At 35.6% G+C, this 115,343-nt stretch carries 97 protein-coding genes (2 of these 97 only partly in view); 81 read left to right on the top strand and 16 right to left on the bottom strand.

What is annotated here, in order from left to right:
* From rfbB to IPM62_04840, 6 genes are all read left to right on the top strand, one after another.
* Positions 1-348, top strand: partial view of a dTDP-glucose 4,6-dehydratase gene (gene rfbB / locus IPM62_04865; GenBank protein ID QQS38686.1) — the 3' end only. 657 nt of this gene lie to the left of the window's left edge; only the last 348 of its 1,005 coding nucleotides appear in the window; its start codon lies off the left edge, out of view; its stop codon occupies positions 346-348.
* A 3-nt stretch (positions 349-351) separates the two neighbouring features.
* Positions 352-459 (top strand): dTDP-4-dehydrorhamnose 3,5-epimerase family protein, encoded by a 108-nt coding sequence (locus tag IPM62_04860; protein ID QQS38685.1) that lies wholly within the window; start codon positions 352-354, stop codon positions 457-459.
* 14 nt (positions 460-473) lie between these two features.
* The gene (locus IPM62_04855) at positions 474-914 is read left to right on the top strand and encodes a dTDP-4-dehydrorhamnose 3,5-epimerase family protein (GenBank protein QQS38684.1); all 441 of its coding nucleotides are present in this window, start codon (positions 474-476) and stop codon (positions 912-914) included.
* The gene (locus IPM62_04850; GenBank protein ID QQS38683.1) at positions 911-1,816 is read left to right on the top strand and encodes a sugar nucleotide-binding protein; all 906 of its coding nucleotides are present in this window, start codon (positions 911-913) and stop codon (positions 1,814-1,816) included. Before IPM62_04855 ends, IPM62_04850 begins: the two co-directional genes overlap by 4 nt.
* Positions 1,817-1,973: 157 nt before the next feature.
* A complete protein-coding gene (locus IPM62_04845; protein ID QQS38682.1) occupies positions 1,974-2,555 on the top strand; it encodes a hypothetical protein in 582 nt (193 codons plus the stop codon).
* A 26-nt stretch (positions 2,556-2,581) separates the two neighbouring features.
* Positions 2,582-3,172, top strand: a complete 591-nt coding sequence (locus tag IPM62_04840) for a hypothetical protein (GenBank protein QQS38681.1) — start codon at positions 2,582-2,584, stop codon at positions 3,170-3,172.
* Positions 3,173-3,592: 420 nt separating this feature from the next.
* Here the strand turns inward: IPM62_04840 and trmD are convergent, their stop codons facing one another.
* Positions 3,593-4,234 carry a tRNA (guanosine(37)-N1)-methyltransferase TrmD gene (gene trmD, locus IPM62_04835; protein ID QQS38680.1) on the bottom strand — a complete coding sequence of 214 codons (642 nt, stop codon included), beginning with the start codon at positions 4,232-4,234 and terminating at the stop codon, positions 3,593-3,595.
* A gap of 21 nt (positions 4,235-4,255) precedes the next feature.
* On the opposite strand from trmD, the gene IPM62_04830 reads away from it, so the two are divergent.
* Positions 4,256-5,050: a laccase domain-containing protein gene (locus IPM62_04830; protein ID QQS38679.1), complete on the top strand. Its 795-nt coding sequence runs from the start codon at positions 4,256-4,258 to the stop codon at positions 5,048-5,050.
* A 1-nt stretch (position 5,051) separates the two neighbouring features.
* Here the strand turns inward: IPM62_04830 and IPM62_04825 are convergent, their stop codons facing one another.
* The 4 genes from IPM62_04825 to IPM62_04810 form a co-directional block, all read right to left on the bottom strand.
* A complete protein-coding gene (locus IPM62_04825; protein QQS38678.1) occupies positions 5,052-6,290 on the bottom strand; it encodes a type II/IV secretion system protein in 1,239 nt (412 codons plus the stop codon).
* A gap of 394 nt (positions 6,291-6,684) precedes the next feature.
* Positions 6,685-7,884 (bottom strand): ABC transporter permease, encoded by a 1,200-nt coding sequence (locus IPM62_04820; protein ID QQS38677.1) that lies wholly within the window; start codon positions 7,882-7,884, stop codon positions 6,685-6,687.
* Positions 7,885-7,886: 2 nt separating this feature from the next.
* The gene (locus IPM62_04815) at positions 7,887-8,570 is read right to left on the bottom strand and encodes an ABC transporter ATP-binding protein (GenBank protein ID QQS38676.1); all 684 of its coding nucleotides are present in this window, start codon (positions 8,568-8,570) and stop codon (positions 7,887-7,889) included.
* 5 nt (positions 8,571-8,575) lie between these two features.
* A complete protein-coding gene (locus IPM62_04810; protein QQS38675.1) occupies positions 8,576-9,715 on the bottom strand; it encodes an efflux RND transporter periplasmic adaptor subunit in 1,140 nt (379 codons plus the stop codon).
* Positions 9,716-9,795: 80 nt separating this feature from the next.
* On the opposite strand from IPM62_04810, the gene IPM62_04805 reads away from it, so the two are divergent.
* Positions 9,796-10,563, top strand: a complete 768-nt coding sequence (locus IPM62_04805) for a glycosyltransferase (protein QQS38674.1) — start codon at positions 9,796-9,798, stop codon at positions 10,561-10,563.
* A 1-nt stretch (position 10,564) separates the two neighbouring features.
* Positions 10,565-11,776 (top strand): glycosyltransferase, encoded by a 1,212-nt coding sequence (locus IPM62_04800; GenBank protein ID QQS38673.1) that lies wholly within the window; start codon positions 10,565-10,567, stop codon positions 11,774-11,776.
* Here IPM62_04800 and IPM62_04795 read toward each other — a convergent pair.
* On the bottom strand, positions 11,773-11,973 hold the full coding sequence (locus IPM62_04795; protein ID QQS38672.1) for a hypothetical protein: 201 nt from the start codon (positions 11,971-11,973) through the stop codon (positions 11,773-11,775). The two genes, IPM62_04800 and IPM62_04795, sit on opposite strands and share 4 nt — an antisense overlap.
* 123 nt (positions 11,974-12,096) lie before the next feature.
* Positions 12,097-13,314, bottom strand: a complete 1,218-nt coding sequence (locus IPM62_04790; GenBank protein ID QQS38671.1) for a hypothetical protein — start codon at positions 13,312-13,314, stop codon at positions 12,097-12,099.
* Positions 13,315-13,435: 121 nt separating this feature from the next.
* On the opposite strand from IPM62_04790, the gene IPM62_04785 reads away from it, so the two are divergent.
* The 10 genes from IPM62_04785 (at position 13,436) to IPM62_04740 (ending at position 27,741) form a co-directional block, all read left to right on the top strand.
* Entirely contained in the window at positions 13,436-14,155 is a 720-nt protein-coding gene (locus IPM62_04785; GenBank protein ID QQS38670.1) for a glycosyltransferase family 2 protein, read from the top strand.
* Complete coding sequence (locus tag IPM62_04780) at positions 14,137-15,780, top strand: hypothetical protein (GenBank protein QQS38669.1); 1,644 nt, start codon at positions 14,137-14,139, stop codon at positions 15,778-15,780. Before IPM62_04785 ends, IPM62_04780 begins: the two co-directional genes overlap by 19 nt.
* A gap of 39 nt (positions 15,781-15,819) precedes the next feature.
* Complete coding sequence (locus tag IPM62_04775; GenBank protein ID QQS38668.1) at positions 15,820-16,830, top strand: bifunctional oligoribonuclease/PAP phosphatase NrnA; 1,011 nt, start codon at positions 15,820-15,822, stop codon at positions 16,828-16,830.
* Between the two features lie 265 nt (positions 16,831-17,095).
* A complete protein-coding gene (locus IPM62_04770) occupies positions 17,096-18,628 on the top strand; it encodes a hypothetical protein (protein QQS38667.1) in 1,533 nt (510 codons plus the stop codon).
* Positions 18,629-18,670: 42 nt separating this feature from the next.
* Positions 18,671-19,315, top strand: a complete 645-nt coding sequence (locus tag IPM62_04765; protein QQS38666.1) for a hypothetical protein — start codon at positions 18,671-18,673, stop codon at positions 19,313-19,315.
* Positions 19,316-19,346: 31 nt separating this feature from the next.
* Positions 19,347-20,129 (top strand): glycosyltransferase, encoded by a 783-nt coding sequence (locus IPM62_04760; protein QQS38665.1) that lies wholly within the window; start codon positions 19,347-19,349, stop codon positions 20,127-20,129.
* A gap of 16 nt (positions 20,130-20,145) precedes the next feature.
* The gene (locus IPM62_04755) at positions 20,146-21,726 is read left to right on the top strand and encodes a glycosyltransferase family 39 protein (GenBank protein ID QQS38664.1); all 1,581 of its coding nucleotides are present in this window, start codon (positions 20,146-20,148) and stop codon (positions 21,724-21,726) included.
* A gap of 277 nt (positions 21,727-22,003) precedes the next feature.
* Positions 22,004-23,695, top strand: a complete 1,692-nt coding sequence (locus IPM62_04750) for a hypothetical protein (GenBank protein ID QQS38663.1) — start codon at positions 22,004-22,006, stop codon at positions 23,693-23,695.
* A gap of 850 nt (positions 23,696-24,545) precedes the next feature.
* Entirely contained in the window at positions 24,546-26,048 is a 1,503-nt protein-coding gene (locus tag IPM62_04745; protein ID QQS38662.1) for an oligosaccharide flippase family protein, read from the top strand.
* Positions 26,008-27,741: a hypothetical protein gene (locus IPM62_04740; protein ID QQS38661.1), complete on the top strand. Its 1,734-nt coding sequence runs from the start codon at positions 26,008-26,010 to the stop codon at positions 27,739-27,741. Before IPM62_04745 ends, IPM62_04740 begins: the two co-directional genes overlap by 41 nt.
* Before the next feature lie 52 nt (positions 27,742-27,793).
* On the opposite strand, the gene IPM62_04735 is transcribed toward IPM62_04740, so the two are convergent.
* On the bottom strand, positions 27,794-30,112 hold the full coding sequence (locus IPM62_04735) for a glycosyltransferase family 39 protein (GenBank protein ID QQS38660.1): 2,319 nt from the start codon (positions 30,110-30,112) through the stop codon (positions 27,794-27,796).
* A gap of 60 nt (positions 30,113-30,172) precedes the next feature.
* On the opposite strand from IPM62_04735, the gene IPM62_04730 reads away from it, so the two are divergent.
* The 21 genes from IPM62_04730 (at position 30,173) to IPM62_04630 (ending at position 58,064) form a co-directional block, all read left to right on the top strand.
* Positions 30,173-31,072, top strand: a complete 900-nt coding sequence (locus IPM62_04730) for a glycosyltransferase family 2 protein (protein ID QQS38659.1) — start codon at positions 30,173-30,175, stop codon at positions 31,070-31,072.
* A 7-nt stretch (positions 31,073-31,079) separates the two neighbouring features.
* The gene (locus tag IPM62_04725) at positions 31,080-32,009 is read left to right on the top strand and encodes a glycosyltransferase family 2 protein (protein ID QQS38658.1); all 930 of its coding nucleotides are present in this window, start codon (positions 31,080-31,082) and stop codon (positions 32,007-32,009) included.
* A gap of 1 nt (position 32,010) precedes the next feature.
* Positions 32,011-32,802 (top strand): glycosyltransferase family 2 protein, encoded by a 792-nt coding sequence (locus tag IPM62_04720; protein ID QQS38657.1) that lies wholly within the window; start codon positions 32,011-32,013, stop codon positions 32,800-32,802.
* Positions 32,803-32,870: 68 nt separating this feature from the next.
* Positions 32,871-33,908: a glycosyltransferase family 4 protein gene (locus tag IPM62_04715; GenBank protein ID QQS38656.1), complete on the top strand. Its 1,038-nt coding sequence runs from the start codon at positions 32,871-32,873 to the stop codon at positions 33,906-33,908.
* Positions 33,871-35,433: a glycosyltransferase family 39 protein gene (locus IPM62_04710; GenBank protein ID QQS38655.1), complete on the top strand. Its 1,563-nt coding sequence runs from the start codon at positions 33,871-33,873 to the stop codon at positions 35,431-35,433. Before IPM62_04715 ends, IPM62_04710 begins: the two co-directional genes overlap by 38 nt.
* 129 nt (positions 35,434-35,562) lie before the next feature.
* A complete protein-coding gene (locus IPM62_04705; GenBank protein QQS38654.1) occupies positions 35,563-37,104 on the top strand; it encodes a hypothetical protein in 1,542 nt (513 codons plus the stop codon).
* A gap of 130 nt (positions 37,105-37,234) precedes the next feature.
* Positions 37,235-37,885: a class I SAM-dependent methyltransferase gene (locus IPM62_04700; GenBank protein ID QQS38653.1), complete on the top strand. Its 651-nt coding sequence runs from the start codon at positions 37,235-37,237 to the stop codon at positions 37,883-37,885.
* A 6-nt stretch (positions 37,886-37,891) separates the two neighbouring features.
* Entirely contained in the window at positions 37,892-38,785 is an 894-nt protein-coding gene (locus IPM62_04695; protein QQS38652.1) for a glycosyltransferase family 2 protein, read from the top strand.
* Positions 38,786-39,604, top strand: coding sequence for a glycosyltransferase family 2 protein (locus IPM62_04690; protein QQS38651.1), 819 nt, complete (start codon positions 38,786-38,788; stop codon positions 39,602-39,604).
* Positions 39,580-41,073 (top strand): glycosyltransferase family 39 protein, encoded by a 1,494-nt coding sequence (locus tag IPM62_04685; GenBank protein ID QQS38650.1) that lies wholly within the window; start codon positions 39,580-39,582, stop codon positions 41,071-41,073. Before IPM62_04690 ends, IPM62_04685 begins: the two co-directional genes overlap by 25 nt.
* The gene (locus tag IPM62_04680) at positions 41,057-42,529 is read left to right on the top strand and encodes a glycosyltransferase family 39 protein (protein QQS38649.1); all 1,473 of its coding nucleotides are present in this window, start codon (positions 41,057-41,059) and stop codon (positions 42,527-42,529) included. The genes IPM62_04685 and IPM62_04680 overlap by 17 nt, the downstream gene beginning before the upstream one ends.
* 38 nt (positions 42,530-42,567) lie before the next feature.
* Complete coding sequence (locus tag IPM62_04675; GenBank protein ID QQS38648.1) at positions 42,568-44,307, top strand: glycosyltransferase family 39 protein; 1,740 nt, start codon at positions 42,568-42,570, stop codon at positions 44,305-44,307.
* A 53-nt stretch (positions 44,308-44,360) separates the two neighbouring features.
* Entirely contained in the window at positions 44,361-46,145 is a 1,785-nt protein-coding gene (locus tag IPM62_04670; protein ID QQS38647.1) for a hypothetical protein, read from the top strand.
* A 12-nt stretch (positions 46,146-46,157) separates the two neighbouring features.
* Entirely contained in the window at positions 46,158-47,516 is a 1,359-nt protein-coding gene (locus IPM62_04665; GenBank protein ID QQS38646.1) for a hypothetical protein, read from the top strand.
* A gap of 10 nt (positions 47,517-47,526) precedes the next feature.
* The gene (locus tag IPM62_04660) at positions 47,527-49,224 is read left to right on the top strand and encodes a glycosyltransferase family 39 protein (GenBank protein QQS38645.1); all 1,698 of its coding nucleotides are present in this window, start codon (positions 47,527-47,529) and stop codon (positions 49,222-49,224) included.
* Between the two features lie 5 nt (positions 49,225-49,229).
* Entirely contained in the window at positions 49,230-51,047 is a 1,818-nt protein-coding gene (locus IPM62_04655; GenBank protein QQS38644.1) for a glycosyltransferase family 39 protein, read from the top strand.
* 65 nt (positions 51,048-51,112) lie between these two features.
* Positions 51,113-52,813, top strand: a complete 1,701-nt coding sequence (locus IPM62_04650; protein QQS38643.1) for a glycosyltransferase family 39 protein — start codon at positions 51,113-51,115, stop codon at positions 52,811-52,813.
* Positions 52,814-52,815: 2 nt separating this feature from the next.
* Positions 52,816-54,462, top strand: coding sequence for a glycosyltransferase family 39 protein (locus IPM62_04645; GenBank protein ID QQS38642.1), 1,647 nt, complete (start codon positions 52,816-52,818; stop codon positions 54,460-54,462).
* A 2-nt stretch (positions 54,463-54,464) separates the two neighbouring features.
* On the top strand, positions 54,465-55,742 hold the full coding sequence (locus IPM62_04640; protein QQS38641.1) for an FAD-dependent oxidoreductase: 1,278 nt from the start codon (positions 54,465-54,467) through the stop codon (positions 55,740-55,742).
* 153 nt (positions 55,743-55,895) lie between these two features.
* Positions 55,896-57,185, top strand: coding sequence for a phospholipid carrier-dependent glycosyltransferase (locus IPM62_04635; protein QQS38640.1), 1,290 nt, complete (start codon positions 55,896-55,898; stop codon positions 57,183-57,185).
* A gap of 6 nt (positions 57,186-57,191) precedes the next feature.
* On the top strand, positions 57,192-58,064 hold the full coding sequence (locus tag IPM62_04630) for a glycosyltransferase family 2 protein (GenBank protein QQS38639.1): 873 nt from the start codon (positions 57,192-57,194) through the stop codon (positions 58,062-58,064).
* Positions 58,065-58,186: 122 nt separating this feature from the next.
* Here IPM62_04630 and aspA read toward each other — a convergent pair whose 3' ends face one another.
* Both aspA and IPM62_04620 read right to left on the bottom strand, forming a co-directional pair.
* Positions 58,187-59,380, bottom strand: coding sequence for an aspartate ammonia-lyase (aspA, locus tag IPM62_04625; GenBank protein ID QQS38638.1), 1,194 nt, complete (start codon positions 59,378-59,380; stop codon positions 58,187-58,189).
* Positions 59,381-59,444: 64 nt separating this feature from the next.
* The gene (locus IPM62_04620; protein QQS38637.1) at positions 59,445-60,377 is read right to left on the bottom strand and encodes a manganese-dependent inorganic pyrophosphatase; all 933 of its coding nucleotides are present in this window, start codon (positions 60,375-60,377) and stop codon (positions 59,445-59,447) included.
* 64 nt (positions 60,378-60,441) lie between these two features.
* On the opposite strand from IPM62_04620, the gene IPM62_04615 reads away from it, so the two are divergent.
* From IPM62_04615 to IPM62_04550, 14 genes are all read left to right on the top strand, one after another.
* The gene (locus tag IPM62_04615; GenBank protein QQS38636.1) at positions 60,442-61,158 is read left to right on the top strand and encodes an SDR family oxidoreductase; all 717 of its coding nucleotides are present in this window, start codon (positions 60,442-60,444) and stop codon (positions 61,156-61,158) included.
* 33 nt (positions 61,159-61,191) lie between these two features.
* The gene (locus tag IPM62_04610; GenBank protein QQS38635.1) at positions 61,192-61,563 is read left to right on the top strand and encodes a cupin domain-containing protein; all 372 of its coding nucleotides are present in this window, start codon (positions 61,192-61,194) and stop codon (positions 61,561-61,563) included.
* 1 nt (position 61,564) lies between these two features.
* Positions 61,565-62,671: a glycosyltransferase family 4 protein gene (locus IPM62_04605; GenBank protein ID QQS38634.1), complete on the top strand. Its 1,107-nt coding sequence runs from the start codon at positions 61,565-61,567 to the stop codon at positions 62,669-62,671.
* Positions 62,672-62,835: 164 nt separating this feature from the next.
* Entirely contained in the window at positions 62,836-63,855 is a 1,020-nt protein-coding gene (locus tag IPM62_04600; GenBank protein ID QQS38633.1) for a GDP-mannose 4,6-dehydratase, read from the top strand.
* 48 nt (positions 63,856-63,903) lie between these two features.
* Positions 63,904-65,169 carry an oligosaccharide flippase family protein gene (locus tag IPM62_04595; GenBank protein ID QQS38632.1) on the top strand — a complete coding sequence of 422 codons (1,266 nt, stop codon included), beginning with the start codon at positions 63,904-63,906 and terminating at the stop codon, positions 65,167-65,169.
* A 1-nt stretch (position 65,170) separates the two neighbouring features.
* Positions 65,171-65,938 carry a glycosyltransferase gene (locus tag IPM62_04590; GenBank protein QQS38631.1) on the top strand — a complete coding sequence of 256 codons (768 nt, stop codon included), beginning with the start codon at positions 65,171-65,173 and terminating at the stop codon, positions 65,936-65,938.
* Positions 65,939-65,968: 30 nt separating this feature from the next.
* Positions 65,969-66,835 carry a DMT family transporter gene (locus IPM62_04585; GenBank protein ID QQS38630.1) on the top strand — a complete coding sequence of 289 codons (867 nt, stop codon included), beginning with the start codon at positions 65,969-65,971 and terminating at the stop codon, positions 66,833-66,835.
* Position 66,836: 1 nt separating this feature from the next.
* The gene (locus tag IPM62_04580) at positions 66,837-67,982 is read left to right on the top strand and encodes a glycosyltransferase family 4 protein (GenBank protein ID QQS38629.1); all 1,146 of its coding nucleotides are present in this window, start codon (positions 66,837-66,839) and stop codon (positions 67,980-67,982) included.
* Positions 67,983-68,056: 74 nt separating this feature from the next.
* Entirely contained in the window at positions 68,057-68,668 is a 612-nt protein-coding gene (locus IPM62_04575; GenBank protein QQS38628.1) for a hypothetical protein, read from the top strand.
* Positions 68,669-69,075: 407 nt separating this feature from the next.
* Complete coding sequence (locus IPM62_04570; protein QQS38627.1) at positions 69,076-70,113, top strand: GDP-mannose 4,6-dehydratase; 1,038 nt, start codon at positions 69,076-69,078, stop codon at positions 70,111-70,113.
* Between the two features lie 261 nt (positions 70,114-70,374).
* Positions 70,375-71,475 (top strand): DegT/DnrJ/EryC1/StrS family aminotransferase, encoded by a 1,101-nt coding sequence (locus tag IPM62_04565; protein QQS38626.1) that lies wholly within the window; start codon positions 70,375-70,377, stop codon positions 71,473-71,475.
* On the top strand, positions 71,472-72,719 hold the full coding sequence (locus IPM62_04560) for a glycosyltransferase (GenBank protein ID QQS38625.1): 1,248 nt from the start codon (positions 71,472-71,474) through the stop codon (positions 72,717-72,719). Before IPM62_04565 ends, IPM62_04560 begins: the two co-directional genes overlap by 4 nt.
* Before the next feature lie 124 nt (positions 72,720-72,843).
* Entirely contained in the window at positions 72,844-73,593 is a 750-nt protein-coding gene (locus IPM62_04555) for a class I SAM-dependent methyltransferase (GenBank protein ID QQS38624.1), read from the top strand.
* 2 nt (positions 73,594-73,595) lie between these two features.
* The gene (locus tag IPM62_04550; GenBank protein ID QQS38623.1) at positions 73,596-75,680 is read left to right on the top strand and encodes a glycosyltransferase family 39 protein; all 2,085 of its coding nucleotides are present in this window, start codon (positions 73,596-73,598) and stop codon (positions 75,678-75,680) included.
* Here IPM62_04550 and IPM62_04545 read toward each other — a convergent pair whose 3' ends face one another.
* Positions 75,681-76,619, bottom strand: coding sequence for a glycosyltransferase family 2 protein (locus IPM62_04545; GenBank protein ID QQS38622.1), 939 nt, complete (start codon positions 76,617-76,619; stop codon positions 75,681-75,683).
* Between the two features lie 177 nt (positions 76,620-76,796).
* Between IPM62_04545 and IPM62_04540 the strand changes: the two genes are divergently transcribed.
* Both IPM62_04540 and IPM62_04535 read left to right on the top strand, forming a co-directional pair.
* The gene (locus IPM62_04540; protein QQS38621.1) at positions 76,797-77,654 is read left to right on the top strand and encodes a glycosyltransferase; all 858 of its coding nucleotides are present in this window, start codon (positions 76,797-76,799) and stop codon (positions 77,652-77,654) included.
* A 2-nt stretch (positions 77,655-77,656) separates the two neighbouring features.
* Positions 77,657-78,754 carry a glycosyltransferase family 2 protein gene (locus tag IPM62_04535; GenBank protein ID QQS38620.1) on the top strand — a complete coding sequence of 366 codons (1,098 nt, stop codon included), beginning with the start codon at positions 77,657-77,659 and terminating at the stop codon, positions 78,752-78,754.
* On the opposite strand, the gene IPM62_04530 is transcribed toward IPM62_04535, so the two are convergent.
* Positions 78,755-79,675 carry a glycosyltransferase family 2 protein gene (locus IPM62_04530; protein QQS38619.1) on the bottom strand — a complete coding sequence of 307 codons (921 nt, stop codon included), beginning with the start codon at positions 79,673-79,675 and terminating at the stop codon, positions 78,755-78,757. It abuts the gene before it with no gap.
* A gap of 42 nt (positions 79,676-79,717) precedes the next feature.
* Between IPM62_04530 and IPM62_04525 the strand changes: the two genes are divergently transcribed.
* The 7 genes from IPM62_04525 (at position 79,718) to IPM62_04495 (ending at position 90,322) form a co-directional block, all read left to right on the top strand.
* Complete coding sequence (locus IPM62_04525; protein ID QQS38618.1) at positions 79,718-80,446, top strand: class I SAM-dependent methyltransferase; 729 nt, start codon at positions 79,718-79,720, stop codon at positions 80,444-80,446.
* On the top strand, positions 80,428-81,378 hold the full coding sequence (locus IPM62_04520) for a methyltransferase domain-containing protein (protein QQS38617.1): 951 nt from the start codon (positions 80,428-80,430) through the stop codon (positions 81,376-81,378). The genes IPM62_04525 and IPM62_04520 overlap by 19 nt, the downstream gene beginning before the upstream one ends.
* Positions 81,375-83,450, top strand: a complete 2,076-nt coding sequence (locus IPM62_04515; GenBank protein QQS38616.1) for a glycosyltransferase family 39 protein — start codon at positions 81,375-81,377, stop codon at positions 83,448-83,450. Before IPM62_04520 ends, IPM62_04515 begins: the two co-directional genes overlap by 4 nt.
* Before the next feature lie 164 nt (positions 83,451-83,614).
* Positions 83,615-84,325 carry a glycosyltransferase family 2 protein gene (locus IPM62_04510; GenBank protein QQS39588.1) on the top strand — a complete coding sequence of 237 codons (711 nt, stop codon included), beginning with the start codon at positions 83,615-83,617 and terminating at the stop codon, positions 84,323-84,325.
* Between the two features lie 56 nt (positions 84,326-84,381).
* Complete coding sequence (locus tag IPM62_04505) at positions 84,382-87,051, top strand: discoidin domain-containing protein (GenBank protein ID QQS38615.1); 2,670 nt, start codon at positions 84,382-84,384, stop codon at positions 87,049-87,051.
* Positions 87,048-89,018: a hypothetical protein gene (locus IPM62_04500; protein QQS38614.1), complete on the top strand. Its 1,971-nt coding sequence runs from the start codon at positions 87,048-87,050 to the stop codon at positions 89,016-89,018. Before IPM62_04505 ends, IPM62_04500 begins: the two co-directional genes overlap by 4 nt.
* A gap of 200 nt (positions 89,019-89,218) precedes the next feature.
* The gene (locus IPM62_04495) at positions 89,219-90,322 is read left to right on the top strand and encodes a UDP-N-acetylglucosamine 2-epimerase (protein QQS38613.1); all 1,104 of its coding nucleotides are present in this window, start codon (positions 89,219-89,221) and stop codon (positions 90,320-90,322) included.
* On the opposite strand, the gene IPM62_04490 is transcribed toward IPM62_04495, so the two are convergent.
* Positions 90,319-90,798, bottom strand: a complete 480-nt coding sequence (locus tag IPM62_04490; protein ID QQS38612.1) for an acyltransferase — start codon at positions 90,796-90,798, stop codon at positions 90,319-90,321. The genes IPM62_04495 and IPM62_04490 overlap by 4 nt on opposite strands.
* Positions 90,795-91,262, bottom strand: a complete 468-nt coding sequence (locus IPM62_04485) for an N-acetyltransferase (GenBank protein ID QQS38611.1) — start codon at positions 91,260-91,262, stop codon at positions 90,795-90,797. The genes IPM62_04490 and IPM62_04485 overlap by 4 nt, the downstream gene beginning before the upstream one ends.
* 56 nt (positions 91,263-91,318) lie before the next feature.
* Here IPM62_04485 and IPM62_04480 point away from each other — a divergent pair, with 56 nt between their 5' ends.
* The 6 genes from IPM62_04480 to IPM62_04455 are packed head-to-tail and all read left to right on the top strand — an operon-like array spanning position 91,319 to position 98,392.
* Entirely contained in the window at positions 91,319-91,633 is a 315-nt protein-coding gene (locus tag IPM62_04480; GenBank protein QQS38610.1) for a WxcM-like domain-containing protein, read from the top strand.
* Between the two features lie 28 nt (positions 91,634-91,661).
* Complete coding sequence (locus IPM62_04475; GenBank protein QQS38609.1) at positions 91,662-92,699, top strand: glycosyltransferase family 2 protein; 1,038 nt, start codon at positions 91,662-91,664, stop codon at positions 92,697-92,699.
* The gene (locus IPM62_04470) at positions 92,689-94,347 is read left to right on the top strand and encodes a hypothetical protein (protein QQS38608.1); all 1,659 of its coding nucleotides are present in this window, start codon (positions 92,689-92,691) and stop codon (positions 94,345-94,347) included. The genes IPM62_04475 and IPM62_04470 overlap by 11 nt, the downstream gene beginning before the upstream one ends.
* On the top strand, positions 94,331-97,288 hold the full coding sequence (locus IPM62_04465) for a DUF3367 domain-containing protein (protein ID QQS38607.1): 2,958 nt from the start codon (positions 94,331-94,333) through the stop codon (positions 97,286-97,288). Before IPM62_04470 ends, IPM62_04465 begins: the two co-directional genes overlap by 17 nt.
* A complete protein-coding gene (locus IPM62_04460; protein ID QQS38606.1) occupies positions 97,257-97,661 on the top strand; it encodes a hypothetical protein in 405 nt (134 codons plus the stop codon). Before IPM62_04465 ends, IPM62_04460 begins: the two co-directional genes overlap by 32 nt.
* Before the next feature lie 2 nt (positions 97,662-97,663).
* A complete protein-coding gene (locus IPM62_04455; GenBank protein ID QQS38605.1) occupies positions 97,664-98,392 on the top strand; it encodes a glycosyltransferase family 2 protein in 729 nt (242 codons plus the stop codon).
* Here IPM62_04455 and IPM62_04450 read toward each other — a convergent pair.
* On the bottom strand, positions 98,389-99,879 hold the full coding sequence (locus IPM62_04450) for a glycosyltransferase family 39 protein (protein ID QQS38604.1): 1,491 nt from the start codon (positions 99,877-99,879) through the stop codon (positions 98,389-98,391). The two genes, IPM62_04455 and IPM62_04450, sit on opposite strands and share 4 nt — an antisense overlap.
* A gap of 31 nt (positions 99,880-99,910) precedes the next feature.
* A complete protein-coding gene (locus tag IPM62_04445) occupies positions 99,911-101,764 on the bottom strand; it encodes a hypothetical protein (protein ID QQS38603.1) in 1,854 nt (617 codons plus the stop codon).
* Between the two features lie 55 nt (positions 101,765-101,819).
* Here IPM62_04445 and IPM62_04440 point away from each other — a divergent pair, with 55 nt between their 5' ends.
* From IPM62_04440 to IPM62_04385, 12 genes are all read left to right on the top strand, one after another.
* Complete coding sequence (locus IPM62_04440) at positions 101,820-102,035, top strand: hypothetical protein (GenBank protein ID QQS38602.1); 216 nt, start codon at positions 101,820-101,822, stop codon at positions 102,033-102,035.
* A complete protein-coding gene (locus tag IPM62_04435; GenBank protein QQS38601.1) occupies positions 102,019-104,727 on the top strand; it encodes an oligosaccharide repeat unit polymerase in 2,709 nt (902 codons plus the stop codon). The genes IPM62_04440 and IPM62_04435 overlap by 17 nt, the downstream gene beginning before the upstream one ends.
* Positions 104,711-105,976: an oligosaccharide flippase family protein gene (locus tag IPM62_04430; GenBank protein ID QQS38600.1), complete on the top strand. Its 1,266-nt coding sequence runs from the start codon at positions 104,711-104,713 to the stop codon at positions 105,974-105,976. Before IPM62_04435 ends, IPM62_04430 begins: the two co-directional genes overlap by 17 nt.
* On the top strand, positions 105,973-106,818 hold the full coding sequence (locus IPM62_04425; GenBank protein ID QQS38599.1) for a glycosyltransferase family 2 protein: 846 nt from the start codon (positions 105,973-105,975) through the stop codon (positions 106,816-106,818). Before IPM62_04430 ends, IPM62_04425 begins: the two co-directional genes overlap by 4 nt.
* A gap of 1 nt (position 106,819) precedes the next feature.
* Positions 106,820-107,635 (top strand): class I SAM-dependent methyltransferase, encoded by an 816-nt coding sequence (locus IPM62_04420; protein QQS38598.1) that lies wholly within the window; start codon positions 106,820-106,822, stop codon positions 107,633-107,635.
* Between the two features lie 9 nt (positions 107,636-107,644).
* Positions 107,645-109,036, top strand: a complete 1,392-nt coding sequence (locus IPM62_04415) for a glycosyltransferase family 39 protein (GenBank protein QQS38597.1) — start codon at positions 107,645-107,647, stop codon at positions 109,034-109,036.
* Positions 109,018-110,103: a glycosyltransferase family 4 protein gene (locus IPM62_04410; protein QQS38596.1), complete on the top strand. Its 1,086-nt coding sequence runs from the start codon at positions 109,018-109,020 to the stop codon at positions 110,101-110,103. The genes IPM62_04415 and IPM62_04410 overlap by 19 nt, the downstream gene beginning before the upstream one ends.
* Entirely contained in the window at positions 110,100-110,939 is an 840-nt protein-coding gene (locus IPM62_04405) for a glycosyltransferase family 2 protein (protein QQS38595.1), read from the top strand. Before IPM62_04410 ends, IPM62_04405 begins: the two co-directional genes overlap by 4 nt.
* A 37-nt stretch (positions 110,940-110,976) precedes the next feature.
* Positions 110,977-112,416: a glycosyltransferase family 39 protein gene (locus IPM62_04400; protein QQS38594.1), complete on the top strand. Its 1,440-nt coding sequence runs from the start codon at positions 110,977-110,979 to the stop codon at positions 112,414-112,416.
* The gene (locus IPM62_04395) at positions 112,400-113,470 is read left to right on the top strand and encodes a glycosyltransferase family 4 protein (GenBank protein ID QQS38593.1); all 1,071 of its coding nucleotides are present in this window, start codon (positions 112,400-112,402) and stop codon (positions 113,468-113,470) included. The genes IPM62_04400 and IPM62_04395 overlap by 17 nt, the downstream gene beginning before the upstream one ends.
* A 500-nt stretch (positions 113,471-113,970) precedes the next feature.
* Entirely contained in the window at positions 113,971-115,107 is a 1,137-nt protein-coding gene (locus IPM62_04390) for a glycosyltransferase family 4 protein (protein ID QQS38592.1), read from the top strand.
* Between the two features lie 195 nt (positions 115,108-115,302).
* Positions 115,303-115,343: the 5' portion of an acyltransferase gene (locus tag IPM62_04385; GenBank protein QQS38591.1), read on the top strand. It continues 556 nt past the right edge of the window; 41 of the gene's 597 nt are visible here — the first part of the coding sequence; its start codon is at positions 115,303-115,305; its stop codon lies beyond the right edge, outside the window.

The following is a 115,343-nucleotide window of genomic DNA, read 5'->3' as shown; positions in this document are numbered from 1 at the left end:
GAAGATCATTGTAGTGCGATTGACCTGGTTATTAATAAGGGAAAAGTGGGGGAAACTTATTTAGTTGGTGGTTTAACACATGATATAAATAACCTTAAGGTTACCAATCTATTGTTGGAGGCATTTGGTTTCGATCACTCAAAAATTAGATTTGTTGCTGATAGAAGTGGACATGATAGAAGATACGCGGTTAATTGGACAAAAATTAAAAATCTCGGTTGGAGGCCTCAACATGATTTTGAAAAATGGCTAATAGAAACGATTAAGTGGTACAAAGATAATGAATGGTGGTGGCGACCGCTTAAACTGAAATCGGAAAAAATGTATTCTAAAACTAAACAGAAGTAAAATATGGAAAACACAATCACTGTGAAAAAAACGAGTATTGAAGGAGTTTTCATTATCGAGAAACCTGTTTATTACGATGAACGAGGTTTTTTCATGAAGTATTTAGAGTAAGCGAGTTGGAAGAAATGGGTGTAAAATTCAAAGCGGTTCAATGGAATCACTCGGTATCTAAACCGCGGGTTATCAGAGCGATTCATACAGAAAACTGGAAAAAAATTGTTTATCCCCTTACGGGAAAAACATTTGTTGCGATTGCTGATGTTCGGGAAGACTCGCCGGATTTTGGGAAAGTAGAAACTTTTATTTTTGATTGCACGAAAGAAAACCCTGTACGGTCGGCTTTGTTATTGCCTCCCGGAATAGGAAATTCAATATGTGCACTTGGAAGCAAAGAGGTAAATTATATGTATCTGGTCGAAGAGTATTGGGACAACAGTAAAGCGAGTGGAATAGCGTGGAATGATCCGGATCTTAATATTTCGTGGCCTGTCAAAAATCCCATTATATCCGACCGTGACCGAGCCAATCCGACATTGCGTGAACAATTTCCCAATAAATTCACATGAAGAAAATTTTTGTTACCGGTTCACATGGCTTAATTGGTTCGAGGTTTGTGGAGTTAAAAAAAGATGATTACCAAATGTTAACTCCCGAAATTGACACTCTCGACCTGACAAAAAGTAAAGAGGTTGTAAATTACTTAAATTCAAACAAACCAGACGCGATTGTCCATTTTGCTGCTTATACAAATGTAGGTGAAGCCGAGTTGCAACGAGACAATAGACAAGGATTATGTTGGAAAATAAACGTAGACGCAACCAAGACTCTGAGTGTTTGGGCAGGTAAAGAAAAAAGACATTTCGTTCACATCTCGACAGATATGATATTTCCGGGATCTAGTTTGACCCCGGGTCCGTATGGTGAAAAAGACACAAGACACGAAGTTTCCAAAAACCTTACATGGTATGGTTATACGAAACTAGAGGCGGAAAAAGTGGTTAATGAATACACGGCTAGTTCGGCAATATTAAGATTAACTTATCCGGTTAGAGCAAAATTTGCAAGTAAGCTTGACTACATTCGCAAACCAATTCAGCTTTATGACGAAAAAAAACTTTATCCGCTTTTTACCGATCAAATAGTGTCAATTACTTACATAGATGAGGCATGTCAAGTGATATCAGCCCTCATTGATGCGTCTGTCAAAGGAATTTATCATGCATGTTCTGTTGATCGCACCACACCGCACGAATTGTATACTTATGTACTTAAAAAAACGCGAAACAAGGATGTAAACCTTAGTACAACCTCGATTGATGAATTTTTGTTAAAAACCGACAGTCCGGTACGATATCCCAAATATGGTGGTTTAAAGGTGGAAGAAACACAAAAAGCGCTGGGGATGAAATTTAGAACATGGAAACAGATTGTAGAGGACATGATTCTTCAAGGATTAGGTGAAAACTAAATGCTATTAACTACAATATGTTATTACATATTGATTGCATTAGGTGTTATGAAAAATATTTATTAATGCCTGTTCTTACGTGATTGAAATTGATCTACAATATGGTAATATTGCAAGGTAAAGTGTTAAAATACGTATCTAATGTGAGAGTACGAATATGATTATATTCTATACAAATTCAGTAAGTACCAAGGATCAGAAACAGGAAATATTTGACGAAATTATTCGTTCTATTCGTTCACATGGACATAAAGTAATTAGCCCGGAAACACATAAATATTCAGATCTGCTTGATCTCGAAAAAGCAAATAAAAAAATTTCTAAGATATCAATACATAATCAGTTTATAAGAAAGGCTATCGAAATGTCTGATGCGGCAATTTTTGAAGCAAGTAAATATTCATTTAAGTTGGGACAGGAAGCCCAAATGTCTTTGGATAAGAAAATACCCGTATTGTGCTTATCGGACGAAAGAGATTACTCAGCTAAAGTTCAAGATCCTCTTTTTTATTCTAAGATATACTCATCTGTTTCGGAAATTGATAAAATAGTAAAAGAATTTCTTGCTACTGTGAGGAGTAATCATCTCAACAAAAGGATTAACGTGTTTCTTCACAACAAACATATCAGTTATTTAAACTGGTATGTAAAGGTACACGATGGGACAAATAGATCTGAAGTAATTCGTAAGGCTCTCGAAAAAATTATAGAAACTGATCGTCTTTATAAAAACCGGTAATAGCTTCGGACAAATATTAATAAAATATGGCAGTAACATCTTCTACAATACTATCTACAAAATACGGAAACTTTATGGTGAATTATCACAAATTCAGTAAAGGTTATTGTATTTCTTTAACTTACGGTGATATTAAGGAAACAAATATATTGGTAAGAATTCAATCGTCATGTCTTTTCAGTGAAGCGTTCCATGCAATAGATTGTGATTGTAATTTGCAATTATCTACTTCATTGAAAACAATTTCAAAAGTTGGTAGTGGTGTAGTTGTATATAGCTATGAGGAAGGGAGAGGTGTTGGACTTGAAAATAAAATAAGAGCTATGGAATTAGAAAGAACAAAAGGGATTGATACGGTAGAGGCATTTGAGGAACTTAGCTTTTCTACTGATCCGAGAACTCATAGTAATGCAATAAGAGCATTAACTGATCTTGGAATTAGTAATCAAATTCGATTAATTACCAATAATCCCAATTTGATACGTGCTGTAAGCAAATCAGGCTTTGTAGTTAATCGTTATGATATTAAATATCCAATCTCAGAAAGGATTAAAAAATATTTGAGGGTTAAAAAAGAAAAGCTTGGGTACCTCATAAGTGACGATATGGTTAGGTGACACACATTCGGAATTACTTGACATGTTTCAGTTTGGGTTGTAATATCGTACACATAAGATGTGTAGTATTACCTTAAGTAATACTGTGGGTTTTATTAGCAAGTGCGGCTAATAAAATAATGTGTAGAAAACCTAACTCTTTTTGTATTCTCGTTATCAGTACTTCTTGATATGTATTTAAATGGATAGCAAAAAAACGACAAATTATAACTAGGTCGTGTATTTATTTCATTAATACTTCATCTTTTGGGGAAATAAATTAGTGGTATCAATTTTTCTGTTTTCGGCAATTCCACGCGTTTCTTTGTGTGCATGACGAATAGTCTTTGCGGCAAAAGCGTCAATTAGTTACCACAAACTTTAGTCTATTGAGTAACATTTGAAGACAATGGGAATTAATCGGACTTATTGAGAAAGTTGTTACCTTGGACGATTGTTTTCTTTCTTCCATTCAGATATTTTTGCGTGATCGCCCGAAAGTAAGATATTGGGCACCTTCCAGCCTTTGAAATTCTCAGGGCGAGTGTAGACAGGATGCTTGACTAATCCTTTTCGAGAATGTGTTTCACCACTGAGAGATTCATTGTCTCCCAATACTCCGGGGATAAGCCGTACTATGGTATCGACAATTACCATCGAAGGTAACTCACCGCCTGTTAATACGTAATCACCTATTGAAATTTCATCGTCCACCAGGTGTTCACGAATTCTCTCGTCAAAACCTTCGTAATGGCCGGATATGAGAATAATATGTTTTTCTTGCGACATGTGTTGGGCAATTTGTTGGTTAAATGTCGACCCCTGTGGACAGACAAGATAAACTTTGGTGTTTTTTTTCTTCAATTCTTTTATTGCTTTGTATATCGGTTCAACCATTAAAACCATACCCGCGCCACCTCCAAAGGGTTTATCGTCTACAGTATGATGTTTATCTGTGGTCCAATTTCTAAGATAGTGGATATTTATTTCGACTAAGCCTTTATTCTTGGCTCGACTTATTATAGATTCTTCGAATGGCCCGGAAAACATGTTGGGAAACAAAGTAATTATGTCAATTATCATAGCGTTATTATATCAATTTTAATGGAAAAACAATTAAGTCCCGAAAAAGCGGAAAAATTTTGTATAATTTACGCAATGTACCAAATTGAAAAATTAACAAAGTTTTCAAACTTATTTCACGCAATTTCTACAACACGAGAAGGAAATATGTCATATAACTTCGGGGATTTGAAGAAAGTAAACGAAAACATGCAAAAATTTCTCGTTACCTGCAAAGTCGATGGCAATCGTTGTTCAACGATACGCTTGGTGCACGGAACAAGAATTGTTGAAGTAAAAAAACCTGCAAATATATATGACCCCGATTCGCTTGTGGATGCGGATGCCATGATTACACGAGTACGTCGATTGTTTTTACTAATTAAAACCGCTGATTGCCTGCCGATAATGTTATTTGATCCTAAAGTGCAAGCAGTCGGTTTAGTGCATGCTGGTTGGAAAGGGACAGAAAACGAGATAACTGTAAAAACCGTATTAGATATGAAGAAGTATTACGGCACCAAACCTTCACATCTGGTTGTGGGAATTGGTCCGGGAATTAGGAAAGCGTCGTATGAATTTGACAAAGATACAGAAAAATTTTCTACTAATAGTAGAGTATGGGAAAAATATATTAGCAGAAAAGGTGATAATTACCTGGTTGATTTATTTAAATATAATATCGATCAACTAGTGCATACCGGTGTAAAAGAAAACAATATCATTGACTGTAAAATCGATACGGCGAAAGATAAAAGATTTTTCTCTCACTATCGGGATGTGCGTACCAGCGATGGAGATCGGGGAAGATTTGTGACTGTCGTTGGTTTAAAATAAATTACACTACTCGAAGACTGTTTTTCAAGACTTCATCAATCGTCGTTATTCCGTTTTCCGCTTTGTCTAAACCATCTTTGAGAAGAGTGATAAAACCGTTTTTGGTTAGTGCTTCTTTAAGTCTGTCTTCGTTAGCCCGCATTCGCAGGAGTTCGCGAACTCCTGAATCAATATACAAAACTTCAAAAATGCCAACTCTACCTTTGTAACCCAAATTATTGCATTTTTCGCACCCACGGCTTTTGATCAATTGTTTCGGTGATCTTCCCATTACGCTTGTAAAAATATCGATTTCTTTTTGCGTTGGTTGATAAATTTCTTTACACTCGGTACACGATTTTCTAACTAATCTTTGTGCAATAACCCCCATAAGTGCAGAGTTTAGGAAATATGTTTCAACTCCTAAATCCATAAGTCGGAAAAGTGTCCGCACCGAGTCTTCCGCATGAGCTGTTGATAAAACTAGCTGTCCCGTGAGACCTGATTCGATGGCAATTTTGGCGGTTTCGCGATCTCGAATTTCTCCGACGAGGACGATATCGGGAGTTAATCTGAGAATTGTTGACAGTCCCTTGGCAAAGGTAAATCCGTTTGCTTCGTCAACCTGCATTTGATTGATACCGTCCAAGTGAAATTCGACCGGGTCTTCAATTGTCATGACATTTTGATCTTTATTTTCATTGAGTTTAATTAGAGTTGAATAAAGCGTAGTTGTTTTGCCGGAACCAGTTGGTCCGCTGACGAGAATTAATCCGCTTTTTTGTTTAACCATTGTTTCAAAGGTTTGAAATGCGGCATTATTCAATCCAAGTTGTGAAAGATCCATGGCAATAGATTTTTTCTCGTGGATTCGAATGACAACTAACTCTCCGTGCACGGTTTGTGCTATTTCAACACGCAAATTTACTTGTTTTTCATCAATTGTAGTAGTGCTTTGACCTTCTTGAATATGTCTTTTTTCAGTTGGATCAAGTCCACTTAGAATCTTAAGTCTCGAAGTGATCTCGGGATACGAGTCGATACTCATTTCTCCAAATTTATACAATACACCATCAATTCTGGATCGAACCAGAAAAGTATCTTTCCTGGGTTCTAATAAAACATCCGAGGCGCCATACTTGACAGCTTCTTTAATGATTATGTCGACGAATTCAACCGGATTTGCCTTCATTCCCGAAAAAATACGTTCCAATTCATAGTTGTTAATATCGTTTCTGTATTGGGCAATAGGAGGATTCATTTATTAATGCTATAACATGATCGAAGTCCAGGTCAATTTATTAGTATCTTGGTTTACTGTGTCTAATAGTCTGATTTTAGGTGTAGTCACATAAATATTATCTAGTTGGCGTTAATCAGGCATTTGCACTCTGAAAGGTGAGATATTGGAGAGTGACACATACTATATTTTTATCTTCAGGTAATACCACGCGATTAGTCAGTGAATCGAGATTTGTCTTAACATTGAAAGCGGAAAAAGTTACCATAGAAAAGTCACTACGGACTTTAGTCGGTGGAGAACCATGTAAAAAATTTGTAAATGACCATGAGCAAAAGAACTTGTTAATGAAGCAAAGTACTGACCCCACATTAATAATTTACCAATAAACTACAGACTTTAAGGCACGGTGGTTTTACTCATAACGCAGTGCGTCAATCGGGTTAAGTTTTGATGCGCGAACTGCCGGAGCTACCCCAAACAAAATTCCAATTGCAGCCGAAACCCCAAAGGCGAGAGCGATTGACCAGAGTGTGACATGGGTTGGGAAGTATGGGTTAAGGGCAAGAGAGCCCAACCAGCCGATGATGATACCGATTCCTCCACCTGAGACAGATAAAGCCACTGCCTCGATTACAAATTGGCTTGAAATGTCACTTGGTTTTGCACCAATAGCTTTCCTTAAACCTATTTCGCGTGTGCGTTCAGTGACTGATACGAGCATGATATTCATAATTCCAACACCACCTACGACTAGAGATATCGCCGCTATTCCTCCTAAAGCTGCCGTTAATACACCGAGAATTTGATTAATCGTATTTAATAAACTTTCCTGATCTACAACTGAAAAATCATCTTCATCCAGCTGTGTTTTTAGGTAGCGTTCCACTTGTTCGACCGCAATTGGAATTTCATCTTTATTTACTGCCTGGACAACAATTGTCGTAATTGCCTCAACACCAAACACCCGCTGAGAGGTGGTTATGGGGATAATTACAAAATTATCAACATCTATACCGATACTTTGTGTTCCCAGCTCGTTAAGTTCGCCGATTATTTTAAAACTCTGATCACCGACGGTTATGTTTTGACCAACGGGATTTGCGCTTCCAAACAATTCTTCGACGACAGATTTGCCAACAATTGCAACATTTCGAGACTGCTCGACGTCACTATCGGTTAAACCTCTACCGTTTCCGATTTCGACATTGGACATAACCAGCCATTCTGCTGAAGTTCCGGCTACTGTTGAAACAATCGATGTGCCTTTGTATTTGACTGAGGATGGTAATTCGTTGTCGGCAGCCGCTGTTTTTACTGATCCGCCAAGTCTGGAAATACTCTCGACATGACGAAGGGTAAGTTTGCTACCTGCCAGATTTGGAGGACCTGATCCAAAACCTTCCAATCCTTTTCCCGGGAGAACGAAAATCTGGTTTGATCCGATTGACTCAAACTGCTGTGTAATGTAGTTTTGTAAACCCTGACCTACTGAAATAAGTAGAATCACCGCTGAAACACCAATGATAATGCCGAGCATAGTTAGACTTGATCGGGCCTTGTTTCGCCAAATTGCCTTGGTTGCAAGAGTGAATGTCTCAGTGTAATCAATCATGTTTACTGTTTTTTATCTTCGACGATTTCTCCGTCGACTATTTTTATTCGCCTTTTGGTACTCGCTGCAATTTCCATTTCGTGAGTAACTAGTAAAATAGTGTTACCTTCCTTGTTAAGATTTTTAAGCAGTGACATAATTTCATCTCCCGATTTGGTATCCAAATTACCCGTCGGTTCGTCCGCTAATATTAACCGAGGATCATTTACCAGAGCTCGTGCGATGGCAACTCTTTGCTGTTGACCTCCTGATAATTGTGTTGATGTATGATCAAGTCGGTCGCCGAGACCGACCGTTATGAGAGCTTTTTGGGCCCGTTCGTTACGTTCGTTTTTGGCAACACCTGCGTAAAGCAGGGGAAGAGCAACATTGTCTAGGGCGCTTGTTTTGGACAATAAGTTAAATGATTGGAAAACAAATCCGATATATTTATTTCGAGCTACGGCTAATTCGTTTTCGTCAAGATCGCTAACATTTTTCCCTTGTAATAGAATTCTGCCACTTGTTGGTTTATCCAGAAGTCCGATCATGTGCATGAGAGTTGATTTGCCGCTTCCGGATGGTCCCGTTATGGAAGCGAAATCTCCCTCTTTGATTTCTAAACTTACCTCGCGTAAAGCGTGCACCATCATGTCACCCATTGGATAGACTTTCGATATTTTTTCGAGGCTTAAAATGGAGGCCATAGGTTTTAAAACAAGCCCATAAACTTACCGTTGGAATTATCTTCATTCTTTATTTTAATTTTATTACCAACCTCAATTTTTGCCGGGGGACGGGAGATGACTGTATCACCGATATTTAAACCATCAACAATTTCAATATCGTTAATGGATGATGTCCCCGTTTTAACTTCAACTTTTTCGGCTTTCCCCTTTTGATTAACAACCCACACATAATCATTTCCGTTTTCCTCGATAAGTGCGGATTGGGGAATGCTGATTGTATCCTTGTGTGTTGATAATATTAATTCCGCATCACCATTCATACCAACACGGAATTTATTTTCCGTATTGTTAGGTAGGGAAATATTTATTTTATATGCCGTACCTCCGGTGGATGTAATTTTACTTACGTATCCGACGGAAATTACTTTTTCGTCATATTTCTCATCCGGGTAGGCGTCAAGCTCCAATCTTACAGGAGTACCGACTTTCACTGTCGGAATATCAATTTCTCCCACATCAGCTGTGAAATAAACCGTTGTCGGGTCGACAATTATAAAGTTGGCTTCCAGTGACGATGCCAATTTACCGATTGAGGCGCTGTCTGCATAACTTAAGATTCCATCAAACGGTGCACGCAAAGTAGTGTTTGATAAATTCTGTTGAGCAATTACGAATGATCTATAAGCATTGTCACGAGCTACCTCCGCTGCGGTACGTGCGTTTATTTCGGCAAAAGTTTCTGTTTTTTCCTTATTCTGAATACTATCCAGAACGCTGTCCGCATTAGCTTCAGCTGCTCTCAGGTTTGCTTCGGCTTGTAGATATGATTGATAAATGCTGGAGGAATTAAGTTTTGCAATCAGATCTCCCTTTTTTACATAGCTCCCATCGTTTACAACTATCTCGTTAATATTTTCGGTTGCAAGAAATGAAAGTTGGGCGAGTTTTTCGGCACTAACCTTACCGGAAGCCGAAATGGTTTCTTCGAGTGTTTTCTTTTCGGCTTTCGTGACTTCAAGCTCGAAATCGGGCTTCATCGATTTGTTTAACTGACCGATCACAAGAAAGATTACGACAGCAAAAACCAATAATTTCCGTCGTCTGGTTTTGGTAATAAAGTGTGTTAGTTTGTTTGTCCTGATGGTAGTGATTATTTTTCTCATAGTGTTAATTATATCTTAAATAAGTTGTTTTGTAACATGTACCTATTTCCTCCGAATACAATTACTTGTATGATTTTGATATGGATAAGGTGGTTATCGTAATTCCAACATACAACGAAGCAGAAAACATTTCCCTGCTTCTAGATCAACTGTTAATTTTATCACGAGCAATCAGGAAATTCTCGATTAGAATTTTAATTGTTGATGATAATTCACCCGATCACACAGGTGATATTGTGCATCGGTATATGAGCAAATACAAAAATATTGAAATGCTATCGGGAGAAAAAAAGGGTTTGGGTAAGGCAATGGTACGCGGATATACTTATGCGATTGGTAAATTGAAAGCTGATATAGTGGTGACAAACGAAGCAGACTTTGGATTTGATTTCAAACATTTACCGCTAATGTTAGATAAGATAAGCGAGGGATATGATGTCGTTGTTGCCTCACGGCATGTTGATGGGGGTAGCACAAGCGGATGGACAATTACCCGGCGTTTGAATCATTGGGTTGCAAACTCTTTATTCGCAACCTTGGTAGCAGGAGTAAATCAAGTCAAAGATCACAATGGAGCCTTCCGTGCCATTCGTGTTAAGGGAGTGTTGGACAAAATAAATTTTGACAAACTTGAAGTTACGGGTTTTGGTTTTTTCTTTTTTCTGATTTACCGATTAACCCGGATTACAGACAAGATATATGAATTTCCGACAAAGTTTACTTTTCGGACGCGCGGTGAGAGTAAAGTGTCTTTTAATAAAAAATACTTATTCACTTATCTCAGAGATATTGTTGAATATATATTTCTTTCTTTCAAAATCCGTTTATTACGGTGTAGAATAAAATAGTATGGAAAAAGTAGTTATTGTTATGCCGGCTTGGAATGAGGCAGAGGGAATCAAAAAAATGATTGATACTCTGTTTGATACAGAATTCCAAAAGATTAACGCCGAAATGCATTTGCTTGTAGTCGATAATCATTCTAAAGACGGTATGACTGAGATTGTCGAAAAGGCAAGTGAGAAACGAGGAAATCTCCATCTAATACAACAGGGTGATAAAAAAGGATTGGGAAACGCATATGTGGTTGGTATGAAGTATGCGATGGAGAAATTACATGCGGATGCTATTTTGGAAATGGACGCAGACGGTCAACATCCTCCCGAGTTTGTTAAACCGATGGTTGAGGCTTATATAAACGGTGCAAGTTATGTAATAGGATCAAGATATATAAAAGGAGGTACGGTTCCGAAAGAATGGGCACTTTTTAGGCGCATGGTTAGTTATTTTGGAAATTTGTTTATTCGAATTGTCCTACTGAAAAAAGAAATCCACGATTTAACCACCGGATTTAGATTATCTAAAGTTAAGGGAGTTCTTAATAAAATCGACCTGGATGGATTAATGGAACTCGAGAGATTTGCCTACAAAGTTGATCTCATGTATCAATGTATTAAAAATGCGGATAAAGTCGTCGAGGTGCCGCTTGAATTTAGACCGAGGATAACTGATAAGTCGAAATTTAATACCAAGGAAATGGTGGCGACTTTTAAGGTTGCTATTATTCTGGGTATTAGAGACAAGATAAGGTTTGTTAAATTTGCTGTTGTTGGATTTATTGGGTATGTTGTTAACGCAATTGCACTTGAACTCTACACCGGGACATCGATAGCCATGGCACTTGCTCAAAACTTTAGTTTTTTCAAGGGTACTTCGTTTTCATTTATCGGGGAATCATCTGCTTGGGCGGCTGCACTTGCTGCAGAGATGGCAATTATTTCCAACTTTGTTCTTAATAACATTTGGACATTTAAGGAAGAAAAAATAACCAATCCATTAGTAACAGTGTGGAAGTTTATTCAATTTAATTTAACGTCGTTTGGTGCAGTCGTTATTCAATTTGTAGTAATTGGTGTCATGGTTGTAGCTTTCTCGGATACGACTTTCGTTCGACAGATTGGTATTCTTATCGCCATGCCGCTAGTTATGGCATTTAACTATACGATGTATAATCTCGTTATTTGGAAAACTTGGAAGTTAAAAGGCAAGAAGTCGAACTAATTTTCAAGATCCCGTATTTCTTTTTTTAATCCATCTACCATTGCTGTATAAACCATAACTTTTGTGTGCTTTATTTCACTTGCTGCAGATTCATGAACCACTCCGCGATATCCTTTCATTTCGGCTTTTAATATAGATTCATAGTGATTCAGCTTGGATTTAAGGTCTTTTATTTTTTCAGTGTTAGCGTTTTTCATCGTTAAATTCTACAACATTTAAAATATTATTGTTTAAGTATTTTTCGTTACAACAAATTATGACTAAATGAAACAATTTACACTGAACATATACGTTATTGATACTTAATCTGGTGTAGTAAATTACAAAAGCGGTGCCCAATCCGATATCGGAATAGTGTTTCCGGTTATGAAGGTATATGAATATAAAAATATGGGGATAATAATAATAAAGAAGGCAATTTTAAATTCCTTGGTAGTAAAAAATTTATGCCAGGCTGCAAACAGAAATGGAACGATAGGTAGCGAATATCTGGCAACATCCCGATGTGAGACAAATAATATCGATACAAAATATATGATTGCGAACCACATTACAACTGCATGGCGTTCCCGATCCTTTTTGTCTGCATGCATAAAAATATCGATTAATTGGACAATACCTATGGTGCCAAGAAGATAAATAAATATGATATCTTCCAACCAAAATGTTCCCACCCAAGGAGCTGACGAATTAAAAACTTGAAAAGGTGGAAAAAACAAATGGATATTGTCGCCCGAATTAAAGTAAGCGAAAAAGTTATTGAATCTAATGCTATATAACGAAAACAACCCTAAAAGAGAAAGTGGAATAAGCACAACCGGATACGCTCGCCAATTTAGTATATGGTCAAAAGCTTTTGCCTTTGAAATGGCAATTTGCTTAAATGACTGAGCGGTGATTGTCAGACCGTATGCCAAAAATAACAGTACCCCGGGTGATTTTGTTAGTTGGGCAACTACTCCCCACACAGCGGCAAGCCAGTATTTTTTGTTTTGAAAATAATAAATAGATGCGATTATTGCGGCGACGAACAATGGTTCCGGTGAACCGACCGATCTTACGATTAACCATCTTGCAGGTAGTAAGCCAAATACAAACGTAATCCACAGGGCGTTCGGTTCTGAAGTGTATTGTTTGATGAACTTATTGAAAAAGTACATTGCCAAAAAGGAACTTATTAACGTACTAATCAGCATGGCATACGGATATCCGGCAAACGATGAAAAAGCGCTGAAAAGATTAGTTACCGAAGCAACCAGAAATATGAGAATTGGATACATCGGAAAATGAGCCGCGTAATACTCGAGGGGGAGATCGAACGAAAAACTTTTAGAAATCATATCCAGATTGTAAAATGTTTTTGCGATTACGATGTAAAGAGGTCCGTCATAATTTGCAACAACTGTTGCCATACCATTTGATGTTAGGGGAATTTTCCAGATTGATTCCAATCGCAGGAGATAGGGTAACCACACAAAGAGTGTTGGCAGAAAAGTCATTAGAAATATCGGAGCCAACCTGACTAGTCTTTTTCCCATGTAGCATGATGATAGCGTCTTTTGCTGAACTTAACAATATCTTTGAGGATGCTAAATATAGCGGAAAATTGTACATTCATGATAGACTTCAAGGTGAAGTCTCTAAACTTATCAAATAATTATGAAAAGAAAAACATATCTAATTGATGAATTGTCGGTATTTTTCCCTGCATACAACGAAGAGGCGCAAATTGAAAAGACGGTAGCGTCGGCAATTAAAATACTCAAAAACACAGCAAAAAAGTGGGAAGTTCTCATTATCAATGACGGCTCCAAAGATAATACTTTACAAAAAGCAGAAAAGATTGCTTTGAAAGAAAGGTCAGTCAGAGTTATTAATCACAAGCAAAACAGAGGATACGGCGCTGCAATAAAAAGTGGTTTTTACAATGCGAAGTATGACTGGATTGCTTTTACGGATGCTGACGGCCAATTTGATTTTGCCGAGATTGATAAGTTTGTCGAAACTCAAAAACAAACCAAAGCCGACTTGGTTATCGGATACTATCTCGACAGGAAAGTATCTTTTTTTAGGAAGTTAAATACGACTGCGTGGGAAACGGTTGTATTTATTTTATTTGGTTTGCGAGTAAAGGACATTGATTGTGGATTTAAACTGATATCGAAAAAGGTTGTTACACATATTCCCAAACTTGAATCGGAACGCGGAGCATTCATCTCAAGTGAATTTTTAATAAAAGCAAGAAAGAACGGATTTAAGATTGTCGAAATCGGAGTTCATCATTACCCCCGTGTCACCGGTAAGGGTACGGGTGCCGATATTAATGTCATTATAAAAAGTTTTATTGATCTTTTTACTCTATGGCGGAAAATAAAATAGGCTCTTTAGTTAATAAAATCACCACTTGGTTCAAATTACATAAAGTTGAAGGAATACTTCTTGTATGTATTCTATTGCTAAGCACTTTTTTAAGGCTGTACAAAATTGGCGGATATATGACTTTTCTTGGTGATGAAGGACGTGACGCAATAATCGTGAGGAGATTTCTAACCGATTTTGACTTAATGCTAATTGGCCCCGGTACGTCGATCGGCAATATGTATTTAGGTCCTCTCTATTATTACATGATGGCTCCAGCGCTTTTTGTAGCTCGGTTTTCGCCGGTTGGTCCGGCGGTAATGATTGCATTGCTTGGAATATTTACAAATTATTTAGTATGGTATATTACCAAAAAGTGGTTTCCTGTTGGGAAAAGTGATAAAAATCGGTCGGTAAATATCGGAGCACTCATCGCTGCATTTTTTTACGCGATTGCACCTACAGTAATAATATATTCAAAATCCTCGTGGAATCCAAACATCATGCCGTTTTTTTCCATCGTAGCCGTGTTTTCAATTTGGAAAGTATGGAAAGCCCGAGAGTACAAATGGCTAATGATTACGGGCTTTTCGCTTGCCGGTGTCGTGCAATCTCATTATTTGGGATTAATTCTCTTTCCTGTTATTGCTTTACTTTGGATATTAACTTTTGTTGCTGTTAAAATTCCCACAACAAAAGACTCGAAACAAAAACTAAGAACTTTTATGATTGCCTCGTTTTGTGGCGCTGGAATATTTACTCTACTAATGAGCCCGCTGGTAATTTTTGACGCAAGGCATAATTGGATAAATTTCAGTGCTATGAAGATTTTTTTCACCGAGCGACAAACCACTTTAAGCGTAAAACCATGGAGTTCGTTTTCAAAACTATTACCGATAAGTAATGAAATATCGTCACATGTTGTAACCGGATATAACGACAATTTGGGGCTATGGTTTGTAATTTTATGTGCAGTTATATTTATGCTAATTATCCTAAAAATAATTAGAAGTAAGCAAATAGCTAGTACCTTATTTGCGAAAAACGAAAAATATCTTCATTCTGAAGCTTTCTTTGTTTTGTTTCTTTGGTTTGTTTTTGCACTCATAGGTTTGGGAGTTTATAAACAAGAGATTTACGATCATTATTTTGGATTTCTATATCCTGCACTATTTATTATGTTGGGTGGAATTTCTCAGTTCGTATTTGCTTTAAGAAAAAAAATCATCACACTTTCTTTCATCATATTTCTTGTCCTAATTGCCAATGCAAACATTGTCAAAAACCCTCTGAAGTATAGTCCCAACGACCAACTTAAGCGTTCCGAAGAAGTCTCGCAAAGAATTGTAGATGAAGCAGCCGACAAACCGTTTAATATTGCTGTCATCGCCGAGCGAAACTATGAAGGGGCATATCAATATTATTTGGAACGAAAACAAGCCAATTTCAAAATTATTAACGCCCAGAAATTACAGGAGACGGTTACGGATCAATTATTTGTTGTATGTGAATTACCAAAAGAGAAGTGTGACCCAACCCATAACGGGAAAGCGGAAGTGGCGAATTTTGGTTGGAGTAAGATTGAAAAGGAAATAGATATTTTTGGAATAACTTTATATAAACTGGTTCATTCCAACGGGATATAAGAAAAACTTGCCACCTGATGTATACTAAGACCACAAAATATGCACTACGACAAGTCACGGCTAATATTTGACGAAATAAGTAAAGCTAGCAATATATTAATTAATTGCCATCGCGGACCTGACCCGGATTCGATTGGAAGTGCGATTTCGTTAAGTAGGGTATTGAGTAAATTGGGAAAACAAGTTGAGATTGTATGTCCGACAGAACTTGATAGTCGTTTGAATTTCTTACCCGACTTTAAAAATATTCAACCTGCGACTAATTTCAAGACATTTGATTTTTCTAAATACGACTTACTGATTTTTCTTGATAGCTCAAGCTGGGATATGGTATCCGGCGATTTATCAATACCACTTCCGACCAAACCAATAATACTTATTGATCACCATCTGACAAACACACATTTCGGCAAGATAAATCTTGTGGACGACAAAGTTAGTTCTGTGGGTGAATTGTTATTTTTAATATATTCTGACTGGAAAATTAAATTGGATAATAAGACGGCTACGGCTCTTTTGACAGCAATTATTGGCGATACGGGAGTTTTTAGGTATTCAAATACTTCATCACAAACTCTTAGAATTGCCGGTGACCTGCTTAAATTAAAAGCCGATAAAGAATTAATCGTGAGAAGTATATATCAGGATGTACCAATTAATGATTTGAGATTTACAGGTGAGGTATTAAGAAATATCAAGCTGAACAAAAAACATCGATTTGTCTGGGGAGCCGTTCCCTATAGTGTTTTGAAAACCACAGATCAGCAAATGAATGCCAAAGAATTAGCCGTAAGTATATTTGCCCAATGCACAAAAGATACCGATTTTGGACTGCTGATGTATGAAAAAGAACCTGAAAATTTAAGTGTAACTTTTCGTAGCCGTTCAAATTTGGATGTATCCAAAATGGCGACAATTCTCGGTGGCGGCGGACATAAGGTGGCGGCAGGTGGATCTGTACACGGCTTGCCTTTTGACAAGGCGGTAAAAAAAGTTATTAAAATTGCTTGCAAATTTGCGACAGAAAACAGTCATACATTCACTAAATAGATATTTGTTAAACATAGCTTTCATGTGTGTTTAAATGGTGGAGCTCACATTTTTTACTTAATTTGATTTTTATTTTTAACAAATTATTAACTTACTTAATAATTACTTCCATTTATCCGGGATGTTTGACACGAAAATAAAGAAATAACTTCAAGATAACTTCTTCATGAGTACCGAGTGTAGTTTATCAACTATTTCGTGATATTATTGGATAATGTTGGTTACTAAGTTACGGAAAAACATGAGAAAAATTTACAGTAAGCTTATGACAGAAATACGAAGTCATAGAATTACCTATTTTTTACTTACCGTTATACTTTTGGGTGGATGGTTTATTAGAACTTATCGAACCGACCAGATTCTAGGGTTTTATTACGATCAAGGGCGTGACGCTTTGATAATTTGGGATTTGTGGCACAAAGGAGATTTCTTCTTAATCGGTCCGACAACAGGAATTGCCGGAATATTCAGGGGTCCGTTTTATTATTACTTGATCGCACCGTTTTATTTAATAAGCGGTGGGAACCCTCTTGGGCCGGCATACTTTTTGGCATTTACTACACTTCTGGCGGTTGTACTTTTATATTATTTAGGAGCAAAAATCCAAGATAGAGCAACTGGTCTGTTTGCGGCTTTGTTGGGATCATTCTCCTTTTACATAATGGTTGCTTCCCGTTGGTTGTCTAACCCGACACCCATGTTGCTATTGTCGGTTGTGGTAGTTTGGATGTTGTGGGTTATTAATAAAAATATCAGTTTGAAAAATAGGTCGAATACACTTCGATTGGCATGGATTACACTCTCTTTTGTATCGGGAATGTCGTTATTCCACTTTGGGTCGGCAGGGGAGTTCTTTTATTTTCCGGCATTCGCAATTTTTATTTTATGGCAGTTAACAAAAACGAAATGGAAATTATCAAAGGTAATCGATCTTACAACTCTTGTTTTGGCTATAGCCGCATTTTTGTTTACACTGGCTCCGCAGGTCGTATTTGATTTTATACACGATCAGATTCTAAGCAATAATATCAAGAAATTTTTTGTCGATGACGAAAGTTTCAAGAAGAACTTTTGGGATGTTTTACAGATCAGACTACCTTTTTACTACGATGTGTTTGCCAGTAAAATATTTCACTGGATCAGACCAAGGGAGAAAGTACTACTTATGGTTCTTGCAGCAGCTTTTATTATCCGGTTGCCGATGATGTTAAAAAACGATGGTATTAAAATAATACTAATACTACTTGTATCTCCTATTATCGGACTTTTGTTTTTCCAGGGTAATTCCGGAAATGTTTATGATTATTATCTGACCGGTTACTATTTAATATTTTTACTGTTGGTTGGAATTGTCCTGGGGCAGATATGGAAATTCAAAATCGGAAAAATATTTGTTCTCGTTTTTTTCTATGTGTTTTTATCTTGGAACGGTATGGTTACGCGTTATCACATTATTGCCGGTGTAGATGGTCCGCAAACGGTCATGTATGGTAATCAGAAACAAGCAATCGATTGGTTATACCAAGATGCAGCAGGTAGAGATTTTAGTGTAGATGTTTATGTGCCACCCGTAATTCCCTACTCATATACATATTTGTTTACATGGTATGGTCCGGAAAAATATGGGTATAAACCAAGCGACGAACAGATAGAGTTATTGTATACGGTGTACGAAGTTGATCCTCCCCATCCGGAACGGCTTGATGCCTGGTTTGTGCGTCAAATGGGGATAGGAAGTGTTGAGGAAGAAGTTAAATTTGGTGGTGTTTCGGTGCAAAGGCGCAAACGATTTATGTAACGCCGAAAATGATCTTTGTGTTAAAAATATAATTAATAGCTAATGAATGATATACGTGGTTTGACGGTGACATCGATACATACCCCCGGTTTCGTAAGTGATGCAATCAAAGAATTTGACACAGTAATTAGTTTAATTAATAAAACAGTTAATGAACTGTCTTCACGGAAAAATAAATCAACAACCTTATATGATGAGAGAAAAAAGGTTGCCGGAATCGGAGAGCAAAGAAAAAATATAAATACCGAATGGCTGGAAGTTGATAGTAGTTCTGGTTTTGACAACATCTGGGAGGAAAAATGCTTACACGATGTGATGTTGGACAAGTTACTTCAGCTGGAAAAAGCATTGAATTCCGATAATGCTACGTATCTTGCCGAAGAAATTGTTACCCAATTTGAGAAACTGGTTGCGCAATTTGAAGCTTTGATAGCCAAAAAAGAACACGAAGAAGAGCAATTACTCGCTACACGCTATGGAAATAATCCACATAACTATATTTCTCCGACCAAAGTAATTATTTATCAAGCACCTTGTGATTTTTCTGCTACAAAGACTCCAGATACACTAAATTTTAGTGACGTGATTAATGAAGTTAATCATCACGTTGATATGTTTAGATCCGAAGTTTTTACCCAAGTTGATTTCGAATCTCTGATTGGTTCCCACAAGTGTATTACAAGTTAATGGAATAGCTTTGATCTGTTACAATGTGTATATGGGAAAGCCATTATTGTCAGTCGTTGTTCCTGCTTATAACGAAGTTCATAACCTCAAAGATGGAGTGCTTGTTGATATCTACATTTACCTAATAAAACAAAAATACGACTGGGAAGTGTTAATCGTTGATGATGGATCATTGGACAAAACCAGAGAAATGGTGGCGAAATATATTAATAATAAAAAAGGCTTTCGACTGCTAAAAGAACCCCATCGAGGAAAGGGTGGGACGGTAGTAGCGGGTGTTTTAGCTGCAAAAGGAGATATTATTTTATTTACCGATATGGACCAATCGACTTCGCTTAATCAGATTGAGAACTTCTGGCTCCATTTTGGGTATGAACCAAAAACAGGTAAACTGCTAAATCGAAAGCATTCTGCCGATATTGTAATCGGTTCAAGGAGTGGAAGAGAAGGAGCTCCACTAATTAGAAAATCAATGGCTTCGGGGTTTTCCATTCTCAGAGCAATTGTTTTGAAGTTACCCTACAAGGATACCCAATGCGGGTTTAAGGCATTTAAAAAAGAAGCTGCTCGTCAAATATTTAGTAGATTGAAAGTATTTAAAGAAAAAGCCGTTGAAGGTGCAGCAGTAACTGCAGGATTTGATCTTGAAATACTGTACATTGCACGAAAATTAAATCTGAAAGTCGAAGAAGTTCCGGTTGTATGGCAACATAAAGGATCAAAAAGGGTATCGGCAGTAAAAGATTCATGGCAGGGATTAACCGATCTAGTTAAAGTAAGATTGAATGCGTTACAGGGTAAGTACAACGTTTAAGTAACCTCTTTTTATAATGACTAAACTAATAGCTCAGTGGAAGAATTCACTACTCGTAGGACTTTTGATTATTATTACTGGGGCATTGTTGAGATTTTACAATCTAAATGCACTACCTATTTTTGCGGATGAAGCGATATATGTAAGGTGGAGTCAGGTAATGAGAGCGGAACCGACTTTGCGATTCTTGCCGCTGTCGGATGGTAAGCAACCGCTATTTATGTGGATTGTAATTCCATTTATGAAAGTTATTGCCGATCCACTTATTGCCGGAAGAGTAGTATCTGGACTGGCTGGTGTGTCGACGATTGTGGCAGTCTTTGTATTAAGTTATCTTTTATTTAAATCAAAATATGTTGCATTAATTTCGTCATATATCTACTCACTTTCACCCTTCGCGGTATTTTTTGACCGCATGGCGCTGGTTGATTCGCTACTTTCCATGTTTGGCGTGTGGATTGTTGTATTGTCGATACTAACTATTCGCTATTTGAGATTGGATATGGCAATGATAACCGGTTTTTTGCTCGGAGGGGCACTGCTTACCAAATCTACTGCGACCTTTTTTGCCATGTTAATACCGACTACGGTTTTGGTAAATAAATTACCAGATAAAAAACGGGGTGTGTTTTATCTAAAGATGTCGTTTTTGTGGGTGGTGATTGTCGTTATGGGATTTGCGATTTACAACATATTGCGATTGGGTCCGAATTTCAATTTGCTTGTTTCTCGAACCAAAGATTATGTTTATCCACTTTCTCACATTATTAGTTCTCCACTTGATCCCTTGAAACCGTATCTTGATCGGTCATTGGAATACTATACAATGCTTGGTCCGGGGTTAATTGTTATTTTTTCACTATTTGCCCTACTTGGTAACTACAAGAAATTTCCCAAGCAAATATTACTTCTTCTTGTCTGGATAGTGTTTCCCATATTTGTCGTTTCCGGTCTTTCCAAAACACTAACGGCAAGATATATCTTGTTTACTCTGCCTTTTGTTTGTGTTCTTGCCTCTTCATCCTTTTTGCTAAGTAACGAGCGACCTGGTCTGAAATTGAAAGTGAGAGATGTGCTACTCTTTGGACTTTTTATATTTACCTTAATTTCCTTGAAAAGTGATTACTATATTGTGACCAACCCGTCAAAGGTGAATCTTCCCAGAAGTGAGCGATCCGGATATTTAGAAGAATGGACGGCAGGGGGTGGAATTAAAGAGGCGTCAAATGTAATACGGGCCAAGTATAATTCCGATCCATCCAAAAAAATCGTTGTTGGGACAGAAGGTTATTTCGGAACCTTACCCGACGCGATGCAAGTATACCTTAATGATTTGCCTGAAATAACTGTGATTGGTGTAGGTTTGAATTTTCTTGAGGTGCCAATTCAATTAATTGAATCATTCCAAGCCGGAAATCAGACATATCTGGTTGTGAACAGTTCGAGATTCAAATCAGATCCCGAAGATATTGGATTGGAACTTGTACAAAGTTGGATAAAAGCGGATAGACCGATGAATACGAGAGAATATGTGCAACACGGTCTGCATGATACTCTATATTTATTTCAAGTGAGTGAAGTGAAAAATCGACAGTGACAGTTTATAATTATTGAAGACAACCCAACTTAAGCTCGTCGGGAAAAATGACCCAAAACAGTCTTGGAAGTTTAGTGTCTGGGATCAGGAGGGGGTAATATTGCAAGGAGGATTAAGCGAAATATTTGGTATTAAGTAATATTTAATTTGTGTTAACATTTATCTCATGTTCTTTTTTAAAAATAAAACCAAGGGTAATAAATTTGCGCTTCTGGTGGTGATATTTTTTGCAATCCTAGCTTCCCGTACTTTAATTTTTCAGTCCGGTTATTTTAACATGCATGACGATTTGCAAATGATGAGGCAACTGCAGTTTGAAAAATGCTTACTTGATCGACAGATTCCCTGCCGTTGGGTGCCGGATATGGGGTATGGATTTGGTTTCCCGCTTTTCAATTTTTATCCACCTCTTCCTTACATGTTTGGGCAAATATTCAGATTCATGGGGGCAACGTTTGTAGAAACCGCACGATATACCTTTGCATCTGCAATTATTTTGTCCGGTGTGGCTATGTATTATCTTGTAAAAAACATCTTTGGGAGAGCAGGTGGTGTGTTGTCCTCGATTTTTTACGTATGGGCTCCTTATCACGCAGTAGATGTTTATGTTCGAGGTGCGATGAACGAGGCATGGGCTTTGGTCTTTTTTCCACTTATTCTTCTTTTTTCGATGCAACTAATCCGCGAAGAAAATATCACAAAGCGAACTAAGTGGACCGTTTTACTCGCAGTTTCTTATGCTTTTTTGATGCTGTCGCATAACTTAATGTTGATGATTTTTACACCTGTATTTGCTGGATGGGTAGTGTTATTTATTGCGATATCTAAAAATTGGAGAATAATTTTTAATCTAATGATATCCGGCATTATGGCATTGTGTTTTTCAGCCTTTTTTACACTTCCTGCAATTGTTGAAAATGGTCTAACGCAAATTAGAGGACAGTTGATTGGGTATTATGACTATACCGCGCATTTTGTCAGTATCAAACAACTACTTTTCTCGAACTACTGGGGATATGGACCATCTGTATGGGGGGTAAATGATGACGGCATGAGTTTTCAGGTTGGTTATATTTATTGGATTTTGTCGATTGTTGTAGCCCTTTTAGTGCTTGGCAGATGTGTTAAACTTGTCAGACAGAAAAATCTGTATCAACATCTATTAAACGACAAGGTCGCACTTATAACCGGTTATTTTTTCGTCGTCGGGTGGATAACAGCTTTTATGACACATTCCAAATCGACTCCAATTTGGCAACTGTTTCCACAGCTAGCTTATTCACAATTTCCATGGAGATTTTTAACCATAGTTATATTTTCTTTTTCACTTGTTGTCGGTTTCATACCATATTTTTTAAATGAGTATAAATCAACAAAAAGATGGTTTGCGCGTTTAATTATTTCTGAGAAGAAATATCTGGTAATAATAACACTCGTTGCACTGGTGGTTATTCCTAATTGGAATTATTTTCTTCCCGAGAATGGGAAAATGGGTCCCCTGACAGATGAGCAAAAGTTCTCAGGCGCAGCATGGGATTTGCAGCAAACAGCTGGTATTTATGATTATCTACCGGCAACAGCCGAGATGGCTCCGCGTGAACCAATGCATCAATTGGTTGAATTTATGAAAGGTGAGGGGAGTGTGGCAGAGAGCGTATTGGGAACTGATTGGGCAAGAATAAGACTTAATGTGACGAGTGATTCGGCTGTAATTAGACTTGGAATTTTTATGTTTCCGGGTTGGAAAGTGTATGTGGATGAAGTTGAAAGTATTAACTACGTTGATCAAGATGAAAAATGGGGGAGAATGTATGTTGATCTTTCTCCGGGTGTTCACAATTTGAGAGTGGAATTTACCAATACCCCAATCCGAAGTATAAGTAATTATGTATCAGCGTTAACGTGGACCACATTAATATTTTATGTGGTAATAAAACGTAAATCCGGCCTTGCATCAAATAAACAGTAAGTTTTGTCGGTTGATTGTTTTGTTATCTTCTTGTCCATTCATACACGATAAATCACAGCTATATTTGTGTGGTGTTGTGAACTTAGACTATTATTTTTTTAATACGTTTATACTAACTCAGAGTATAAGCCAAAACAAATTTACATTTGCATTACCTACAATATCATTAGTCTTTATGACGTGATTGCAACTAAAAATATTAACGAGATTTTATATTAGTTATCTTGTATAAGGGTGGTTCAAATTGAATCACAAAGTTGGCGAAAAAGTAGCTTTTATGGCTCATTATGACCCGGTGTTTTTACAATTATAAATGCCTTACTCCAATCGGAATACGTGATTGTTTGAACGACCGTCAAGTCATGTTCTTTTATTTTATTGTCCGAAATTGCTAAAGCATCGCCAACAAAATATTATCTTTGTCGAAAGATATATTTTATTATTGACAATAGACGTATGTTTCCCATGGTAATTATCAATATATCCGGCAGGAGTGGTTTGACTCGAGAAGATATTTAAACCTGTTGCCCGACGGAGAAATCCAGGTGTGTTAATAATGCTTAGTGTAGGAAGAAGAATCAAAAGACCAACAATTAGTGAAACTACTAATCGAATAATATATTTGCTTTCTCTTTTCGTGTTATCACGCGATTTCTCGCTTGGATGAAGAATTGTCACCACATCTAAAACTTAATAAAGTTACGACGAATATTAGTTCGTGGTAACTTTGAAACGATACATTGTATCTTGATAGTAATAGCATTTTTTTATCACATAAATATGTATTCGTTAATGGTTGAAAACCATGTCTACTCTAAACTTACATTCATGCTTCGTGTACAATTGAAATATGTCAAAGACGGAAAATGAACCGGGAGAGAGTTTTGATAATACGTTGGAAATCACTCTTGAGACAGTCAAAGAAAGAGCCGTTAAGGGAATAATTGTCCTTACCGGACGCACTTTTCTTCTCCAAATTATGGCGCTTATTGCTAGCATCTTTTTGGGAATATTTCTAAGCCCAGCCGAGTTTGGAGTGTTTTTTGTTGTTTCCGCCGTTGTGAATTTTCTTGCATACTTTTCTGATGTCGGATTAGCTGCTGCCCTAATTCAGACCAAAAAGGAAGTAACTGATGCTGATTTAAAAACAACATTTACTGTACAGCAATTTATTGTTATCACCTTACTTGTTGTTCTTTTTGTGTTTGTTCCTTATTTTGAAGCGTACTATAACCTATCCCACGAGGGGGTACTTCTATTCTATGCATTGGGAATTTCACTTTTAATGTCTTCCCTTAAAACAATTCCCTCAGTTCTACTTGAGCGGGAGTTGAATTTTTCGCGCTTGGTGTTGCCGCAGGTATTGGAGACGGTTGTCTATCATCTTGTTGCTGTGTATTTTGCTTGGAAAGGATACGGAATATCGGCATTTACATATGCAGTTTTGTTAAGAGGGATTGTTGGACTAATTGCTATGTATCTTTTAAAACCATGGTTACCGGGATTGAAATTTTCAAAATATTCGCTGAAAAAACTTTTAAAATTTGGTGTACCTTATCAAGCCAATACATTTTTGGCAACAATCAAAGATGATGGATTGACGGCATTTTTAGGTGGAATTCTAACACCTGCTGGTCTTGGTTATTTAGGTTGGGCACAGAAATGGGCTAAATATCCATTAAGGCTTTTTATGGACAATGTATTAAAAGTTACTTTTCCTGCGTTCTCGAGAATGCAGGATTCCAGGGATCATTTATCTAACTCAGTAACAAGATCAATATTTTTCTTGTGTTTTCTCGTTTTTCCTTCCCTTGCCGGTTTTATGATTTTAGCACCTACTTTAACTGAAATAATTCCACGATATGAAAAATGGCTACCTGCACTTGTCCCCCTTTATATAATCGGTATAGATACGGTTTTTGCGACAGTAACGACACAGCTTACCAACACCTTAAACGCTATCGGTAAAATTACTGTTACGTTTCGCTTAATGATAATGTGGTCGGTTTTAGCATGGGTTTTGATTCCCGTGTTAGCACTGAATTTCGGATATATCGGGGCTGCCGTTGGATATGCGCTTGTTTCTTCAAGTTCGATCATTGCAATTATTGTAACCAAACACCACATAAACTTTTCCATCAAAGATAGTGTTTTTACTCCAACACTTGGGACCATCGTCATGGCGGTGATACTAATTGTGATACGAAGTTTTTTACCCAGAAATATACTATCGGTAATTATTTTATCGCTTACAGGGATGGTAGTTTATATGTCGACACTTAGATATTTAGTTGGTGATTCAATAACAGGCGATGTTAAAAAAGTTGCAAAAAATTTGTTTTCGAAAAATTAACTACTATTCACTGATTTTAATAATTGTAGCGAGTACTGCTTGGTCGACTACTATGGTTAAAAGTGGTTATGCGTACACTTATGGTTTGGGATTTTGGGGCGCAAATGGCCACGACGGTATTTGGCATATAGCCGTTATAGAAAGTTTACTTAGAGGAAGTTTGAATATGCCGATATTCTCAGGAGAACCATTGCAAAATTATCATTTGGGCTTTGATATAATTATTGCGGTTTTACATAAGTTAACTTTCATCCCCGTAATTACTTTATATTTTCAGTTAGTACCCATTCTTATGTCTTTGGGAATTGGGTATGCAGTATACAGATTTGTGTTAAATTGGAAAAAGTCGCATCTTGCCGCCTTCTTCTCAACTTTTTTTGTATATTTCGGTGGAAGTTTGGGGTGGATTATTACACTTATAAAAACTGGTAGTTTTGACGGAGAAAGTACTTTCTGGTCGCAACAATCAATATCGACACTTATTAATCCACCTTTTGCATTATCAATTTTAATTATTTTTGTGGGGTTAAATAGTATGTTAAATGGAGTATCTCACACTGACAAAAAGAGTTTGACGATGTCGACGTTGTTATTTGGCATTCTGATTTCGATAAAAGTCTATGCAGGAATACTTGTATTGTTTGCATTATTTTGCTCTGGAATGTACAAGGCAGTTATTGCAAAAAAAGGAATTAATGTACTGAAAATATTTTCAGGAGCTCTTATTGTCTCACTTATCGTCTTTCTGCCTTTTGTTAATCTAAATACGACAACCATTGTATGGTCGCCGTTTTGGTTTTTGGAAACAATGATGCAGTTGTCTGACCGGGTAGGTTGGGAGAAATTTGGCGCTGCCATGGTTAATTACAAGTTGGCTGGTAATTGGATCAATGGATTAATCTTTTATGGATTTTCTCTGGTGTTGTTTATTGTCGGAAATTTGGGAACAAGAATTATTGGTCTTGGGTATATCACAACGAGACTATTTCCAAAAAACAAAACAGACTTTATTGATATTTTTATGATCTCGTTAATTTTATTGGGTATAATATTTCCGCTTTTTTTTGTTCAGTCGGGAACTCCGTGGAACACAATACAATTTTTTTACTACGTTCAAATATTTGCGGGAGTGTTTGCCGGGATTGAGCTTGCTACTCTAATAAACAAAAAAACCGTAATTAGTGTAGTGCTGGGATTATGTGTTATTCTTTTTACACTACCAACAACCATCACAACGCTTTTATATGTATATATTCCACACAGGCCTCCGGCAATGTTACCCTTGGATGAATTATCGGCTCTAAAGTATTTATCGCGTCAAGAAGAGGGTGTTGTACTAACTTACCCCTTTGACCAAAAAGCCGCAAGTGATGCGATTTCAAATCCTCCCAGACCACTTTATTTATATGAATCGACTGCGTATGTGTCCGCATTGTCGAAACATGATGTCTATCTCGAAGACGAAGTTAATTTAAATATTACTGGCTACGATTGGCCAGCGCGGCGCAAAGAAGTCGACGTATTCATTAACACACTTAATCAAAACGATGCACAAGATTTTTTACGAAGAAACAACATAAAATATATCTATTGGGTAAATGGACAACGAGCTAAACTTGGTGAAACACAACTGGGGTTAATAAAAATATTTGAAAATAAAAGTGTAAATATATACAAGGTAATTAACCAATAATACTTGGTAGAAAATAGTTGTTCTCTTCTATTTAGGGAAAACCTCAATAATATTAATTCACAGGAATCAAGATATCGTACGGGTAGAATGTTTTCGAAACCTTATAATTATCGTTTATAAATCCATTTACTAGTGGCAAGCTATTTGGTCCAAGGTTTCCAAATATAGAAGTTTTATTTAGAATTATTAACTTTGGTGTATTTTGTTGTAGTTCTGAAACCATGATATTTTGAAAATGATCAGACCAGAAAGCATGCGGTGTATCAAACGATGTGGCGTTTTTGATGTCGGACAAAAAATACAATTCGGGATTCCAAGGAAAGACAAAAATTGTATCACGAGAGTGTGTGTTTTCATTGATGTAATCGACAACTTCTTTGATTTTATCAACATCAACTTCAGTGCCTACTAGAATTTGGCTATTTGGTATGTCATAACTTTTGTATTCATCCACAATAGTTGCATAAGTAGTGAATTTAAAAAGCACATGTGACAGGTAAGTTTCGTTGACGGGTTTCGCAAAGACAACAAATAGTAAAAATGCCGTAACGGTCGAGAATACAGCCTTGTTGTCATATTTCTCCAATAGAAAATAACATAGTGGTAATGCAGGTATCAGGACAAATAAAACATGATAGTAATCGGATCTTCCCAATACCGATCTAAATAATATAATTCCAAACACCGCGACGGTAAACGCAAGAACTTCTTTATTAGTTAAGGTTGTTAAAATAATATTTCTCCTACTTTTTGATTTGTCGAACACTTTTTTTGCAACAACAATAAAAGTAGTGAGAAAAACCATACGTGTGAATTCGGTAAGCCATGCCGTCGAACTAAAATATTGCCACACCAAATGCCAACGTAAAAAGGCTGTACTAATTGCCCTTTCAACCGCTGTATTAAAATATCCCTGTGCAAGGGTTGAAGAGTAGAAAAAGATGTAAGAAATATATTGTGTTAAAGAACTGTTTATTGCCAGATATATAACAACAGGCGTTACCCCGAGAAATAACCCAAACAAATATATGACAATACTTTTGGGTTTATTACTGCCGGTAATTAGTATTGATAGTGCAATGGCGAGAGTTACGGATATTCCGACTTCCGTGCTTGTAAATAATGATATCGAAGAAATCAAGCCAGAAAATATCAACAATCCGGTATGTTTATATTGTAAATAATAAAACCAAAATAGAATTGCCAACAATCCGATCGTTGTTCGTATTTCAACATTATTTCTGACCGGGGTATATGTTGCTGATAGGAAAATAAGAAATGTAGCAAGTATACTTACTTTTTTGGATACTAAGTTTTTAGTAAAAAAGTAGAAAATAATTGCGGATATTATTTGGCAGATATGTAAGAATAACCGGACGTTTTTGATTGTAAAATCGGTTATAGTAACAAACGCATACATACCCCACGCAAGAAACGGAGGATGGTATGCGGCAAAATCTCTATATATATGCTGACCATTTTTCATTCTCTCTAGCCAAGCTAACCAAAAACCTTCTTCTACACTATCTAGATTACCTGCATAATAAAGCGGGTTGTAATATATAACCACGATAATTAACACAGGATATAAAAAGGAGTAAACGAAATTGAAGTTTATTTTTCCATATCCAACATATTGAAGAAACGACAAAATGTTGTCCGTCCTTTTTTGCCGAGTGTGCGATAACTTTGAAAATTTGTCTTTAAAAAGTAAAATTAAAAACACACTAACTCCCCCAAGAATAAACAAGAAACCCGTGTTTGTCGGAAAAAATAATCCAAGTGGAAGCACTAAGTGGAAGGGACTAAGTAATATATTTTTGTATCTTTGGCCGAGTAATACATACCAAAAGACACAAAACAAGAAAATTGAAACCGGAATAGCAATACTTGTCGTAAATGTATTTGCAATCAATAATCCCCAGTATCCCGTCAAAGCACCGTTAGTAATTAATAAGATAATATCATTTTTGGGAAATTTCCTAAAAGGATATTTGTTCAATAAAAGGTATTGTAATTCGATAACACCAATAAGTACTAAAACAATTTTCCCGGATGAAGTTACAAAATGTGTCTGAACAAAGATAACACTCGAAAGAATTAAGAAAAATATTTTAGGTGTTTTGGTGATATTATTATCTTTGGCGTTCTTTAAATATCTTCTCTCAATCACGTAATTAACGAAAAATAGTCCAAGCGTTGCGATGATGGCAAAAATGAATTCGACAAAGTCAAAGGTTTTGTATATTACCAGATTACTTGATACTCCCGGTATGGTTGGATTAATTAGTTGTAGGTTTGTTGCCTTGACTAACAATCTCGCAAGAATCGTCCCCAGTGAGGAGCCTAGAAAAAGTGTTGCAACCGTCATTATCATGTCTACTAGAATATACCAGGTTGGGCTTATTTCATAGCCGTGATAATATAAGGTATGGCAAAAATATCGGTTGTCATAAACACACTCAATGAGGAAAAAAATCTTCCGAGGTGTTTGTCGTCGTTGGGTGATTTAGCAGATGAAGTGATTGTTGTTGACATGAAGTCAACCGATGCAACACGCACACTTGCGCGGCGTGCTGGTGCAAGTGTATACGAACATGCTCGTATGGGTTACGTCGAACCGGCGCGCAATTTTGCTATAAGTAAGACAACCGGCGATTGGGTGCTGGTACTTGACGCTGACGAAGAATTAACCGCCCAATTGGTTCACACGTTAAAGAAACTTCGGGAAACTCCAACGGCTGATTACTATCGTTTGCCCAGGAAAAATATTGTTTTTGGTAAGTGGATAAAACATTCCCGGTGGTGGCCTGACTATAATATACGTTTTTTTAAAAAAGGATTCGTAGAGTGGAGTGAACTTATTCACTCGGTTCCAACTACGAAAGGTAAGGGCATAGACCTTGAGGGGAATGAAGAAAATGCGATTGTTCATCACCACTACGATACTATTGATCAGTACGTAGCACGGATGAATCGGTATACTACGATGCAAGCCAAAGAGATGAGAAAAAACAAATATTACTTTAAGTGGCGCGATTTAATCCGAAAACCGATGAGTGAGTTTTTAAGCAGATACTTTCAAGGTGAAGGGTATAAAGACGGAATCCACGGTTTGGGTTTATCGCTACTTCAGGCTTTTTCCGAGTTGGTTTTGTACCTTAAATTATGGGAACTATCTAAGTTCAAAAGTCAGATTATCGACACCGAGGAGATTATAAAAGAATTAAAAACATCTCAAAAAGAATTAAATTATTGGAATGCCAATGTTTTATGCATTAAACACGGGGGAATCGTTAATCAAGTAAAACGAAAATTCAAGTTACCCTGAACAGTCAATGAAAAATAAGATTCCTAAAGTTGCAATAATAATATTAAATTGGAATAAACCGGGACTTACTCTGGAGTGTTTAGAATCGCTAGATCAACTCCAAGTTGATAATTATAAATTACAGGTGATTGTTGTTGATAACGCATCAAGTGATGACAGTAAAGACAAACTTTCAAATATCAAACTCCAGAAAGCTGCATATAAATTGTTAGTTAATAAGGAAAATTATGGTTTTGCCAAGGGAAATAATATCGGAATCAAGTATGCAATAAAGCAGGGAGCTGATTATTTAGTGTTATTAAATAACGACACTAAAGCCGATAGTAAGTTAATTGTCGAACTACTTAGGGAGATTTATTCAAATCCTTCAGCGGGTATTTTATCGCCTAAAATATATTTTGCCAAAGGTTACGAATTCCATAAAGAAAGGTATAAAAAACACAACTTAGGAAAAGTTATTTGGGCAGTTGGGGGAAATGTTGATTGGAATAATATTTACGGTACCAATAGAGGTGTTGATGAGGTAGATACCGGACAGTTTGATGAAGTTGATGAAGTGGACTTTGCAAGCGGTGCTTGTTTGTTTGTTAAGGCAGAGGTAATAAAAAAAGTTGGCATGTTTGATGAAAAATACTATATGTATTTGGAGGACATGGATTTTTCAGAGAGAGTGAGAAAAGCCGGATTCCAAATATGTTTTGTTCCGAAAGCGGTAGTATGGCACAAAGTATCGCAAAGTTCTCAAATAGGCGGTTATTTAAACGATTACTTCATTTCAAGAAATCGTTTACTTTTCGCGATGAAATATGCAAGTAGTCGGACAAAATTTGCTATAATGCGTGAAGCTGTCCGTTTATTAGTACACGGAAGAAAATGGCAAAAAATAGGAATAAAAGATTATGTGTTGGGAAATTTAGAGAAGGGAAGTTGGAATTAACATGACAAATAAAACAAAGCTTTCGGTTGTAATAATTGCAAAAAATGAGCAGAGTAAAATCGTCGATGCTATTGAATCGGCTGGTTTTGCGGACGAAGTAATAGTAATTGATAATTACTCAAGTGATTTGACGTCAGAAGTATCACGCCGAGCGGGTGCAAAAGTATACGAAAAAGCAAAAGGAGATTTCAATCGCTTACGGGATGAGGGAAAGAAAAAAGCTAAAGGAGAATGGTTGTTTTATTTGGATTGCGACGAAAGAATTACGGATGACCTAAAGAAGGAAATGCTTTCTATTGTCACTGATACCCAGCTTCGCTTTACTGCCTATGCAGTACCAAGAAAAAACATAATATTTGGAAAAGAATTTCGATTCGGTGGACAATGGCCGGATTACCAACATCGTTTGTTTAGAAAATCTGCTTTGAAAAAATGGGTTGGCAATGTTCATGAACGTCCTGTTTTTGACGGTGAGCTTTCTTATCTATCTAATCATCTAATCCACCTTAAACACGATAACCTGTCGGATATGATGGCGAAAACTAACAAATGGTCGGAAATCGAGGCCAAACTAATGTTTGATGCCCATCACCCACCAATGAATATTGTCAGGTTTTTTACCGCCACAATGAGAGAAGCCTGGTCCGTTTTTATTCTTAAGCAAGGATTCAGAGACAAAACTGAAGGAGTGATATATTCACTTTTTCAGATTTACAGTAGGTTTACAAGTTATGCGAAACTATGGGAAATGCAGGAGAGGAAACTAAACAAAGTTGAAAAAAAATCGGATTAATGTGATGTTAACTTAAAAAATTTCTTAAATAGCGATTAATACGCATCTCTTTACGAAGTACATATTCTATGAAAGCAGCAATATTTAGCCCTTATCTTGACACCTTGGGTGGTGGGGAAAGATATACCATTAGTTTTGCAAAATGTTTGCAAGAGATGGGGTGGGATGTATATATAGAGTCAAGCGACAAACTGATACTAACTAAGATTCAAAAGCGTCTTGGTATTAATACTACCAAATTAAAAGTAGTCCCTTCTATTAATCGTGGCAATGGATATGATTTGTGTTTTTGGTTATCGGACGGAAGTATTCCCACACTTTATGCAAGAAAAAACATACTTCATTTTCAACGTCCTTTTTATGGAACAGATGGTAAATCATTGATAAACAGGATGAAGTTTTTTAGGATTAATAAAGTGTTGGTAAATTCCAATTTTACCAAAAAGTGGATCGATAATGAGTATCCTCAGAAATCATTTGTACTTTATCCTCCCGTAGATGTTCGTAGTTTCAAATCCGGAAAAAAGGTTAATACAATTTTATCGGTAGGTAGATTTTCGCTGCTTGAGCAATCAAAAAGACAAGACGTTTTGATTGATGTATTTAAAACGCTGTTCGATGAAAGAAACAGTGTTTTGCGAAAAGAGAAATGGCAGTTAATCGTTGCGGGTGGAAGCGATGTTGGGAGAACTCACTATGTTGACGATCTTATTCAGAAATCCAAACACTATCCGATTACTATTTTGGAAAATCCACCTTTTGTTAAAATACAAAGTTTGTTTTCTCAAGCGAAAATATATTGGACTGCAGCCGGATACGATGTTGATGAAAATACTAAACCTGAAAAAGTAGAACATTTTGGAATTACGGTTGTAGAAGCAATGGCGGCAGGGTGTGTTCCGATGGCATTGGATGCTGGTGGTCACAGAGAAATACTTAATGATAGTAATGGAATATTGTGGTCAACTAAGGATGGCTTAAAGAAACAAACGCAAGAAATTATTGACAACCCAAGACAGTTAAATGCCTTGAAAAAGAAGGCTGTCAATGACGCTATCATGTATTCATATGAAGAATTTTGTAAACACATCAAAGAAATACTATAACGCCAATCTTCGGGCGTTTGCGTTGCCCTTATTTTTTATATTTGCATTTGCCTTCATTATTAGAATCTATAGTTTTTATCCGGATGTATTAGTATTTGACTATGATCAAATCGAAGATTTGATGCATACCCGCAAAATTGTTGAATATCATGATTTACCTGTCATGGGAAGAAAGATTTATGGGTTATATAACTTAAGACATGGTGTACTTTATTTCTATTATAATTTGCTACCATATACCTTGTTTAATGCACACCCCGTTTATATAGCTGCGTGGAATTCGCTAATAAATTCACTAATGGTTGTCGTAATATTTATCTTTTCAAAGGCGTTGTTTAAAGATAACAAAGCGGCATACATATCATCACTTCTTTTCGCAGTTTCTTTTGTGACTATTCAATTCACCGGCTGGATATCAAATACGACATTAACTTTGGTTACGGTTCCTTTGTACTATTATTTTCTTTGGCGATTTATCCAAGGAAAAAAATATGGTGTTCAGTTGTCGGCATTATTTTTAGGGCTAGCCCTGCAATCGCAACTATTTATGTTGTACCTGATTCCGGCGACGTTAATTGCTCTTGTGATATTTAGACCAAGGCTTCCGACCTTGAGAACTGTCGCAATATCATGTCTTTTATTTTTTCTAGCTACATCGACAATGATAGTTAATGAGATAAAATTAAAATACGCCGGGATATACACGCTAACACATTTTTCAGAGTTTTTTAACGATGCTGACATTACACTTCAAAACCGGGCACTTTATTTTTTAAATGATTTTTTCGATATCTTTACAAATAGTCTGTCACCAGGATTTCACAAGTTTGGAACACTTGTAGCCCTCATTACAATTACTTATTTAATATATGTTTCTCGAAAAGCAAAAGACAAGAACCTTAAACAATCAGCAGTTTTTGTGCTTCTATTTTTATTGTCTCCTTCTTTAATGATAATTTTCGGATATCACACTCAACCTTGGTTTTTAATAGGGATATTATCCGCGATAGCACTATCTGCAGGATATGTTTTATCTAGAGTTCCCGGAATAACACCATTGATTTTGCTTACCTTGATAGTATTAAGCAACGTCACTACCGTTAGAGCGTATAAAAGTAATAAAGATTTTCTACTTAAACCGTGTTTATCCGCAGTATTAACTTCGCAACTTGCCGTTGTGGATTTTACCTATCAAAAAGCAAACGGGAAACCCTTCTCTTTAAATACCGTTTCGTATCCTCTTTATTACAACGCGACATGGTCTTATCACTATAATTGGTATGGCTTAAGAAAATATGGCTATTTGCCGGGATGGTTGGGTGGAGATTTGATGGATCCCTACTATAAATTACCTCGTAGTGCCAACGAAGAATTGATGTTTGTAGTCATTGATACTACATATAGAATTCCTGAAAAGTACAAAAAAGAAATCGTTATGTGGGCTAGTGAGAGAGGGCAATTAATAAACGAAGTCGCGATAGATGGTTTTATTATCCAGGAATGGAACGTAGAGAAAGCCAACTAATGGTATTTATAATTTCTATCAAAGCGTTGCCCATCCTCAATTAAACACATGTAATTATTTTAGTTTACTTAAATAAACTAGACACGACTATATAATATTTAATGTTAAATGATTTATAATTAGACGAATATGAAAAAAACTACTCTTTTTTTATTAAGCACTATTTTTATTTTTGCTTATGTGTTGAGAGTGTGGTATCTACCGCAAAAATCCCTGACCTTTGGTTATGACCAGGCAAGGGATGCGTTACAAGCACAAAATATTATTACCGGCGATTTTAAAATTCAAGGTCCGCCTGCATCGACACCCGGAATGCACCATGGTGTATTTTGGTTTTATTATTTAGTACCCCCGAATTTAATAAGCGGCGGAAACCCCGTTGCTTCAGCGTATTGGAACGCAATATTTAATTCAGCAGTAGTATTTATTGTTTATATATTTGCAGCCAACATAACTAAAAATGAAAAAGCCGGAATATTGGCGGCATTTTTATATGCAATTTCTTTTGAAGCAACTCAATATTCATCTTGGTTATCAAATCCCACAATTGGAATTTGGACGGCCCCACTTTGTTACTTGGGATTATGGTTGTGGATTACACACAACATTAAGAATAAGTACTACTTAGCATATCCAGTTATGACTGCCATTGGTCTGGGTTTGTCGATACAAGCAAATATCTTTCTTTTGTACCATATCGTACCGCTTTTCATTTGGCTTAATTTTGCACGGAAAAAAATAAGCGTAAAAAGTATGGTGTATTTTTTGATTCCGTTAACGCTTACACTTTCTTCGTTTATTGTGTCAGAGGCAAAATTTGGATTTAAAAGTTTTTCCGGAGTGTTATCGATATTAACCTCTCAAGATTCAATTATCGCTTCTAAGAAGTTGGGTGATTTTATTATCTTATTTTTTAATCAATTGGGTAATGTCTATGCTTATAACTCATACCCCGGAAATATTGGTTATGGGGGAGTGTTTATCCTGATGTTGATTGTGATTTCAATTTACACATGGAAAAAATCTAAAAATACTTCCATATCTTGGGAGCCGTTCTTGGCGATTTGGTTAATGGCACACTTAACCGTAGTGACAGTTGGTGGAACCGCAACCCCATTTTTGTTGGTAGGTATAGGTCCTGCCGTAGCTATAATTATGGCGGTTTGTTTGTATATGTGGTATAGCGAGGGTAAAAAAATATTTGTCTGTATAATCGTTGCCATCGTAGTGTTTGGCAATTTAAATATGATAAAAAAGGAAAATCCGAAAGGGCAAACAATATTTTCAATACAAAAAGAGATGACGTTAGCCAAACAAATTTCGGCACTTGATTATATGTATGCCGAATCGGAAGGTAAACAATTTAGTGTTAATTCCCTAACCAGTCCGCTTTGGATTAACATAGTATGGAGTTATTTGTTTGAATGGTATGGTGATGCCCAATATGGTTACGTGCCTTTTTGGCATGGCAAAGGTCAAGAGGGGCAACTTACTGCTTTACCAAGTGTGGATGAAAACGTTGATAAGTATTTTCTGATTATTGAACCAATGGGTGGTATTCCAATGAGATATCTGGATGAAACACTTGCCGAAGAAAATAGCAAGTCTCGTTTAGTCGATGAGAAATACTGGGGCGAGTTAAGAGTTCAAGAACGCGAAAAAATAAAATAGATTGTATTTTTTGTCTTGACAGTAAACCTTTTGTGTCATAAAAGGATGAAAAATATATATTAGAACAGGCAGAGTAAAATGTTACGGAATATATACAGACGTAAACATTTTTCCTTGCTATAATATGATTATGAAACAGTCGGAATCAATGGCAGCTAAATTACACGAAAATGTACCACCCGACTGGTATTACACTTCAATTCAAATTAACAAGATGCAGAGGTATTGGCACACCAGGAGATTTCAGGAGGTAACCAGATTGGCAGAACCGGTCAAGGGGAAAGTGTTGGACATCGGATGTGCGGATGGAGTTTTTACGAAAGTAATATTAGATTCAACTAAAGCTAAAGAAATAATCGGGATTGATGTTTTGGAGAGCAGTATAACATGGGCAAAAAATCATTGGAAGAAAAACAAAAAGATGAAATTTGAGGTAGGAGATGCCCATAAACTTAAGTTTAAGTCGGGTACTTTTGATGCTGTATTTGCGATGGAAATGCTCGAACATGTATTTGAGCCGATGAAGGTTCTTAAGGAAGTTAAAAGAGTGTTGAAAAAAAATGGTTACGCGGTATTTCTAGTACCTTCCGAGAATTTTCTTTTTCGGTTACTGTGGCCGTTTTGGTGTAAAGGTCGGGGAAAAATATGGAATCATACCCACCTGCATGCATATAGGAACGAATACCTTGATGAGCTGTGCGTCAAAAATGGGTTTAAGGTTATATGTAATAAAAAATTCATATTGGGTATGCTGCACGCTGTAAAAGTTAGAAAAGTATAAAATTAGATGAAAGACCTCTTTGTGTCAATTGTTATTCCGAACTATAATGGCGAAGAGCTGTTATTGGAAAATATTCCTCATGTATTAAGCGCCTTTGGAGACAGTGGCAATCGAATAATTGAAGTGATCGTTGTCGATGATTGTTCAACCGATAAAAGCATCGAAGTGCTAAAGAATAATTTTCCAGATGTGAAACTCGTAAAACACAAAACCAATCGACGATTTTCTGCGGCGTGTAATACCGGCGCCAGAATGGCCAAGGGTGAGTTAATATGTCTTTTAAACACCGATGTTAAACCAGCAAAAAACTTCCTTCATCGGGTTATTCCACATTTCAAGGATAATTTGTTATTTGCCGTTTCCTTAAACGAGAAGGGCTATTCTTGGGCAAGCGGAAATTTCTGTAAGGGTTTTGTTGAACACGAGGGAGGTAAAAAAAGTTCACATGCACATCATACGTTTTGGGTAAATGGGGGATCGGGTGTTTTTGTCAGAGACGTGTGGATGAAACTAAAAGGTATGGACGAAGAATTATATCCACCTTTTTATTGGGAAGATATTGATTTGAGTTATCGAGCGGCTAAACGTGGATATAAACTCCTGTGGGAACCACATGCAATGGTTTTACACGAGCATGAATCAACCAATAAAGTTTTTAAAACTTCCTATAGACAAAGGATTCAAGAAAGAAATCAACTACTTTTTATATGGCGCAATATAACTAGTTCAAGAATGTTTCGAAAACACATAAAAGGACTATTAAATAGAATTGTTTTACATCCGGGGTATCTGCGAATAGTTTTTATGGCAATACTCAAGTTTGCCGGTGTGCATAGATTGCGAAAAATTGAAAAGAAAGAGTCAGTCGTATCCGATGAAAGTATTTTTGCTCGTTTTTAAATGGATCTATCAATAATAATAGTAAGTTTCAACACACGCGACCTAACACTTTCGTGTATTGAATCAATCAAAAAAACAAAGGGTTCGCTGGATCTTGAAATAATAATAGTTGACAATTATTCACATGACGGCAGTGTTCAACTTCTCGAAAAGTTGGTTGCAACTAACAAAAGTAATATTTCATTAATCGCAAATAAAACCAACGCGGGTTTTAGTAAAGCAAATAATCAAGGAATATCAAAATCACGTGGTAAATATATATTACTTCTAAATTCGGATACACTAGTAAAAAAAGACGCACTGCAGGAAATGGTTAGATTTGCCGAAACTGACAAGACAATCGGTGTGGTTGGTGCCAAGCTTCTAAACAAAGACGGCAGTGTACAAGCATCATGCATGAACCTTCCGACAATACCTCTTGCCATCAAACAATATTGGTTGGGTAGTGGAAATGAGTTGGATAAATTTGCTCCAAAATCGATGAAGCCAACAAAAGTCGATGCAGTTGTAGGAGCTGCAATGCTAATTACCCCACAAGCTCTTGAGTCTGCGGGTAAGCTAAATGAAAAATACTTTTTTTATTTCGAAGATTTGGACTATTGTCGGCTGGTCAGAAAAAAAGGATTGAAAGTCTTTTATCTACCGAAGGCGCAGATTATACATTATCATGGCGCAAGTACAAAGGATAAAAAGAACGACCCCGATGCATGGAGAAAATTAATTCCCGGGAGTAAAATATATCACGGAACACTAATTCATTATGTATTCAATTTCATCATCTGGTCGGGAACAAAGTGGAAAAACTCAAAAAACACATAAATCTGTCTAAGGTATTTTTGCTTGGTCTAATAACTTTAGCTTTTTTTTTGCGCACATTAAAACTAAGTGACAATTTATTTTTTGGATGGGAGCAGGGGAGAGACTTTTTGGCGGCAAACGACATAATACATGGAGATTTTGCTTTGATCGGTCCGACAACAAGTATCCCGGGGTATTTCCATGGAGTTATTTATTATTACATTTTAGCTTTACTTACACTTGTTGCTTCGGGTAATCCTTATGTTGTCGCGTTAATATTGGTTGTTATAAATAGTATCTCTATCCTGTTTTATTACAAAGCACTCGAGAATATATTCGGAAAAATATCAGGTGTCATATCCTCCTTATTGCTAACTGTGTCTTATATTTCAATAATCTATTCGAGGTGGTTATCAAATCCCAATTTGGTTCCCGCCTTTGCTGGATTGTTACTTTATGCACTCTCTAAATTGAAAGATAATCGATACTATCTATTATTAGTCACGTTTTCTTGGGCAATCATTTTTCATTTACAATCGATTGTTGCACTTTCAATTTTGCCGGTTGTAATTGTTGCTCTATGTCTTCAAAAGATAAAATATTCAGCAAAACTCGTCCTGACTAATATTGCATTGCTGATAACTTTGTTTTCTTCATATTTGTTGTTTGAAGTAAGGAATAATTATATTATGGCTCGATCACTACTTGTATATATAAATCAAGGAAGTGGTGGGGGAGATAGAAATAAAATCATAGATATTGTCATTAGTGAATTTGAAAAATTTACGTTTTACAACAATATTTGGTTAACGGTGGCTCTCGTTGCCTTGTGTATTATAGCGGTTATATTTTATAGAAAAGAAAAATGGTTTACTTTATTTTTCGCATTTACTATTTCATCTCCTTTATTTTTTTGGATATTCAAAGTTGATCCAAATCAACACTATTTACAGCTAACACATCTTTTCTTCTTTGCTGTGATTGGTGCGTTGTATTCGACAACGAAAGGTTGGGGCAAAGTGGTTACGACTTTTGTAATCCTTATGCTTTTTATATCTAATACTAAAACAACGATTAATAAAATATATTTGCACAATGAAAACTTTTTACACTATGCTCAATATACCTATTTAAAGAATGACTTAAAAATAGTTGATTATATATTTTCCGACTCTGCGGGGAACGATTTTAAATACAATTACTTTACCGTACCGTATTGGAAATCAGAAGCATGGGAATATTTATTTACATGGAAAGGTCAAACCGAATACGGATATCTACCTAGCGTTAACGATACCAAGATATTTTATGTGATAATTGAACCGGACGATTCCCAACCACAACTGTCGCTAAATTGGTATAAAGATTTAAACAGAAATTCCAATTTAGTCGATTATAAAGTGTTTGGTCGTTTAACCGTTGAGAAAAGAACAACAGATAAAAATACGGATAATATAAACATAGATAACTTTTATGAAAGACTTGATTAAAAAAGTTAAACGGAAAAAAAGTAGTGACATACTTTTTGTTGTGTGTATGATTGCGATAGCTTTAGTTTTCCGGTCATTTTTATTAAATAAGTATCTGTTTTTTGGGTATGAACAGGCAAGAGATTTATTTGAAGTTGAAAAAATACTCGGAGGCGACTTGAAACTGCTTGGTCCTCCAACCGATATAGCAGGTATATATCACGGTGTAATTTATTTGTATATTTTACTTCCATTTTATTTTATTTTTGACGGCGATCCGTACAAAATAGAGATGTGCTTAATTGCAATTAATAGTCTCTCTGTATTATTTTTATATTTGGCTGTAAAGAATCATTTCAATGAAAAAATCGCACGATTGTCAACAGTCTTGTATGTAGTAAATTATTCATCAATTGTGTATGCTCGTTGGCTTTCTAACACGACATTAATTCCTGCCTGCGCAATTCTACTTTATTATTTCTTGGTAAAATCTAAAACCAATTGGAAATACCTGTTTGGTGTAGTTATCTTTTGGGGATTAATACTTAACTTTCACGAGGTCGTCGGAATGTCGTTATTACCCGGAATAGTCGGCTTCATATGTGTGGAAAAAATAAAGTTACGCCTTAAGCAAGTATTGGCAATTTCTTTGAGTGTTCCTTGTGTATTTACAACATATGGCATTTATGAAATTAAAAATGATTTTCTTATGACGAAAGCGCTTCTGGGTTATTTCTCGGGCGGGGGTGTTGGATCAACAGGATTAAGTTCTTTTTATACTTTTATCGAAGAAGTAGCTGATAATATTTATACTTTATCTCCGCGTTTTAGTTTTCTGGTTATTGTCGTGACTGTTGTGGTTTTTTCTAGAAAGTATTTAATCAATAGACATGTATTAGCAACGCTTTTTCTATCTCTTTCACCTTTGGTATTTTTTTTGTGTTTCGGCATTGTTCCGCTTAGACATTTCTTTATAACTATCCCAGTATTTTTACCGGTATTAATTGCGCTGCTTGTTTGGAATATGGATAAAAACAAAATAAATCTCAAACTATTTCCTGTCTATGTGTTGGTAATAGTATGCAGTGTTTGGGTTTACAAAAATAATATATTAGCCAATAAACCAACTTTTATTTACAACGCGCAAAGGACATATTTAGGCGATTTAAAAAATGTTATTGATTGGACTTACATTAACAGCAATGGAAATTATTTTAGTTACAATTATTATTCTGTTCCCTATTGGAAAGAAGAAATGTGGGAATATATGTTTCGTTGGTATGGCAAAAATACACACGGCCGATTACCGGTACGAGAAAAAACTGACGTCTACTTTACTTTAATCGAACCGAATTTGTTTATTCCGGTACATCAAGATAATTGGTACGGTGAATATAAAAAGGATTCCGAGTTAATTGATACTTATCAGTCTGGTCAATTAGAAGTTGAGATGAGAAGAGCTAAAAAAACAATATAACACTTGATGTCTACGGCTATTTATCGAAATCAAATTGAATGAATACAAAAGTTGTTTTATTTTGGATTACCTTTTTGGGATTGATGATTAGGATGTCAGGCGCATCGATTCTTCAACGCGGGTTTGATGGCGATGAGGCAGCGTTTGGTTACTATGGATACTCGCTATCGCATAATCTGAGTGATGAATATGGAAATAAACTTCCACTGTATTTTCCGAGCATTGGAGATTATAAATATCCGGTGTATGCCTATTTTACAGCGATACCTGTATCAATACTGGGCTTAAATGAATTTTCAACGAGATTTGTATCTATCGTCTCTGGTGCTTTTCTTCCTATCGTAATTTATTTTCTGGCGTTTGCGATAACAAAAAAGAAAAATATCGGAATTGCATCGGCATTACTAGCCGCAATATCTCCTTATGGAATAATGTTTTCCAGCAAAGCATTTGAGTCTAATTTGGCGACGACCTTGGTATCACTGGGAATACTTTTTGTAATAAATTACTCAAAAAATAAACGCCCCAAAGTTCTGATTGCGGCAAGCGTTATGTTCTTTTTGGCAATGTTGACATATTCATCAACACGAGTTTTTCTAATGACATTTCTTCCCATTATGTACGTTTTTGTTTTTAGAAAGGTAGTGAAAACGAAAAAAGTAATATCGTTATTTATAATCTCAATAATTGTTTTGGGAGTTTTCTTGTCTATAGATATCAGAAGTCGTGTTCGGGCTAATGACATTATGGTGTTTGGGAAAAATCAAAGAGCTGCTGAGTTTACCAGGAACGAACTTTTACTCGAAGATTCGTGGGTTTTGACAGGGAATAAACTTTTATTGGCTGAAGTTATTCATAGTGATTTTGTCATCAAATCATTTGATGTTTTACAAAACTATTTTGAGCACCTTTCGTTTGAATATATGTTTTTAGATGGAAATCCCAATATGCCAAAATATTCCATCCCGCGTGTAGGGCAATACTATTTCTTTGAAGTGCTTACGATGTTTATGGGTATTGTTTACTTATCGACAAGTAAACAAAATTACAAAAATATTATCTATTTCTGGATATTAGTATCCTTACTTCCTTCATCTCTTACAATAGAAACCCCAAATCCGGTTAGGGCGTTAATAAGTTTACCTGCCTTTATAATTCTTTCCGGATGCGGACTTTATCACTTGTATGAAATTGCCAAAGGAAAAAATTGGGTTCGTCGAAGATTGGTATTTCTGACAATGTTTTTAGTAATATTTTCTCACTTCGCATATTTTTGGCATCAATTTAGCATTCATGATGTTTATCATAGGCCGTGGTATGAGGATGGGGGAATGAAGGAAATGGTTTCCAGTGTAAGGCAAATGTCGTCTTATGAAAATGTTGTTATCGGTGGCGATCCTTACATATTTTTCTTGTTTTACAACAAAGTACATCCAGAAGAATTTGTTCGAAAGTCGGTGATTGTGAAAGAAAATCCCGGTGTTTGGGAAAGAGTTGAACGATACGAAAATATTATCTTTAAAATGGATGTCGCATGTCCCAAAATAGGAAAGGCGCATGTATTGTACGTTTGCAGGGGAAATGAAATTCCTCAAAATGCAATATTACATCAAGTAATTACTTTCAATGATAGTGTTCCTGCATTTTTATTATTGGAATTTGTTCCCTTTTCCGAAAGAATTACACAGGATTTACCAAGTACACTACACTATATGGTGCAGACCGATCTTTCATTTAATGAAGCACTGCTACCAAGCGAGTCGGTAAGATATTGGTAATACAATTGCCAGTCTGTTTGTGTGTTGATCGTTAATATGTAAAAATAGTTACAATGAAAAATACAATCAAGGTATTGATATTAATATTATTTGTTTCTTCGATATTGAGATTATGGAACCTATCACAGGTTCCAGTTTCTTTGTTTGGAGATGAACTTGATGTCGGATACCACGCATTTAGCTTCATTGAAACGGGTAAAGATTATTCCGGAAATTATTTCCCTGCTAATTTTCAGTCTCTTGCCGAATGGCGAACACCACTTTTTATTTATTCAACAATACCGACTGTAGCACTATTTGGCATAACGCCGCTGGGAGTGCGTTTACCGGCAGCAGTATTTGGAATATTGGGGGTACTCGGTATGTATCTATTTGTACGTGAATTCATGACACACTCGATCAACAAAGATAATCCTAAAGTTATCGAAGTGACAGCATTGCTTAGTGCATTATTTTTAGGGATCTCACCTTGGCATATACAATATTCTCGTGCGGCATTTGAAGTGACAATGTTAATTATGTTTTATCTATTTGGGCTGTATTTCTTTTTTAAATCCTTTGTGAAAGTAAAATATTTTAGTGTTTCGCTTGCTCTACTGATTGCCACACCCCTTATTTACAGTACGGCGAAATTGTTTACACTAATTCTATTAATTTTACTATTTCTAATATGGAGAAAAGAAATAATTGCACTTTTTTTCTTCAACAAAGACAAAAATATTACCCATTACAAATTAAATAAAGGTGTAAAAAAATATATTGTTGCTTCTTGTGCCGTAGTTTTGATTATGGGTTCTATCACTACCTACGCAACTTTGTTTTCCGGCGGGACACAGCGTTTTGGATACATTAGTGTATTTTCGGATCCAACTAGGGAACCGGAAGTTGGTGTCAAAAGAGAGCAAGCCGCGAGATTTAGAGGAGAGATGGGAATTGGCTTGACTCCAACATTTTCCGACAAGCTGTTTTACAATAAATACACCTTTTGGGGACAAAGAATTCTGAAAAACTATTTTGAATCATTTTCAGGTGAATTTCTATTTATTAAAGGAGATTTCAATTTGAGGCATTCAATAGAAGGAATAGGTCAATTTTACAAAGTTGAAGCTATTGCACTTATTTTAGGACTTATATATTTTTTTGGTAACAAGAAAGAAAGAAAGAATAAACTGCTTATCGCTTTGTGGTTAGTATTGGGGGTAATTCCATCTGCGATAACCAGAGAAGGTGGTAGACACGCAACTCGGTTGATAGTAATTCTACCTCCGATGATATTTCTTATCTCCTATGGACTGGTTTACTTTGTCACTACCTTAAATAGAAATACAAAAATAGTATTCACTTCGTTTTACGCCACACTCCTAACTATTAATTTCATATTTTATCAACAAAACTATTGGACGCAGAATCCTTGGTACAGCGAGAGATGGTGGCATGCAGGATATAAAGAAGCGATTCAATCGGTTAAAGAATTGGAAAGTAATTACAATGAAGTGCTTATTACGATGGCTAGTGAACCCGCGTGGACATTTTTTGCCGCATATATGAACTACGATCCGGTGAGATGGCAAAATGTTAAACCGGATTCAAATTGGATTGATGACCCGAGGTATGGAAGGATAACAATGATTGACAAGTACTATTTTACATCACCCCAAGGACAACTTTATGACTGGGGAAAAAATTTGGAAAAAGGAGTACTGGTGTTATCTAGCGAAAAAGAAGTGGGTATAAATCTGATAAAAGAACCCGACAGAACTCCCGGAGATTTGACTTTAATTAAATCGATTACTTACCCGTCCGGGTTGCCTGCTTTTTATCTTTTTGAAAAAAAATAATTATTAACATACATGAAAAAAATTAACTTTAAACTTATCGGAAATATATTTATCAGTAAGTATGTTTATATACTTCTTGGATTGTTACTATTTAGACTTGTCCTTGCTTTTATATACTGGCATGGAGATCTCAATAATCATGTTGATTGGGGAATACGATTTTATCAATATGGCCCACAACAATTTTACGCTCCGGATTCAAATGTGTGGAATTTTACTTGGCCCAACCAACCACCCGGAACAATATATATTTTTGCTTTGATTCGCAAAATTTATGAAATGGTTTTTAATTTATTGTGGATAATAAATATAAATATTTCGTTGTTTCCGTCAATTATCGTTTCATATTCAGAAACAAATTTGTATCCGGCTTTGCTTAAATTGCCGTCAATTCTTGCAGACTTTGGAATTGCTTACTTTATATCTAAAATAATTCTACTTATTGGCAAGAATGAAAAAATAGCAAAATTATCTTCGTTAATATTTCTTTTAAATCCAGTTATATGGTATAACTCAGCCGTCTGGGGACAAACGGATGCGATTGTAAACTTTCTTGCAATTGCATCGTTTTATTTTTTGATGAGAAAAAAACTGACCACTTCAGCCCTTCTTTATGCTATTTGTTTATATATAAAATTATCTTTGGCAATTTATATACCGATTTATGTCATCGTAGCATTACATGGCAAATACAAAATTAAACATTATTTAATTACTGCTTTAATATGTTTTGTAGCGATTTTTATGTTAACTTATCCGTTTGCAAAGCTAGATTCATTTACCTGGCTATATAGTATTTATGTTGATAAAGTACTAAGTCATCAGTTGCATGTAATCACTGCGAACGCATTTAATTTATGGGCTTTCTTAACCGGGATACACGAACGTCCGAATTCAGATATCTTCTTTATCTATTCATATGAAATGTGGGGCAATGCATTATTTCTCTTATCTTATATAGTAGTAAGTATTTCTTTGGTGAAAGACACCTCCCATAAATCGCTTGTCATGGCACTATTGGTTGTTTCTTTTTCGGGTTTCATGCTTTTGACAAATATGCATGAACGATATATATATCCCGTTTTTGTACCGCTTACAATTATTGCCGGAATCAACAGAAAATATATAAAAACGCTGGTTATTATGTCTATTATTAACTTATTTAATCTTTATAATTTTTGGTGGTATCCAAAAATAGATGTTATTGTCGAGATCATGTCGGGAAATGATCGTTTAGCGCCAAGGTTATTGAGTCTATTTTCATTGTCAGTGTATTTTCTTATTATGTGGTGGTATCTACAGGACAATAAACCTTATTTTGATAAATTAAAGACGTCTTTTCTTCGACAATTGGGGACACGGAAAGTATAATTAATACACAATGAAGCGTTATCTTCTTTTTGCAATTTTTCTTGCCGGGTTAATTCTTAGAGTTATTAATTTATCATCACTTCCCGCAGGATTTACGCCTGATGAAGCCAGTTTCGGTTATGATGCATATTCGCTTTTGCATACGGGAAAAGACCAATGGGGACATACTTTACCAATTGTGTTTGAAAGCTTTGGTGATTTCAAACTACCACTTTATGGATACTTACTTATTCCCTTTGTTGCACTATTTGGACTTAGCGAATGGGTTGTGCGCTTACCGAATGCTTTAATTGGTTCAAGTACGGTGATCGTCACATACTATTTTGTTTATGAATTATTTAAAGTCAAAATTAAACACGCCCAACTAATTGCAATAATTGCCACACTTTTGATTGCGGTATCACCTTGGCATATTATGATGAGTAGGGGTGGTTTTGAAGCAAATCTAACAACCTTCCTTATTCCCTGTGCATTATACTTATTTTTACTTGGACTTAAAAATAGCCGTTCCAATCATAGAAAAATTCTTCTTTCGGGGTTAATTTTGGGGATTAATATGTTTTCGTATCATTCGGCGCGACTCGTAACCCCAATTTTGGTTGCGTTACTTTTTACACTTTATTCAAAAAGACTTGTTAGATATGACAGAAAATACATAATCGGATTTGTTGCCATATTTGGTTTTTTTGCGACTCTTACGATATATAGTTTCATGCTTGGTGCGGGGAGACGTGTGTCGGATGTAAGTGTTTATAGTGGATCTCAAGAATTTGCTGCAGGACCGAGACTGGATGCGATAAATGGTGGTATGGATCCGGTAATTGCAAAAATAATTCACAACAGATTTATCGTTACTACTAATAGATTCTTTGAAAACTATAAACAATACTATTCACTCAAATTTCTCGTAGACCACGGACCTGCCGAAGCGACGTATGGAATGATACCGGGCCGTGGAGTAATCTATCCATTTGAATTGATACTACTTTTTGCATTTCTTGTCGGCGTGGTTAAGTATAGACACCTGAAGGAGATGTGGTTAATTGTTTTTTGGTTAGTGTGTGCTCCGATTCCTGCAGCGCTGTCTACAGGTGTCGGTTTTGCTGGTAACAGATCGGTGATAATGCTTCCTGCCTTACAAATTGCCATGGCAATTGGTGCTTATTGGATACTCACACTTATTAGAATTGATAATGTGTCGGTGCCCCAAAGACGACTTCTCGTAATTACATTGGCAGCACTTATTGGTTTTAACTTAATTGAGTTTTCTTATCAGTATTTTGGCAAGTCGGCTTACGTCACCGCGCCATCTATGCTTTATGGAAGAAAGGACATGGTTAAGTATTTAAATAATATAAAAGGATATCAGTTTATAATTGTGAGTCGTACACTTTCCGAACCCCATATTTATTTTGCCTTTTACAACGAATATGACCCTAAGATGGTTCAAGGTGAAGCAAAAAATTGGGGTAGATATCGCGATCTAAATTTAAAATTTCTCGACCAACTTGGAAGTTATTCATTGGGAAATATCAAGTTTGAAAATATTGATTTCGAAAAACGAAAATATTTAGGTAAGACATTACTGGTGGGAAAGAAAGAAGAATTTCCATTAAATACCGTACCTGAGTATGAAGTTGCTTATCCCAGTGGCGAGACGGCGATTTATTTTGTTAATCCCAGTTCGACGGAATTTGCTTTAAAATGAAATCTATGAGAAAAACTATAAAATATTTACTGCGAAATTGTGGTCGGGGTGTTTTATCGTGTCCTGTAATTCACAAAGTAAGAAACACAAAAAACATGACACTTCTTTCTATTGTGGTTTTTTCCATTCTTGTACGGTTTGTAGCTATTGACAATACACCCCCATCGCTAAATTGGGATGAGGTGAGCCATGGTTATAATGCATATTCACTTCTTTCTTCGGGATATGACGAATGGGGTAAGAAGATGCCAACAATATTTCGTGCTTATGGAGATTATAAATTGCCGGTGTATATTTATGTTACAGCATTATCGGAAAAACTATTTGGTGTAAATACACTAGCAGTGAGATTACCCTCAATGCTTGCCGGTGTCGGGTTGGTAATTGTTTCTTATTTCTTGACACATACGCTTTTCCAAAACGAAATAGCGTCAAAAGAAAGATTAAAAAATCTCTCTTTACTTACAGCGTTTCTTGTTGCTATTGAACCCTGGACACTATTTCTTTCCCGTGCAGCTTTTGAGGCTAATCTTGCGCTCTTTTTCATTACGTTTGCGACCTACTTGCTAATATCGGCAGAGAAAAAATATATGAATTTAGTTTGGTCGGCAGTATTTTTTGGATTAGCCGTTTGGACCTACAATTCAGCAAGGATATTTGTTCCCTTGTTTGTCGTAATTTTAGTTTTAGGTTATAGGTTGGAAATTGCAGGGATTTATCTTAGAAATGTACATTTGGTAAAATTCTCGTTTATCATTCTCTTTTTCTTTACAGCTTCCATGTTTGCTCAATTGGTTAATCCTGCTGGACAAGCTAGATACAGTAAAGTGGAAATAGTTGACGAGGGTGCAATTGCACAAATTGATGAATTACGAAATTCATCACCTTATAGTCCGTTTATAGCACGGGCTTTACATAATAAGGGAACATTTTTTATTAAAAAGGCAGCAAGCAATTGGACATCTCATTTTAAGGGTGATTATTTGTTTACCGACGGCGGTAGTCAATATCAGTTTAGCGTTCCCAAACACGGGTTACTCTATATTATTAACGCAATATTTCTTGTAATCGGAGTCTTTGCTTTGTTGAGACTAAAAAACAGAGTAGGAAATATTATTCTTTTTTGGTTTTTTGTCGGACCTATTGCGTCGAGTATTACTCGGGAAGCACCACATGTTTTACGTTCCTCGACAATGCTTCCTTCACCAATGATTATAACTGCATTTGGTTATTTAACGTTTATGAATTTCGTTAACAAGGGAAAACGTATAACTTTAAAAAATATGGCATGGATAATAACACCAATTTATATTTTCTTGATAATCTTATCCGCCGAGAACTATTTGCATGGATACTTTACTTCATATAGAAGTAACTATTCATGGAGTTGGCAATACGGGTATCAACAAGTAGTTCAATACACTAAACAGTACTATTACGATTACGACAAAATAATAGTGACTAAAAAATACGGTGAACCTCACGAATTTTTTCTTTTCTACGGAGGGGTTGGGGGTGGGGCGCCATGGCGATGGAAACCCGAGTCGTATCGGAATGATCCGAATCTCATTCGTTTTGAGCAAACGGAATGGTTTTGGGTAGATGCATTTGATAAGTTTTATTTTGTCAATGATTGGCAAATAAAAAGTGGCGATAGAGAAGAAAACCACTTTGTGCTTGAAAGTGGTGGGGATATTAATTGCAATGAAATAAAATGTTTGTTAATCACCTCACCCGGAAATATGCCTAGTGGATGGAAAAAATACGAAACTGTATACTTTTTGAATAATGAACCCGCCTTTGAAATATATGCTAATCAATAGCTTGTCAATTAGAATTATATATCGCAAAGAGCAAATTAGATTTTGTCAGTAACATGAGACAATACATGAAACGTTATTCACTTCTAGCTATATTGGTAATTGCTGCCTTTTTGCGAATATGGAATCTGGGAGTAAATCCACCACATTTAACTCCCGATGAGGCGGCGCTTGGTTATAACGCATACTCGATTCTAAAAACAGGACGTGATGAATATGGAAAACTGCTCCCGATTGTATTTAAATCCTTTGGAGATTACAAACCCGGTTTGTATGTATACGCCACAGTTCCGTTTGTATTTCTTTTTGACCTTAATGAAGTGTCTGTTCGTTTGGCCAGTTCACTTTCAGGAATATTTGCAGTTTTTATAATTTATCATATTGTCAATTTATTATTAGAAGTAGAAAATAAAAAAAATAAAGGAGTATTTTCTCCGGCGTTATTATCATCACTTATCCTTGCTATTTCACCCTGGCACATTCATTTTTCACGAGGTGCTTGGGAAATTAACATAGCGTTAACATTGACACTTTTGGGGATATATTGTGTTCTAAAATCGTTTACAAATAATAAATATCTGATACCTGCTGCACTATCTTTCGGAGCGACATTGACTGCCTATCAAGGCGCGAAACTTTCCAGTCTAATAGTTCTATTTCTTCTTGCAATTATTTACAGAAAGAAAATTAGTAAGATTAACTTAAAAGTTTTAGTGTTGTCTTTTTTTGTTGGACTGATTGTGGCATTTCCAATAATTGCATCATTTTCAAAAGGGGAAACTGGACGGCTGAAGGTGTTTAGCGTGTTTTCATATACAAGGCCGCAAGAATATCTAACGGATCTTTTGGCGACTGCGGATGTTAAATTTGGATCGCCGGAATACTATCTTTATTATTCTGAAAATCTAAATATAACCAAGGGAATTATGGGAAGGTGGTTCAATCACTTTTCTCCGAGATTTCTATTTTTTGAGGGTGATTGGCAAAATCCCAGACATTCAGCTCCCAGCTCGGGAGAAATGCTATTTGTTGATTCACTTTTTTTACTTTGCGGTCTATATATTTTGATAAATGCTAACAACACAGGTGCTCGTTTCATTTTACTTTGGCTTTTGCTTGCTCCTTTGCCATCCGCCTTATCGCGCGACCAAATTCATGCAGTGAGGTCTTATAACATGGTTATTCCTTTGGTAGTAGTGACTGCTTTTGGTCTGTCTTTCTTTTCACAGAAAGTGTCGGAATGGGGTAAGGTGAAATATGTTGGCATTTTAGGAGTATTTTTATTGTATTTGGCGAGTGTATTTTATTTTCTCGATGCATATTTCGTTCACCAACCAATTCATAACGCGAGATATTGGGATTATGGATATAAACAACTAGTCGAAATAATTACACCAATCCAACATGATTATAAAAAAGTAAAAATACATTTTACGTATGCTCAACCGTATATTTATTTTCTTTTTTATCAGAAATACGATCCTGCGACTTATCAAAAAAATGCATACCTAGAAGAAAGCAGGTATGGTGATGTTGGTAGGGTGACAAATCTTGATAATATAAGTTTTGAATACTTAAATTGGACGACAGCGCGTGGAGACTTTGGTACATTGTTTGCTGCGGATTCCGAGACAATTCCAATCCAGGATTCAGTTGATCCGGGAGAATTTAAACAAATCGGAGAAATTACCTTACCAACCGGTGAGATGATTTTTAGACTTGTTGAGGTTCTTGATGAGTCAAATGTAAATCGATATAAGGTATTCTAGTTATGAGAAAAAACATATTGATAATATTAATACTAATTTTAGGGTTGTATTTGCGATTTAATAGATTAAACACATTGCCTGCATTAAACGCCGACGAGGCTGCAATTGGTTACAATGCTTGGAGTTTGGTAAATACAGGAATGGATGAACACGGCAACGCATGGCCGCTTCACTTCCAATCGTTTAATGATTATAAACCAGGTTTATATTTCTATATTGTATTGCCGTTTGTTAAACTATTGGGTCTTAACATATGGGTGGTAAGAGCCCCCGGCGCGCTAATGGGAACTGCAACTATTATTCTTATCTACCTATTAGCCAAAGAACTACGCGGAAAAGACGTAAAAATAAAAATATTAAATTTGACACTCGATTTTCCTACTATTGCAGCATTATTTTTGGCTATTTCTCCGTGGCATATACATTTTTCAAGAGGTGGATGGGAAGTAAATATTGCTACGTTTTTTATAACAATAGGTGTCTTGTTCCTGGTGAAATCCGCTAAGAATACTAGGTATTTCAAATACTCATCTTTGTTTTTTGTCCTTGGCCTATATACTTATCATGCCGCAAGAATTGTGATCCCACTTTTATTACTTGGATATGTACTTAGTAATTTTAAATATTTACTGAAAAATTTTAAACCCATACTAATTGCTGGGATCTTCGGATTGGTCCTTCTGCTGCCGCTTGCAAAAGATTTAACCGGAGAGGCAGGTATGTCGCGTGCCGCCGGAGTAGGAATATTTGCTGATATTGGACCATTAAATAAAATTAATGAACAGCGCGGCGAACATGAAAACGTTGATGGTCTAGTGGCTGAATTAATCCACAACAAACTCGTAAATTATGCTATTGCGATTGCAGAAAATTGGGGAGAGCACTTCTCGGGAGACTTTTTGTTTATATCAGGCGATGATATTCAACGCAATAAAGTCCCCGACCACGGCCAGATGTATTTGATTGATTCACTGCTTTTGATCGCTGGCCTTTATTTCATTTCAAGAGGAGTAAATAGTAAATGGAGTTTTATGCTTTGGTGGCTTTTGATTGCTCCTTTTGCTGCCGCATTAACTTTTCAATCGCCACATGCACTTCGTTCTCATAACATGATAATACCCCTTTGCCTTATATCGGCATATGGTTTGACAAACATGCTTAATATATTTAAACAAAATACTTTATTAAAATACACATTATTTCCAATTATGTTCATCATGTTAGTCTGGTCGTTTGCGAGATATGAATATTTATATAATTTTCACATGCCTCGTGCATATCCTTATTCTTCGCAATACGGATTTCAAGAAATGATCTCTTATGTTGAAAGTGTGAAAGATGAGTTTGATTATATAATTATTACTGATCGGTATGATCAACCATACATTTTAACTTTGTTTTATCTCAAAGTTCCCACCGCCGAATTTCAGGGAGCACATGTTTTGTCCCCTCGTGATGGGTATGGTTTTTCAACTGTCAGAGAATTTGAAAAGTTTAGATTTAATTCAATTGAATGGCCCAACACCCCCAACACTTATCCTAATTCACTCATAGTTGGGACTGATGAGGAAATTCCTGATGCGGCTAATATTGTTAAGACTATTAAGTTTCCAAATGGTAGTACCGCTTATAAAATTGTAGCAAATTAATTATGAAAATTGGAATAATCGGTGCTGGTTATGTGGGCCTAACGGCTGGTTTAACTTTGGCAAAAAAGGGACACGGTGTAACTATTTATGAATCCTCATCAAAACCCGGCGGTTTGGCGAGTGGCTTTCGAGCCGGCAAATGGGAGTGGGCTATTGAAGAACACTATCATCATTGGTTTACTTCAGATACGTATATCAAAAAACTTGCCAAAGAAATACATCACCCGATAATTTTTTCTAGACCAAAAACATCAGTTATTATTAAAGATGAATTATTTCAACTTGACAGCCCCTTAAGTTTACTGCAATTTTCCCAATTATCCGTAACTGACAGGATTCGAACCGGCATGGTACTTGCTTATTTAAAAACTACGCCTTTTTGGAAAAAAATGGAATCGCAGACTGCTCATAATTATCTGGAAAGATATATGGGTAGAAAATCTTGGCAATTAATTTGGCAACCTTTGATGGAAGGTAAGTTTGGTGACTTCTCCAAAGAGATTCCGGCATCATGGTTTTGGGCAAGAATAAAAAAAAGAAGTTCGGCTTTGGGATATCCCGAGGAGGGTTTTCAAGCGTTTGCGCAAAGCATCGCAGATGAATTTCAGAAAGAAGGAGGAAAAATTATTTACAATGAAGAAACAATTGGAATTGAAAAAACTAAAAAGGGAATATTAATCACAAACAAGGGGCGAACACCTAACGAATATGATTTTGTGATTTGCACTCTTCCAACGAGTATGTTTATAAAATTAACAAGCGGGTTACCCCAAGGTTATATAAATAGTTTAAAACCGCTTAAGGGATTGGGCGCCATAACACTTCTGTTGTCATTAAAACACGAATTTCTAAAAGACAATACTTATTGGTTAAATGTGAACGATACATCGTTTCCATTTCTCGCTGTTGTCGAACATACACATCTTATAGATAAAAAACACTACAACGATGAAAACTTAGTTTATATTGGAAATTATTTACCCGTTAATCATAAGTATTTCTCATATACACAAGAAGCACTCGTTAATGAATTTACCACGTCGTTAAAAAGAATTAATCGATCTTTTAATAAGTCTTGGATAAATGATAGCTATGTATTCAAGGCTTCGTTTGCACAACCAATAATTCCCCTTAATTATTCTAAGCAAATACCACCTTTTGAAACTCCAATTGAAGGTCTGTACTTAGCTAACATTCAACAAGTTTATCCTTGGGATAGAGGAACAAATTACGCAGTTGAATTGGGTGAAAAGGTGGCAAATATAATAAATAAATTATAAAATGAAAACCAGCTATAGATGTCGATAACATATAAAATATTGAGAGAAAGAATACATAAAGTTATAAACTATTTTAATACGCACAAAACAGCTAAACTAATTGTCGTTCTAATTACTGCATATATAGTTGCGAGACTTGGCTTTAACTTGCGTATGGAAAAATTTACGTTTTTCCCCCCAATCAATGACACCGCTGATGAATACAAAGCTCCTTTTAATGGACTAAGCCTGATTAAGGATAAAGTACCTAGTTCATGGTCTTTTTGGGATGATTATGGAGATTTCCCAATGGTAACAATAAGAGGAACTAAATTTAGAATGGTGAAGCCGTGGTTTGATGAACCACCCGGATTTGGTTTGTTAACCGGTGGCTATTTGTATACAAAAGGAATATATGATCTCGAAAATGTTGATGTCGGGCTTGTTAGATATCCGATGATAAAACTGGCAACCCTTAGTATATTTATACTTTTTATTGTTGTTTGGTTAACGCATGGATATATAGAGGCACTTTTGGCATCTATGATCTATGCTACTGTGCCCACTTTCGTTTTAAGTAGTCGTTTGGTGTTATCCGAGAACATGATAGCTTTTTCTTCAATGTTGTCAATTTTGCTTTTGTTGATATATACAAAAAGAAAAAACATAATTGTACTCTTGCTTCTTTCTTTTGTTAGCGCTTCGAGTTTAATGTATAAAACTCCTGGTATATTCGTTCCCATTGCAGTGTTTGGATGCCTATTTGCGTTAAAATACTACAAACAATCACTTGTTTTAGCCGGGACAATATTTCTTTTTGTCTTCGCGTGGTTTGTTTATGGATATTTTTATAACATAGATATATTTCTCAAAATTATTAATGTGTCAAGCGGTAGGGAGTTATATCTACCAGGGAATATATTTAGTTTGTTTGTTACATATAGGATAGGCGAGAAAGTTATGGATGTTGATGGTTGGATTATTTTTGGTTGGATATCAGCATTTGCTATTGGTATTCAAAGTAGAGAAAGGAGGAAGATAAACTTAAAAGATATTATAATTCCAGTTTTTCTCGGGTCGTATTTGGTGTTTTTTTTCATTATGTCAGGGCACAGCAAAGGTTGGTATAGAATTCCCTTTTACCCGTTCTTAGCATGGGCAATGGCGGATGTCATAATAAATGTTATAAAAAAACCAAAATTACTTTCTACCTTTTTTGTCTTAACAGTTCCGTTTGCTTCAAGTTATATTTATGGTACTGGTGAAAAGAAATTTGGTCTCAGTGAAATTAGAAAATTTCAATACACTTTTGTAGGATTACTTACACCACCAATGTTGTATGAATTAACGAATAATAATATTATTAAGAGAATCGTGCAAGTAATTTTAGTTATATTTACAATAATTGCTCTCCACCTAAATATCAAAACTATTATTAATTTTCAAGATCAGTTTTGGTATTAATTCACTATGAAATTATCAGTTGTTCTTGCGGTTCAAAACGAACAAAATAATATAAAAAGTTGTTTACTGTCCGTAAAATCAATTGCTGATGAGATAATCGTGGTTGACGATGGTTCAATTGATAAAACTATAGCAATTGCCAGAGAATGTGGTGCTAAAGTATATGAATTCAAACACACAACAAACTTCCATCAGACAAAGCAATTTGCCATCGAAAAAGCAAAAGGAGATTGGATATTACAACTTGATGCTGACGAAAGAGTTTCCAAGGAATTAGCAATTGAAATACAAAACATATTAAATAATAACGACGACAAAATAAGGTCAAGGAAGATTATAGATCTTAAAAAATGGAAGCTATTCCAAAGACACGAAAAAATTATTAGGCAAAGAGATGGTTCTTTGGGAAAAGAAACCGGTGAAATATGTGCATTTTTTATTCCTCGTATAAATTACTTTGTCGGTAAACCGCTTAAGCATGCAGGAGTTTATCCGGATGCCGTAATTCGTTTAATTAAACAGGGGAAAGCTCGTTTACCTGCCAAAAGCGTTCATGAACTGATGGAAGTTGATGGGGAAATTGCTTGGTTGTTTAATGATCTTGAACACCATGAATCTCCTACTTTGGATCGTTATCTTTATCGCGCCGATAGATATACAAGTATAACGGCTGGACAAATGGAAAAAGTTGGAATCAAAAAAAATAAAAGGAAATTTATGTATTTTTCATTTATTAAACCCACTTATCTTTTTGTTATGTTATTTATCCGCCACAAAGGTTACAAAGATGGAATTCGCGGTTTTCTGTGGTCAGCTTACTCGGCGATGCACTTCCCCCTTGCTTATTGGAAGTATTGGGTAGGGAGTATTAAGTCTTAATAAAACTTCTTCACGGTCTTTGTTTTACCAAACACCGCGTCAATTATATGAGCATCGATGTTGTCGTTTATAGCTTCGTCTTTTAGTTGAGATGTGTGTTCAATAGCTTTAGTCACCAGAAACTATGCTCTGTCGTATCCAATGAATTTTGACAATTGAGTCGACAGTACAAGACTAGTATCAAGGTTAGATTGAATTTTTTCGGAATTTGCCTTTATTGTTGAAACGGTATCATTTACCGAATTGATGCCGTTGGTTAAAAAAGTTAATGACTCTATTATCGTCTTTGAAAAAACGGGAAGCATGGTGTTCAACTCTAGTTCACCGGCAAGAATTACTTGTGTAGCTACTTGGGTATTGCCAATTACCTGATATGTGACTTGGTTAAAAGCTTCCAGTATAACGGGGTTAGTTTTTCCCGGCATTATGCTTGAACCTTTTTGGTATGATGGTAAAAGTATTTCAGCTAACCCTGCACGCGGTCCTGAGGCAAGTAGTCTTAAGTCACTACAAATTTTGGATATTCCCACACTGGAAAGCTGTATGAGATACGAAGCGTGGATCAAGGGGTCGATGTTTTGAGTAGCATCGACTAAGTCATGTGATGGTGTGAATTTATAGCCCGTTTCCATTTCTAAGTATTCATGAATAGCTGTGATATAGTCTTTGGAAGCATTTTCACTTGTTCCGATTGCTGTACCACCCAGATTGGTGATAAGAAGATATTTTTTTATTTCCTCAAGTCTTTTAATATCTCTTTTGATTAAATTCTTGTATGCGCCGAATTCTCGACCCAAGGTAATCGGTACAGCGTCTTGCAAATGGGTTCTTCCTACTTTAACAATATTGCAAAACTCTTTTTCTTTTTTGGCAAATGTAATTGACAATTTATTTAACGAAATCAAATATTTGCCGAGCTCTTCAAGAATTACGATTCTTATAGCGGTTGGAATTACATCGTTTGTTGATTGCGATGAATTGACATGATCTAAATAATGAATAGAACTACTGCCTAGTATTTCATTTGCTCGAGATGTAATCACTTCATTTACATTCATATTTATTGACGTACCGGCACCACCTTGGATTTGGTCGGTCGGGAATTGAGTGTCAAGTTTTCCGTCAATTACTTCTTTAGCCGCCTTGATTATCGGTCGACCGAGCTCTCTTTTTATTTTGCCGGTTTTTACGTTTGCTTTAATGGCTGCAAGTTTTACAATTGCGACCGCTTTAATCAAACGAAGATCAACCGGGGTGTTGGTCATGTGGAAATTATCAAGCGCCTTTCGCGTTTCTTCGCCGTAGTATTTTTTCATTTGCAACAATTATACTACTTTCGCAAAAATTTAAATTATGTTGTCTTTTTATACTATGCTTTATCTAGAGTTTTTCGATTACAGTCTGGAGTACGGGTACTATTTGTTTTTTGCGTGACACTACACCGGGGAGCATAATTCTACCGTTCTCAAACTTAGCGTTAAAAGCTTCTTCGGCAAGATTATTTTCTTCGTTAGTACCAGATATGAGTACTGCTCTTGAGTTAAGAATATCGACTGCAAAGAAAAATGCGAAATCGAGATTTTCCTTAAGTTTCAATTCTTGTAAATCCTTTTCTAAATCAGATTGCATATTTAGCGCATTATCGGGTTTGGTTGTTTCTAACACGGATATCCGAACTTTCTTCGTTCCAAACTCAAAAATCTTACTATCCACTAAAACAATTTGCCTAGGCGACATGCCCGTTAAATCACCCTTCGCTTCAAACATTTTACCGGCAAATTCATTGATATCTAGTTTGACAATTTCGTTTAGCTCTTTAACAGCGCTTCTGTCTTTCTCGGTTGTCGTAGGGCTGGTTAAATTCAAGGTATCGGATATTATCCCTGCGAGTAGAAGTCCTGCATTTGCCAGGTCGATTTCAATTCCGGAATGTTTTATGTGCTTCCAAATAATCGTAGCCGTTGAAGCAAGTGGCTTAATTATTACCGGTATGGGATAGTTAGTTTTAATTCCACCTGTTAATTTGTGGTGATCAATCACTTGAATTATTTCGGCCTTTTGAAGGTCGTCAGGTAATTCTTCTGGATTGTTGGTATCGACAATTACTACTTTATCTTTTTCCTCAAGGTGACCAAGCAAATCAGGTGAAGGGACATTAAAATTTTCCAACACGAACTGTGTTTCTTTGTTTAAGTCTCCCAATCTATAAGCCTTTGCATCAATGTCTTTTTGATTTAGAAACCATGCATAGGAAACAGCAGAGCATATGGTATCGGTATCTGGTGCTTTGTGGCCGAATATTTTTGTAGGCATACAAGTATTTTAATTATTTTAAACTCACAGGGCAAGAGTGAATACGAATATGGTAATATCAAGTATGAATTTGAAAAATAAAACGGCGGTTATTACAGGTGCAACTGGTGGAATTGGCTCAGTACTTTCAGTTAAGTTAGCCCAAAAGGGAGTGAAACTTATTTTACTGTCTAGGACTGAAAGTAAACTCAAGGATTTGATTGACAGACTCGATGGAGATGGTCATGAGTACATTCAAATGGATGCAACAAAAACACAAAAAGTTAAAGAGACGGCGGAAAAGATACTGGGTTTAACTGAAAAAATTGATATTTTGGTAAATGCAGCTGGTGTTGGTGTATACAAAAGTTTAGAAGATGCAGGTATTAATGAATGGGAAGATAGTGTTGCGATAAACGTAACGACACCCTTTTACTTAACAAAAGAACTTCTGCCTCACCTTAAAAAATCCGAGGACTCTGTCGTTATAAATGTGGGTTCGGGTATGGGTAAAATCCCTACTCCTTGCAGGAGTGTATATTGTGCCACGAAATATGCCTTGAGGGGAATGACTTTGTCACTTGCCGCTGAATATCATGGGTCGAATATTCATTTTGTTCATATAGACTTAGGTAGTACATTAACTGATTTCGGCCCACTGTCTCTGGAAGATAAAATTGAGGAAAATTTACGAGGCAAATCATATTTTACTCCTTCGTGGGTAGCTGACAAATTTATTGCTATAATTGAGAAAGATGAATATGAGGCTGAAATCACGCTTTACCCGTCTGATTATAAGTAACGTAAAGAGCAAAGTAATAACGCAATAAATAATATGGAGGCAAAAAAGATAATAAGTGAGTTGAAAATTCTTTATCCCGGGAAAAAAATATACGTTGACGATCTACTTCATACCGGTGAAGTAATTTGTGAACTTGAATCAAGAGAATTAAATCCACAAAGAAGTGTTTATATTGCGGTTATTGATAAAAAAATAACCCATTATCATAGGCAATCACAAGAAGTAATTGAGGTTATAAAAGGCAATCTAATAATTAACGTTGAAGGGCGCGAGCATACAATCACACCTGGACGGAGTTTTACAATTATGCCAGGTCAAATTCATTTTGCTCAAGGAAACAGTACTTGGATAAAAGTAACTTCTATTCCGGGAATGTCACCCGAGAAACATGTATTAGTTGAATGATATGAAAGTAGCAATTGACATAGGACCCCTAAAATCACAAGACAAAGTGAGGGGGGTAGGTTTTTATACGAAATATTTACTTGAAAGTTTGGAGAAAATTGCCGGTGAGTTTTCGCTAGATATAACTGGACTTGACACCCAAACGCTTATAAAAAATGCTCATAAGTTTGATATTATTCATTTTCCGTTTTTCAAACTTTACGAAAGTAAATTACCTCAAGTTGATGCTAAAATAGTAGTTACAATTCACGACGTGATACCACTTTTACACCCCAATCAGTATCCTTCGGGTGTGCGAGGTAAAGTAAAACTACAAGATCAAAAAAGGCAACTGCGACGTGTTTACGCAGTTGTGACCGATACTGAGGCATCCAAAAAGGATATTGTCAGGTTTTTGGGTATTCCAAGCGAAAAGATATTTGTCACGCATTTAGCGCCTGCTAGCCACTTTAATCAATTAAAGAATGATACTTGGCAAGAAAATATCGTTAAGAAATATTTGCTTCCCAAAAGATTTGTCTTATATGTCGGTGACGTCAATTACAACAAAAATATTGGAACTTTAATACAAGCATGCAACAAAATTAAAACCGATTTAATTATTGTGGGGAAACAAGCGCTTTATATTGAGAATTATACTTCGGAAATTTCCCAACTACACGGACCAAGAGATTGGGCGAGATTCCTTTTCGGAAAACCACATCCTGAAGTTAAGCATTACAAGCAAATACTGGATTTACTAAAGGATAATCCAAGAGTAAAAAGATTGGGTTTTGTCAGTGACGAGGATTTGGTAAAAATATACAATTTGGCAACAGTATATTGCCAACCGTCGTTTTCGGAAGGTTTTGGTTTTCCTGTTCTTGAAGCCATGGCTTGCGGTGTTCCGGTTGTCGCAAGCAAAACTCAAGCATTGGTGGAAATTGCTGAAAAGGCAGCTATTTTTGTTGATCCTGATAGTGTGGACGGATTTGCGCAATCTTTTAGTTTGTTGTATAAAAACGAGAAAAAACGAAAGACATGTATTTCCAAGGGGTTATTACACGTTAAGAAATATAACTGGACAATTACGGCCAAAGAGACAATCAAAGCTTACGGAATCAATTAATTGACGAGTATGTTAGAATTTATTCTAATTCAAGAAGTCTTCGCGTTTTAATTCGCGAATGATTGAATTAATCAAAAGTTAAAGTTCGGGGTTGAAAATATTATTAAAGAGTCAGGTTGAGTGTAGTTACTTTTCTAATTATTAATATATAAATAAAGTTGTCAATGAAAAAACTTAAAAACAAAAAAGCATTAATTACGGGTGTCACGGGACAAGACGGATCGTATTTGGCAGAGTTTTTATTGAAAAAAGGTTACGAGGTATCGGGGATTGTAAGAAAAACCAGTCACTTTTTGTATGCAAATATTGCTCATTTTCAACATCAATTAAATATCGTACAAGCTGATTTGTTGGATCCGGTATCACTTACCAATGCCCTTTCGGTTATAGGTGATGTAGACGAAGTTTATAATCTCGCCTCGCAGTCTTCGCCTGCCGAATCTTTTAAACAGCCCGTCCATACAGCGGAAATAACAGGTGTTGGGGCACAACGTGTAATGGAATGTATACGCGAACGCTGTCCTAAAGCCCGTTTTTATCAAGCGTCAAGTTCTGAAATGTTTGGTTGGGTGAAAGAAATTCCCCAGAATGAGGACACACCGTTTAATCCCGCGAACCCATATGCAGCCGCAAAATTGTATGCGCATAACATCGCTAAAATTTATCGGAAAAGCTATGGAATGTTTATTTCTTGTGGAATTCTTTTTAATCATGAATCACCAAGGCGTGGTTTGGGATTTGTTACTCAGAAAGTAACATATGCGGCAGCGTGTGCAAAGTTGGGTATCAAAACCAGTGAACATTTAAACGAAGAAGGAGAGCCGATTTTTAAAAATAAAAAAGTCGCATTGGGAAATTTAGAAGCCAAAAGGGATTGGGGTTTTGCCGGTGATTATGTCGAAAGTATGTGGTTAATGTTACAACAAAGTAAGCCAGACGATTATGTAATCGGTACGGGTGAAACGCATACGATTCGTGAGCTTTGTGAGGAGGCATTTGGTTATGTTGGAAAAGACTGGAATGAATATGTGACTATTGACCCGAGGTTTGTACGGCCGACAGAAACGGGGCCACTTGTTGCCGATCCCAAAAAAGCTGTGAAAGTGCTTGGTTGGAAACCGAGAACTGAATTTAGTGATCTTGTTGCAATGCTTGTCGATGCCAATATTGCCCGCTTGAAATAGTTGCGCTGTATCGCTTCATTTTTCTGCAGTATAATCGTACAAGATTGTATGAAAAAGGCAAAAGACTTAATTAGAAACCCTTTGCTTCTTGGTAGTCTTTTGATGGTTGGGGGAAGTTTGGGTAATAACGGAATTAATTATATTTATCATCTTCTGATGGGAAGAGTGCTTGGACCGGTTGATTACGGAAACTTGGCGATAATTTTCTCTATCCTTTATATTGTCGGAATTATTCCAACCTCCACTAGTTTTGCGATTGTTAAATTTATATCATCAGCCAAAAGCAAATCAGAAAGAGATCACATATATTTTACTTTAAAAAAATTACTTAAAAGATTTTCGATAATTGCCAGTGTTGTTATGCTTCTATCTGCCTATCCGTTGAAGAATTTTTTACACTTGGGCGAATTTTATAGTCTTATTTTTATAGCACCGATTGTTTATTTTATGTTGTTAACAATTGTAAACAAAGCGCTCCTTCAGGGAATATTAAAATTTACAGGTGTGGTTGTTTCCGATTCGATTTCAAGTACGGCGAAGTTATTTTTAGGTATCGTCCTGGTTTTCTTTGGACTCAAAGTTCCCGGAGCTACTTTTGCAATAGTTATGTCTTCCGTGATGGCATACTATTATTCTGAAATTGTCATCAAAAAGGAAATATCGGAAAAATCCTCATTAGACTACAATATCTATCCTATTATTAAATTTGCTTTCCCTGTTCTCCTGCAAGCTATGGCATTTACATCAATATTTACCGTTGATTTAATTATAATAAAACATTTCTTCGGTCCGGAAAATCCGATTGCAGGGTATTATGCTGCTCTTTCCATGTTGGGGAAAATTATATTTTTTGCAACGCAACCAGTCGCTTCAGTTATGTTTCCGATTGTCGCAGGTAAACGCTCAAAGGGAGAGAATTATAGAACAACCTTTTATCTAAGTGTCTCTGCGGTCTTTTTATTATCGTCTTTGGTTTTGGTGTTCTACTATTTACTGCCCGACCTGGCAATTGGACTTTTGTATGGAAAGGATTATCTTATTGTTGCGCCGGAACTTGTTTGGATGGGTTTATTTATTACTTTTTATACCCTTGCAAGCTTAATTGTAAATTTCTTACTGTCGATCCACCGGACGCAAGTAGTGATGTTTCCATTGGTCACTTCAATCGTTCAAATATTTGTACTCTGGAATGTTCATTCTACGATAAGAGAAGTTTTATATGTGAATACAATACTTATGGGCTTTACACTTTTAGTATTATTTGTATACCTGGGTTACAATGAATTAAAGCGTTTAAACTATGTTAAAACGTAGTATGAAGAAAAGTACAAAGACACTAGTTTCAATTGTGGTTCCTTCCTACAAGGAGGGGAAAACTATCAAAACGGATCTAGAAATATTGATTAAAACATTAAAACAAGGGTTACCGGAGAAATACGACTTTGAAATAATCTGCGTTGAAGATGGCCAGTTTGATAACACCTCTGCGGAGGTAAAAAAACTTCATTATTCGAACCTCAAGTTTATTAGTTATAAAGAAAATAGGGGCAAGGGGTATGCTGTCCGTACCGGTATGAAAGAAGCGAATGGAGATTTGATATCTTTCATGGATGCAGGTCGCGACATCAAAGAAAAGGGAATTATGATGTTACTCGCTCATATGGAATGGTACGATGCAGATGTAATTGTCGGCAGTAAACGACACCCTGCGTCCAAACTTGATTACCCGTTATTAAGGAGGATACTAAGTGTCGGATATTCTTTCGGTATTAAATTACTTTTTGGTTTATCTCTGACAGACACCCAAAGCGGGATAAAAATATTTAAAAAAGAAGTCATTAAAAAAATTCTCCCCAAACTATCAATTGATAGATTTGCCATGGACATTGAAATGCTGGCTCTTGCAAACCACATGGGATATACAAGAATTTACGAAGCACCGATCGAGCTAAACTTTAATGTAGGTAAAAGTAGAATCCAATTTTTTCCCATATTTAATCCCAACTCGCCATTCAAAATGGCGTGGGACACCTTGGCTGTTTATAACAAACTAAAAATACTACATTATTATGATAAAAAATAAATATCTCCGATAGGCTAGTTAACAACGTAAATGTGGTTTTTATACTCAATATCCTTTGCACTAACTTCATCGGTTACTAACGTATTCGCCAAAAAGATTTTACGTGCAACCGACGAGAGAGTTTATTTGTTCGTATCACAGTTACTTGTAATACTATTTCTTTTTTTGATAATTATTATTAAATATCAAATCCCCTTTATTAATCACATCTTTATTGTAAGTATCCTAATTAGTTCTACCCTTGGAACACTCGCGGCGATATTGGTTTATAAAGCTCTAAAAACAACTGATCTGTCACTTGTAAGTTCAATGTCTGCTTATAATCCGGCATTTACTGCCATAGTCTCTTATCTTTTGCTAAAAGAAAAGCTAGGCGGACGAGACATTTTAGGAATTATATTTATTGTCGTGGGGACATATCTTCTGCGGCAAAAAAACTACAAAAATGTTATTTCATCTTTTATGGAAACTTTTAATGAAAAAGGTGTCCGACTTGCGCTACTTGCATACCTAATATGGAGCGTTACTCCGATATTTGAAAAAATTGCCATTCAGAACACCTATCCTGCTGTTCCCCCTTTTGCTTCTTTTGTAGGATTAATTATTTCTACACTCATTCTTTCTTTGTTACTGATAAAAAACAAGGTACGTCCTTTGGTTAGTATAGCGAAGGACAAAAAAACATATTTACTTATTGGGATACTGGGGGCTGTTGGTCAAACATGTGCCTATTTAGCGTTTAGTATGCAAAACCTTGGTTTGGTAACGGCAATTTTCAAACTAGCGATAATATTCAATACTTTATTTGGTTGGTATTTCTTTCATGAAACGTACATTGCAAATAAACTTGTCGGTGCAGTCATAATGTTTGGTGGTGTTATACTGATAATAACTTAGTATGAATATATTAGTATTTTCCTGGCGCGGACCAAAACATCCCCTGGCGGGGGGTGCCGAGCAGGTGATGCATGAACACATGAAGGGGTGGGTTAAAGCAGGTCATAATGTAACGCTATTTACTTCAAATTTTCAAAATGCCTTGCGCGATCAAGAGTTAGATGGTGTGAGAATATTTAGACGTGCCAATCAAATATTGGGAGTGCATATTGCAGCCTTTTTCTGGTATATATTTGGCAAGCAAAAATATGATGTTGTTGTGGATCAATTTCACGGTATCCCCTTTTTTACTCCGTTTTATGTGAGAAAGCCTAAACTCGCCGTACTACAAGAAGTTGCCCGTGGTGTGTGGTTGAAAAATGATTTACCTAAACCGTTAAATTTGATTGTCGGCATAATTGGCTATCTTGCAGAGCCGTTTCAGTTTGTAATTTATAGGAAAGTAAAATTTATGGTAGGTTCTCAATCGGCAAAAGATGAATTAAGTAAAATGAGGCTTCCACGAAAAAGTATAACAGTAGTTCCGCATGGAACATTGATTACTTTACCTAAACCTTTCCCTAAAAAAGAAAAAGATATTACCATTACATTTTTAGGAGCACTCGCAAAGGACAAGGGGATTGAAGATGCGATAAAAACATTCGCTTTAATCAATCAAAGAGCTAAAGAGGAATCTGATACCAAGAATTATAAGTATTGGATAATAGGTAAGGGCGGGTCGGACTATGTGGCTTATTTAACCAAACTAGCAAAGAACCTGGGGATTTATGAGAAAACAAAATTCTGGGGTTTTGTATCAGAGGCGAAAAAATTCGAACTTCTTGCAAGAAGTCATATTTTGATAAATCCATCAATCCTTGAAGGGTTCGGACTTGTAAATATTGAAGCCAATGCTGTAGGTACGCCGGTTGTAGCCTATACCGCACCGGGACTTGTTGATAGTGTGAAAGATAAATATAGCGGATATTTGATAAAACCCAATTCACCGGTTAATTTTGCAGATGTTATTTATATGCTTGTTAATGACAAGAAAAAATACGACGTGTTAGTTAAGGGATCAAGAGATTGGGCGGAGAAATTTACGTGGAAAAAGTCGAGGAAGTTAAGCTTATCGCTTCTTGAAAACGTAGCCCGAACAGTAAACTAGAAAACGCATTCATTGGTAAATTAAATATTTGGAGGAGTATTGCGCTGTAATAAATTTACTATATAATTATTAATATGAAGAAAATCCTACTTAGTATGTTTTTAGCAGCACTTATTATTTCTGGCTCGTCAAGTATGATATTGGCGGAAAAGACTAACGAAGTGTCTCCGAGTGCAAAAATGAAACTGTCAGAGGACAAAACCGCAACCGATGAAGCAGAGGGAAATATGCTTTGGGAAATGGGAGAAAAAGAAGATAGTGAGATAAATTCGTACGAATTGTTTTGGCCACTTGTTGCGGGAAAGACACGTACGGAAAAAATGTATTTCTTAAAAAGGATTAAAGAAAAAACAAGAGGTGCACTTATCTTTGGAAGTTCGCAGAAAGTAGATTATCATGTATTTATTGCAGTCAAACGGACTCTGGAAACTGAAAAATTACTAAACGAAGGTAAAAAAGATGCTGCCTCAGATACGCTCAAAGATGCAATTGAAGAGTTGGACAAAGCGGAAGAAAAGGTTAACGACATAAGCAAAAAAGGTGGAAACTATGGTCAGAAAGTGCATGGCATAAACACCAGACTTGAAAATATATCAAAGCTAGCGATTTTCTTATCTATGACAAACGACGAAAAACTTCTTGTTGACTTGGCAAACAAAGCTTCAGATTTATCCGAAAAAATATAACACGATCTACCGTTGCTACAATCGTCTTTATTAACAAATTGCGAAATATTTTCAGCTTAGTAGTTGCGATATAATGGATTGGTTGACAAGCGCTTCTTGAATATGCGACTTTACTAGCATATATTTTTGGTGAAGTTAAATATTTTTGTATACATAGCATTTCATTTTATGAGATTGGTATAAATAATTTTGTACTATAAATAAGGAAGTTAATTTAATGACAGTACATTGTCAGTCTTTTGTCAATCTGGGTTAAAACAAGTTGATAATTATGTCAGACGACATTGTATATTATTAAGTATACAATTTATTAATCATCCCAGTATATTGTTAATAGTGTAAGTATTTCTTGTGCTTATTGTTAATAATATAAAAATGTATAATTATAGGTATTCATTTTATCGCATATGGTAAAAGTTGTGACTAAAGCAAAAACAGCAAGCGAACTAAAAACATACTATAAAGGCAAACGAGTGCTGGTAACTGGTGGACTTGGTTTTATAGGAAGTTCACTTTCGATAAAACTAGTTGAGCTTGGAGCAGAAGTGACAATTATTGACTCGCTTGTTCCGGATTATGGTGGAAATTTATTTAATATTGACCCTATAAAAAATAAAGTCAACGTAAATATTTCAGATGTTCGAGACAAACACAGTATGAATTATTTAGTTCAGAATAAAGATATCATGTTCAATCTTGCTGGTACTCTTAGTCATGTTGACAGTATGACGGATCCATATACCGATCTAGACATTAATTGTGTAAGTCAGCTATCGACCTTAGAGGCAGTACGACACAATAATCCGCAAATAAAAATTCTCTTCGCTGGCACCAGAAATCAATATGGAAGAGCGCAATACTTACCGGTAGATGAACGACACCCACTTGAACCTACTGATGTTAATGGAATAAATATCAACGCGGGTGAGTACTATCATATTCTGTATTACAAAGTATATGGAATTAAGTCTTGTTCCCTTCGTATGACAAATACCTATGGACCTCGGCATCAGATGAAGCATCCGCGTCAAGGGGTGTTAAATTGGTTTATTAGACAAGTGCTAGATGGAGAAAAAGTCAAACTGTTCGGAACGGGCGAACAGATACGTGATACAAATTTTGTGGATGATGTTGTACGCGCATTTTTACTTTGTGGAGCTTCAGAAGCCGTCTGGGGTGAAGTGTATAATTTGGGAGGCATACCCGTTGGCTTGAAGGGTTTTGCAGAATCCGTGATAAAAGTACATGGGAGGGGAAAGTGCGAAACAGTTCCTTTCCCATCGGACAGAAAATCGATCGAAATTGGAGATTATATAGCAAACTATTCCAAAATTAAACAAACAGTTGGTTGGACGCCCAAGATCGAACTAGAAGAGGGAATTAGAAAATCTTTAAATTATTACATGCAACACAAGGATCATTATTGGAAAAAAGATAAGAATTAATATTGATTTGCTGGTAAACGCTATGTGTCGCTTCCGAGAGTCTTTTTTTTGTTGATGCCTTTTAAATATCTAGTAGCGTGTCGATAAAATGTAATAACAAAATTACTTAGTAATTTTGGAAATTGTCTAATAATTGACAAAAGAGATGTGTAAACCCTGTATTGCGTGGGGTGTGTTTTACTATTGATGGGGTAACTCGTTTATGTCAAATTCTTCCGGATAGCATTGCTTGATAATTGCCTATTTGGTAGAATCCTGTTTATGCAAACGGTTCAATTTGTTGATTTGAAAAGACAATACCGTGAACTAAAGCCTGAACTTGATAAAGTTGTTAAACAAGTACAATCGAGTGGCCGGTATCTTTTTGGTGAGGAAGTGACACGTTTTGAAAATTATCTCGCTACATATATTGGTGTAAAATACGCGGTAGGAGTTCATTCGGGAACAGATGCGTTAACAATTGCAATACAATCACTGGGACTTGGAAAGAATGATGAGGTGTTAGTGCCAGCAAATGTATATCCGACTGCTTTTGGAGTATCACACTCTGGTGTGCAAATAAAGTTAGTTGATGTTGATCCGGAATCATTGCTAATTTCCGTGAATCAATTACAGGCCAGTATTACAAATAAGACTAAAGCAATTGTGGTTGTACATCTGTATGGAAATCCTGCTCAAATTATTGCAATAAAGAAATTTGCCAATAAACACAAACTTTTCCTAATTGAAGATTGCGCGCAATCAATCGGTGCTAGATATAATGATAGAAAAGTTGGTACATTTGGTGATGTTGCATGTTTTAGTTTTTATCCTACAAAAAATTTGGGAGCACATGGCGACGGAGGTGCAATTCTTACGAATAACAAGAAAATATCTGACAAGGCAAAATTGTGGAGAATGTACGGTGAAAAAAGTAGATACAACAGCGTTCTTGTTGGCTATAACAGCAGACTCGATGAAACCCAAGCAGCAATTCTTAATGTAAAAATTAAATATCTTGAGAAATGGAATAAAAGAAGACGTGAGTTGGCAAAAATATACCAGAATGGTTTGAAAGATCTCCCAATTGTATTACTGCCAGAAGCCAAAAGGACGTACGGCGTCTATCATTTGTTGGTTATACGAGTGAAGCATAGAGAAAAAATAATAAAATATTTAAGCGATAAGGGTATAGCAAGCGCAGTACATTACCCTAAACCCATACATTTAACACCATCATATAAACATTTGGGAAATAAAACAAATAGTTTTCCAGTTTCTGAAGCATCATGCAAGGAAGTTCTTTCGTTGCCAATATATCCACAGATGAGAAAAAGAGAAGTTCTATATGTAATTAAAACGCTAAAAGAGTATTATCAATGAAAATCTGCATTCTCACTCACACATTTCCTCGTTACAAGAATGATTATGCGGCTCCCTTTATGGATGGTGTTGCGTATGGGCAAACTGAAGCTGGAAATGATGTATTTGTCTTAACTCCGTATACACGAGGATTTAAACGAAAAGTAAGCGATCAAAAATATACCATTGTTACATATAAATATGTTTGGCCGGAAAGTCTCCATATGTTGGGTTATTCTAATACTTTGAAAAACGACATGGGAGTTCCTAAAATAATGTATGCTCTGTCCCCATTGATGTACTTTTTTGGATTGGTTGCACTAATAAAATTAATAAAAAAAGAAAAGATCAATATTATTAATGCACATTGGATCGTACCGAATGGTTTTATTGCATCAATCGCATCGTACTTGACAGGAGTACCTGTCGTATCAACGCTTCCGGGCTCCGATGTTTACATTGCCCAAAAACCACAGTTTAGATGGATGGCGCGTTTCGCTACAAGACGTTCTAAGTGGATTACAAGCAACAGCCCGCAGTTATTAGAGGATCTTGCAAAAATTAATCACCCAGTCGATATAAAGGCTAGAAATTTACTTATGAAGAAATTTTCTCCAATAATCTATGGTACTTATCCATCGATATTTAAGCCAAATCGATCAGCTATTGCTTCACTTAGAAAAAAACACAATATACCCAAAGATCATGTTGTGATTGTGTCTGTGGGAAGACTGGTTCCCAAGAAAGGGTTTTCCTATTTAATTGAAGCAATACCAACCGTCCTTAAAAAATACAACAAAGTCACTTTTCTTATTGTGGGTGAAGGCGACCAAAGAAATGACCTGACAAAATTAGTAAAGAAATTAAACGTAGAAAGTCATATTATTTTTCCAGGATGGGTAAAATACGACAAACTCGTCAATTATTATAATTTAGCAGATGTATTTATTCTCCCGTCTATACGTGACGAAAAAGGTAATCTAGATGATCAATCTGTTTCGGTAGTGGAGGCAATGTCTTGTGGAAAGCCAATTGTAACTACAAATTTTCCAGGTTACAAGATTGTTATCGAAGATGGAAAGAATGGGTACTTGATAAGTGAGAAGTCGTTAAATGAAATCGCAAGTGTGCTCGGTAAACTTGTTGCGAGCAAACCCCTTCGTGATAAAATGGGTAAACATAGCCGTCAACTGGTTCAGGTTAAATTTTCGTGGAATGCGATAGGACAACAATATAACGATTTATTTAAAAAACTATTATCGTGAAGAATCTATTAATATTATTATTTTAATAAAGAATAAATCATGAGCTATCCTATATTAAGCATCGTGTAAGTAGATAATATTTATTAAATTAAGATGTGCGATGGTAACGAGTAATTTGTTAAGCATGAAAAAAAATAAAGCAAATAATAAGGATTATTCAGAGGCTTTACCCTTCGCGATGGGTGAGAAGAGTCGTCAAAAAAAAGCTCGTCAAATACATCATTTAATATCAGCGCATCTCAAAAAAAACACAAAAAAACTGATACTATTGGATTATGGGGCATCCATTGGAACGATCGCAGATTACATGTCAAAGTATTATAAACATGTAGTGGGAGTTGACGTTGATGTGAATGCAATAAAAAAAGCAAAAACTACATTTAAGAAAAAAAATCTAAATTTTAAAGTAACCACCGACGAGAGAATTCCTTACAAAGATGATTCGTTTGATATTGTAATTGCTAATCAGGTTTATAACTGTGTTGAGAATCAAAAACTCATGTTTGATGAAATCTATCGTATACTTAAACCGGGAGGGATATGTTTTCTTGGAGCCCGGAACAGATTTGTGATAATAGAATCTCAATATAAGCTTCCTTTGCTCACCTTTTTGCCGAGTCGCTTGGCTGATTATTACGTTAGAATAATGGGTAAGGGTAATTCATTTATGGGTAATAAATACCTTAGTCATCAAGGAATTAAAAAATTGTGTCATAAGTTTATTATTCACGATTACACGATAGCTGTTTTACGGAATCCTGAGAAATTTGGTTTTGATGGATTAGTGAAATATAAACCGATTAGCAAGTTACTTCCACAGTCTTTAATCTTACCGTTTATGCCTAATTATATCTTTCTCCTTGAAAAGAATTAAAAATGATTAAAAGCCAAAAACTTCGCAATATTAGGTTGTACACTTTATTTATTTTTGTTCTAGTGTTTATTCTTGGATTGGTTACGCTCCCACACTATGGAATTAACTGGGATACTATCAATCACTTGCCGCGCGGACAAGCATATCTGAATTATTTCTTAACTGGTTCTCGTGATTTCTCGAATTTGCCGACATTTACGAAATACTGGCAAGATCCGGACAAACTAGCTTTTAGCCCAATCGACAAATCGCGAGAAGATGTAGCTCGTGTTAGTTTATATCAAAATGCTGGAGTTGATTTTAATTATTTTATGGAAAACGATGGTGGACATCCTCCTGCAAGCGATATTATTTCGTCGCTATTTAACTACTTTCTATTTCAGAAATGGGGAATAATTAATGATATTGATTCATATCGTGTATATTCAATATTACTTTTTTCAATGTCGGTCGCTTTTTTATTTTATTGGATTTCTGATACAACAAATTCATATCTTGCAGGATTTATATCTGCCTTAACTTTGTTGTCGTATCCACTGTATTGGTCCGAAGCTCATTTTAATAATGAGAAAGATATTCCAGAAGCGGTATATATTTTATTAACACTTATGCTTGTGTGGTATGGAGTTCTCAGAAAGAAAAAGCGATTGTTGTTGATTGCAGGAATAACGTCCGGACTAGCTTTGGGAACAAAGTTTAATGCATTTTTTTTACCATTCATCGTATTGCCCTGGATGATTCTACTATTGTATCCCAGGCGTAGTGAAATTAAAAAAATACTTTTACAAAACAAAACGCTTATAATGACTCTGTTTTGTATTCCCATTCTGGCATTATTTATCTTTATTGCACTATGGCCATTTTTATGGCTAGATCCTTTGTCTAATATCAAAACCGTATTGAATTTCTATCATGAAATTGGACTTACGGACTCTTTCGACAAACGATTCATTGCCTTTGGTGGAATTAATCTATACCCCATGTTGTGGATAGTGTTCTCAACCCCGATAATCGTTCTTATTCTATCGGCACTGGGATTAACAAAGGCTATATGTGATTTACGAAATCGAAATAATGGATTTTATTTTCTGGTTGTTCTTTGGTTGATAGTTCCAATTGCAAGAGTTACTGCCCCGGGAACAAATATTTATGGTGGAGTCCGTCAGATAATGGAGTATGTTGCGCCTTTATCAATATTGTGCGGTATTGGTGCTTTGACGATTTACAACCTGGTAAGTAAGCAAAAAATACTCCGATCACTATTTTGGATAGTATTAATATCTGGTTATACTTTCCATATATTTAGATTAATTTCTCTTCACCCGAACGAAAATGTTTATTTCAATTCACTAATAGGAGGACATATTGGTGCCAGATCTATAAATTTTCCGGCTGCTGGAAATAGTTTTGGCGTAGCGTATAGGGAAGGTATATCATGGATAAATAAAAGTACACCTCATGGGACTAAGCTCGCTTACGCTCGTGAACTTATCCCCAACATACCTCTCATTTGGATACGACCTGATATAAGACTTTCAAATTCTTACAGAAGCGGGATCCTTCAAGAGGGAGAATATATAATTGCATTGACGTACCAAGGAACTGAATTAACTTCGTTTCACGACAGATATCTTAATTTGGGATTACACCCAATTTACTCAATAGATGTTGATGGAGCATCGATATTAAAAGTGTGGGAAAACACAGCAAAATATCGAACCGAGAAATACTCGTCAATTTCAGACTATTATGGTTTTACATACGAATATTCAGATCAAGGGTTTGTTGTTGATCTCGGAAAGATAGTTGATTTAGCTAAAATTAGTATTTCGTACGATGACGCACGATGTCTGGATATAGAGCATGGTTATGTTCAAATTTCTACAGACAATACAAATTGGCAACGTTTACCTGGGACTATGCCCAAAGAAGATTGGAGTGTACCGCTTATGGGATTCTATCCTACTGACAAAAATATCGTCATTCCATTTATAGGCAATGAGACTAGATTTGCTCGTATTGTCATGAGTCCAATTGACCAATGCTTGAGTACAATAGATAAGGTGGAAGTAAAAATATATAAGTAACTAGAGAATTGTTTCGGTTTTATTTGCTACAGAAGATTTCTGATTTAAATGTAATGTAAGCTCTGCCAACAAACCGGTGGTTACTAATTGTACTCCAATTACCATAAGCAAGATTCCCAGGAAAAGAAGTGGCTGTCTATATTGAATTGACCCGGTTGTAAAACGAAGAAAAGTGATATACATTCCGACGAGAAATCCTCCAAAAAAAGATAAAAAGCCTAACCCACCAAAAAAGTGCCCAGGGCGTTTGAGATAACCTGTTAAAAATACTACCGTCAGAAGATCAAGCATACCTTTATAACTACGCTCTAAGCCAAATTTAGATTTACCGTGTTTTCTTTTTCGATGTTCGACAATTACTTCTCCAACTTTGTAGTTTTGTTTTTGAGCGATTACTGGAATTAAACGAAATAGATCACCATACAAAGGTAGATCATTTATAACTTCCTTTTTGTATGCTTTGAACCCACAATTTACATCATGAATTTTGAGTCCTGTGAGTAATTTAACCGTTCCGTTGAATAATCTTGTTGATATTAATTTGCTCAAAGGATCATGTCGTTCTTTTTTCCAACCAACGACGAGGTCATATCCTTCGTCAATTTTTTCAATAAACTTTGGTATCTCTTTGGGGTTGTCTTGAAGATCAGCATCCAAAGTAAATATTAAGTCACCGGTTGCATGAGTAAAACCTGCTTGCATAGCTACCGCCTTGCCCCAGTTTCCTCTTAGTTTAATTACTTTTACACAAGGATCGCCTTTTTTAAGTTTTGTGAAATTTTCAAAAGTTTTATCCGTTGATCCATCGTCAATAAATACTATTTCATAGTTATACTTTTTGTTTTTAACAACGCTAATAATTTCTTGATAGAGTATCTCAATAGATCCCTCTTCATTTTTTGCAGGAATTACAAAAGATAATTTACGTGCTTTTGTCATAAAACCGGATTAAAATAGTTACATGGTTAATAATTTCCTCTTTCAACACTAATTTGACATGTATGAAATCCTTAACACTCAAAGTCAAAAGACAACATATACCGATGATTTTACACTGAGTTAACTATAACTTGTGTAACTAATTTGTTATTATACATGAAGAATTATAAAAGCAATATGAAATACCCAAAGGTTTCAATAATAATTCCCACCTTTAACGAAGAGAAGAATATCAAGCGTTTGCTGGTTAGCATCGGCAAGCAAAGTTATAAAAACATTGAATCGATTGTAGTAGACGATGGAAGTACGGATAAAACGGTAAGTATTGCAAATAAATATGCGACTCGTGTTTATGCCAGAAAGCATGCAGAAAGAAGTATCCAGAGAAATTTTGGGGCAAATAGAGCAAAGGGAGATTATTTAGTGTTTTTGGATGCTGACATGGAATTGACACCCAACGTCGTTTTGAATTGCATAGAAATTATATCCAATTCTAAATATAAGGCACTTATCATACCCGAAAAAACTACTGGGGGAAGTTTTATGAGTAGGGTTAGAAGATTTGAAAGAGAGATGTACATGGGGGATGCGACAATAGAAGTAGCCAGGTTTTTTGATAAAAAGATATTTAATGAATTTGATGGTTATGATGTCAAGTTAACCGGGGCTGAAGATTATGATTTACCCTATCGAATCAGTAAAAGACACAAGATTGGCTGGTCAACCGAATGGTTACTACACCACGAAGAAACTTTAACACTGCCCAAACAACTTAGAAAGAAATATTATTATGCCGCAAAAAGTGCATCATACGCCAAAAAACATCCGGAATTAATTTCTTCTCAAGGTAATATGCTTTTTAGAAAGGCATATTTCAAGAATTGGAAAAAGTTTATATTTCATCCAATACTTGGACTTACTTTTATTGCGATTAGGATATTAGAGGCAACCTCTGCAATTCTGGGATACATAAGCGCGGTAGGTATTAATAAATTTTTAAAAACATTAATTACAACAATTCGTAAAAAGTACTAAACATGAGAATTAGAATAGTTCCTGAAGTTTCAATAATTATCGTCAACTGGAATGGTGGGGAAGTGTTTAAAAATTGCTTAACTTCGCTTTCTAAACTTAAATATAAAAATTGGGAATTGATAGTTGTTGATAATGGAAGTAGCGATGGAAGTGAAAAATTAGCCAAAAAAATAATTCTACCAACTACCAACTACCGCCTATTGGTGAATAAAGTGAACCTCGGTTTTGCTCCTGCTAACAATCAGGCGATTAAGTTTGCCAAAGGAGATTATGTGTTACTGCTAAATAACGACACGGTTGTTTCACCTGACTTGTTGGACCAGTTGGTATCTCGCATGGAAAAGGACAAAAAATTGGGAGTAATTCAACCCAAGATATTTATGATGGACCCTCCTTCGCCAAAACCTACGGACGGGCAAGCACCTCCTTCGCCAATAGTTACGGAAGGGCAGGGTAGAATCAGTTACTTGGATAATGCAGGAAGTTTCTTTACACGTATAGGTTTTCTCGAACATTGGGGATTTGGGCAAAAAGACAGTAAAGAATTTAATAAGGAAACTAAAGTATTTTCGTGCAAGGGGGCATGTATGCTTGTTCGCAAAAGTGTAATTGATGAAATTGGGCTTTTTGATAATGATTTTGTATCTTACTTCGAAGAAAGTGATTTTTGCTGGCGTGTATGGCTTGCTGGTTGGAAAGTAGTCTATTTCCCTAACGCAACAATTGAACATAAAGTCGGCTTTACCATAAAAAGATTGGATGTTGTGAAGATAAATTACGATTATTACAAAAACAGAATTATGTCACTTATTAAAAATCTTGAATTAATAAACTTGATTTACATATTACCAATACATTTATTTATTTCACTGGGAATCGCATTCGTGTTCTTCCTAAGAGGACAAAAGAATAGCGCTGTTATGATAATCGATGCCATTGGTTATAATATAAGAAATATTAAAGTGACACTAGAGAAACGAAAAATAATTCAACAACAAAGAAAAGTAAACGATCAGTTTATATTTAACAATCTTTCAAGAAAAGTGGATTTTAATAAATTTATAAATGATTTCCGAAGAGTTGAGAAGGATATGGAGTAGTTATTTATCAAACCCATGTTTATCTTGAATTATATACTCTGGGCGGTTTTTAACTTCGTCATAAATTCTTGCTAAATATTCGCCTATTATACCTAACGTTATTAACTGAACTCCGCCAATAAATAAAATTGTGGTTAATGTAGAAGCCCAACCAACAATTCCCCAGTCGAAGAATATCCTAAGAACACCAACAATTATTACCAAAACAAAAGCAATTAGAGCAAACAGTATTCCTAATATACTTGCTATTCTAAGGGGGACATAAGAAAAAGAGAATAATCCGTCGAATGCCAGTTTAACAAGCTTTTTTAAAGAATTTTTCTCACCTGACAATCTTGCCGCACGTTCATAAGTGATACTGCCTTGTTTAAATCCCACCCAAACCCGAAGACCTGAAAAAAATTTATTCTTTTCGGGTAGAGTATCAATTATTTTTACAACTTTTTTATCAAGAATTGAAAAAGTTCCGGCGTTTGCGGGTATAGGCAGATCTGCTATGTGTGTTTGGATGATATAAAACAACGAAAACATTGCACGCTTTACTAGCCCTTCTTTCCTTTTTTCTTTAATCGCATAAACGACGTCGTGGTCTTTTGATTTTTTGTACAACTGAGGAATAACTTCCGGAGGGTCTTGTAAATCGCAATCCATTATGACAACCTTATCTCCTTGTGCGTTTCTTAAACCAGCCGTAACTGCAGACATGTGACCAAAGTTGCGCGAGAAGTTTATTATTTTAACTCTTTTGTCTTTATTTCTTAGTGCTAGTAATTTATTTAATGAATCATCCGTGCTTCCGTCGTTAATAAAAACTAAATCATAGTTAACCTTTAATTTCTTAAGAACAAGAGAAAGTCTGTCATACAGAGGATTGATATTTGATTCTTCATTGTGAATTGGTAGAATGATTGATAGTTCCATTTAAGTAATTATATTTCTAGACTTATAAATTATCAATAACCCATGGCGATAGTAAAATCATTATTAATTATTTTCGTTAAAGCGTTTTTTAAAATATATTTTTTTATCTTTGGAAAACCTAAATATGGTAATTTGTTCAAACAAACTCTTGAGCTATATAACGGAGCAGGTTTTATTGAAATATTTTCGTTAATTAGAATGTGGGACGCTCCATTCGAGGAAATAAACAAGCTAGTTCCAAAATCAGGAAGAATAATTGATCTTGGTTGTGGTGACGGTATACTAACAAATTATCTTGCACTTTCTTCAAAAAATAGGAAGCTGGTCGGAATTGAGATAAACAAAAATAGACTAAAAGACGCCAACAAAGGAGTCGAAAACACAAAATTTGAAAAAGGAGATATTGTGTCGGGTAAATATCCGAAAGCCGATTGTATTATATTGTCTCATGTTCTTCACCACTTGCCGAATAGAAAATCTCAGGAGAAAGTAGTCAAGGAAACATTCGCTAAACTTAACACTAATGGAAAGTTAATAATCGTTGAAATTATTGAAAGACCTGTATTAAAATCAATATTCACTTGGCTTACGGATGCCTTCATAGTACCTATTTTATTTGAGAAAAAGCTATATGATTTTAATTTTCATTATCGCAGAGAAAAAGAGTGGGATGAATTACTTTGCGGAAATGGATATTCTATCTCGAAAACCTATCCTCACAGCAAGAAACCCTTTAGTCATATAATATATTTATGCCAAATCAAAAAATAAATAAAAAACTTCTGGATATTCTTGTTGATCCTATATCAAAGCGGAAATTGATTAGAAAGAACAATACTTTAATATCAGCAAATTCGGTAAAGTATGAGATAGAAAACGGCGTTCCTGTTTTTACCAAACTTGACCCATATTTAGAAATAGAGGCTGAAGCCTGGGAAGATGAGTGGCAAAAGGGAGTTACAAAAAGTGCATTAAGCGTATACAAAAAGAATATGCAAATATTTAAAAAATTAAAATTCTGGGAAGAATCGGGAGAAGCTGCAAATTATATACCGACCAAGTTAACCGATGCAGTTCTCGACATTGGTTGTGGTAATGGGGTATCAACATCACATATCAGAGGAAGACGGGTTGTTGGGTTGGAATTATCTAAAAAACAAATGATTAGAGCCAAAGAAAAATTTCCCAATAATGATTTTGTTGTTGGTGATGCGAGAAAACTCCCTTTTAGATCTGATACCTTTGATGTAGTTGTTGCAATTAATATTCTTCATCATGTGGCCGATCCGGAATGTATTTTAGATGAGAGTTATAGGGTTTTAAAAAAGGGAGGAATATTATATACAGTTGACCCCAACTTACATAATCCAATTGGTTTTACCGGTCGTGGTTTGTTCAAATTATTAAAACTAAGAAAAGTTTTTCCAACGTTTCCACAATTTGCACTCGGTGAGGATGAAAGGCAATTTACAAAAGGAGATTATTATAAATTGTTTCTTAACTCAAAGTTTGTAAAATGGAAAATAATCCCGCATAGAATAGAAAGACTTTTATTTTTTTCAACGATATTAATTCCTGCGTTATACAAAATACCGTTTTACGATAAAATGTTGGAGTTTACAAGTATATACGGTAATAAATTAGTAAAAAACCAGCCATTCGACCGATTTTGCTACTTCTGGAAAGCTGAAGCTATCAAATGAAAAAAATATTACTAGCAATTCTTTTTGCTGCAGCTTATTTGCGATTTACTGGTATTTATCCCGGTTATCCACCATATCATGCTGACGAAGGAATGAGTTATTCTCAAGGGATTTATATATTGATTGATGGTACGCTAGATGCAAACGGCTATTCCCTTCACTATGCATATCCGGGTTTAATACCGATACTAAACGCTCTATTTTTTAAATTAATATTTATACCATTTTCTTGGGGGAAGTTTTACATATCAAACATTGGCATGTTCGTCGACGGATTGTATAACTTTCCACTAACAACCGAAGAATCTAATAAAATCTTACAACTCAGTATATTAGGGATTAGAGAAATACATGTTCTTACTTGGGGTAGAATTATTGCGGCATCAGTTGGTGTTGGAAATGTCTTGTTAACTTATTTACTTGCAAAAAAAATGTTTGCAAAAGAAGTTGCATTGTTATCATCTGTGTTTGTAGCTGTAAATTACAGACAAGTTCTAAACAGCCACCTCGCTTTACCAGATATTTATAATGCATTTTTTTTATTACTTTCACTATTACTAACCTATCGAATTATTGATAAACCAAGTATTAAGAGTTATCTTTTAGCGGGAATTGGAGCTGGACTTTCTTTTTCCACAAAGTTTCATGTTTACGCCATACCACCTTTACTTTTAGCTCATTTTTATTTTCATTTTAAAAACAAAAGCGCTTTAATAGGTTGTTTGTTTGACAAAAAAATATTTATTGCAGGATTGTCGATAATGGTTATTACTTTAATAATAAATCCTTATCACTTTATTCACTTTGAGCAATTTAGAGAACAGATAGTAGATGTATCTTTGAAATATAAAACAGGTAAAAATGAATTCGATTTTTTCCCTTATTCATATTTGTACCACTATGGTTTGGGTAGGGTTACAAGCGTGCTCGTAATTTTGGGAATAATAAGTATTTTTACCAGATTTAAAGAGAAGCTTATGCTGCTATCTGTGATTGTACCTTTTTTGATTGTCATAACATTTCTTACTGGAGGAGGGTTTTACACGAGAAACTTTATTACGGTAACTCCATTATTAATGATCTTTGCATCAGCATTTGTAGTACAAATATCAAAATCAGTTCCAAAAAAGGTGGGTTTATTAATTATTATTCCTCTAATTGGACTAGCTCTGTTTGAAAATATATCAAAATCTGTTGTAGTGGGAAATGAGTATAGACAGGAATGGAACTATTTGATTACTAAAAAATGGATCGAGGAAAATATACCTCCGGGTTCAAAGATAGCAGCACATTCCTCGGTTAATTTTGATAGCGTTAATTATGAACGTTTACCGTTTGATCAAAAACATAATTATAGTATGGAGGAATTTAATGATGCAGACTTCGTAGCGATAAACCTAGAATGGATGACAAATGAATTTTATTGGTGGATGTCCCAAGGGACAATGAATTCTCTTAAATACTGGAACAAACCGGTAGAATTACTTGAAGAGGCGTATCCAGCACTTGTAATTCGAGAATATTCCGATTATTCGATTTTTTCGATTACAAATCCTGCATTAGCACCCGAGTCTGATTTTGTAGTAGTAAAAATTCCCGATAGGGATGTGAGAGTAAAAAATCTGTTATTGGAGTTTACCTTTAACAAAAATGAAAAAGTTAACTTTCGAAGCTGGAGCTCAAATTATTTTAGTGTAGATAATATAAAGGGATTAATGATAACCCATGTGTCGAAACTTGAAGGATTGAACTCCAGAGATGGTTTCGTCTTTGTTGAATACTTTAAAAATGCAAGTGATGCGACCGAACGTAAAAATAGAACCGCGGTTCGAATATCACCGCGGATAACAAGTAGTGAGTTTACCAAACAACAATTTGCACACGCTATACCTAAAAATTCGAGTTATGCTGTTGTGAGTATTGGTGTATACCAAGAATCACAGTCGGATGTATATTTTGATAAACTGGAAGTGTTTGAGGCGGATGTATCCGAAGATTTTGGAGGATGGACCCCAAATCCAATTAAATTAGATACTGATATCGTATTTCCAAATAGTCACGGGAATTTGTAAAAGTGGGCATTTAACTTCTATGTTAATGAATGGAGTTAGTTATAATAAATATAAAGCAGTACCCAGTGTTACCACGTTAGGCAATCCATATACATCGATGTATTAAGAATATGAATAGAGAAAGACGCGCAAGAAAGTTGGGAAAGCCAAAAGTTATAGTCGTTATGCCAGCATTTAATGCTGAAAAAACGCTCAAAAAAACTTTCGCTGACATAAACAAAAAAATTGTCAAAAAGATAATATTGGTTGATGATGGCAGTAAGGATAAAACTGTCAAAACCGCTCAAAAATTGGGGATTGAAGTTTATAAACATCCGAAAAATCTTGGTTACGGTGGTAATCAGAAAACGTGTTACTGGGAAGCGCTTCAGTACAAACCTCAAGTGGTTGTAATGATTCATCCCGATTATCAGTATGACGCAACTTTGATAGAAGAACTTATTCGGCCAATTTTACAAGGGCGATACGGTTACACATTTGGGAGTAGAATACGAACTCGCAAAGAAGCGCTAGATGGCGGAATGCCCCTTCATAAATACTTGTTTAATCGGATGTATACATTATTTGCCAATCCAGTACTGGGTGTAAATTTTAGTGAACACATGTCGGGTATGCGGGCTTACTCCGCAACCACTCTCGAAACTGTACCGTTTCAGCGATTTTCAAATGATTTTATTTTTGATCAGCAATTCACGGTTTCTGCTATAGCCAAGGGAATAAGAATTGGAGAAATACCAATTCCTGTTAGATTTTACGAAGAGTCTTCTTCTATTAAATTGCTACCCGGTTTGAAATTTGGAATTAATTCACTTGCGGTTTTACTGCTTTACATATTAAATAACCTAAACATATATAAAAGTAATATTTTTAAATAATGTATAAATAGTGAAAAATGAGAATATAAGTCCACGAATAAAACGTCGAATAATTTATGAAAAAAAGAATTAAAAACATTCGCTTGGGTAAATTATCGTTTATCTTTCTTGTAATTATTGTCGTACTGATTGCATACGGACAGACTTTACAAATGTACTTTTGGCAAGACGATTCAGCTCTTATTTTTAAACTTCAAAACCCGGAAGGAGCCGCGGGGAGTTTCGGAGAAGGTATTATTGGCCATGGTGCATATAAATATTTAGTTACACCGTTTGTTCCGTTTTTTCCACTTTTCGGCAAAGACCCGTTCGGATATTTTTTTATAGGTTTTATCACATATATTATCGCAACCTATTTCTTTCATCGATTTGTCCGAGAATTGTATGGTGAAATAAAATATGCGTACTATTCGACACTTATATTTGCAGCAGGTTATATAGGTAGTGACATTATGTTTCGAGTTATTAATTCATGGCAAACTAACTTTGGACTTATTTTGGCGTTCTTAACTTTTGAACAGATTGTTAAGTTTACAAAAAAGAAAAAGAAAGTTCATTATTTTCTCGCTGTCTTTTTTTATTGGGCAGCAACAGAGTTTGTATTTATTCGTTCTCACTCGCTTATTGTCCCGATTGTGGTTTTAGATGCACTGTTTCTAGTAAATATTTCAAAGGTCACATCACTTTTAAAATATGGTATTCGACAGATTCCATTTTTGTTTATATTCTACTTTCGTTATCTAACCAATGAAGGATTCGGTGGGCCGGGTTTAGTAAGTTTAGTCAATGAATTAGTTGCAGGAAATGTAGAAATTTTGGCGCCATTATTTGCAAATATTGGTAATTCTGTTTTTGCATATCCACTCCAAGAAAAACTGTTAACCTTCGTTTTACCCCGTATAGTTTCAGACCAAGCCTTTGTAGTTTCTGGTTTTGCGTTTGGTTTGTTTTCCGTTTTTTATCTACTGGCGATGTGTCATGAGGCAACAAAGAAGAAAATTATTGGGATTGGAATTCTTTTTTTGGGAATGATATTAAACTTATTTCTTTATTCATTAGACTACCTTTGGTATCGGCAAATTGCAGATATATTTTCTGGAGCTCTAGGGATTGAGTTTATTGTCTTTAGTTTTACAATTTGTATTCAAAATATACACAAGAATAAAAAGCTGTCCAAGGTAGCTTTCTTTGCCTTTATTGTAATTGTGACACAAGTATTTGGTTACTATGTTCAGTATCCAAGTGCTATATGGGGAACAACACATCGCTACTTTAGTTATGTAGTGATTGGGTTTGCAATAATATTTGTTTCTATTATTAAGCTTGGGGAAAACAAAAAAAGTAAACAGTCGTTTTTAGGCAAGGGTCTTTTAATAGGAATACTTTCCATGCACCTTTATTTCGGATTTACTTATCAAGCTAATTTAGTTGAAACACGCAGTAAAACTACAAGAGAATTTTATACTAAATTATTAACATATGTGCCTGATATTGAAAAAGGATCTGGATTTTATTTTGACGTGTCTCTAGAACCGCCTTACCCTCAACGCTTCTATGATTTTTTTTCGGTAGGTTCTATGCCGGAATCGACTGCCCTTGCCATGTATTATGATGTTGACAGATATGACGTGCGACATTTAACAGACTTCAATGAAACGGTTTTATATATTGCAAATGGGGACATGGAAATTGACTATTTGTATTCATACTATTACGGGAAAAATGGACTAGTAGACAATACTTACAAAATGCGAGAACTTCTCAATAACGGGTCGGAAAACACCGTATTTACATCATTAAGTGATGTGGTGGCAATCCCGTTGGTACCTGTTGAGTTAAAACTTACTATTTCTGCTGCCAAAGGAATACCTCCAACGAATTATAAACCAATTAAATATTCCCTAAAAGAGAAGCTTTTGATACTTGAGTATCTCAAGGCTAGAAACGATTATTATGCGGAAGTAGTAAGCAATAGTCTGTCTGATTGGAGATTTAGGGAAGTTGGGTATGCTGTAGATAAAAATATTACAACTACATGGCAAGGACACAGAATTTATTGGAATGAAAAAGGACACGAAGAATTGATTGTTGATTTGGGTAAAGTTAAAAAAATTGGAAGTGTAATATGGACGAATTGGAAAACGTCGCTTGCACCGGTGACTTACAGCATAGAAACTTCAGTTGACCGGAAAAACTGGTCAGTTCGAAAATCAGTTGTAAATGGACCTGAGAGAAAAAATGTAGAACAGATTGTGGAAAAGTTTGCCGCAACTGATGCTCGATATGTACGAATGGTCATCAGCAAAACTCAAACAGACGATTCACCATCTCTATTGGAGTTTGAAGTGGTGGAAGATCGATTTAATTCAATTTCGTTTGCTCAAGCGCATACGTATTACGACGATCCCCTTTCACTTGCTAGTAATAAAAATGAATGGGATATTTTATACGAACAAGCTGAACCAATTTCATTTGCGACTATCAGTTGGAAGACGGATAAAGGAGATATAGACAAACAAAGCAGTAGTTTTCCGATTGTTATAGATGGCAAATATCATACGTACAAGATTGTTATTCCTGCAGGAGGTACTTCTGTTGATAGATTTAACATCAAATTCTCTATCCCAATTAGTTTCGAGATTTCAAATATAAGCGTGAGAAGTTTATCACTCAATGAATTGATTAGTAACGACATGATTGATGAACTTAGTAGTGATTCACAATGAAAAAATTTATTCCCAACATTCTTATTATATGTACGATTATTATTTCTTATGGACAGACCCTCATGATGTATTTTTGGAATGATGATTATACTCATTTGTATTTCGCACAAGAAAAAATTGTCCCAGATTTTCCATATCATATAAATACGTACATTGTGTACATAATCAATTCTCTATTTGGGAAAAATTCATTTTATTACCATCTTATTGCTCTGTTATTTTTTGCATTTTGTGTATATGCACTTTTCTGTCTCTTGCACCAAATAGCAAAGTTGGGGAAATATAAAATATATTTATTAACCATTATATTTGCAAGCGGATATACTGGACAGCAATCGCTATTTATGTTTGCCGGAGATGGTGCGGGAGTACTGCTGGGACTTAGTTTTTATTTGCTATCAATTGCTAGTTTAATTCGGTATTACAAACTACGAGAGAAAAAAGATATTTTACTATCTTGTCTTTTTTTCATTGCCACCTTGGAGTCAGCATCACATCGGTTTACTGGAATTATAATACCAATACTAACAATTATCGTATTGTATTCTAACAAGGTGAAAGTTAAGGAGAGTGTACGCAATGCGTCTGTTTATTTATTCATGTTTTTAATGCAGCTTTTCATTCACCCGATTTCATATGTGATTGATTACGGTACGTATGAAGTCACGGGGAATGCGATATTTAAAGCCGATAAATACACGATTGTCTCGTCGGTATTATCAAGTTTGGCAAATAGTATAGTACCGACGGATCTCCAGCAGAAGTTTTTGGCGAACCCAATTTTAAAATATAATTTAGAGTCGTTGTCGACATATTTTCTACCTCTAATTATTTACATTATTTTACTTTCACTTATGTCAAATAGGATTAAAAGGTACAGTGTATTAGCGATAATATTGTATCTTTTGCCTGCGAAATTGTTTTTCGATAAAATATCAGACGTTGTAGTGTTGGAATCTACGCTGATTGGATTAGCCCTATTTATATTTTTAGTTCTTAATTTTATTTTTTCAATAAATAAGAAACAAATCTTGATTATATTGTCTATGTTTGCAGGAGCTGCCTTAAGTCTAATACTGGTTAAGCCGGAGTTTTACATATCAAGTGACTATCGTTATATGATGGCACTTTCGTTTGTTGCACCGCTTTTTATAACCATATTGTACTTATCCGATACAAAAAATAAATCACACGTTACAACGTTAACAACTATTATTGCTTTTATTTTGATATTTTTACACTTGTATTACGCAGTTAGCACTCAATATAAATTTGTTGACAAGTACAGTGTAACTGCAAGACGTATGTTCAATTCTGTCCGGCAAGAGGTGGAAGCTGAAGACACACCGATTATTATTTTTACCGATGCATCGCTTAAAGATTTACAATATAGCGTTGGAGATGCTTCCCGTGTAGGACAACTATCTACGGAGGCAGCGTTTGCCTACAATTTAGATGTCTCGATAGATAAAATTATTTACCCCGAGAACTTGTCGAGTATACAGTCAATTTATACGGAAAGAAATTTGCCTATTGAGAATATTTATTCTTTCATGGTAACTCCAGACTCCGTTGTAAACACGAGCTGGCGTTTGCGGGAGAGTTTGCTCTGGGATACGAGTTTAAATATAGATCCCAATTGGGACAAAGTAGATAATCGTACAAAAGCCGATTTTTCAAGTTATGATATAAATTCTATGGCACCTTTGAGTGTAGTTGTTAAACTTGATAACACGATACTGAAAAACGTAATACATGTATCTTGGGAGTATGATACGTTTGGTTCAATATTTGACTCCAAAGAAGCTCAGGCGATAGTTGAAAACAATTCAGAAAATGGGAGTCATATTCAGTTTATAATACCGCCTGGTGGAACTTTGCTTAGAAATATATACTTACAAAGCCAGAATAATTTCACTCCAAGCTATGTAATCATCAGTCCAATAATCCAAGAATTGGTAATGTAAAATTAAAGTGAAAGATAAAAAATATGGGATTTATGCGGTTTCTTAATAAAATTTCGCGTACTCGTATAATTCTCCTCTCATTATAAAGACTTATAAGTCTAGTTATACTTGACATGAAAATAGATATTTATCGCATATTATGTTTTTAGGAAATGATTGTAACAGTAATATATAAGATATAAAATTGCACTTACTTGAAAATGACAAAGCAAGTTAATAATCAAACAAAAAGAAAAACACTTTTTGTTTTTATGGTTGGCACTACCGCTGAATTAATTCGTGTTGCTCCGATATTGATAGAACTAAAGAAAAGAAATCAAAAATATAAAATTATTTTGTCCGGTCAAAACAATGTTCGCGTAAAAGAGGTTGAAAAGTATACTGGACAATTAGAAACGACTTTACTTATAAACAAAAGCACTAAGCCTTCAGTATTCCGTTTTGGAATATGGGCGGTCAAAGCTTTTATTCTCGGTCTTGATATCTTGCATAAAGAAAAAATGCAGGCAAGAAAAAATATCAATTTAATTATATATGGCGATCCAGTTACAACTACAATTGGTGCAATTATCGCCAAGATATTACACATAAAAATTATTCACATAGAAAGTGGAGATTTGTCTAAGAATTTGAAAGAACCGTTTCCCGAAGAAATTTGTAGGAATATCAATATTCGACTTGCCGATGTGTTGTTTCCTCCGAGTACATGGGCAACAAATAATCTCAAAAATATCCATAAACCCAAAATAAACACCCATTTCAATACTTTACTTGAAGGGTTTAATTGGTATAAGAAACAAACTATTCAAAAAAATGTTATACCAAAACAGAAATATTACATTTTAATATTACACAGACAAGAACATGTAATATTTCGCAAAAATTGGTCGAAAAAGATAATTAAAACTGTGATAGATAATTCAGAAAAGAAACTTGTGTGTGTGCTGTTTAATCACCCTATCACAGTAAAAATAATTAAATCGCTGGATATGGAAAATAAGAATATAAAAATAATGCCTTTGATTAATTATTCAACCTTTATTAAATTAATGGAAAAAGCTGAATATATCGCAACCGATGGGGCGACAAATCAGTTTGAAGCTTACTTAATGGGGAAACCGTGTTTGTTGTTAAGAGAACACACTGAGCAAATTGAGGGGTTAAACGAAAATGTAGTACTGTCAAAAGGAGACACCGGAATCATAAATGATTTTCTTACCGACTATAAAAAAAGAAGAAGAAAACCTGTAAAAACTAATATTAAACCGTCGGAAATTATCGTGAACTATTTATTAAAAAACTAGATTCTTTGTTTTATTAATTTTGCCGGTACTCCGCCCACTATTGTGAAAGGTTCAACATCTTTTGTCACAACCGCGTTGGCACCCACAATGGATCCTTTTCCAAGAGTAACACCGGGAAGAATTACGGCGTTTGCACCAATCCATACGTCGTCTTTAATTACAATTTTCCGTCCGTAAAATCCTTGATTTTTAATTGGTATGTTCCTGTCGTCATACGCATGATTTTGCGAAACGATATTTACGTTGTAGCCAATCAACACATCATTTCCAATCTCGATACCGCATTGCCCACCTAATTTACTTTCCGAATTTACTAGCACGTTATTTCCTATTGATATTTTTTGCGGACTCATGATTTTTACATTCCCCATAATATCAACATGTTTTCCCATTCTTTTGAGAAACAATTTCCAGAACTGCGATCTTATTCTCGCTCTTAGGGTAATCAGGTGGTTGTAAACAATATTTATATTCATATTTCTTTAACACATCTTGCCGGACTTCCCATCCAAAGTTGATTTTGTGGTACGTTTTTTGTAACCACACTACCTGCTCCAATCATTGCGTTTGCCCCTATTGTAATATTGCCGAGAATAGTGGAGTTTGCACCGACCGAAGCACCTTTTTCTATGATTATCGGTAAATATTTTTCCGGGTATTGTTTCGATCTCGGAAAATTATCGTTAGTAAAAGTGACATTTGGGCCAATAAAGACATTGTCTTTCAACCGTATTCCATCCCAGATATAAACACCGCATTTTACCGTGACATTGTCGCCGATAACGACGTCGTTTTCGATGAAGGTTTGACAATTGATATTACAGTTTTTTCCGATAACTGCCCCTTCAAGAATAACTGAAAATTGCCACACTTTAGTTTTTGAACCAATGTTGGTTGTCCTCACATCCGAAAGTGGATGGATAAAAACATCACTATTCATATATATAATTATAGCAACTATATTGTATACTTTGCTGAAAACTGTATTGAGAATCCATGGACATAAAAAAGTGCAAATTCACTAAACTCCAAACCATATTAGATGAACGTGGCAATTTAACAATAATCGAAAGTGGAAAAAATTCTAGATTTAAATTCAAACGGGAATTTTATATGCATAAAATCTTCAAGGACGTTCCAAGAGGTGGACATGCGGTAATAACTTGCGATCAACTACCATTTCCACATTTGTCACTCGCATATCAAGAAATAGGGTATAAAAGAGGTGGTTTTCCAATTACCGAGGAAATTGCGAATACGAAAGTAAATTTACCATGCAACCAATATCTCGAACACGAAAAAACGCGATAACAATGGTTAAAAGTTTTTACAACCAATAATGAAAAAAGATAAAGTAAGCTTTGTAATACCAACTTTGAATTCTTCTAGGACTATCGAAAAAACTCTTAGTTCGATAAGAAAACAAAAAACACGTGCCGTCATAGAAATTTTAATTGCTGACGGAGGTTCGACAGATACGACACTAGCTATATGTAAAAAATACAAATGTAAAATATATCGTAATAATAAAGTTGATTTAATATATGGGAAACAGGTGGGTTACAACAAGGCGACCGGGGATTACATTATTTTTATAGACAGCGATGAAGTTTTGGAAAATGTAAATAGTGTTGAATTAAAACTAAAAGCCATTAAGACACAAAAAAATACGCGTGCAGTTATCACCACTGGGTACAAAACACCTTTGAACTATTCAAAAATTAACTACTACATAAATAGCTTCGGTGACCCCTTTACGCAATTTGTTTACAAGGAATCCAAAGACGATAAATCATTAATCACATCGCTGAGAAATAAATATCGTGTAATTAACGAAACAAAAGATTGTGTTATATTTGATTTTGCAAATTCCTCTAACAGTAGTGTATTTGAGCTCTGGGCGGGAGGGTGCATGATTGATGCAACATACACGAAGAAACACTATCCGCATTTATCGAAACATCCTGAATATATAGCATTACTTTTCTACCTACTGATAAAAGATAAGCAACTTGTCGCAATCACAAAAAACGATCCAACTCTTCATTATTCAACCACTAGTTTGGCTACATATGTGAAAAAGATTGTGTCGCGCGTTAAAAACAACATTTTTAGGTCGGACATGGGAAAGGGTGGGTATGTCGGCCGAGAAGTACTAACCAACAGTGATGTAAGGCTTCGAAAATATTTATTTATTCTGTATGGTATGTCACTAATATTTCCACTTGTTGACGGTGTTCGAATTACCATTTCCAAAAGAAATTATGTATACATGATTCATCCTTTATTAGTTTATTTTACTTTGATAACTATAGTGTATTATTACATTAAATACGTATTTAATATAAAAACTGAACTGAAAACATATGGAAAATAAAAGTAAATATCTAGATAAATATGGTTTGTTTGCATGTTTGGCGGTAGTATGTCTTTCTTACATAAGATGTTTCCAATCGTTTTTTGCTCAAGATGAATGGTTGGCGTTTGCGGATGTTTTGGGAGATGTCGGAAAGAATCCTCTTGTGACGGTAATTAGCTACTTTCGATTAGAAATAAATCATTACAATCCACTTCAAAGAATAGTATTTCTAACAATATTTAAGTTATTTAACTTAAATTACCAAATGTGGTTTGGAGCAAGTTTAGTGTGGCACTTAGTAAATGTTGTTCTTGTTTACAAGTTAGTCTTATTGAATTTAAAGCGGAAATATTATGCATCGATAGTTGCATTACTATTTGGTGTTTCCGCTTCAATTTATCAAGCAACCACGTGGGTTGGGGCAAATATTAATACACATGGAGCAACCTCATTCACGTTGATCTCTATCTATTATTTTATAAAATATGGAAAAACTGGAAATTTTCGCAGATGGTCATACTCGATTGTGTTGCTTATCGCCGCTTTATTGTTCAAAGAAATCGCTATTGGTATGTTTGCTTTGTATGCCCTAATCTTGTATCTAAGTAATAACAAAAATAAACATAAACAACTTATAGCAACATTGGCAACAGGAGTATCCTTTTTTGTACTTCGAGCGGGTATGTTATTTATACACAACGTCGGAGCTACTCCCATGATAACAGAAACTCAAAGCTTGACCGATATTACTTACAACTTACTTACGTTTCCCATGAAGACTGTTACGCAAACAGTGATTCCCCTGCAGTACTTCATAAAAATTAGTTATTTCATTGCGGCGAAAATACCCGAATCGTTACGACCTGTTATTGGGACAACCACCTTTGATTTGTTTGCACAGAAAATAATTCTTGAGGGGTTATCCTTAGCCTTTTTTGTAATATTTTCATACCTTATATATATTGTGTACATAAGACACAAAGACAAAGAAAAGAAAAATATAATATTGTTCTTCTATGTTTATGTAATTTTAAACAGCTTAATATATGCTTTGTCCCCAGAGCGGTTTGGAAAGATTAATGTTCTCGACTCGAGAAATCTATACTTAACAAGCGTTGGAGTGTTTATACTCCTTATTATGATAGTGGATTCTCTTTTTAAAAATAAAAAAGCACAACATATCGCGCTTTCGATAGTTATAATTACAAACATTGTTGCCCTAACTGGACAAATTAAAACACTTGTTGATTATGGAATAATACGCAAAAATATATTACTAGCAGTTAAAGCCAGCCATACCAAATTACCTGACAGGGTAGTTTTTTATACCCAAAGCGATACTTCTTATTTTGGACTTCCAGAAACCGACAAAATATTACCTTTTCAATCAGGATTGGGCCAGACTTTATTGGTTTGGTATAGCGAGGAAAAACTTCCTGTCCAATTTTATGAAAACAAATTTCTTTGGGAGATCAAAGAGGAGGGTTACAAAGAGTATGACGGTCGAGGTTTTGGATACTTTAGAGATAAAGATAAGTTATTTAATGCAATAAAAGAATATAATATTCCAAGTAATGCAATTATAGCCTATAAATGGCAAGGAGATATTGAATCATTAATTGAAATTACTGATGAAATAAAGAAAGAATATGAAACAAATAATTAAAGAGCATTGGCTTACAATTATAATGTTTGCCATGTCACTAACTCCATTGCTGTGGTTTGTTGGTAGACCCGATGTCATCATTAATGGACTAGATACCAACTTTCCACTTGATCCTCTGGTCTGGTTTGAAAGACGCTTTTTTGTTTGGAATGACACAATTGGAACCGGCGCGGATGCGACAACGTCAACTTCCGGTTGGTTTTTTCATTTGATTCAAGTTATACCTCATGTTTTGGGATTTAATTTACGGCATGTGCAAATAATCTCACTTGTATTTTGGTTTTCTTCAATTGTTTTTGGTTCTTATTATCTTTCGCGAACCTTTCTTAAAAACAATAAACTTGCTCAGCTAATACTTGTATTTATTTATACATATAATATTTATTTGTTCAACACATGGGAAAACGTTAAAGTTGCTAACCTCGCAGTTATGGTAGGTTTACCGCTATTTATTGGGTTAGCCAATCGATATGTATTTGATGCCCTATCGAATGGGAAGTTACTCTTTTATAGTGTTTTGTTTTCCATGATTACTTCAGGTGCCGGGATAAATCCTGCATATATTATTACATTAATGGGTGGAGTGATAATTTACTTTCTAACAATATTACCTTTTAGAAAACGAGAAATCAGACATATCTTCTTAGGTGCAATGTTAATGAGTGTAGTTATCATTATGTCAAATTTATATTGGGTTGTACCGTTTTCGCACTTTATGCTAGCGGATCGAGCAGTATTAACTCTGGAGAATATTGGATATACAAACTGGGTTGCGGCATTATCTGAAAACACCAGCCTTCTGAATGTTATTAGATTACAAGGAGCTTGGGATTGGTATGCCGTTGATCAATCGGGTTTTCCGATGTATATTCCATACGCATTAAACTATTTTTATAAACTCCCCTTTATTCTGTTTAGTTTTGTTGTTCCAACGCTTGTAATTATTTCCTACATCTTACTAAACAATAAGAAAAACTATTTGTATGTATATACAGGAATTATGTTGGTAATCGGTATCTTTATGGGAGCCGGATTACATGAACCAACAGGTAGTTTATATAATTTGATGGCTAAATATATACCGTACTTTTCGTTTTTCAGAAGTCCATGGTATATATTTACGCCTTACGTGATATTGGCATATGCCGTGCTTTCCGGATTACTTGTTGAAAATATATTAAAAAGGTTTGGTGACAAGAAAATTCTCAATATAATACTTGGCAAGCGCTTGATATATTTGGGAGTAGTAATTTTTGTAATTGGAGGCTTACTTTATGAGTATCCACTTATAACAGGTAAAATATTTCGTCCACAAAAATCAGATAGTTTTTTTGTTAAAATCCCCGACTATGTATGGGAAACAAAAAAATATCTTGATAATAGTGAGAGTAGTGCTCGTATCGTTGTTTATCCCGAGGATGAACTGGAACAGTTTAAATGGGGATATAGGGGTACAGAAACCGTTCTTAATCTATTTTCGTCCAAAGAAACCGTGGCACCATCCTTTGTTTTTCTGGGTAAGGGACTAAAGCCTATATTGCAAGGAATCTATAATAATATCAAACAGGAGAATTACGACTCGGTATTTAAGTCTCTATCGTTTTTGAATGCTGATACTTTATTCATGAAAAATGACGCCGTATCCATATATCATTCAAAAGAAATACCGGAAAAAGATAAACTGGTTTTCGGTGAATGGACTTTTTACCAAAATGCTGACTATCCTGGTAAAATTCTTACTGCAAACGGACTATATACAAATAATTCTGATGATTCTGTATTTGATACGTTACTGCCATATCTTGATCCAAATCGCGTAATTACTCTCGCTGGTGACAGTGAAGTAAATAAGATAGATAATTCGCAAGATATCAAGAAAAACATATTCCAGTTAGACAATACGACCTATGGCAGTAATCCGGTTGGAAATCGTCAAAGGTATTTAATAAATGTTCCTGAGGGAATTTATGAATTAGCGATCGAAAAAAGAGGTTACAACGGAAGTGATCTAAGCGTAATTTTCCCGGATCTGTTAAATAAAGATACAGAAATTGTTGAAACCGATACATTTTACATACTCAAAAATATTAAGGTCACGCAGGGTGAACATAATGTGGATATTGTTTATCCTGAGAACAGTAACCTGATCAGCAAAGATCTGGTATTAAAGGGAAATGAAAATCTCCATATCAAAGGAGAAGAATTATTGAATAACGACAATGTGTTGATCGTGTTTAATGATGGTATTAATGAGAAGAGTCTAATTGTCCCGGTAGATGAATTCAATCCATACGCCAATTATCTGTTCTCATATGAATACAAATATATCTATGGTAATACACCGAATGTTAATATAGTCCAAGAAAGCGGAGCTGCGAAGTATAAGGTTTTACCCACTAAAGTCGATGAAGATACCGATTGGAATAAAAAAGAAATTTTTGTTGAACCAGTCAGAGCAAGTTCAACGATGAATGTGGTGATAGAAATCCCAGTTGATAGTCGGGAGAAGAGAAGTAAAACATATTTTGAAAATATCTCCTTTAAGCGTATCTATGATAATAAGCTTTTTTTAATAGAACAAAATGCTGACACGATACATACTCCAACGGTATCTTTTACAAAAGTTAACCCAACGAAGTACAAGGTGAAGGTGGAAAATATCAATGATAATTACTTGCTAGTGTTTTTGGAAAAATATAGTCCGAACTGGAATATCGTTAGCGCCTCATATTTGGGAAAACCACTACACTTTAGTGCCCATGGATACGCAAACGCTTGGTATATGCCCGGGAATAGCACTACACAGGAATTTACAATATTCTATACCACACAGAAATATTATTACTTTGGACTATTTGTAAGTTTGGCGACGGTTGTGATATGTGTGCTCATATTTCCTCTTTATAATTATGTTAAAAGATCTAAAAAAGTACATAAATAAACGACTGTCAAGAACCTTTTGGGGACATAAAGAGGTCAAAACAAAAGCATGGGCAAATAAACATCTTTCCGGTCTATTTACCTATAATATTATTCTAATACTTCTTGTCTTGCTTCATTCTGCCGGATATTTTCACCCCTTTTTGCCACTAACGATAAATATTATTGTCATGATTAGTTTGATTCTTGCCGTAATAATGCTTGGGGCAACTAGCAAAGTTATTTTTGTGATATCGTTGTTTTTTTTAGCCTTTGCGGAATTATTGCTCGCTCTAGGGGTTGGCGTGTGGGCCGAGCGAACAATGATTTATATGTTTCAGGCTTTTATCTTGGGGCTCACAATATCGGTTTATGAATTTTATAAATGTAAATAAATATGTATAAAGGAAAAACAGTCTCTTTAGTTTTAGCCACATACCGCGAGAAAAAAACGATTCGCAGAGTAATCGAAAGTTTTCAAAAAACACAATTTGTTGATGAAATCATAGTAGTAAACAATAATGCCCAAAAAGGTACAGACCAAGAAGTAAATAAAACCGGTGTAAAAATAGTATACGAAGATCGCCAGGGATATGGATATGCCTTTCAGAAGGGATTAAACACGGCAAGAGGTGATCTTATAGTGGCGTGTGAACCGGATGGAAGCTTTTTGGCAAAAGACCTGGAGCGACTACTGGTTTACTCAAATGATTTTGAAGTAGTACTTGGTTCACGTACGAGTTTAATTTCGTCACTCTCCGGTGCCGGTATGGGCGTGTTTCGTAAATTTGCCAATGTAATTGAAGCAAAAACTATTGAAGTGCTTTTTAATACCAACGCTTTAACGGATGTGGGCTGTACTTATAAATTGTTTTCTAGAAAAGCTCTAAATATTCTTAAAAGGAAGTGGGGATTTGAGAAGTCGCCTCTTTTTAATACTCAATTAACCTTACTTACCGTTTCCAACAAACTTTCATTCGTTGAAGTACCTGTAACATATTTACAAAGAGTCGGTGAATCGGCGATAGTCGGCAACTATTTGCAAACCGTTAAATGGGCGATATTTATTCAAACATATATTCTGGTATTTTGGACTAGGTATATATCAAAAAAGTTACACACCTAATCACTAATTTTATAAATCAAAGCCTCATAACCCCCGGATGTTACCTTGTTAACGTAATTAGTATATAAATTAGTGTGATCACTTGCCCGTTTCTCAACAACTAATACTTCGTAAACGCTTTTTTCACTTGTTATTTCATCAGGATAAAGCCAGCCAAAACTTACGTCGTCATAGCTTTTTGCGGGTCGTTGCCCATAGATGGAAAAAAGATATCGCCATCCACCCACGCTTTGACAACCGCCACGGGCTTGCAGGTAATAAGGTTTGCCGTCGACTAATTGGGCAACTTGTTGAGCCAGTTCTTTTTTTGCCTCAAGACCGTAATTTGTATTTGCTCTTAGGGTTACGAATGGTGCATAGATCAAACACGAAAACATAAGTAGCAATAAAAACATCTTGACTATTTTTCTTTGGTCGTAAATAACTACTGATGTAATAATGAGTAAAATCGGGAAAAACCCCAGCAGATAATATTCAACAGGATTAATAACGGTAACTAACGTAAAAGGAATGATAAATGTTAAACTGACAAAAAGTAACATTTTACGCGAATAATCCTTCCATGTTTTTTTATTAAGAGCAAAGGATATAAAAATTGCCAACGAAACGATAGATATGCCAAGCGGAGGTCGTGAGTAAGTCGATAGCGCATTTTCTTTGCATGTTGGTATTATTTCGTCGGCGACTTCACTAAATGAATTCAAATACCAAATTCGTCCAAAGGAAGAAAACAATTCGTCGTAATGACCGGAGGTTTTTTCGGTAGAGTTTTGACTAGCATTAAACGCTCTTAGGGGAGCTTGTATGTTGTACCCTTTCTTATAATAATCAAAAACAATAAGCGGTGAAACGGTAACAATAAATACCAGAAATGAACTGACTAATATTTTTTTGTTAAGATATTTTTTTCCAGTAAATAATGCGTAAAGGATAGGAAAAGCAAGTAAAACCAATGAAAGGTGAATATTAAAAACCAGTCCATAAAGAAATGAAATTACGACCCACCACTTGGCGCTTTTTCTTACTTTCAGTAAAGCAAATGTCACAAGAAGACTAATAAGTGGTATGGCGGGTGGATAAGGTTTTTGATCATAATAAATTAATAAGGGCAATAGTGCGTAACTTAGTGATGACAAGATGGCTACTTGGTGATTAAAAAATTTAGAGCCGATTTTATAAATTGCAAAAGTTGTTAGTACTCCAAGAAAACCGGAAATATAACCCAGAATAATGGGATTTCCGTGCGATAAATATAGAAATGGATAAATGACATATATCCATAAGGGCCCTAAGTAAACGTCAAACCCTAATGCACTCCAACCAATCCATATGATGTGGAAGTTTTTAATCAGTGTTTGGGCGACGTAGGACAGATATGCTTCATCTGCGGTAAAAGTAATTTTTGCAGGCAAGTTGGAAAAACGTAGTAAACTAGAAAGTACTAATATTAAAATAATCTTGTAGTTTTTGTAAATTACTAATTTCATTGACTAAACATGCAATAATTTGCAATCATAATTAAGGTAGTTTGATTTTCTTCAAGTTAACACTTAATACATAGAACGATAAACCAATCAAAGTCGCAACAGTAATAGTTTTTCCCAAATTATATCCGACGGGTTGATAATATAATTCAACCATTTTAGTATCTAATGGTAAATCTATTGCTCTTTGTGCATTGGGGGTTTCTTGCACTTGCACTTTTTTCGTGTCGGCCAAAGCAATCCATCCGGGGCTAAACACTTCGGCGAGAATTAGATGTTTTGATGTGGTGTTGACGTTAATAACGATTTTGTTGGGAGAGTAGTATTTAATATCGGCTGTCTGCGTTTTGTCGTTTTCAACAAAATAACCACGTGGTTTGTATTTATTATTAGAATAAATATTAAAACCATCAATAGCAGTAAGAAACACGATATCGGAATGGACTATTTCATAAGGCGATACGATATATTTTGTATTGAAATTGCCCAGACTCTCATAATTTGGATCTAATTTCCCATATTTGTATGACCCGATTGGCGGAAGCGTGAGTGTGTAATAATTCCAATAAGCTCCGGTCATTCCCCATGCACTCTGGTAATAATTTTTTTGGTGCAGGGTCGAGTATCCTTCGATTGTTTCTAAGCCGTATTCGGCTACATCCTTTTGAGAGAAACATCTGGTGGTACAAAATACTCTAAATCTATCTTTGTCGTTTGCAAGAAAAGACAAGACGTTTTTACTTGCTATAAGTCTATCGTTACGTATCGGTTTGGTAATGTGGCTTAGTGAAATTGTTGTAATCTCAACAACTGCTAGCATTGCAAGAATGTAAGCTAATCTGGTGTGTTTAGTGCTTAAAACATTAATTGCATATGTTGCCAGCAAAATAATCGGAAAAGAAACCATAAACCATACTCGCGTTGAGACACGGCCGAAAACATACCAATTTTGATTAAGAAGCGCAGTGTAAAATGGTGACAAGTTATTTAGAGAAAATAGGGCAAAGGTAAATAGAAGTAGCATTATACATACTTTCTTCTTTGCGGTTTTAATTTGCGTAAAACCATATACCGCCAATATACTTGGCAATATACCAATAAAAAGCCATTTTTCCGAGTCGATCGATCTAATCCCTGATATGCCATTAAGCCACGGAGCGAAAATGCTTTGAGCATATTCGCCAATAGAATTCCACTTGGGGTATACATCTTTATCAACCGATAATAAAAATCTATTAGTTTGAGGAACCCAGTTTAATTGAGGTAACAGTGTTATTGCCGTAAATCCAAATGAAATAAGTCCGCCGATAATATAAAAAAGCCAAGTTTTATGTGCTCGCCTAGTTAAATTAGTAAGAGTGAAAAATACCGGAAATGAAAAAAGTGCTGCGTATACAAATGTTGTCGGGTGAGTGAAAAATATACCCGCTAAACTTGAAGCAAAAATTACCGACCATGTGAGGGAGGGATTTCTTGAGATCATAATTAGTGATAAAAAAACGTAAGGAATGTATGTTGTGGCCGCTATTAAGCCGAAATGACCGGCTTCTATGAAGCCGCTATACCGAGCCAGATGTAGATATGCAAAGGATCCAAACAATGAAGGTAGTAGCTTAAATTTTAGTCCCTTGTAGCATACCAAATATGTTCCGATTCCCCCAAATGCAGTATGTATTATCGATGAAATGATAAAAGCAACTCCGATGGGCAAGACCATAAAAATGATATTGGGAAGATAAAAGATAGGCGATTGGGGGTCAGGTAAAAGTGGCACACCTGACAAGAACATGCCATTCCAATATGGCAATTTATGTGTCGCTAAAATCTGGTTTTTGACATATAAATAAATCGGCCAGAAGAATTCGGTTAAGTCGTTACCTCTATTCAAAAAAAGATCACTATTTATTAAAACCGGGAGGTATAATACTATAGTCGATAGAATTATGAAAAAGTACGGCATTAAACTGCGTGTTGATACCTTTGGTAATTTGATCATGAAACGTGTATTAGTAAGTATAACATCGGTAATTCTATTTATAGTTTGTTTTTTTCTTGCCACACATCACCCCGGTCGGGCAATTCAATTATCAAAATACCTCTACCTTGGTTTGCTTGGATTAACAATTTATAAATTAACATTACATGCAAAAGAAAACTGACAAGATTCGCATTAATATACCAGGGACTTATAAGGTCGCCGATGTAGCGTTTTTTATTATTGGTTTACTTATTCCTGTTATTATCGTTTTCTATCCCCTCATTATTCACACCGATTTGTCGTGGGGTGATGCACCCAACTTTACGAATCGTGAGTTTACCGATCTTTTCAGTGAACCGTATTCCTGGATAAACAGAGATGGTAATTTAGGAACAATCGATCCGAGGCTTTTTATTAAACCAATCCTAATGCTCTATGGAATTATGGGTAAATACCTCGGTTTGCCCAACAATATAATCATTAACTTATTATTTTTCTTCCCAGCAATCATCCTTTCACTTATTGGGCCTATTTATCTTGCAAAAAAATTAAAGTATCCACCGTTGGTATGGTTTTTTGCTTCGTTGTTTTACACACTAAATACATATTTCATACTACTAATTGATGGTGGTCAGGTTGGTGTTGCACTTTCTTATGGAATATTTCCATTCACGATACTGACACTAACCAACGTTATTTCCAAATTATCCCCGAAAAAATATTTCCTTGCTCTTTTTGTTCTCACTCTAAATACGATTGCCGATCCACGGATCGCATTGATTGCTCTTTTTGTTGCATTACTTGTGGGTTTTATCGAAGCACCCGGTAAATGGCGTTTGATAATAAAAAATCTATTGTTAATTGTGTTGCCTTGGATATGTATTAATTCGTATTGGATAATTCCTTTAGTAAAAATTCATCCTGAAAATTCAGCTTCCTTTGTCACCAATTTGAATTTTATTTCGTTTGTGAACGGCATATTTTTCTATCAGCCTCATTGGTATAAAAATATCTTTGGCGAAATCACGTACCCTGCATGGTATTTTTTACTAATTCCTGTTACGGTTTTTGGAAATTTGTTTAGCAGTAAAGATAAGCGTGAACTTAAAATCATTCTTATCTTGCTATTTTTGATTTTCTTACTTAAGGGGGCAACTCCGCCAATGGGAAATATATACTCGTTTGCAGTAACGAATTTACCGTTTGGTGAGTCGTTTCGAGATAACAGTAAATTTTTTGTTCCGGTAATGTTACTTGCGGGAATTTCAATGGGTAGTTTTCTAACTACAATTTGCGACAAGTTGTCAAAACATACGCTTCTTGGTAAAAGTATTACTTTATTTGCGTATATTTATCTACTCTTCCTGGTAGCGCCGGCGATGCTCGGGAATATGAATTTTGTTTTGTCGATAAGAAATTACCCCGATGAACTAAGTGAAATAAACACCATATTAAGTGAGGATCATGAATATTATCGCTCACTCTGGTTCCCGGACAAACATCCTTCGACCTTTGAAACCGAGAACAACCCAGCTTTAAATGCAAGTGATATGCCTAATCTTCGACCTCTGGCTAATCTGACTGTTGGAAGTTCAGATAAATATAATTACATTTATCAAACCGATAAATATATAGCTTGGTATCGATTGTTGGGAATTAAGTATCTTGTATTATCCAAAGATCACAGAAATCCATATAAGTTAAATGGAGAAGAACAAAAAGATTGGAACAGATTGCAAATGGCACTAAACAATAATACTGAGTTGAAAAAAGAACGCGACAGTAACGATATTTCCTTTTATAAAATTGATAATAGTGTACCAAGAATATTTAAGGCGGATGAACTACTGGCTGTAGTCGGACCTGAGATTGAAACCGAGTTTGGCGATGATGGTTTGCCTAACAAAATCAACGCGTATTTCGAAGACGGTCTGTGGAATCCGCTTTTGCTGGATAAAATTGCTTCAGAAAGCGCAACCATTATTTTTAATGGAACCAACGAGGATGATTTTACAATGACTTTTCTACAAAAGGATTATGTTGACCCTAAAAAATTTGCGAGTGAATGGGCGTATTTTAATAATGATAAATATTTAGATTTTAAATACCAGTTATTAATTCGAGGCATTAAAACAAAAACTTTTGATTATCGTCTGGGATCATTTCTCTCAGAAAAAATTGGTGAAAAAATTGTCGTTAATTTTGGCGAAGTACAGGATGCCAGTTATATTCTTGCGATACGAAGTTTGGGGGGCATGGATTCGAAATTAAGATATGAAATAGGCAATGAACAAGGTGAGATTGTAAGTGAAGCTTTTAATAAAGATAGTGGTGAGACGCAATTCAGATGGTTCACACAAGGCATTAAACTATTTGATGGTGACAATAAACTTACGATTACAAATCTAGGTGGAATAAATTCTGTTAATACAGTCGCACTTATTACCGCCGATGAATGGAATAAAGCAAAAAACCATTCCTCGACTTACATGGCTCACTTTGGTGTGCGTGTGTATGCTGATGATACAAATGATAAACCACCCGCATCTAGCAATCTAGAATTTGAAAAGAAAAACCCGACTGTGTATGAGTTAAGTCCACAAAAAGAAAACGGATGGATTGTATTTACCGACGCATTCCATCCCGGTTGGAGAATTACATATTTACAAAGTACGTCATTAAGCATCCCAGCGTATTCCATGGTAAATGCTTTTTATATAAAACCATCAAACTCTCCATATAAACTGGAATTCGGACCACAAGTGTATGTAAGATGGGGTTTGTATTACACGACATTGTCTCTTGTTGTTATAGCCATTGTCGCGCTTTGGTTTAGTCCTGAAAAAAAAGTTCAACATGATAACAAAAATTAGAAACATCATTCTCTCAAATACTTTTAAAGATACAGCTGTTCTTTTTATGGGGAGCATAATTGCATCATTATTTACGATTATGTTTACGATACTTGCCGGACGAGAACTGGGACCTGAACTTTTCGGTATTATTTCCGCTGCATTAAGTTTCATTGCGATAATGATAGCGATAGGTGATATGGGTTTGGGATCAACTTTGTTTAGATATGTCTCCAACTATTTGAAAGAAAAAAAGTTTGACAAAGCACAAGAAACTCTAAATACGGTATTTGCAATACGTATTATTTCGGCTTGTATTTTTATCGTCGTGCTTACTTTGTTGTCGCCTGTTATTTCATCATTTGTTTTAAAGTCAGAAGAAAAGATGCTTACCGTGTTTTCGGCCTTGGCGATTGCAGGTTTTCTAATTGTCGATTTTCAAATACAAGTTTTTCAATCGCAGAAAAATTTTGGATTATCAGCACTTTTGAGTATGTTGATTGGTGGAATCAGACTTGCACTAACTTTAATGATGTCGTCATTCTTTGGCTTGACGTTAATAAATACGATGATGGTATATGCAGGTAGCTATATTATTTCCTTTATTATTGCTTTCTTTTGGCAAAAAACACAGGTAGTTTTTCGTATTAATTATAAAAATATCGAGAAGGGGTTTGTTAACTTTTCTTCTTGGATGGCGTTGTCACGTATCGCTGGTGCCGTAAATGGGCGAATTGATACGATTTTATTACTGCAAGTTTTGACGCCCTACCAAACAGGGATATTTTCTGCCGCAAGACAATTGTCGTTTGGAATTCCGCTTCTTGCCGGAAGTTTTGCGAGAGTGTTAGCTCCGAGATATGCCAGTTTGAAAAGTAATGACTTAAAAAAATATTTCATGAAGACTGTATGGTTGACTGTACTCATGTGTTTTGGTCTGCTTGCGGGAATCGTAGTATCTCCGTATGTGATAGCGTTTTTTGGTGACAAGTACAGTGTTGCAAGTGGTTTATTAAAATGGCTTATTGCCGGATCTATTCCTTTTATGTTGTCGGTGCCGTCTGTTAATTTGTTAATATACGCTTTTTCGAAGCCTAAACTCATTACTTTGCTTACCTTTATTCAGCTGCCGTTTGTAATTTTGGGCATCATATATCTAACGCCGACACGAGGTGTTTTTGCTCCGGTAATAGTTGGAGGATTAAGTAATTTATTTTTGTTTATCGCAACTTATGTATGTGTAATTTACGAGTTTAATAAATCAAAGTGAACACCATATCAGTACATACTTTATTTAAAAATGAAGACCGTTTTCTGTGGTATTCGGTACAAAGCGTAATTGATTACGTTGACAAGTTGTTGTTGTGGGATACGGGGAGTACGGATGATAGTGTGTTAATTGCTAAAGAGTTGAAACACCGTTATCCTAATAAAATCGATCTAAAATTAGTTGGCGAAGTTAATCCGGAACAATTCAGAGAGGTTCGAGCCGACATGTTAAGTGCGACAAATACGGATTGGTTTATGGTTGTGGATGCAGATGAAGTATGGTGGGAAAAATCAATACGCGACATTACGGATTTCATAAGACAAGTACGAGGACTCACGTACGAGTCAGTGTTTGTTCCCAGTATAAATATGGTAGGAGATATCTTTCATTACCAGGATGAAAGCGCTGGCAATTATCAAATTGCGGGGAAAAAGGGTCATTTGGGATTAAGGGGAATAAACAGAATGATTCCCGGTCTATCGTCGACAAATCCACATGGTACATGGGGTTGGTCGGATAAGGACAAGAAGATGATTCAGGACAGATCTGCGCGTAAAATCAAATTTATACACGCCCCCTATATGCATATGACTTTTTTGCAAAGATCACATGGTGACAAAGGTGATTTGTTGGTACCAAAACGTAAGAAAAAACTAAAGTATGAAATGGGAATTGAAGTAGCAAAAAATTACTATTACCCGGAAAGTTTTTTCAGAGAACGACCATCTTTTGTTAGATCACCTTGGTGCATAATGAAAACTTCATTCAAAAAAAGAGCTGTATTTGAAACACCGCTTAAAAAAATTAAAAGAAAACTCCTGACTCCCGGTGTTGGTTATTAATATGACATGTAAATATTGTAAATCGGACAAGTATAAACATTTATTCGAAGTTAATGGAAAAGACATTGTAGAGTGTTTGGAATGTGGTTTAGTGCGCACTAACTGTCGCGATTTCGAAAAATACGATAATTATCATCGCGATGACAAAGAGTATCGAAGTGACGAAGAATTGTTTAAAAATATTTTTATACGTCGCTTTCAAACAATATCAAGATACAAAAAGAAAGGAAAAATTTTAGATATCGGATCTTCAACCGGTACAATGCTATCAATATTTAAAGATCATGGTTGGCAGGTGTGGGGAGTCGAACCATCGGCGTCTTTTAAATATGCGAACAAAAAAGGAATTAAAACAACCAATTCGACTTTCGAAAAAGCAAAACTTCCCCTAAATTATTTCGACGTTGTCATTATGAATCATACCTTCGAGCATGTTGAAGATCCTGTCGCGGTTGTCAAAAAAATTTATGCGGTTTTAAAAATAAAAGGTTTGGTTTATATCGATGTTCCCAATTTCGGTGGTTTTGATGCAAAGATACGGGGTAATAATTGGGGATATCTCATGCCCAATGAACACGTTCACCACTTCACACCAAATACCTTAAAAATGATTATCAGAAAAGCTGGATTTGAAATAGTGTGGTGGGGTTCATGGTCGGGGATCTTTGACGTTGCAAGTATAGGTGCATTAATGAAATTTAATTTAGTAAACCTTAGAAAAGCCTTTTTCAAAAATATTGTTTATGCGCCTTTCAATTTAATAACAACTTGCGCGAAACGTGGTTCTAGCCTGGCTGTTATCGGTATTAAGAAGTAGAATATAAGTGTGAAGAAAACAATTGTCGGCCTACTACTACTAATTTCGCTTCATGTGTTTTTTCTTGGTAGTCTGAAATTTACTGCATGGCCAGAAATGCTAGCATATCCATATTTATTTGATAACGGATTTGCACTTTTTGGGGACATGATTCATCCATACCCGCCAATGCTGACGGGAATGTTATCTTTGTGGTATTCATTATGGGGTTACAATGTTTTTGCCTTAAAGTTGTTAACCTGGATATTTATTATATTTATCGATTTATATGTCTATTTAATAGCCTCGAAGCTTACCGGTAATAAACATATTTCGTTGTTGGCACTTCTTTATTACGTTTTACTACAACCTTTCCTTGACGGTAATATGCTATGGTTCGATTTGGCATTTGTGCCATTTTTGCTTGCCGGAACATATTTCGGAATACGATCGCTTACCGGAAGTGCCCGGTGGACCGATTTCGCACTTGCGAGTAGTTTTATCTCAATTGCGTGTTTAATTAAACAAACAGCCGGTTTATTTTTAATTGTATTCTTATTGTTTATCGTAGTTTATTCGCGAAACAAGAAAGCTATCCTGTCGTCTTTTTTTCCACCTTTCTACTTTGGTTTCATTTTGTTGACTAAACTTTCCATCGAAGGATCCTTGGCATATTTTGTAAATTGGGTAGTATGGTACCCGTTCACGTTTTGGAGTAAATTTCCCGGCTATGTTCAAATGCAACTGCGAAACCAGGATATTCTAATTTTAACCTTGCTGTCTTTCCCTGTGGTATTTGGAGTAGTGAAGGCAAGAAATATAATTATCAAAGATCGAACAATTATGCTTGTACTTTTTTTCCTCGGTGGATCTTTCGTTTCGGTCTATCCAAGATTTTCGTTTTTTCATTTCCAGGCGGCTTTGTGTTTTTTGATACTTCTTACCGCATATTTTTCAAATAGAAGTAGGCAAGTTAGACGAATTGCGCTTATTTCCGGTATCTTATTAGTTATCGGAATTGTCCCGCGAGTAATAACAAACGATTGGGGTAAAGAGACTAGATTTTATGGTACCGAAGACGTTAATTTGGCGCATCGTATTAGTGATGTGTCTACGTACGGAGAGAGTGTCTACTTAATGGGATTACCATCGTCGCTTTATGTGTACTCGAAAACTTTACCTCCAAAACCGTGGGTAGACAATTATGGTTGGTATTTGGAAATTCCCAACGTTCAACAAAACACTATTGCCGCATGGGAGTTAAATCCTCCGGAAATTATCATTTGGTCACAACCAAAAAGTGGAAATTGGTATGATTTGGGCACTTATCAGCCAAAAGAAATAACAAAATGGATAACGGTAAACTATAATGAAAGTGGGATGATGGATGAAGATATAAGCATATGGAAAAGAAAAAATTAAAAATAGCATTTGTAAGCTTTTTCTCTGGGGGAATCAATCGTGGTGGTGAAGTGTTTATACATGAATTGGCAAAGAGATTGAGTGAAAAGCATGACGTTACTGTGTATCAAGCAGGACCAAAAGAGAATAAAGTGAATTACAAAACTATCAAATCGGAAATAATATTAGACTGGGATAAAAAAGATATGGCGGGTACTTTGGCACGTAGGTGGTTTATGGATTATTGGAGTAGAAAAATTGCCATACATACTCTAAAAATATTCCCCAAACTGATGAAGAATAAGTATGATATTGTTCTTCCGCTCAATGGTGGCTGGCAATGCGCGCTGGTGCGATTGGCGACATGGTTAAGCGGTGCAAAAATGGTTATCTCCGGGCAATCCGGAATTGGATGGGACGATAGGAATAACTTATGGAGTTTTCCCGATTATTTTGTTGCCATATCCAAACTTGCCCAAGTATGGGCAAAAAAGGCAATGCCTCTGGTAAAAACAACTTATATTCCAAACGGTGTTGATCTTGCGCGTTTTTCACCACAAGGAAGAAAATATAAACACTCCTTGATGCACCCTGTTGTACTTACTGTAAATGCGTTAGTACCATGCAAACGCGTTGATTTGGTTATAGATAATGTAAGCAGACTCAATCATTACCAACTACTTGTAGTGGGGAATGGCTATTTAAAAAATGAGCTGACGAAGTTGGGTCGGGCAAAACTTGGCGATCGAATTGAGTTTGTTTCGGTTGAACATTCGGCAATGCCGTCGGTTTATCGTTCTGCAGATGTATTTGTTTTTGTACCCCTTGAGTCGGAAGCGTTTGGTATTGTACTTGTCGAAGCGATGGCAAGTGGGCTCCCGATTGTTACTATTGATGATCCGATTCGCAGAGAAATTGTAGGTGATGCCGGAGTATTTATTAATTCCGAAAACAAAGAAGATTTTACGCATGAAATAACGAAAGCGCTGGAGACAAATTGGGGAGAGAAGTCTCGAAACCAAGCGATGAGGTATTCATGGGACATTGTAGTTAGTGAATACGAAAAACTATTTATAAAAATCATATGAAAGTATCGATTGTTATTCCGACTTTTAATGAGGCAAAAGTTATTAGTAAATGCCTGCGTTCGCTTGACGACCAAGACTTTGACCGTTTTGAGGTGATTGTAGTTGATGATGGATCGAAGGATAAAACAGTAGATATTGCCAATAAAGTAACGGTTAACAATTACAAACTACACATTTATAGAAAGCGCCATGAGGGTCCGGGGATGGCAAGAAATTGGGGGGCAAAAAAAGCAAATGGGAAAATATTAGTCTTTCTAGATGCGGATATGACGTTTGATAAAAAATTCTTGACCGATCTTGTTACACCGATAGTTCAAAACAAAGTAAAGGGAACTTTTAGTAAGAATGAATATGTGAGCAATTGGTCACATGTATGGGCTCGGTGTTGGAATATTAATGAAGGTTGGCCGCAAAAACTACGACACCCCACAAATTATCCAGACAAGCAAAAGGTGTTTAGAGCACTCCTGAAGTCGGAATTTGACCGAGTTGGTGGATTTCTGCCCGGAGGGCATTATACTGATGATTATCTTAGCGACAAATTGGGTTACGAAGCGTCGGTTGTCAGTGGAGCGAAATATTACCACGAAAATCCCGATAATCTGGCAGAAATATTTACGCAAGCTAAATGGGTTGGTAAAAGAAAATATAAGTTTGGCGTTTTGGGAGTAATATATGCACTTAGTCGCTCTTTGTTGCCGGTTTCCCTTGTTGTTGGTTGTGTTAAGTCTATTAAAAGTAGGACGATCAATTTCGTGATATTTAAAATTGTTTATGATCTTGGAGTATTTTGGGGAATCTGTGAGTATGTATTGTTCAAAAAGATGGGTAAATAACGTTGACTGATCTAGTCACAACACGTTCATGAAGTAAATGCTTAAAAATAGAATAGGATTAATTTTCATACTCGTTTTGTCTTTATTATTAAGGCTAATTTCTATAAACCAATCTCTTTGGCTTGATGAGGCAACTAGTGTGCTTACGACATTTTATACTTTGCCGGACTTGTTCACCAAATTCTTACCTTCCGATTTTCACCCCCCATTTTATTATTTAGTTTTGCATTTTTGGGTAGGGGTGTTTGGAGTTAGTGAGTTGTCACTGCGTATGATTTCTTTAATATCATCACTGGGAATAGTTTTTGTAACATACTTAATTGGTGAAAAAGTAGCCAATAAAAAAGTCGGTATCATTGCAAGTAGTTTTAGTGCGACGTCGGGATTACTTATCTACTACTCACAGGAAGCGAGAATGTATTCTCTGGCAACATTTTTAATATCAATTTCAGTGTATTTTCTTATTACAAAAAATTGGCGCGGTTTTGGTATAGCATATTTTTTCGCATTATTTACCCATTACTTAAGTTTTCTTATGTTGCCGGTTTTTGTAATTTATGTATTTATCAAACGGGACAGAAAGGATATTAAACGATTTGCGGTAACTTTAATTTTAATTGGATTGGCAAGCACGGTATTTGCTCCATTATTTATTAAGCAATTACTATCGGGATTAAGTGTACGAGAAAACGCGCCAGGTTGGTGGAATATATTGGGTAAAACAAGTTTTCATGAAGTTGCGATATTCCCTGCTAAATTTATTTTTGGAAGAATAAGTTTTGAGAACAAATACTTGTATGCCACGCTTACTGCTTTTTGCGGGATTGTTTATTCATCTCTTGTAATTTATGCATTACCTAAGATACGGAAAATTGATTTAATGAGCAAAACGTTACTGTTCTGGCTACTTATACCTATTTTGACTGCTTCAATTATTGGTCTGGTGATCCCGGTATTTTCGTACTTCAGGCTTCTTTTTGTGCTACCCGCTTTGTATTTACTTATTAGCCTGGGTGTTAGTAAACTAGAAGCCAAGCTCGGATATGCCGCTATTTGTTTAGTATTATTTATTAATATCTCATCAAGTCTTATCTACCTAACCAATACTCGTTTTCAAAGAGAGAACTGGCGAGGTGCGGTTGATTACATATCACTTAACTCTTCGGGGAAAGTAGCTACTGTATTTGTGAAAGACTCGCAGAAAGAAGCTTATAACTTTTATTTAAGTAAAAAAACTGATATCAATAAACAGTGTAACGAGGGATTTTTTAGTCTCTGTAATTACAAAATAGTGCAGACGGTTAATCTCGAAAATCTAGATGCTTCCTATAATACAGTGTGGTTGATGCGTTACGTTCAGGATATATTTGATCCCGGTGATACCGCGAGAATCAAAGTGGAAGAATTGGGTTATGAAAAGAAATCCGAACATGATTTCAACGGTGTTATAATTTGGAAATATGAGAATAGCAATTGATATATCGCAGATCGTATATGCAACAGGTGTGTCAACTTACACGAAAGAACTTGTTGGTAATCTAATTAAAATTGACAAGGAAAATGAATATGTGTTATTTGGTGGTTCGCTAAGAAGGAAAAAGGAGCTTCGTGAGTTTATTGGTAGTGTGTCGTGCGAGCACGTGAGCGGACTAGTATTACCTTTGGCGCCGACACTAGCTGATATTTTGTGGAATAAAATGCATGTATACCCGTTAGAAAAAATATTGGGTAAAGTAGATGTTTTTCATTCTTCAGACTGGACTCAACCAATGTCAAATGCATATAAAGTTACCACCGTTCATGATTTGGCTTATATTAAATTTCCCGAACTAACACCTGGAAAGATTAGCGCTACACATAAAAGGCGACTTAAGCTGGTGAAAAACGAGGTAGATACCATAATAGTTCCCTCAAAACAGATTGAAAGCGAACTAATGGAAAATGGATTTGATCATAAAGACATTGTTGTGATAAATGAGGCTGCAAGTTCGCAGTTTAATAGGGTGTCGCAAGATGAGGCAAAAAAGATCAAAAAAAAGTACGGTAAATTTATTTTGTGCGTCGGAGTAAATCCCCGGAAAAATACTCAAAGATCACTTGCCGCATTCAACAAACTTAAGTTGGGTGGATATAAGTTATTACTGGTTGGGCAACCACATGGATTAGAGGTAAAAGAAACCCCTAAGATACGGATTCTTGGCCATGTTTCAGATGACGAGCTCTCTGGTTTGTATACTTGCGCTGACGTTTTTTTATATCCATCACTGTATGAAGGTTTTGGGATTCCAATACTGGATGCTTTCAAAATTGGTGTACCGGTTGTAACTTCAAATGTTGGGTGTATGCGAGAAATTGCAGCGGGCGCTTCGGTTTTAGTTGACCCTCGAAATGTCGACAGTATTGCTTGTGGTATTACCAAGGCTCTGAAAGAAAAAAAGGATTTGATTGTGAAAGGTTTTGCCAGACAAAAAGACTATTCTTGGGAAAAAATGGCCAAAGAAACACTCAAAGTATATACACGGAGCGTGTAGTTATCGTATAAATTATTTACGAAAATCCACTCTTAGTTTGGTGAATTGGCTTATTTACTCTGCAATAACCATAGTTATACATACTTCAACCACGCAAGCGTTATTTTGTGACAAATGTGTAGCATTAATTCGTGAAATAGTACGTGTGAAAATATTTCTATCCCGAAGGCGATATTGGTACTTTTATTCGGTGAATACAGCTTACGATGTAAGTAAAACGCATAGCTGGAGACCCTTGTCGTACATAGACACATGTAGAATATGCAACGAGAATCTGAACGGTAAATGACAACTATACCCAAGTTTTGGCGATTCAATAACTTACATGCTGTAAATACCGATATTGATATGCAAATACTACAGGATATAATATATATACACCTACTCTGCCAGTAGTGTTCTTAGCTTTGATTACCATATTACTTATAAGGACGGGTAACGGATAAGGTAAATAAACATTGGTGTATTTTAAGATATAATCTATTAAAGGAATATTAAATATGAGAATTGGTATTGACGGCAATGAAGCAAACTCCATCAACAAAGTCGGTGTTCATCAATATGCGTTTGAGATTCTACGGGCGATATATAACGAAAACAATAACGCAAAAAGCAAGAATAATTACACAATATACTTAAAAAGAAAGGCAAGTAGTGATTTACCGAAAGAAAATAAATATTGGCGTTACAAAATATTAGGCGGAGGCAGGGTGTGGTTGATAACTAAGTTAATGCCGTATCTAATTTTCCATCGAGATTGCGATGTGTTGTTTTCGCCAAGTCACTATTTACCTCCATTGACGAGGACATATAAAGTGTGTACAATTCATGACCTAGGTTATCTCGATAGTTCGGGACAATTTAAAAAATATGACTTTTGGCAGTTGAAGTATTGGACTGCTATTTCCCTTTTTGTGTCTTCTAAGCTGATAGCCGTATCGCAATCTACTAAGAATGATATTGTACGACATTATCCTTCAGCTACAAATAAAGTGACGGTTGTGCATCACGGGTACGACAAAAGACGATTTAATGCGAACATCTCAGACTATAATGTACGACGTATAAAAAGGAAATATCGAATCGACTCGGAATACATACTTTTTCTCTCAATGATAAAGCCGTCAAAGAACATCGATGGCTTAATTAAAGCCTTTGAAGAACTAATAAGGGACAGATCATGTAATCTAAAGTTGGTTATTGCTGGTAAAAGGGGATGGCATTATAACAAGGTGTTAAATCTTGCGAATGAATTGGGTATAGGTGACAAAGTAGTGTTTACCGGATTTGTTCCCGAAGATGATAAAGCAATATTATACTATGGGGCGAAATTATTCGCTCTACCTGCGCACTGGGAGGGATTTGGGATGACGGCACTTGAGGCGATGGCGTGTGGTACACCTGTGTTGGTAAGCAAAGTGGGTGGACTACCTGAAGTGGTTGGAAAAGCGGGGACATACGTAGACAACAAAGACGTTAGTGATATCTGTCGCGGTATTAAAAAAATTCTCGACTTAAGTGAAAATAAATACAAATTGCTTGTGAAAGAAGGTTTTGTGCAAGCCTCGATTTTTAGTTGGGAGAAAGCAGCGAAAGAAACAATCAAAGTGTTCGAATCCGTCCGTGAAACAACGTGAAAGTAAATAAATTATTTAGTTTGTTTAATTAAGGCTGTCGATTCAGCGTTTGAAATATAAGTGTTGGGAATAAGTACCAAGATTGTTAACTTAACAAGAAAGGGTGAGAAGAGTGTGATGGATAAATGCAGCCAGTTAGTATCGTGTTTGTCTGTAGCACTGGAAAAGAATGAAAAAGAGTTTAATAATATACATATGATAAAAGACAAAGACGGTAATACCCTAAATCCAAACCA

Source organism: Candidatus Woesebacteria bacterium (assembly GCA_016700095.1).
Taxonomy (GTDB): Bacteria; Patescibacteriota; Microgenomatia; order UBA8517; family UBA8517.
The sequence above is the reverse complement of the archived record's forward strand: the minus strand, read 5'-3'. Positions and strand labels throughout refer to the sequence as shown.

Bases quoted from the DNA above. Each gene is read 5' to 3' on its own strand.
- IPM62_04860 (QQS38685.1), top strand. From the start codon at position 352: ATGGAAAACACAATCACTGTGAAAAAAACGAGTATTGAAGGAGTTTTC.
- IPM62_04855 (QQS38684.1), top strand. From the start codon at position 474: ATGGGTGTAAAATTCAAAGCGGTTCAATGGAATCACTCGGTATCTAAA.
- IPM62_04850 (QQS38683.1), top strand. From the start codon at position 911: ATGAAGAAAATTTTTGTTACCGGTTCACATGGCTTAATTGGTTCGAGG.
- IPM62_04845 (QQS38682.1), top strand. From the start codon at position 1,974: ATGATTATATTCTATACAAATTCAGTAAGTACCAAGGATCAGAAACAG.
- IPM62_04840 (QQS38681.1), top strand. From the start codon at position 2,582: ATGGCAGTAACATCTTCTACAATACTATCTACAAAATACGGAAACTTT.
- trmD (QQS38680.1), bottom strand. From the start codon at position 4,234: ATGATAATTGACATAATTACTTTGTTTCCCAACATGTTTTCCGGGCCA.
- IPM62_04830 (QQS38679.1), top strand. From the start codon at position 4,256: ATGGAAAAACAATTAAGTCCCGAAAAAGCGGAAAAATTTTGTATAATT.
- IPM62_04825 (QQS38678.1), bottom strand. From the start codon at position 6,290: ATGAATCCTCCTATTGCCCAATACAGAAACGATATTAACAACTATGAA.
- IPM62_04820 (QQS38677.1), bottom strand. From the start codon at position 7,884: ATGATTGATTACACTGAGACATTCACTCTTGCAACCAAGGCAATTTGG.
- IPM62_04815 (QQS38676.1), bottom strand. From the start codon at position 8,570: ATGGCCTCCATTTTAAGCCTCGAAAAAATATCGAAAGTCTATCCAATG.
- IPM62_04810 (QQS38675.1), bottom strand. From the start codon at position 9,715: ATGAGAAAAATAATCACTACCATCAGGACAAACAAACTAACACACTTT.
- IPM62_04805 (QQS38674.1), top strand. From the start codon at position 9,796: ATGGATAAGGTGGTTATCGTAATTCCAACATACAACGAAGCAGAAAAC.
- IPM62_04800 (QQS38673.1), top strand. From the start codon at position 10,565: ATGGAAAAAGTAGTTATTGTTATGCCGGCTTGGAATGAGGCAGAGGGA.
- IPM62_04795 (QQS38672.1), bottom strand. From the start codon at position 11,973: ATGAAAAACGCTAACACTGAAAAAATAAAAGACCTTAAATCCAAGCTG.
- IPM62_04790 (QQS38671.1), bottom strand. From the start codon at position 13,314: ATGGGAAAAAGACTAGTCAGGTTGGCTCCGATATTTCTAATGACTTTT.
- IPM62_04785 (QQS38670.1), top strand. From the start codon at position 13,436: ATGAAAAGAAAAACATATCTAATTGATGAATTGTCGGTATTTTTCCCT.
- IPM62_04780 (QQS38669.1), top strand. From the start codon at position 14,137: ATGGCGGAAAATAAAATAGGCTCTTTAGTTAATAAAATCACCACTTGG.
- IPM62_04775 (QQS38668.1), top strand. From the start codon at position 15,820: ATGCACTACGACAAGTCACGGCTAATATTTGACGAAATAAGTAAAGCT.
- IPM62_04770 (QQS38667.1), top strand. From the start codon at position 17,096: ATGACAGAAATACGAAGTCATAGAATTACCTATTTTTTACTTACCGTT.
- IPM62_04765 (QQS38666.1), top strand. From the start codon at position 18,671: ATGAATGATATACGTGGTTTGACGGTGACATCGATACATACCCCCGGT.
- IPM62_04760 (QQS38665.1), top strand. From the start codon at position 19,347: ATGGGAAAGCCATTATTGTCAGTCGTTGTTCCTGCTTATAACGAAGTT.
- IPM62_04755 (QQS38664.1), top strand. From the start codon at position 20,146: ATGACTAAACTAATAGCTCAGTGGAAGAATTCACTACTCGTAGGACTT.
- IPM62_04750 (QQS38663.1), top strand. From the start codon at position 22,004: ATGCATGACGATTTGCAAATGATGAGGCAACTGCAGTTTGAAAAATGC.
- IPM62_04745 (QQS38662.1), top strand. From the start codon at position 24,546: ATGTCAAAGACGGAAAATGAACCGGGAGAGAGTTTTGATAATACGTTG.
- IPM62_04740 (QQS38661.1), top strand. From the start codon at position 26,008: ATGTTAAAAAAGTTGCAAAAAATTTGTTTTCGAAAAATTAACTACTAT.
- IPM62_04735 (QQS38660.1), bottom strand. From the start codon at position 30,112: ATGACGGTTGCAACACTTTTTCTAGGCTCCTCACTGGGGACGATTCTT.
- IPM62_04730 (QQS38659.1), top strand. From the start codon at position 30,173: ATGGCAAAAATATCGGTTGTCATAAACACACTCAATGAGGAAAAAAAT.
- IPM62_04725 (QQS38658.1), top strand. From the start codon at position 31,080: ATGAAAAATAAGATTCCTAAAGTTGCAATAATAATATTAAATTGGAAT.
- IPM62_04720 (QQS38657.1), top strand. From the start codon at position 32,011: ATGACAAATAAAACAAAGCTTTCGGTTGTAATAATTGCAAAAAATGAG.
- IPM62_04715 (QQS38656.1), top strand. From the start codon at position 32,871: ATGAAAGCAGCAATATTTAGCCCTTATCTTGACACCTTGGGTGGTGGG.
- IPM62_04710 (QQS38655.1), top strand. From the start codon at position 33,871: ATGAAGAATTTTGTAAACACATCAAAGAAATACTATAACGCCAATCTT.
- IPM62_04705 (QQS38654.1), top strand. From the start codon at position 35,563: ATGAAAAAAACTACTCTTTTTTTATTAAGCACTATTTTTATTTTTGCT.
- IPM62_04700 (QQS38653.1), top strand. From the start codon at position 37,235: ATGAAACAGTCGGAATCAATGGCAGCTAAATTACACGAAAATGTACCA.
- IPM62_04695 (QQS38652.1), top strand. From the start codon at position 37,892: ATGAAAGACCTCTTTGTGTCAATTGTTATTCCGAACTATAATGGCGAA.
- IPM62_04690 (QQS38651.1), top strand. From the start codon at position 38,786: ATGGATCTATCAATAATAATAGTAAGTTTCAACACACGCGACCTAACA.
- IPM62_04680 (QQS38649.1), top strand. From the start codon at position 41,057: ATGAAAGACTTGATTAAAAAAGTTAAACGGAAAAAAAGTAGTGACATA.
- IPM62_04675 (QQS38648.1), top strand. From the start codon at position 42,568: ATGAATACAAAAGTTGTTTTATTTTGGATTACCTTTTTGGGATTGATG.
- IPM62_04670 (QQS38647.1), top strand. From the start codon at position 44,361: ATGAAAAATACAATCAAGGTATTGATATTAATATTATTTGTTTCTTCG.
- IPM62_04665 (QQS38646.1), top strand. From the start codon at position 46,158: ATGAAAAAAATTAACTTTAAACTTATCGGAAATATATTTATCAGTAAG.
- IPM62_04660 (QQS38645.1), top strand. From the start codon at position 47,527: ATGAAGCGTTATCTTCTTTTTGCAATTTTTCTTGCCGGGTTAATTCTT.
- IPM62_04655 (QQS38644.1), top strand. From the start codon at position 49,230: ATGAGAAAAACTATAAAATATTTACTGCGAAATTGTGGTCGGGGTGTT.
- IPM62_04650 (QQS38643.1), top strand. From the start codon at position 51,113: ATGAAACGTTATTCACTTCTAGCTATATTGGTAATTGCTGCCTTTTTG.
- IPM62_04645 (QQS38642.1), top strand. From the start codon at position 52,816: ATGAGAAAAAACATATTGATAATATTAATACTAATTTTAGGGTTGTAT.
- IPM62_04640 (QQS38641.1), top strand. From the start codon at position 54,465: ATGAAAATTGGAATAATCGGTGCTGGTTATGTGGGCCTAACGGCTGGT.
- IPM62_04635 (QQS38640.1), top strand. From the start codon at position 55,896: ATGGAAAAATTTACGTTTTTCCCCCCAATCAATGACACCGCTGATGAA.
- IPM62_04630 (QQS38639.1), top strand. From the start codon at position 57,192: ATGAAATTATCAGTTGTTCTTGCGGTTCAAAACGAACAAAATAATATA.
- aspA (QQS38638.1), bottom strand. From the start codon at position 59,380: ATGAAAAAATACTACGGCGAAGAAACGCGAAAGGCGCTTGATAATTTC.
- IPM62_04620 (QQS38637.1), bottom strand. From the start codon at position 60,377: ATGCCTACAAAAATATTCGGCCACAAAGCACCAGATACCGATACCATA.
- IPM62_04615 (QQS38636.1), top strand. From the start codon at position 60,442: ATGAATTTGAAAAATAAAACGGCGGTTATTACAGGTGCAACTGGTGGA.
- IPM62_04610 (QQS38635.1), top strand. From the start codon at position 61,192: ATGGAGGCAAAAAAGATAATAAGTGAGTTGAAAATTCTTTATCCCGGG.
- IPM62_04605 (QQS38634.1), top strand. From the start codon at position 61,565: ATGAAAGTAGCAATTGACATAGGACCCCTAAAATCACAAGACAAAGTG.
- IPM62_04600 (QQS38633.1), top strand. From the start codon at position 62,836: ATGAAAAAACTTAAAAACAAAAAAGCATTAATTACGGGTGTCACGGGA.
- IPM62_04595 (QQS38632.1), top strand. From the start codon at position 63,904: ATGAAAAAGGCAAAAGACTTAATTAGAAACCCTTTGCTTCTTGGTAGT.
- IPM62_04590 (QQS38631.1), top strand. From the start codon at position 65,171: ATGAAGAAAAGTACAAAGACACTAGTTTCAATTGTGGTTCCTTCCTAC.
- IPM62_04585 (QQS38630.1), top strand. From the start codon at position 65,969: ATGTGGTTTTTATACTCAATATCCTTTGCACTAACTTCATCGGTTACT.
- IPM62_04580 (QQS38629.1), top strand. From the start codon at position 66,837: ATGAATATATTAGTATTTTCCTGGCGCGGACCAAAACATCCCCTGGCG.
- IPM62_04575 (QQS38628.1), top strand. From the start codon at position 68,057: ATGAAGAAAATCCTACTTAGTATGTTTTTAGCAGCACTTATTATTTCT.
- IPM62_04570 (QQS38627.1), top strand. From the start codon at position 69,076: ATGGTAAAAGTTGTGACTAAAGCAAAAACAGCAAGCGAACTAAAAACA.
- IPM62_04565 (QQS38626.1), top strand. From the start codon at position 70,375: ATGCAAACGGTTCAATTTGTTGATTTGAAAAGACAATACCGTGAACTA.
- IPM62_04560 (QQS38625.1), top strand. From the start codon at position 71,472: ATGAAAATCTGCATTCTCACTCACACATTTCCTCGTTACAAGAATGAT.
- IPM62_04555 (QQS38624.1), top strand. From the start codon at position 72,844: ATGAAAAAAAATAAAGCAAATAATAAGGATTATTCAGAGGCTTTACCC.
- IPM62_04550 (QQS38623.1), top strand. From the start codon at position 73,596: ATGATTAAAAGCCAAAAACTTCGCAATATTAGGTTGTACACTTTATTT.
- IPM62_04545 (QQS38622.1), bottom strand. From the start codon at position 76,619: ATGACAAAAGCACGTAAATTATCTTTTGTAATTCCTGCAAAAAATGAA.
- IPM62_04540 (QQS38621.1), top strand. From the start codon at position 76,797: ATGAAATACCCAAAGGTTTCAATAATAATTCCCACCTTTAACGAAGAG.
- IPM62_04535 (QQS38620.1), top strand. From the start codon at position 77,657: ATGAGAATTAGAATAGTTCCTGAAGTTTCAATAATTATCGTCAACTGG.
- IPM62_04530 (QQS38619.1), bottom strand. From the start codon at position 79,675: ATGGAACTATCAATCATTCTACCAATTCACAATGAAGAATCAAATATC.
- IPM62_04525 (QQS38618.1), top strand. From the start codon at position 79,718: ATGGCGATAGTAAAATCATTATTAATTATTTTCGTTAAAGCGTTTTTT.
- IPM62_04520 (QQS38617.1), top strand. From the start codon at position 80,428: ATGCCAAATCAAAAAATAAATAAAAAACTTCTGGATATTCTTGTTGAT.
- IPM62_04515 (QQS38616.1), top strand. From the start codon at position 81,375: ATGAAAAAAATATTACTAGCAATTCTTTTTGCTGCAGCTTATTTGCGA.
- IPM62_04510 (QQS39588.1), top strand. From the start codon at position 83,615: ATGCCAGCATTTAATGCTGAAAAAACGCTCAAAAAAACTTTCGCTGAC.
- IPM62_04505 (QQS38615.1), top strand. From the start codon at position 84,382: ATGAAAAAAAGAATTAAAAACATTCGCTTGGGTAAATTATCGTTTATC.
- IPM62_04500 (QQS38614.1), top strand. From the start codon at position 87,048: ATGAAAAAATTTATTCCCAACATTCTTATTATATGTACGATTATTATT.
- IPM62_04495 (QQS38613.1), top strand. From the start codon at position 89,219: ATGACAAAGCAAGTTAATAATCAAACAAAAAGAAAAACACTTTTTGTT.
- IPM62_04490 (QQS38612.1), bottom strand. From the start codon at position 90,798: ATGAATATAAATATTGTTTACAACCACCTGATTACCCTAAGAGCGAGA.
- IPM62_04485 (QQS38611.1), bottom strand. From the start codon at position 91,262: ATGAATAGTGATGTTTTTATCCATCCACTTTCGGATGTGAGGACAACC.
- IPM62_04480 (QQS38610.1), top strand. From the start codon at position 91,319: ATGGACATAAAAAAGTGCAAATTCACTAAACTCCAAACCATATTAGAT.
- IPM62_04475 (QQS38609.1), top strand. From the start codon at position 91,662: ATGAAAAAAGATAAAGTAAGCTTTGTAATACCAACTTTGAATTCTTCT.
- IPM62_04470 (QQS38608.1), top strand. From the start codon at position 92,689: ATGGAAAATAAAAGTAAATATCTAGATAAATATGGTTTGTTTGCATGT.
- IPM62_04465 (QQS38607.1), top strand. From the start codon at position 94,331: ATGAAACAAATAATTAAAGAGCATTGGCTTACAATTATAATGTTTGCC.
- IPM62_04460 (QQS38606.1), top strand. From the start codon at position 97,257: ATGTTAAAAGATCTAAAAAAGTACATAAATAAACGACTGTCAAGAACC.
- IPM62_04455 (QQS38605.1), top strand. From the start codon at position 97,664: ATGTATAAAGGAAAAACAGTCTCTTTAGTTTTAGCCACATACCGCGAG.
- IPM62_04450 (QQS38604.1), bottom strand. From the start codon at position 99,879: ATGAAATTAGTAATTTACAAAAACTACAAGATTATTTTAATATTAGTA.
- IPM62_04440 (QQS38602.1), top strand. From the start codon at position 101,820: ATGAAAAAGTACGGCATTAAACTGCGTGTTGATACCTTTGGTAATTTG.
- IPM62_04435 (QQS38601.1), top strand. From the start codon at position 102,019: ATGCAAAAGAAAACTGACAAGATTCGCATTAATATACCAGGGACTTAT.
- IPM62_04430 (QQS38600.1), top strand. From the start codon at position 104,711: ATGATAACAAAAATTAGAAACATCATTCTCTCAAATACTTTTAAAGAT.
- IPM62_04420 (QQS38598.1), top strand. From the start codon at position 106,820: ATGACATGTAAATATTGTAAATCGGACAAGTATAAACATTTATTCGAA.
- IPM62_04410 (QQS38596.1), top strand. From the start codon at position 109,018: ATGGAAAAGAAAAAATTAAAAATAGCATTTGTAAGCTTTTTCTCTGGG.
- IPM62_04405 (QQS38595.1), top strand. From the start codon at position 110,100: ATGAAAGTATCGATTGTTATTCCGACTTTTAATGAGGCAAAAGTTATT.
- IPM62_04400 (QQS38594.1), top strand. From the start codon at position 110,977: ATGCTTAAAAATAGAATAGGATTAATTTTCATACTCGTTTTGTCTTTA.
- IPM62_04395 (QQS38593.1), top strand. From the start codon at position 112,400: ATGAGAATAGCAATTGATATATCGCAGATCGTATATGCAACAGGTGTG.
- IPM62_04390 (QQS38592.1), top strand. From the start codon at position 113,971: ATGAGAATTGGTATTGACGGCAATGAAGCAAACTCCATCAACAAAGTC.